Annotated in this window: 86 protein-coding genes, 1 tRNA gene and 1 riboswitch (1 of these 88 only partly in view); of the genes, 57 read left to right on the top strand and 30 right to left on the bottom strand. The window is 60.8% G+C overall.

The window, feature by feature from the left end; all coding sequences use genetic code 11:
- Nucleotides 1-789 precede the first annotated feature (789 nt).
- The 16 genes from glmS to moaC all read left to right on the top strand — a co-directional run bounded on the left by glmS (nt 790) and on the right by moaC (nt 21,258).
- Nucleotides 790-2,622 carry a glutamine--fructose-6-phosphate transaminase (isomerizing) gene (glmS, locus tag QNJ86_RS10610; RefSeq protein ID WP_283832597.1) on the top strand — a complete coding sequence of 611 codons (1,833 nt, stop codon included), beginning with the start codon at nt 790-792 and terminating at the stop codon, nt 2,620-2,622.
- A gap of 211 nt (nt 2,623-2,833) precedes the next feature.
- Nucleotides 2,834-3,562 (top strand): holo-ACP synthase, encoded by a 729-nt coding sequence (gene acpS, locus QNJ86_RS10605; protein WP_283832596.1) that lies wholly within the window; start codon nt 2,834-2,836, stop codon nt 3,560-3,562.
- Between the two features lie 96 nt (nt 3,563-3,658).
- Nucleotides 3,659-4,546 carry an NAD(P)H-hydrate dehydratase gene (locus QNJ86_RS10600; protein ID WP_283832595.1) on the top strand — a complete coding sequence of 296 codons (888 nt, stop codon included), beginning with the start codon at nt 3,659-3,661 and terminating at the stop codon, nt 4,544-4,546.
- A 91-nt stretch (nt 4,547-4,637) separates the two neighbouring features.
- On the top strand, nt 4,638-5,270 hold the full coding sequence (locus QNJ86_RS10595) for an HdeD family acid-resistance protein (RefSeq protein ID WP_283832594.1): 633 nt from the start codon (nt 4,638-4,640) through the stop codon (nt 5,268-5,270).
- Between the two features lie 185 nt (nt 5,271-5,455).
- Entirely contained in the window at nt 5,456-7,594 is a 2,139-nt protein-coding gene (gene ligA / locus QNJ86_RS10590; RefSeq protein WP_283832593.1) for an NAD-dependent DNA ligase LigA, read from the top strand.
- A 425-nt stretch (nt 7,595-8,019) separates the two neighbouring features.
- Nucleotides 8,020-9,375, top strand: coding sequence for an RNA-binding domain-containing protein (locus QNJ86_RS10585; protein WP_283832592.1), 1,356 nt, complete (start codon nt 8,020-8,022; stop codon nt 9,373-9,375).
- A gap of 149 nt (nt 9,376-9,524) precedes the next feature.
- Nucleotides 9,525-11,183, top strand: a complete 1,659-nt coding sequence (locus QNJ86_RS10580) for an ABC transporter substrate-binding protein (RefSeq protein WP_283832591.1) — start codon at nt 9,525-9,527, stop codon at nt 11,181-11,183.
- Nucleotides 11,184-11,353: 170 nt separating this feature from the next.
- Nucleotides 11,354-12,349, top strand: coding sequence for an ABC transporter permease (locus tag QNJ86_RS10575; RefSeq protein ID WP_283832590.1), 996 nt, complete (start codon nt 11,354-11,356; stop codon nt 12,347-12,349).
- Entirely contained in the window at nt 12,342-13,445 is a 1,104-nt protein-coding gene (locus QNJ86_RS10570; protein WP_283832589.1) for an ABC transporter permease, read from the top strand. Before QNJ86_RS10575 ends, QNJ86_RS10570 begins: the two co-directional genes overlap by 8 nt.
- Before the next feature lie 8 nt (nt 13,446-13,453).
- The gene (locus QNJ86_RS10565) at nt 13,454-14,431 is read left to right on the top strand and encodes an ATP-binding cassette domain-containing protein (protein WP_283832588.1); all 978 of its coding nucleotides are present in this window, start codon (nt 13,454-13,456) and stop codon (nt 14,429-14,431) included.
- Nucleotides 14,432-14,705: 274 nt separating this feature from the next.
- Nucleotides 14,706-15,305 carry an ABC transporter ATP-binding protein gene (locus QNJ86_RS10560; protein WP_283832587.1) on the top strand — a complete coding sequence of 200 codons (600 nt, stop codon included), beginning with the start codon at nt 14,706-14,708 and terminating at the stop codon, nt 15,303-15,305.
- A 302-nt stretch (nt 15,306-15,607) separates the two neighbouring features.
- The gene (modA, locus tag QNJ86_RS10555; RefSeq protein WP_283832586.1) at nt 15,608-16,528 is read left to right on the top strand and encodes a molybdate ABC transporter substrate-binding protein; all 921 of its coding nucleotides are present in this window, start codon (nt 15,608-15,610) and stop codon (nt 16,526-16,528) included.
- A gap of 98 nt (nt 16,529-16,626) precedes the next feature.
- Nucleotides 16,627-18,063, top strand: a complete 1,437-nt coding sequence (gene modB, locus QNJ86_RS10550; protein ID WP_283832585.1) for a molybdate ABC transporter permease subunit — start codon at nt 16,627-16,629, stop codon at nt 18,061-18,063.
- A 171-nt stretch (nt 18,064-18,234) separates the two neighbouring features.
- On the top strand, nt 18,235-19,347 hold the full coding sequence (locus QNJ86_RS10545; RefSeq protein WP_283832584.1) for a sulfate/molybdate ABC transporter ATP-binding protein: 1,113 nt from the start codon (nt 18,235-18,237) through the stop codon (nt 19,345-19,347).
- Between the two features lie 200 nt (nt 19,348-19,547).
- Nucleotides 19,548-20,549 (top strand): GTP 3',8-cyclase MoaA, encoded by a 1,002-nt coding sequence (moaA, locus tag QNJ86_RS10540; protein WP_283832583.1) that lies wholly within the window; start codon nt 19,548-19,550, stop codon nt 20,547-20,549.
- A 205-nt stretch (nt 20,550-20,754) separates the two neighbouring features.
- Entirely contained in the window at nt 20,755-21,258 is a 504-nt protein-coding gene (gene moaC / locus QNJ86_RS10535) for a cyclic pyranopterin monophosphate synthase MoaC (RefSeq protein ID WP_283832582.1), read from the top strand.
- A 332-nt stretch (nt 21,259-21,590) separates the two neighbouring features.
- Here the strand turns inward: moaC and bfr are convergent, their stop codons facing one another.
- Nucleotides 21,591-22,055: a bacterioferritin gene (bfr, locus tag QNJ86_RS10530; RefSeq protein ID WP_283832581.1), complete on the bottom strand. Its 465-nt coding sequence runs from the start codon at nt 22,053-22,055 to the stop codon at nt 21,591-21,593.
- A gap of 721 nt (nt 22,056-22,776) precedes the next feature.
- Between bfr and QNJ86_RS10525 the strand changes: the two genes are divergently transcribed.
- Nucleotides 22,777-31,251, top strand: coding sequence for a leucine-rich repeat protein (locus QNJ86_RS10525; protein ID WP_283832580.1), 8,475 nt, complete (start codon nt 22,777-22,779; stop codon nt 31,249-31,251).
- Between the two features lie 531 nt (nt 31,252-31,782).
- Here QNJ86_RS10525 and QNJ86_RS10520 read toward each other — a convergent pair.
- Nucleotides 31,783-33,081, bottom strand: coding sequence for an ATP-binding protein (locus QNJ86_RS10520; protein WP_283832579.1), 1,299 nt, complete (start codon nt 33,079-33,081; stop codon nt 31,783-31,785).
- Nucleotides 33,082-34,892: 1,811 nt separating this feature from the next.
- Between QNJ86_RS10520 and QNJ86_RS10515 the strand changes: the two genes are divergently transcribed.
- From QNJ86_RS10515 to QNJ86_RS10490, 6 genes are all read left to right on the top strand, one after another.
- Nucleotides 34,893-35,546, top strand: a complete 654-nt coding sequence (locus QNJ86_RS10515; RefSeq protein ID WP_283832578.1) for a flagellar protein FliS — start codon at nt 34,893-34,895, stop codon at nt 35,544-35,546.
- A 136-nt stretch (nt 35,547-35,682) separates the two neighbouring features.
- Nucleotides 35,683-36,366 carry a hypothetical protein gene (locus QNJ86_RS10510; RefSeq protein ID WP_283832577.1) on the top strand — a complete coding sequence of 228 codons (684 nt, stop codon included), beginning with the start codon at nt 35,683-35,685 and terminating at the stop codon, nt 36,364-36,366.
- Nucleotides 36,367-36,456: 90 nt separating this feature from the next.
- Nucleotides 36,457-37,353 carry a hypothetical protein gene (locus tag QNJ86_RS10505; RefSeq protein ID WP_283832576.1) on the top strand — a complete coding sequence of 299 codons (897 nt, stop codon included), beginning with the start codon at nt 36,457-36,459 and terminating at the stop codon, nt 37,351-37,353.
- A gap of 25 nt (nt 37,354-37,378) precedes the next feature.
- On the top strand, nt 37,379-51,163 hold the full coding sequence (locus QNJ86_RS10500; protein ID WP_283832575.1) for an InlB B-repeat-containing protein: 13,785 nt from the start codon (nt 37,379-37,381) through the stop codon (nt 51,161-51,163).
- A gap of 104 nt (nt 51,164-51,267) precedes the next feature.
- Nucleotides 51,268-51,699, top strand: coding sequence for a hypothetical protein (locus tag QNJ86_RS10495; RefSeq protein WP_283832574.1), 432 nt, complete (start codon nt 51,268-51,270; stop codon nt 51,697-51,699).
- Nucleotides 51,700-51,727: 28 nt separating this feature from the next.
- Entirely contained in the window at nt 51,728-53,806 is a 2,079-nt protein-coding gene (locus tag QNJ86_RS10490; RefSeq protein WP_283832573.1) for a hypothetical protein, read from the top strand.
- A 78-nt stretch (nt 53,807-53,884) separates the two neighbouring features.
- Here the strand turns inward: QNJ86_RS10490 and QNJ86_RS10485 are convergent, their stop codons facing one another.
- The gene (locus QNJ86_RS10485) at nt 53,885-54,112 is read right to left on the bottom strand and encodes a hypothetical protein (RefSeq protein WP_283832572.1); all 228 of its coding nucleotides are present in this window, start codon (nt 54,110-54,112) and stop codon (nt 53,885-53,887) included.
- Nucleotides 54,113-54,306: 194 nt separating this feature from the next.
- On the opposite strand from QNJ86_RS10485, the gene QNJ86_RS10480 reads away from it, so the two are divergent.
- Entirely contained in the window at nt 54,307-54,618 is a 312-nt protein-coding gene (locus QNJ86_RS10480) for a hypothetical protein (protein WP_283832571.1), read from the top strand.
- Between the two features lie 32 nt (nt 54,619-54,650).
- Here the strand turns inward: QNJ86_RS10480 and QNJ86_RS10475 are convergent, their stop codons facing one another.
- Nucleotides 54,651-55,016, bottom strand: coding sequence for a helix-turn-helix domain-containing protein (locus QNJ86_RS10475; protein WP_283832570.1), 366 nt, complete (start codon nt 55,014-55,016; stop codon nt 54,651-54,653).
- Between the two features lie 172 nt (nt 55,017-55,188).
- Here QNJ86_RS10475 and QNJ86_RS10470 point away from each other — a divergent pair.
- From QNJ86_RS10470 to crcB, 3 genes are all read left to right on the top strand, one after another.
- Nucleotides 55,189-55,263: transfer RNA gene (locus tag QNJ86_RS10470), tRNA-Thr, on the top strand.
- Between the two features lie 247 nt (nt 55,264-55,510).
- Nucleotides 55,511-55,987, top strand: a complete 477-nt coding sequence (locus QNJ86_RS10465) for a hypothetical protein (RefSeq protein ID WP_283832569.1) — start codon at nt 55,511-55,513, stop codon at nt 55,985-55,987.
- 175 nt (nt 55,988-56,162) lie between these two features.
- Nucleotides 56,163-56,244, top strand: a riboswitch (Fluoride riboswitch).
- A 111-nt stretch (nt 56,245-56,355) separates the two neighbouring features.
- A complete protein-coding gene (gene crcB, locus QNJ86_RS10460; protein WP_283832568.1) occupies nt 56,356-56,757 on the top strand; it encodes a fluoride efflux transporter CrcB in 402 nt (133 codons plus the stop codon).
- Nucleotides 56,758-56,894: 137 nt separating this feature from the next.
- Here crcB and pyrE read toward each other — a convergent pair whose 3' ends face one another.
- Nucleotides 56,895-57,572 carry an orotate phosphoribosyltransferase gene (gene pyrE, locus QNJ86_RS10455; protein ID WP_283832567.1) on the bottom strand — a complete coding sequence of 226 codons (678 nt, stop codon included), beginning with the start codon at nt 57,570-57,572 and terminating at the stop codon, nt 56,895-56,897.
- 374 nt (nt 57,573-57,946) lie between these two features.
- Between pyrE and QNJ86_RS10450 the strand changes: the two genes are divergently transcribed.
- Nucleotides 57,947-58,540 carry a VanZ family protein gene (locus tag QNJ86_RS10450; RefSeq protein ID WP_283832566.1) on the top strand — a complete coding sequence of 198 codons (594 nt, stop codon included), beginning with the start codon at nt 57,947-57,949 and terminating at the stop codon, nt 58,538-58,540.
- Nucleotides 58,541-58,638: 98 nt separating this feature from the next.
- Here QNJ86_RS10450 and QNJ86_RS10445 read toward each other — a convergent pair whose 3' ends face one another.
- Complete coding sequence (locus QNJ86_RS10445; RefSeq protein ID WP_283832565.1) at nt 58,639-59,451, bottom strand: hypothetical protein; 813 nt, start codon at nt 59,449-59,451, stop codon at nt 58,639-58,641.
- 113 nt (nt 59,452-59,564) lie between these two features.
- On the opposite strand from QNJ86_RS10445, the gene QNJ86_RS10440 reads away from it, so the two are divergent.
- The 7 genes from QNJ86_RS10440 (at nt 59,565) to QNJ86_RS10410 (ending at nt 66,352) form a co-directional block, all read left to right on the top strand.
- Nucleotides 59,565-60,263 carry a lantibiotic protection ABC transporter ATP-binding protein gene (locus QNJ86_RS10440; RefSeq protein WP_283832564.1) on the top strand — a complete coding sequence of 233 codons (699 nt, stop codon included), beginning with the start codon at nt 59,565-59,567 and terminating at the stop codon, nt 60,261-60,263.
- Entirely contained in the window at nt 60,264-61,052 is a 789-nt protein-coding gene (locus QNJ86_RS10435; protein WP_283832563.1) for a lantibiotic immunity ABC transporter MutE/EpiE family permease subunit, read from the top strand. It begins immediately after the preceding gene.
- On the top strand, nt 61,052-61,936 hold the full coding sequence (locus QNJ86_RS10430; protein WP_283832562.1) for an ABC-2 family transporter permease: 885 nt from the start codon (nt 61,052-61,054) through the stop codon (nt 61,934-61,936). Before QNJ86_RS10435 ends, QNJ86_RS10430 begins: the two co-directional genes overlap by 1 nt.
- A 39-nt stretch (nt 61,937-61,975) precedes the next feature.
- Entirely contained in the window at nt 61,976-62,638 is a 663-nt protein-coding gene (locus QNJ86_RS10425; RefSeq protein ID WP_283832561.1) for a response regulator transcription factor, read from the top strand.
- A complete protein-coding gene (locus QNJ86_RS10420; protein WP_283832599.1) occupies nt 62,638-64,089 on the top strand; it encodes a HAMP domain-containing sensor histidine kinase in 1,452 nt (483 codons plus the stop codon). The genes QNJ86_RS10425 and QNJ86_RS10420 overlap by 1 nt, the downstream gene beginning before the upstream one ends.
- 92 nt (nt 64,090-64,181) lie before the next feature.
- On the top strand, nt 64,182-64,850 hold the full coding sequence (locus tag QNJ86_RS10415) for an ABC transporter ATP-binding protein (RefSeq protein WP_283832560.1): 669 nt from the start codon (nt 64,182-64,184) through the stop codon (nt 64,848-64,850).
- Complete coding sequence (locus QNJ86_RS10410; protein WP_283832559.1) at nt 64,847-66,352, top strand: hypothetical protein; 1,506 nt, start codon at nt 64,847-64,849, stop codon at nt 66,350-66,352. The genes QNJ86_RS10415 and QNJ86_RS10410 overlap by 4 nt, the downstream gene beginning before the upstream one ends.
- Before the next feature lie 307 nt (nt 66,353-66,659).
- On the opposite strand, the gene QNJ86_RS10405 is transcribed toward QNJ86_RS10410, so the two are convergent.
- Nucleotides 66,660-67,013 carry a YxeA family protein gene (locus tag QNJ86_RS10405; RefSeq protein ID WP_283832558.1) on the bottom strand — a complete coding sequence of 118 codons (354 nt, stop codon included), beginning with the start codon at nt 67,011-67,013 and terminating at the stop codon, nt 66,660-66,662.
- 174 nt (nt 67,014-67,187) lie between these two features.
- Complete coding sequence (locus tag QNJ86_RS10400; RefSeq protein WP_283832557.1) at nt 67,188-68,267, bottom strand: AbrB family transcriptional regulator; 1,080 nt, start codon at nt 68,265-68,267, stop codon at nt 67,188-67,190.
- Nucleotides 68,268-68,408: 141 nt separating this feature from the next.
- On the opposite strand from QNJ86_RS10400, the gene QNJ86_RS10395 reads away from it, so the two are divergent.
- The 3 genes from QNJ86_RS10395 (at nt 68,409) to feoB (ending at nt 73,111) form a co-directional block, all read left to right on the top strand.
- Nucleotides 68,409-69,581: an ATP-binding protein gene (locus QNJ86_RS10395; protein WP_283832556.1), complete on the top strand. Its 1,173-nt coding sequence runs from the start codon at nt 68,409-68,411 to the stop codon at nt 69,579-69,581.
- Between the two features lie 80 nt (nt 69,582-69,661).
- Nucleotides 69,662-70,339, top strand: coding sequence for a sugar O-acetyltransferase (locus QNJ86_RS10390; RefSeq protein ID WP_283832555.1), 678 nt, complete (start codon nt 69,662-69,664; stop codon nt 70,337-70,339).
- Nucleotides 70,340-70,528: 189 nt separating this feature from the next.
- Nucleotides 70,529-73,111 (top strand): ferrous iron transport protein B, encoded by a 2,583-nt coding sequence (feoB, locus tag QNJ86_RS10385; protein WP_283832554.1) that lies wholly within the window; start codon nt 70,529-70,531, stop codon nt 73,109-73,111.
- An 850-nt stretch (nt 73,112-73,961) separates the two neighbouring features.
- On the opposite strand, the gene ahpC is transcribed toward feoB, so the two are convergent.
- Nucleotides 73,962-74,525 (bottom strand): alkyl hydroperoxide reductase subunit C, encoded by a 564-nt coding sequence (ahpC, locus tag QNJ86_RS10380; protein ID WP_283832553.1) that lies wholly within the window; start codon nt 74,523-74,525, stop codon nt 73,962-73,964.
- 292 nt (nt 74,526-74,817) lie between these two features.
- Between ahpC and QNJ86_RS10375 the strand changes: the two genes are divergently transcribed.
- From QNJ86_RS10375 to QNJ86_RS10360, 4 genes are all read left to right on the top strand, one after another.
- Entirely contained in the window at nt 74,818-75,522 is a 705-nt protein-coding gene (locus QNJ86_RS10375; RefSeq protein WP_283832552.1) for a response regulator transcription factor, read from the top strand.
- A 187-nt stretch (nt 75,523-75,709) separates the two neighbouring features.
- A complete protein-coding gene (locus QNJ86_RS10370; protein WP_283832551.1) occupies nt 75,710-76,621 on the top strand; it encodes an ATP-binding cassette domain-containing protein in 912 nt (303 codons plus the stop codon).
- Nucleotides 76,614-77,480, top strand: coding sequence for an ABC transporter permease (locus tag QNJ86_RS10365; RefSeq protein WP_283832550.1), 867 nt, complete (start codon nt 76,614-76,616; stop codon nt 77,478-77,480). The genes QNJ86_RS10370 and QNJ86_RS10365 overlap by 8 nt, the downstream gene beginning before the upstream one ends.
- 3 nt (nt 77,481-77,483) lie before the next feature.
- Complete coding sequence (locus QNJ86_RS10360) at nt 77,484-78,380, top strand: sensor histidine kinase (RefSeq protein ID WP_283832549.1); 897 nt, start codon at nt 77,484-77,486, stop codon at nt 78,378-78,380.
- Between the two features lie 77 nt (nt 78,381-78,457).
- Here the strand turns inward: QNJ86_RS10360 and QNJ86_RS10355 are convergent, their stop codons facing one another.
- From QNJ86_RS10355 to QNJ86_RS10335, 5 genes are all read right to left on the bottom strand, one after another.
- The gene (locus QNJ86_RS10355; protein WP_283832548.1) at nt 78,458-79,114 is read right to left on the bottom strand and encodes a DUF6320 domain-containing protein; all 657 of its coding nucleotides are present in this window, start codon (nt 79,112-79,114) and stop codon (nt 78,458-78,460) included.
- Complete coding sequence (locus QNJ86_RS10350; RefSeq protein WP_283832547.1) at nt 79,111-80,604, bottom strand: phthiocerol/phthiodiolone dimycocerosyl transferase family protein; 1,494 nt, start codon at nt 80,602-80,604, stop codon at nt 79,111-79,113. The genes QNJ86_RS10355 and QNJ86_RS10350 overlap by 4 nt, the downstream gene beginning before the upstream one ends.
- On the bottom strand, nt 80,577-81,596 hold the full coding sequence (locus tag QNJ86_RS10345) for an alpha/beta hydrolase (protein ID WP_283832546.1): 1,020 nt from the start codon (nt 81,594-81,596) through the stop codon (nt 80,577-80,579). Before QNJ86_RS10345 ends, QNJ86_RS10350 begins: the two co-directional genes overlap by 28 nt.
- Before the next feature lie 121 nt (nt 81,597-81,717).
- Entirely contained in the window at nt 81,718-82,368 is a 651-nt protein-coding gene (locus QNJ86_RS10340; protein WP_283832545.1) for a nucleotidyl transferase AbiEii/AbiGii toxin family protein, read from the bottom strand.
- A complete protein-coding gene (locus tag QNJ86_RS10335) occupies nt 82,362-82,571 on the bottom strand; it encodes a hypothetical protein (protein WP_283832544.1) in 210 nt (69 codons plus the stop codon). The genes QNJ86_RS10340 and QNJ86_RS10335 overlap by 7 nt, the downstream gene beginning before the upstream one ends.
- A 539-nt stretch (nt 82,572-83,110) precedes the next feature.
- On the opposite strand from QNJ86_RS10335, the gene QNJ86_RS10330 reads away from it, so the two are divergent.
- Nucleotides 83,111-83,677, top strand: coding sequence for a DUF1062 domain-containing protein (locus QNJ86_RS10330; protein WP_283832543.1), 567 nt, complete (start codon nt 83,111-83,113; stop codon nt 83,675-83,677).
- A gap of 56 nt (nt 83,678-83,733) precedes the next feature.
- On the opposite strand, the gene QNJ86_RS10325 is transcribed toward QNJ86_RS10330, so the two are convergent.
- From QNJ86_RS10325 to sufC, 7 genes are all read right to left on the bottom strand, one after another.
- Nucleotides 83,734-85,002: a hypothetical protein gene (locus QNJ86_RS10325; protein ID WP_283832542.1), complete on the bottom strand. Its 1,269-nt coding sequence runs from the start codon at nt 85,000-85,002 to the stop codon at nt 83,734-83,736.
- A 33-nt stretch (nt 85,003-85,035) separates the two neighbouring features.
- Nucleotides 85,036-85,833: a pyrroline-5-carboxylate reductase gene (gene proC, locus QNJ86_RS10320; protein WP_283832541.1), complete on the bottom strand. Its 798-nt coding sequence runs from the start codon at nt 85,831-85,833 to the stop codon at nt 85,036-85,038.
- Nucleotides 85,834-86,010: 177 nt separating this feature from the next.
- On the bottom strand, nt 86,011-86,445 hold the full coding sequence (sufU, locus tag QNJ86_RS10315) for a Fe-S cluster assembly sulfur transfer protein SufU (protein WP_283832540.1): 435 nt from the start codon (nt 86,443-86,445) through the stop codon (nt 86,011-86,013).
- Nucleotides 86,438-87,703, bottom strand: coding sequence for an aminotransferase class V-fold PLP-dependent enzyme (locus QNJ86_RS10310; protein ID WP_283832539.1), 1,266 nt, complete (start codon nt 87,701-87,703; stop codon nt 86,438-86,440). The genes sufU and QNJ86_RS10310 overlap by 8 nt, the downstream gene beginning before the upstream one ends.
- A gap of 47 nt (nt 87,704-87,750) precedes the next feature.
- Nucleotides 87,751-88,749 (bottom strand): SufB/SufD family protein, encoded by a 999-nt coding sequence (locus QNJ86_RS10305; protein ID WP_283832538.1) that lies wholly within the window; start codon nt 88,747-88,749, stop codon nt 87,751-87,753.
- A 398-nt stretch (nt 88,750-89,147) separates the two neighbouring features.
- Nucleotides 89,148-90,563 (bottom strand): Fe-S cluster assembly protein SufB, encoded by a 1,416-nt coding sequence (gene sufB / locus QNJ86_RS10300; protein ID WP_283832537.1) that lies wholly within the window; start codon nt 90,561-90,563, stop codon nt 89,148-89,150.
- Between the two features lie 9 nt (nt 90,564-90,572).
- On the bottom strand, nt 90,573-91,346 hold the full coding sequence (gene sufC, locus QNJ86_RS10295) for a Fe-S cluster assembly ATPase SufC (protein WP_420052734.1): 774 nt from the start codon (nt 91,344-91,346) through the stop codon (nt 90,573-90,575).
- Nucleotides 91,347-91,723: 377 nt separating this feature from the next.
- On the opposite strand from sufC, the gene QNJ86_RS10290 reads away from it, so the two are divergent.
- Together QNJ86_RS10290 and acs are read left to right on the top strand one after the other, a co-directional pair.
- Nucleotides 91,724-92,380: a hypothetical protein gene (locus QNJ86_RS10290; protein ID WP_283832536.1), complete on the top strand. Its 657-nt coding sequence runs from the start codon at nt 91,724-91,726 to the stop codon at nt 92,378-92,380.
- Between the two features lie 96 nt (nt 92,381-92,476).
- The gene (gene acs / locus QNJ86_RS10285; protein ID WP_283832535.1) at nt 92,477-94,468 is read left to right on the top strand and encodes an acetate--CoA ligase; all 1,992 of its coding nucleotides are present in this window, start codon (nt 92,477-92,479) and stop codon (nt 94,466-94,468) included.
- Nucleotides 94,469-94,520: 52 nt separating this feature from the next.
- Here acs and QNJ86_RS10280 read toward each other — a convergent pair whose 3' ends face one another.
- Entirely contained in the window at nt 94,521-95,387 is an 867-nt protein-coding gene (locus QNJ86_RS10280; protein WP_283832534.1) for a MerR family transcriptional regulator, read from the bottom strand.
- 445 nt (nt 95,388-95,832) lie between these two features.
- Between QNJ86_RS10280 and QNJ86_RS10275 the strand changes: the two genes are divergently transcribed.
- Both QNJ86_RS10275 and QNJ86_RS10270 read left to right on the top strand, forming a co-directional pair.
- Complete coding sequence (locus QNJ86_RS10275) at nt 95,833-96,501, top strand: 4Fe-4S binding protein (protein ID WP_283832533.1); 669 nt, start codon at nt 95,833-95,835, stop codon at nt 96,499-96,501.
- Nucleotides 96,502-96,564: 63 nt separating this feature from the next.
- A complete protein-coding gene (locus tag QNJ86_RS10270; protein ID WP_283832532.1) occupies nt 96,565-97,242 on the top strand; it encodes a pentapeptide repeat-containing protein in 678 nt (225 codons plus the stop codon).
- Nucleotides 97,243-97,250: 8 nt separating this feature from the next.
- On the opposite strand, the gene pdxS is transcribed toward QNJ86_RS10270, so the two are convergent.
- Nucleotides 97,251-98,147: a pyridoxal 5'-phosphate synthase lyase subunit PdxS gene (gene pdxS / locus QNJ86_RS10265; RefSeq protein ID WP_283832531.1), complete on the bottom strand. Its 897-nt coding sequence runs from the start codon at nt 98,145-98,147 to the stop codon at nt 97,251-97,253.
- Nucleotides 98,148-98,323: 176 nt separating this feature from the next.
- Between pdxS and pdxR the strand changes: the two genes are divergently transcribed.
- Nucleotides 98,324-99,820, top strand: coding sequence for a MocR-like pyridoxine biosynthesis transcription factor PdxR (pdxR, locus tag QNJ86_RS10260; RefSeq protein WP_283832530.1), 1,497 nt, complete (start codon nt 98,324-98,326; stop codon nt 99,818-99,820).
- Nucleotides 99,821-99,861: 41 nt separating this feature from the next.
- Here the strand turns inward: pdxR and QNJ86_RS10255 are convergent, their stop codons facing one another.
- Together QNJ86_RS10255 and QNJ86_RS10250 are read right to left on the bottom strand one after the other, a co-directional pair.
- On the bottom strand, nt 99,862-101,307 hold the full coding sequence (locus tag QNJ86_RS10255; RefSeq protein ID WP_283832529.1) for a DUF362 domain-containing protein: 1,446 nt from the start codon (nt 101,305-101,307) through the stop codon (nt 99,862-99,864).
- Nucleotides 101,308-101,355: 48 nt separating this feature from the next.
- Nucleotides 101,356-102,621, bottom strand: a complete 1,266-nt coding sequence (locus tag QNJ86_RS10250; RefSeq protein ID WP_283832528.1) for an MFS transporter — start codon at nt 102,619-102,621, stop codon at nt 101,356-101,358.
- Nucleotides 102,622-102,740: 119 nt separating this feature from the next.
- Here QNJ86_RS10250 and QNJ86_RS10245 point away from each other — a divergent pair, with 119 nt between their 5' ends.
- Complete coding sequence (locus QNJ86_RS10245) at nt 102,741-103,640, top strand: LysR family transcriptional regulator (protein WP_283832527.1); 900 nt, start codon at nt 102,741-102,743, stop codon at nt 103,638-103,640.
- Nucleotides 103,641-103,781: 141 nt separating this feature from the next.
- On the opposite strand, the gene QNJ86_RS10240 is transcribed toward QNJ86_RS10245, so the two are convergent.
- A complete protein-coding gene (locus QNJ86_RS10240; RefSeq protein WP_283832526.1) occupies nt 103,782-104,666 on the bottom strand; it encodes a DUF362 domain-containing protein in 885 nt (294 codons plus the stop codon).
- Between the two features lie 197 nt (nt 104,667-104,863).
- Here QNJ86_RS10240 and QNJ86_RS10235 point away from each other — a divergent pair, with 197 nt between their 5' ends.
- From QNJ86_RS10235 to QNJ86_RS10215, 5 genes are all read left to right on the top strand, one after another.
- Nucleotides 104,864-107,800, top strand: a complete 2,937-nt coding sequence (locus QNJ86_RS10235) for a molybdopterin-containing oxidoreductase family protein (protein WP_283832525.1) — start codon at nt 104,864-104,866, stop codon at nt 107,798-107,800.
- A gap of 6 nt (nt 107,801-107,806) precedes the next feature.
- The gene (locus tag QNJ86_RS10230; RefSeq protein ID WP_283832524.1) at nt 107,807-108,382 is read left to right on the top strand and encodes a 4Fe-4S dicluster domain-containing protein; all 576 of its coding nucleotides are present in this window, start codon (nt 107,807-107,809) and stop codon (nt 108,380-108,382) included.
- Nucleotides 108,379-109,254 carry a TorD/DmsD family molecular chaperone gene (locus tag QNJ86_RS10225; RefSeq protein WP_283832523.1) on the top strand — a complete coding sequence of 292 codons (876 nt, stop codon included), beginning with the start codon at nt 108,379-108,381 and terminating at the stop codon, nt 109,252-109,254. The genes QNJ86_RS10230 and QNJ86_RS10225 overlap by 4 nt, the downstream gene beginning before the upstream one ends.
- Nucleotides 109,255-109,269: 15 nt before the next feature.
- Nucleotides 109,270-110,046 carry a DmsC/YnfH family molybdoenzyme membrane anchor subunit gene (locus QNJ86_RS10220; protein WP_283832522.1) on the top strand — a complete coding sequence of 259 codons (777 nt, stop codon included), beginning with the start codon at nt 109,270-109,272 and terminating at the stop codon, nt 110,044-110,046.
- Between the two features lie 123 nt (nt 110,047-110,169).
- Nucleotides 110,170-110,316, top strand: coding sequence for a hypothetical protein (locus QNJ86_RS10215; RefSeq protein WP_283832521.1), 147 nt, complete (start codon nt 110,170-110,172; stop codon nt 110,314-110,316).
- A 166-nt stretch (nt 110,317-110,482) separates the two neighbouring features.
- Here the strand turns inward: QNJ86_RS10215 and QNJ86_RS10210 are convergent, their stop codons facing one another.
- Entirely contained in the window at nt 110,483-111,325 is an 843-nt protein-coding gene (locus tag QNJ86_RS10210) for an aldo/keto reductase (RefSeq protein WP_283832520.1), read from the bottom strand.
- A gap of 123 nt (nt 111,326-111,448) precedes the next feature.
- Here QNJ86_RS10210 and QNJ86_RS10205 point away from each other — a divergent pair, with 123 nt between their 5' ends.
- Nucleotides 111,449-112,306 carry a LysR family transcriptional regulator gene (locus tag QNJ86_RS10205; protein WP_283832519.1) on the top strand — a complete coding sequence of 286 codons (858 nt, stop codon included), beginning with the start codon at nt 111,449-111,451 and terminating at the stop codon, nt 112,304-112,306.
- Between the two features lie 4 nt (nt 112,307-112,310).
- On the opposite strand, the gene QNJ86_RS10200 is transcribed toward QNJ86_RS10205, so the two are convergent.
- Both QNJ86_RS10200 and QNJ86_RS10195 read right to left on the bottom strand, forming a co-directional pair.
- Entirely contained in the window at nt 112,311-112,799 is a 489-nt protein-coding gene (locus QNJ86_RS10200) for a flavodoxin (RefSeq protein ID WP_283832518.1), read from the bottom strand.
- A gap of 175 nt (nt 112,800-112,974) precedes the next feature.
- On the bottom strand, nt 112,975-113,652 hold the full coding sequence (locus tag QNJ86_RS10195; protein WP_283832517.1) for a flavodoxin: 678 nt from the start codon (nt 113,650-113,652) through the stop codon (nt 112,975-112,977).
- A 174-nt stretch (nt 113,653-113,826) separates the two neighbouring features.
- Here QNJ86_RS10195 and QNJ86_RS10190 point away from each other — a divergent pair, with 174 nt between their 5' ends.
- A complete protein-coding gene (locus QNJ86_RS10190; protein ID WP_283832516.1) occupies nt 113,827-114,279 on the top strand; it encodes a MerR family transcriptional regulator in 453 nt (150 codons plus the stop codon).
- Between the two features lie 6 nt (nt 114,280-114,285).
- Here the strand turns inward: QNJ86_RS10190 and QNJ86_RS10185 are convergent, their stop codons facing one another.
- The gene (locus QNJ86_RS10185; protein ID WP_283832515.1) at nt 114,286-114,696 is read right to left on the bottom strand and encodes a YbaN family protein; all 411 of its coding nucleotides are present in this window, start codon (nt 114,694-114,696) and stop codon (nt 114,286-114,288) included.
- A 366-nt stretch (nt 114,697-115,062) separates the two neighbouring features.
- On the opposite strand from QNJ86_RS10185, the gene infC reads away from it, so the two are divergent.
- Nucleotides 115,063-115,343: the beginning of a translation initiation factor IF-3 gene (gene infC, locus QNJ86_RS10180; protein WP_283832514.1), read on the top strand. 304 nt of this gene lie beyond the right edge of the window; the window shows 281 of its 585 coding nt (coding positions 1-281); it begins with the start codon at nt 115,063-115,065; its stop codon lies beyond the right edge, outside the window.

Below are 115,343 nucleotides of genomic sequence, written 5' to 3'. Positions count from 1 at the left end.
GGACCGCCTCAAGGCGGTCCAACTTTCTGCCGCACGCCCTTTATGTATGGATTTTCGCCCGATTTCGCCGCCTCGACGACTTCGCGAAATATTGACCTGGGATTTCTCATACAAGTGCTCATCAAATCCGTACATAAACGGCGATTTGTGCCATTTTTTGCCAGGTTCTATGTCAGGTAGGATCATGGCCATCGATAAACCTCTTGTTCGATTGTGTTCTCAACCTTTGAGGGCCGCCGTCCCGCTCTCATAAAGTGTGACGCGCTTCGCGCTGCTGATTACGCCACAAGATGACTGCCCTCCCTATCACTATGACGCGGGTTTTTTCATGTACGATATCTCTAACTAAAAAGGTAATCCACGTAGGGGCGCTTCACGAAGCGCCCTTTCGCGCGCAGCGCGAAAACGCAGGTCATGGTTGTGTTCTCCGCCTTCGGCGGAGAGGGCGATTCGTGAATCGCCAACCGCCAACCTGTCGGTATCGCCTACAAGCTCAGTCAACCCGCATCATAAGGCAAGGAACGCGGGAAAACTCATGGCGTATTAGCCAGCGCGTAAGCGTGTCACACTTTTTTGTGAAGTGGGGCGCTCGTGAATGTGAGGCTGGTTTACTGCGTGGGCCCTTCGGCAAAGATGCGTTTCTTGAACAGATTTGCGCCAACGCTCGGCGCGCGCAGCCTCAGCCCGGGCTCTTACTTTAGAATAGCGCAGTCATCTATCTTTAGCGCTCGTGTGCGCTTTGTCGCCACGGCGTTTTCCCAAGCAAGCGACGTGCGTAAGGAGCAGGCTATGTGCGGAATCGTGGGCTATACGGGGTCGCGCCCCGTGAAGGATATCCTGATTGAGGGCCTGACACGGCTTGAGTATCGCGGTTACGATTCGGCGGGCATTGCCGTTGAACAGGATGGACGCTTGCAGGTGGTGCACGCCAGGGGCAAGGTGAGCGGCCTTGCGCAGCTGGTGGCGCCGCTTGGGCTCACGGGTACCTGCGGCATTGGGCACACGCGCTGGGCCACGCACGGCCGCCCCTCCGAGGCGAACGCGCATCCCCATGTTTCCTGCGACGGCCACGTGGCGGTGGTGCACAACGGCATCATCGAGAACTTCGCCGAACTGCGCGAGGAACTGGAAGGCCGCGGCCACACCTTCACCAGCGAAACGGACACCGAGGTGATAGCGCACCTGGTGGAAGAGGCGTTCCGCACTAACCGCGACCTGCTGCAAGCCGTGCGCGAGGCTGTTGAGCGCCTGATTGGCGCCTACGCCCTGGCCGTGGTGAGCGACCAGGAGCCCGGCACCATCATTGCCGCGCGCAAGGATTCGCCGCTGGTGGTGGGCATGGCCGAGGACGGTGCGTATGTGGCTTCGGATATTATCGCGCTGATTGACGCCACGCGCGACGTGGTGGTACTCGGCGACGGCGACTTCGCCAAACTCACGCCTGCGGGCATTACTTATTATAAAGTGCGCGGCGAGGAAGTGTACGAGCCGCAGACCACCCACATCGACTGGGACGTGGACGTGGCCGAAAAGGGCGGCTACCCCGACTTCATGCTGAAGGAAATTCACGAGCAGCCGCGCGTCATCCGCGACACGCTGGCCGGACGCCTGGTAGACGGGCACTTGGCCATCGACGAGCTGGATCTTTCGCCCGAGGAATTGAACCTCATCGACCGCGTGTACGTCATCGCGTGCGGCACGTCGTATCACGCGGGACTCATTGCGAAGAACCTCATTGAGGGCTGGGCGCGCATCCCCTGCGAGGTGGAAGTGGCGAGCGAATTCCGCTACCGCAACCCCATCATTACGCCATCGACCCTGGTAGTGGCCGTGTCGCAGTCGGGCGAGACCGCCGACACGCTGGCCGCCGTGCGCGACGCACGCGTGAAGGGTGCGAAGGTGTTTGGTATTACGAATGTGGTGGGCTCGCCGCTGGCGCGCGAATCGGACGGCGTCATTTACACGAAGGCCAACAAAGAGATTGCGGTGGCATCCACGAAGTCGTTCTTGGGACAGGTGGTGTCGCTCACGCTGCTGGCGCTGCTTTTGGCGCAAGCGAAGGGCAAGCTGAAGACGAACCAGGTGCGCCTGCTGTTCCATGAGCTGGCCGACACGGCTGAGCAGGTGGAACACATCCTGGCCGACACAACGGCCATCGACGAGGCGGCGCGCGCGTGCAAGGACGCGAAGAGCGCGCTCTTTGTGGGACGCGGCATGGGTGCGGCCATTTCGTACGAAGGCGCGCTCAAGCTGAAGGAAATCAGCTACCTGCACGCCGAGGCCTATCCGGCTGGCGAGATGAAGCACGGGCCCATCGCGCTCATCGACGAGGGTTTCCCGGTAATTGCGGTGGCCACGAAAAGCCCCGTGTACGATAAGCTGGTGTCGAACATCCAGGAGGCGAAGGCGCGCGGCGCGATGGTGGTGGCGGTGGCAACCGAAGGCGACGAGGACATTCGCGCGCACGCCGACCACGTGATCTACATTCCGAAGGTGCGGGATGCGTTCTCTGCGATTACAGCGAGCGTGCCGTTGCAGTTGTTTGCGCGGGCGATTGCGGTTGAACGCAACTGCGATGTGGACCAGCCTCGCAACCTGGCCAAATCGGTTACGGTGGAGTAGGTGCTGCTTGTCCGTCGTCTCGGGTGGCAACGCCCAGTCGCTCGGACAGTCCTGGGCTCGCACGAACAGCCCACTGGGCTGTTCGGCTCGTGCGGAACTCGCTTGGTGGGCGCTGCCACCCGAGCCGACTGCCGGGTTGCTACTCCGGGCGATGGGGCCAGGTTGCGTGGGGGAGAGAAGAGGGATTCAACCTGTGGGAGAGGGTTTGTTGATGAGTGAAAAGGACATGAATAGTCATCCTGAGCAGAATGATGGGGCATCCTGTCGTCCAGAGCAGAGTGGCGTTGACGCCGCCCCTTGTCGACCCGAGCCAAGCCCCGATGGCGCTACCTCTTGTCATTCTGAGCGGAGCGCTGAAAGCGCGGAGTCGAAGGATCCCGGGCGGCGCGAGAGCGCGCAGGTGCCTGCTGGCTTTGAGGGGCTGGAGGGGCAGGTGGGGCTGGGCGTGGACATCGTGGAGATCGCGCGCATGAAGCGTATCCTAGAGCGAACGCCCAGTTTCGCACGACGCGTGTTCTCGGAGGAAGAGCGTGCCTATTGCGAGGCCACGGCGGCGCCGGAGGTGCACTTTGCCACGCGTTTTGCGGCGAAAGAAGCGGTGGTGAAGGCGCTCGGCACCGGGTTCACGCGCGGGATTGGCGTGCGCGACATTGAGGTGCGCCGCAACACGAAGGGCCGCCCGTATGTGGTGCTGTCGGGGCGTGCGAAGGAAATTGCGGCTGAGCAGGGCGTGCGTGAGTTGCCCATTTCGCTTTCCTTCACGCATACCGAGGCCGTGGCGTGCGCGATGGCTATCACCGAAGATGCCCGCCGCGCGGCCGAGAAGCGCGTCGACCCCATGGAAGAGCTGGCAAAACAGTTCAAAGAAGCCCGCAGCATGCTCGACGAAATGGAACAACCCACCCCCGCACCTGATGCATCGGACTCTTCTGCATCCTAGCGTCGATTGTGCGCCAGATAGCCGCACTGGGTGCTGGCTGTACGAAAACGGGAGTACAATCGGCAAAACTGAGTTGGGTTGCGGAAGGCGGTGGGCATGGACGTGCGGGAATTTTCTTCTGACGAGTTGGTGGCCCTGGTGCCGGTGCCGGCGGATGATGCCAACAAATACACGCGCGGAAAGCTGACGGCGCTGGTGGGTAGCGCGCGCTACCCGGGGGCTGCGTGCCTGGTGGCGCGCGCCTCGCAGCGCATGGGCGCGGGCTACACCGAAGTGGTCACGGCTCCCGAGGCGATGGCGCTCGTGCACGCCGTCAGTCCTTCGCTCGTGGTACGCTCATGGGAGGGGCTACAGCCTCTTGATCTGCCCGTTTCGCGTCCCGGCAAACCCTGCGCACTCGCGGTGGGCAGCGGTTTTGACGCGCAGGATGAAGAAGCCGTCCGGCTCGTGCAGTTCGTGTTGAAGCGGGCGCAGGCTCCTGTGCTGGTAGATGGCGGCGGGTTGGCGGCGCTTTCCACGAAGAAGGGGAGGCGGTTGCTAAAACGGCGCTTTATCTTGGGTTTCCCCACGGTTATCACGCCGCATGGCGGCGAGGCGGCGCGGCTGGCGGAGCCGCTGGGGCTGGCGACGGATGATCTGGCGCGCCTGGCGCTTTCCCTTGCGCGTGCCTATGGCGTGACGGCGGCGGTAAAAGGCCCCGACACGTTCATCTCCGACGGCGACCAGGTGGTACGCATGGCGCTTGGCACGCCTGCGCTCGCGAAGGCGGGTACGGGCGACGTGCTGGCGGGCCTGGTGGCGGCCTTGCTCGCGCAGGGCTTGGCGCCGCTCGATGCCGCGGTGCTGGGCACCTCGCTGCACGCGCTCGCGGGGCGCGCCGCCGAGGCGCGCCTCACGTCGGTATGCGTCACGGCCGAAGATGTGGTCGACTTCCTCCCCGAGGCTTTCAAAACGCTTGTCAGTGAAGGGCTGCCTACAGCGTAAACGACGCCCTCACCTGCGCGTGGCACAAAAGGGCCTTACAGTGCGTAAACGGTTGCGCGAGAGGAGCAGCGCGGGAAAGCGAAGCGCTACAATGGGCGGAAACCATGACGTTGCCGCACGGGCGGTGGTCGGCCTGTCTGCGTTCGGCCTGCTCACACCCCATAGTGCGGCGTCCCGACTCAAGGAGCGTGAAGCGGTGGATACCACCAAAAAGCATGACTGGGGTTTGATTGTTGCGGGAGTTCTGCTGGCGCTGTGCGCGCTGTTCTTCCTGGTGGCGCCAGGGTTGACGCTGGTCACCATCACGGCCATCGCGGGCGCGGGCTTTCTCGTGTCGGGCGTGTTTGACATTATTAACTATGTGCGGTTCCGCAAAGTGATGAACCTGTCTGGCTGGGCGGTGGCATACGCGGTGCTCGACATTGTGATTGGTCTCATGCTACTCATTCACCCGCTGGCGTTCGCGGGGGTTATCCCGTGGGTCATTGGCGCGTTCTTCCTGGTATTCGGCGTGTTTGAGATTGTGGGCGCGTTCCGCATCCGCAAGTCGGTGGGGTCGCTCTGGGGCTGGATGCTGTTCTCGGGCATTGTGAGCGCGCTCTGCGGCGTCACGTTTTTCCTGGTGCCCACGACGTTCGTTCTCTTCCTCGCGCTGTTTGTGGTGATGCGCGCGGCGTCGCTCGTGGTGTACGGATGGAACGCGGGCAAGGCTATGACGTTATAGCTGATCGCCTGCCGGTGTCCGATTGGGCACAGAGTGGTTGCAACCTTTGCTGAAACCATGAGCGCTGCGCCTCGCGTTGCTGGCTCGTGGTAGAATCTCGAAGAAACGAAGAAGGCCCCGAAACGCTCGGGGCCTTTGTTCAGAAGGGCCGCGCAAGCCCTGAGATGACGACGGCGGTGACACTTATGGCAGACGAACAACAATCTCTCCTTGATGAGCGGGCGCTTGCGGAAGCGACAAGCGATCCGGCGGCGCGCGTCGAGGCGCTCAGGCGTGAGATTGAGCACCACAGCTATCTCTATTACGCCTGCGATGCGCCTGAAATATCCGACGGGGCGTTCGACTCGCTCATGCGTGAGTTGCGCGAGTTGGAGGCGGTGCACCCTGAACTGGTGGATCCGGCCAGCCCCACGCAGCGCGTGGGTGGCTATGTGGGCGAACAGTTTGCGCCGGTGCGGCATGCGCGTCGTATGTATTCGCTCGATAACGCCATGGACCTGGGCGAACTTGACGCGTGGCTGGAGCGCGTGGTGGAAGCGTTTGGGCGCATGGTGCCCGTGGTGTGCGAACTGAAGATTGATGGGTCGTCCATTGCGCTGACGTACGAGGGCGGGCGCTTGGTGCGCGCGGCGACGCGCGGCGACGGGACCACGGGCGAGGACGTGACGGCCAACATGCGCACGGTGAAGGACGTGCCGCTGCGCCTGCGGGCCGAGGCGCTGGGCACGCTGGTGGATGCCTCCGCGCCGGTGGAGCTGCGCGGCGAGGTGTATATGCCGAAGTCGAGTTTCGAGGCGCTGAACGCAGCTGCCGAGGCCAACGGCAAGCAGGCGTTCGCGAACCCGCGCAACGCCGCCGCGGGCAGCCTGCGTCAGAAGGACCCGTCCATCACGTCGTCGCGTGACCTGTCGACGTTTTTGTATGCGGTGGCCGACGAGCGTGCGCTGGCGGTTGAGGGCCAGTGGGAACTGCTGCAGTGGCTGCGCAAGGCCGGCTTCCACGTGAATCCCGACGTGGAGTTGTGCGAAACGCGCGAGGCCGTGCACGCGTTCTGTGAGCGCGTGGTACAGCGCCGCGACCACTTGCCGTACGAGATTGACGGCGTGGTGGTGAAAGTGAACTCGTTCGCGCAACAGGCCGCCATGGGCTACACGGCGCGCGCGCCGCGCTGGGCCATTGCGTTCAAGTTTCCGCCGGAGGAAAAAACCACGCTGCTGCGTGACATAACGGTGCAAGTGGGACGCACGGGAAAGCTGACGCCCGTGGCCGAGATGGACCCGGTGGTGGTGGCGGGTTCCACCGTGGCGCGCGCGACGCTGCACAACGAGGACGAGGTGCAGCGCAAGGACGTGCGCGTGGGCGACACGGTCATCGTGCGCAAGGCGGGCGACGTGATTCCCGAGGTGCTGGGCCCCGTACTGGCGCTGCGCCCGGCCGATGCCGCGGTGTGGCACATGCCGAAGAACTGCCCGAGTTGCGGGTCGCCTGTTATTCGCGAGGAAGGCGAGGTGGACTTCCGCTGCATTTCTATCGACTGCCCGGCGCAGGCGTTGGAGCGCCTGCTTCATTGGGCAAGCCGTGGTGCCATGGACATCGACGGTATGGGTGAGGAAATTGTGACGCGCCTGGTAGAGAGCGGCCGTTTGTCTGACGTGGCCGACTACTACACGCTTGACGAGGTGGAGTTGTCATTGCTCGACATGGGGCGCGTGAACAAGGACGGCGAACCCATTCGCCTGGGCGAGACGGTGGCGAAGAAACTAGTGGCCGGCATTGACGCGAGCCGCAGCCGCACCTTCGCTCGCGCGCTGTTTGGCCTGGGTATGCGCCATGTGGGCAAGACCATCGCCGAACTTTTGGCCGCGGCGTACCCGTCGATTGACGCGCTTATGGCTGCGAGCGAGGAAGACCTCGCCGCCATCGACGGCGTGGGCCCCAAGATTGCTCATAGTGTGTATCTGTTCCTGCGCACGCCCGACAACGCGGCCGTTATTGAGCGCTTGCAAAAGCGCGGCGTCACGCTAGCCGACGAGGCGAGCGACCCCGGCGAGCAGCTGCCCCAAACCCTCGCCGGTCTCACGTTTGTGCTGACCGGAAGCCTGGTTGAAAGCGGCATGACTCGCGACGAGGCTGGCGCCGCTCTGAAAGCCCGCGGCGCAAAGGTGAGCGGCAGCGTGTCCAAAAAGACCAGCTACGTCATAGCGGGCGAAGCTGCCGGCAGCAAATACGACAAAGCCGTGAGCCTCGGCGTCCCTGTCCTTGACGAACCTGCCCTCCTGCGCATCCTGGAAACCGGCGAACCCCCAGCGGTTCTGGCGGAATAGCACCCAAGGGGCCACGTCGACCGCTTCGTAAAAGTGTGACGCGCTTCGCGCTACCGATTACGCCAAGAGGTGATTGCCCTCCCCACCATTATGACGAGGGCTTATTCCTGTACAATAAATCTAACTAGAATGGTTATCTTTGTAGGGGCGCTTCACGATGCGCCCTCTCCGCCGAAGGCGGAGAACCCATTTTCCCCATCCTCGAAAACTTAGTCAAAAGTCGCTCGAAAAATTAGTAAAAATGCCTCGAAAAATTAGTTGAACTCGCTCGAAAAATTAGTAACCCCAGGTCGACGTTGTGTCTGTGTAAAGGGCGTCGCTATAATCTTGTACATAGTGAGCGACACATAAATTCGCACGATATTTTGATATTTTAACGTCAAAATGTTAAAATATCAAAATACCGCGGGTGAAGTGAGGCTCCGATGACCTTTGTTAAAACTGCGATTATTGAATTGAAGCGTAAGTTCATGCCCTCGCTGGTGAAGGAGATTGTTGCGTTCGCTAATACCGAGGGTGGCACTATTTATATAGGTGTGGAAGATGACGGTAATGTTATCGGCGTGGATGACCCGCAGGAAACGGCTGACGCCATCAATCACATGATCCATGACGCTATTGTGCCGGACTTGAGTATGTTCGCCGAGGCACACGTTGAAGGGTTCGATGATTTCGACCTGGTGGTGGTTACGGTGCATCGCGGGCCCGATCTTCCATATTGCATCGCTGGCAAGGGGCTGCGGCCGGAAGGGGTCTATATCAGGCAGGGGACCAGCGCTCAGCCGCTTACCTATGATGGAATTCGTCACCTTTTACGTCAGATGAGCGCCGAGTCGTTCGAGGAAGCGCGCTCGCTCGATCAAAACCTCACCTTCGAAGAAGCGGCTGCCGTGCTCAAAAAGCACGACATTCAGTTCGGAGTTGCGCAGAAACGCTCGCTTGGCGTGGAGGGCACCGATGGCTTGTTTACCAACTTGGGTTACCTGCTTTCCGACCAATGCGCGTGCAGCATCAAGGTGGCGCGCTTCACGGGAACCACGAAGGCGGTATTTCAAACGCGCCGGGAGTTCGCCGGCTCGGTGCTTCGCCAAGTGGGTGATGCACTGGAGCTTCTCGATCTGCTGAACAACGTACGGCTGTCTGTCGGTGGCAAGCCTGAGCGCATTGAGTCGCGCGACTACCCGGAGGAAGCGTTGCGCGAAGCGGTGCTCAACGCCGTGGTTCATCGCGATTACGGCATTAGGGCAAGTGTCGGTGTGAATGTGTTCGATGACCGGTGTGAAATAATTTCCCCTGGTGGGTTGCCGCATGGTGCCACCGAGGAAGGCGCGCTTGCGGGCATTTCCGTCGCGCGCAACGTGGGGCTATCGGCGCTGTTCTACCGGCTGCGGTGGATTGAGGCATACGGCACCGGCATCATGAAAATCATGGGCAGCTACGAAGGAACCGGGCTTGAACCCTCCGTGGAATTTCTCGATGGTGCCGTAAAAGTTGTCCTGCCAAATGTGAACGCCGTGACTTCTTCCGAGCCATACCATCAGTTCTCTTTTCGGGAAGAAGAATGCGCAGGCGAACTTTCCGATGATAAGCTCCACGTGCTCAGGGAACTTCCCGATAAGGCGAATCTTTCGAAAAGCGAGGTGGCCAAGCGCACGAAGTTCTCGCCCACAAAAACAGCGCGTCTGTTGAAAGAGCTGGTGAAAGAGGGGTGGGTGGAAGCAAGGGGCTCAACCAGAGACCGCACTTATCGCAGAGTGCGAGCGCCGCATTCCCTCTCGTAAGAAGGAATTCGGAAGACAAAGCCGACCGCTCACCGATGGGGTTACGGAAAATTTATTCGTAACACCACGTCTGGAAGGTGAGTGCTATAGTGTGTTACGCTAATTCAAAACGTAACACGGGCGCCAAGGGCGCGGGAGAGTGAGGGCTCATGGGAACGATGACGCGGCGGCAGTTTGCGAAGATGGCCGGAGCGGGGGCGGCGGCGCTGTCGGTTGGCGGGTTGTTGGCGGGCTGCGCGAGTGGTGGCGAGAGCGCTCCGGCGGCGGACAAGGGTGACGGCGCGCAAACCACGCCAACCACTCCGAACCAGGTAATCGTGTCCATGACGCCGGGTTCCGAGCCGGCGGCGGGGTTCGACCCGTTCGTGTCGTGGGGCTGCGGCGAGCATGTGCACGAGCCGCTCATCCAGTCCACGCTTATCACTACCGACACCGACCTCAACTTTGTAAACGACCTTGCCACGTCCTACGAGGCATCAGACGATGGCATGACCTGGACGTTCACCATCCGCAATGACGTGAAGTTCACCGACGGTCAGCCGCTCACGGCGCGCGACGTTGCCTTTACCTTGAACGGCATTCGCACCGGCGAGGCATCCGAATGCGACCTATCCATGGTGAAGGAAGCTGTCGCCCTTGACGACACCACGGTGGAAATTCACATGGAGAAGCCGTTCAACGCGCTGCTGTACACGCTGGCAGTTATCGGCATCGTGCCCGAGCACGCCTACGACGAGAACTACGGCGACAAACCCATTGGCAGTGGCCGCTACAAGCTGGAGCAATGGGACAAGGGTCAGCAGGCTATTCTCGTGGCGAACCCCGACTACTACGGCGACGCGCCCCAGATGGAGCGCGTGGTAGTGGTGTTCATGGAAGAGGACGCCTCGCTCGCTGCGGCGCAGTCTGGCCAGGTGGACGTGGCCTACACGGCCGCAACCTTCGCCGCCAACCAGCCGGCGGGATACGACCTGCTTAACTGCGCGTCGGTGGACTCGCGCGGTATCTCGCTGCCGTGCGTGCCTGCTGGCGGCACGAAGGTGGAGCAGGGCGACATGGCCTACGAAGTGGGCAACGACGTGACCTGCGACCGCGCGGTGCGTCAGGCCATCAACTACGGTGTAGATCGTCAAAAGATGATCGACAACGTGATGAACGGCTACGGCACCGTGGCCTTCAGCGTGGGCGATGGCATGCCGTGGTCCTCACCCGACATGCAATGCACAACCGACGTTGACAAGGCGAAAAAGCTGCTCGACGACGCGGGTTGGACCCCCGGCGCCGACGGCGTGCGCGAGAAGGATGGCGTACGCGCCTCGCTCAACCTGTACTATTCCGCCGGCGACTCCGTGCGCCAGGCCATCGCGGCCGAGTTCGCCAACCAGATGAAGGACCTCGGCATCGAAGTAAGCATCAAGGGCGCCAGCTGGGATGACCTCTACCCACACCAGTTCACCGACCCCATCGTGTGGGGCTGGGGCACCAACGCCCCCGTGGAAACGTACAACCTGTTCTACTCGAAGGGCACCGGCAACTACGCCAGCTACGAGAACCCAACGGTGGACGCCTACCTGGACGAAGCGCTCGCGCAGCCGCTGGTGGAGGACTCGTTCGACTTCTGGAAGAAGGCCCAGTGGGACGGCCAGGCCGGCATCGCGCCGCAGGGCGATGCGCCGTGGGTGTGGTTTGCGAACGTCGATCACCTGTACTTCGCCAAGGAGAATCTGAAGGTGGCGAAGCAGAAGCCGCATCCACACGGCCACGGATGGTCGCTCGTGAACAACGTCGACCAATGGTCGTGGGCTTAATGTTCCGCTGTTCTGGCGAACAGCGGAACAGCTCGACGCTGCGAGGCGTCGATGCACCCCGCCTTGGCGCTTTTTCGCTTACCCTCACGTGCGAAGCACGCTCGGCCGCGAAACGCGCCAATTCGGGGCACCTCGACGCCTCTCGCTGACTTTTGTGCGAAAGTAAGGTTATGACCCGTTTTATCCTTCGGAACATAGTGAAGTTCGTCCTGCTCATGTTTGCGGTGAGTTTGGTGACGTTTGTTTTGGTGAGCGTTTCGCCTATCGATCCGGTGCAGGCTAATGTGGGGCAGGCAGCGCTGGTCAATATGAGCGAGGCGAAACGGGCGCAGTTGGCTGAGTATTGGGGCGCAAATACGCCCTTGTTTGAGCGTTATGCGAACTGGCTTTATTCGGCGGTGCAGGGGGATTTGGGCACGTCGTTGCGCTATAACGCGCCGGTGGCTGACGTCATTGCGAACCGGGCGCTTAACTCGCTTGCGCTAATGGTGACGGCGTGGGTGGTCAGTGGCGTTTTGGGGTTTGCGCTCGGCATCCTTGCGGGCGCGAATCGCGGGCGGCTTATCGACCGCATCGTGAAGGGCTACTGCTTTCTGCTGGCTTCGGTGCCGACGTTTTGGCTGGGGCTGGTGTTTCTTATTGTGTTCTCGGTGTGGCTTGGATGGTTCCCGTTTGGATTCTCGGTGCCTATCGGCGTGGCGGCGGCCGACGTGACGCTGGCCGATGCGCTGCATCACCTGGCGCTTCCGGCGCTCACGCTGTCCGTGGTGGGGGTGGCGAACATCGCGCTGCACACGCGCGAGAAGACGGTTGACGTGCTGGAAAGCGATTACGTGCGCTTTGCCCGCGCGCGCGGCCTTTCCACCTGGGGGGCGCTGCGGCATCACGGACTGCGGAACCTCATGATGCCGGCGCTCACGCTGCAGTTTGCGTCCATTTCGGAAATCTTCGGCGGATCGGTGCTGGTGGAGCAGGTGTTCTCGTATCCGGGCCTCGGGCAGGCGGCAGTCACCGCCGGCCTTGGCGGCGACGTGGCGCTGCTTGCGGGCATCGCGGTGCTCTCGGCCGCCTTCGTCTTTGGCGGCAACCTCATTGCGAACATGCTCTACGGCGTCGTAGACCCTCGCATTCGTCGCGGCGAACAGGCAGGTGAGCTTCATGCGTAACTGGTTTGCGCTTTCGCGCCGCGCGGGATCCTTCGACTCCGGTGCCTCCGGCACCTCCGCTCAGGATGACAACCTGGGTAGAACGCCCCCCTCTTCCATCCGCAGTGGCGGCGACGCTGCAGCTTCCCCTGTCATCAAGAGCAGTGGCGGCGACGCTGCAATTTCCCCTGTCATCCTGAGCGGAGGCAGCGTAGCTGCCGGAGTCGAAGGATCCCGTGCGGCGACAGCCGGGGCTGCTTCAGCTTCCGTTCCGGCTCTCCATCGACCCCGCAAGAAGCAGGTAGCGAACCGCAAGCTCACGCTGGCAACGTTCATCTTGGCGGTGGTGGCGCTTGCGGCTGTGGTGGTGACGGGGGTCCTTGTGACCGACGCGGCAACTGCCACGGACTTCGCGCAGAAGAGCCTTCCGCCCAGCTTAGCGCACCTCTTCGGCACCGACTGGATGGGGCGCGACATGCTGCTGCGCACGCTCGCAGGGCTTTCAACCAGCGTATTGGTGGGCTTGCTTGCGGCGGGCGTGTCGTCGATCATCGCGCTGGTGCTGGGAGCCGCGGCCGCGCTCGGTGGACGTAAGGTAGACGCGGCGGTGACCTGGCTTATCGACCTCATGATGGGCATTCCGCACATCGTGTTGCTCATCCTTATTTCCTTCGCGCTGGGCAAGGGTTTTTGGGGCGTCACCATCGGTGTGGCGGTGACTCACTGGCCCAGCCTCGCGCGCGTCGTGCGCGCCGAGGTGCTGCAACTCAAAGAGGCAACCTTCATCGCGGCCGCGCGCAAGCTGGGGCAAAGCCCCGTGCGCATCGCGACGCGCCACATGCTGCCGTACGTGTTGCCCCAGTTCCTGGTGGGTCTTATCCTCCTGTTCCCACACGCCATCCTGCACGAGGCGGCCATCACGTTCCTCGGTTTCGGCCTGCCGCCCGAGCAGCCCGCCATCGGCGTCATCCTCAGCGAGGCCATGGGCTACCTCTCGGCTGGCATGTGGTGGCTTGCGGTGTTCCCGGGCCTCGCGCTCATGATCACGGTGCTGCTGTTCGATGCCGCCGGCTCCAGCCTGCGGAAACTCATCGACCCGCACAGCGCGCAGGAGTAGGAGGGGGCATGGAGAAGCTGACGGAACAGGAGGCGCTGGGCTTGCGCGAGGTCATCGAGCACGAGCGCACGCAGCACGAGGATGCGCAGGTGCACCACCATCACAAGCACGCGTCCGTGTCGCGCCATGAGCACGGCCACCATCTGCTGCAAGTGGAAGACCTCAGCGTGGGCTTCCGAATGTATGAGGAAAATGCCCCCTTCTTTCAGGCGAAACAGCGCTTCGTGCCGGTCATTGAGAACCTGAGTATCTCCGTGCACGCGGGTGAAATTGTGGCTGTGGTGGGAGCGTCGGGCTCTGGCAAGACGCTTCTGGCCGACGCCATCCTGGGGCTTTTCGAGCCGAACGCCACCGTGACCGGGCGCATCTGGTTCGACGGCGAGGCCATGGATGCCGCCGCGCTTGAGCGCGTGCGCGGCCGCGGTGTGTCGCTTGTGCCGCAAAGCGTGAACAACCTCGATCCGCTCATGCGCGTGGGCCGCCAGGTGGAGGGCTTCGCGTACCCCGAGGCCGACCGCGCTGCGCGCCGTCGCAAGCGCGAGGAACTGTTCGCCCGCTATGGCCTGGGGGAAGAGGTGGCGAAGCTGTACCCCTTCGAACTCTCCGGCGGCATGGCGCGGCGTGTGCTTCTGTGCTGCGCGCTCATGGACGATCCGCGCGTGGTCATCGCCGACGAGCCCACGCCGGGCCTCGACCTGGACCTGGCTGTACGCGCCCTCGACGACTTCCGCGATTTCGCGAATGCGGGCGGCGGCGTCATGCTTATCACGCACGACATTGAACTCGCGCTGCAGGTGGCGGATCGCGTGGCGGTGTTTCGCGAGGGGACGGTCGTGGAAGAGACAGCGGTCGCGAACTTCGCCTCGCCGGACATGCTAGAGCACCCTTTCTCAAAAGAACTCTGGCACGCGCTACCGGAGCACGACTTTGTACCTGGGGGACCGCGGAGAAGCGCGGGGAATACCCAGTCGCTCGATGATCTTTAGCTGTCCGCCGCAGTACCTTGAGGGGCCTGCTGCTCAGACAGTCCTGGGCTCCGCACGAAGCATCCACTGGATGCTTCGGCTCGTGCGGAACTGCGCTGCAGACCCCTCAAGGTACTGCGGCTACAGTAAAGGGCTCGCTTGGTGGACACCACCGCCACCACCGAGTTTCAAGGGAGTTGTGATTCGAAGGATCATGCCCGTTCTCTGGAATCGGGTGAACCTGTGAGATTGGGTAGCGAAATTCGCGACCGGAGGGAAGAGGTAGAAGATAAGCATGCTTGAGGCGCGCGACATAACCTATGGGTATCCGGGGGCTGTGGAGCCTCTGTATCGGGACTTTAGCTTGGTTGTTGGGCCTGATGAGCGGGTGGCTTTGGTGGCGCCTTCGGGGTTTGGGAAGACGACGCTTTGTCGGTTGCTTGCGGGGTTTGAGCGGCCGCTCAAGGGCGAGATCCTCGTCGACGGCGAGCCGCTGCCTGCGCGCGGGGTGTGTCCGGTGCAACTCATTCTGCAGCATCCGGAGGCGGCGGTTGATCCGCGGATGCGGATGGAGAAGACGCTCGCTGAGGCGGGCGAGGTGCCCGAGCAGCTGCTTGATGACCTGGGGATTCAGCGAAAGTGGTTGCGCCGTTATCCCCATGAGCTTTCCGGCGGCGAGCTGCAGCGCTTCTGCATCGCCCGCGCGCTGGCGGCGAATCCACGCTACCTTGTGGCCGACGAGATATCCACCATGCTTGACGCGGTCACGCAGGCCCAGATCTGGCGTTTCCTCGTTGCCGAGACCGAACGCCGCAACGTCGGCCTCGTATTCGTCTCCCACTCCCCGGCCCTCACCCAGCGCATCGCCACCCGCGTCGTGAACCTTGCGGACTGACACCTTTCCGGTATTCTTCGAAGTATTCCGTAGGGCAAGGGCTCTGCCCTTGCCGCTCAGTAAAACAAACCTGACAGGTCATATATAGTTGTCGGCAAGGGCAGAGCCCTTGCCCTACGTTCCACCTGGCAGGTGGGGGCTTTCGTTGCAGTCCCGTTTTAATTCTTCCCTAAAGTGGATATTTGCGATTGACTATATACTGTGAAAAGAATAATATAGCAGCAGCCCATACGCCGCGCGCAACAGCAGGGGATACGCGGCATCGCGTGGGCCCAGAAGGAGAACCAGGGAAGGAAACTGACATGAAAAAGCATCTCCGCGTTGCGCTCGCATCTGCCTGCGCATTGGCTCTGGTGGGGGCGTTTGCCCTGTTCGGCTGCTCGTCCGGCACCGATCAGAAAACGACCGACGAACCGCAGCCGTCGCAAGAGGCTACCGAGCAGCACGAAGCCGTTGAACTGCAACTGTTCGCCGCGAACTCGCTTTCGAAGGCCATGGACGCCGTGCAGGAACTCTACGCGCAAGATCACAGCTGGGTCACGTTCAAAGACACGCAGTACCTGTCCTCCGGCGAACTCAACGAGCAGCTGGCGGCCGGCGCGTATGCGGATGTGCTGATCAGTGCCTCGAAGGGCAAGATGGACGACGCGGTTGAGAAGGGCTACGTGGATGAGGCCACGCGCTTCGACATGTTCAAGAACGACCTGGTCATCGTGGCGGGCGAGAATTCTGAGCTGGCCACCACCTACGCCGACCAGAACTTCACGCTGGAAGATGTTGCCACCGGCAACTACAGCGTGGCTGTTGGCGATGCTTCCGTGCCCGCCGGCAACTACGCTAATCAGGCGCTTTCTACAGTCGGCTGCTTCACGGACGCTTCCGGCAAAACCGGCAAGGATAGCGCCGGTACCGATGGAACCTACGACGGCACGCCGCTCGCTGGCAAGGTAAATTTGCAGTCCTCGGTGGGCAATGTATGTAAGCAGGCGCAGTCCGGCGCGGTTGACGTGGCGTTTGTGTACAGCTCTGACGTGTACCGCTTCGGCGGCGTGAAGGTGATCGGCGTGGTGCCGGCCGACGCGCACAAAAACATCGTGTACCCGGCGGCCCTCTGCGCCGATTCCGAGCAGGCAGAAGCTGCCCAGGAATTCCTCGATTGGGCCACCACCGATCCTGCGGCGCTGAAGACGTGGCAGGAATGGGGCTTTGAACTGGTCGCCTAACCGGCGCTGACGTGGTACCGTAAGGACGCACGTAAGAATTGCATGCCAAAGGATGGGCGGGAGGGGCCGCCCATCCTTTTCCACGTTGAAGGATGGGTATGGAGAAGAGACGACTTTGGGGAGCAATGCTGGTAGCGTTTGCGCTGATGATGGCGCTGTTTCCCGCTGCTGCGTTTGCGGATGGTGCTGACGAGGGGGACGTTGATGTGCCGAACGCGGCTGCGGGGGCAGGCGCAGGCGCTCCCGACACGCCTGCCGCGGCGCAAAACGCCACGGCTGCCGATGACGCCGTAGAGGTGGCGGCTGACGGCGAGTCCGCGTCTCTTGCGGGCTCGCCCTTCGCGCTTTCGGCCTTTTCGCGCTCGCAAGTGGGCGCAAACAGCGAGGTCGATGGCACCTACGCGGGCTATCGCTACTACGTGTCGAACGAACCGGGCAGCCTGGCGGTCATTGTCACCGACCAGCTGGTGGTGGCGTACGTGCCGCCCCAGGCGGCCGAGGCTGTGGGGTTTGACGCGGGTTCGTCGGAAGACCGCGCCTTCCTCAAGCGCTTGCTGGTGGCCCTGGATGCCGCGAACGCCAAGGGCGGCGCCACACTGTCCCGAGAAGGGGAGTGGCTGTTCACGGGCTCGCCCACGGTGGAGCAGGGCGGCGTCGTGTACAAGTTCGACCAGGAGCTGAAAGACGGCCAGTACTACGCCTGCGTGGTGGGTGCCGATGGCTCGGACGTCACCAACCCCAGCAACCCGGCGTACGTGAAGCTGTCGCACGCCGACGCCGCGCAGCTTTTGCCGGCGGCCGACGTGGAAGTAATCGGCGCTCCCACAGGCTTCGACGCGCTGGTCGCGTTCGTAAGCGGCATCGACATGAGCCCGCTGTGGGTCACGCTCAAAACCACGGGTACGGCCATCATCTTCATCTTCCTGTTAGGCCTTTTGGCTGCGTACTTCAGCCTGCGCATCCCCGCGCGGGCGCAAGACATCGCGGATTCCATTTTCACCATCCCCATGGTGCTTCCGCCGACCGTGTGCGGCTTCCTTTTGCTGCTACTGCTGGGGAAGAATACGGCGTTTGGCCAGTTCTTCAACGATATTGGGCGGCCGCTGGTGTTCAGCTGGGAAGCCACGGTCATTGCGGCTGTGGTGGTGGCGTTTCCGCTCATGTATCGCAGCGCGCGCGGCGCCTTCGAGAATCTCGACCCGAACATGCTGGACGCGGCTCGCACGCTGGGCTGGTCGAACGTGAAGATATTCTTCAAGCTGATGCTGCCGCTGTCGTGGTCGTCCATCGCGGCGGGCACGGTGCTCTCGTTCGCCCGCGCGCTTGGCGAATTTGGCGCGACGCTGTTTCTGGCGGGCAACTATCTAGGTATTACGCGTACCATTCCCATCGCCATTTACTTCGAGTGGATGAGCGGGAATACCGATGTGGCGCTGTTTTGGACGGGCGTCATCATGGTGTTTAGCTTTATTGTTATTCTGTTTATCAACCTCTGGAGTAGGCGCACGACGAAGTACCGCCGCCGCGCTTCATGAGTGTATCGTGAGCGAGGGGGGGAGTGCCCAGTCGCTCAGACAGTCCTCGCTGCGCTGCGGAACTCGCTTGGTGGGCACTCCCACCCTCGCTCCGTGAGGCTAACGTGCTTGAAGGCGGCGGTATTCGGTCGGCTGGGTGGGGGGATTCGACCTGTGAGGTAGGAGTTATTTGTGAGTCTTGAGGTTAGTATAAAGAAGAAGTACCCCGCGTTTACGCTTGATGTGGCGTTTGAGGCGGGGGATGAGACGCTGGGGTTCCTCGGTGCTTCGGGGTGTGGGAAAAGTCTTACTATGCGCTGCATTGCGGGGATTGAGACGCCTGATGAGGGGCGTATTGTGGTGAATGGGCAGGTGTTTTTTGACTCGGAGCGCAAGATTAACCTGAAGCCTCAGCAGCGTAAGACGGCGCTTCTCTTTCAGAATTACATGTTGTTCCCGAACCTGACTGTTGCGGAGAATGTGGGGGCGGGTATTGGGCGTGACGTGGCGAAGGGGGAGCGCGACCTTATTGTGTCGACTGAGCTGAAGCGCTTTGGCTTGGAGGGGTTTGACAAGCGCTATCCGGCGCAGCTTTCGGGCGGGCAGCAGCAGCGGGTGGCGCTTGCGCGTATGTTGGCGGCGCGGCCGGGTATTCTTATGCTGGATGAGCCGTTTAGCGCGCTTGATGCACACTTGAAGGGCGTGCTGGAGCAGAACCTCGTCAGCCTGTTTGACGCCTATGACGGCACTATTCTGTACGTGAGTCATGACATCGACGAGGCGCTGCGCTTTTGCGACCGCATTGCGGTGGTGGAGGCGGGGCACATTATGGAAACTGGGACGGGCGACGATTTAGTGAATAGACCCCAGTCGCTTGCAGGCGTGAAGCTGTCGGGGTGTAAGAACGCCACGCCGGCAACGCGGTTGGACGACCACCATGTGCGGCTGCCGAAGTGGGGCGTTGACCTGGAGACTTCCGCTGTCGTGGACACCGGCGTCACGCACTTGGGCGTGCGCGCGTTCTTCTTGGAGCGCGCTGACGGGCCCGGAACCAACGTTTACCGTGTGCGCGTGGACCGCGTGAGCGACTCGCGGTTCGACCGCACCGTGTTGCTGGGCTTTCTCGATCGCGCGCAAGACGAGGCCCCCACAGTGGGCGCCGACGAGGATGAGATGAAGTACCTCCACCAGCACCTGTTCTGGCGCGTCGACAAGCTGAAAACCTCGCTGGAAGAGCTTCCCTACGAAGGGGAAGAACTTTGGGTTCGCATTCCTCCGGATAAGGTGTATCTGGTGTCGCGCTAGAGGAAAGCGCCTGTTTCGGCATCCTCAGCTACGAACCATATATGTTATAAACCCAGGCAATAGAGCAAAAAGCAAAGTTTTATAACAGACCCCTGTGACATCAGCATAAAACCTGCTTGCGCAGCCACACGCAAATTGTGCGCCGCAACCTGGGGCGTATGCCCTATACTATTCTCAGACGAGAAGGGAGCACGGCCGTTATGAAAGACAGTCATGGTCGTACTATCGACTATTTGAGGATATCGCTCACCGACCGGTGCAATTTCCGCTGCATCTACTGCATGCCGGAAGAGGGAGTTCAGGCGCTCGCGCATGAGGACATTCTGCGCATCGAGGAAATTGAGCGGGCCGTGCGCGTCGCGGCCTCCATGGGCATCCGCAGCATCCGCCTGACCGGCGGCGAGCCGCTGGTGCGCCTGGGTGTGGTGGACCTCGTGCGCGCCATCGCCGACACGCCCGGCATCGAGAACGTGTCTATGACCACCAACGGCGTGCTGCTGCCGAAAATGGCCGACGACCTCAAGCAGGCGGGGCTTTCGCGCGTGAACATTTCGCTGGACACGCTCGACCCTGACCAGTTCAAGTACATCACGCGGCGCGGCGAGCTACAGCAGACGCTCGACGGCATCGACGCGGCGCTTGCGGCCGGCTTCAACCCGGTGAAGATCAACGCGGTGGCCGTGCGCAGCCTGAACCAGGACTACCTCGCATTCGCGCGGCTGTCGGTGGATCGGCCGCTGCATGTGCGGTTTATCGAGTACATGCCCGTGGGCGAAAGTTCCGGCAGCCACGGCTGCGGCTGGGGTAAGGAAGACGTCGTCCCAAGCGAAGAGCTGTTCGAAATCATCAACGAGCGCGCACGTGCGGAAGGCATGCCTGAACTGGTGCCCGCCGGCGAGGGCAAGCCGCTGGGGTGGGGCCCGGCGCGCTACTTCCAGTTCCCGGGCGCGCAGGGAACGGTGGGCTTCATCTCGCCGCTGTCGCGCCACTTCTGCGGCGAGTGCAACCGTCTGCGCCTCACGGCCGACGGCAAGCTGCGTCCGTGCCTGTTCTCGGATGAGGAATTCGACCTGCGCTCGGCCCTGCGCGCAGACGACGAGGACGCCGCACGCACCGTGTTCGCCCGCGCCCTCGGTGCCAAGCCCGACGAACACCACGACAAAGTAGGCACCGAACGCGGCATGTCCCAGATTGGTGGGTAGGTCGAAAGTCTCCTGGTTGTCATCCTGAGCGGAGCGCGTAGCGCGGAGTCGAAGGATCCCGCGCGGCGATAGCAAGAAACGGTACGGCTGGCGCCACACGGGATCCTTCGACTCCGCGCCTTGCGGCGCTCCGCTCAGGATGACATGATTAGTCGGGATATTGCGTACTACCAATGAGTTAGTTTTTTTGAAAGGAAGAAAACCCATGTCTGACGAGCAGAATCTCACCCATATTGACGAGAAGGGTGACGTGCGCATGGTGGATGTGTCACAGAAGGCCGACACTGAGCGCGTGGCAGTAGCCGAAGGCTTCATCTCCATGATGCCGGAGACGCTTGCCCTCATTGTGGACGGCACAGCCGCCAAGGGCGACGTGCTGGCGTGCGCGCGCGTGGCCGGCGTGATGGCCGCGAAGCAGACGAGCACCCTCATTCCCATGTGCCACCCGCTGAACATCACGAAGGCGAAGGTGGAGTGCACGCCCGTCACCGCAGGTGAGCGCGAAGACGGCCGTGTGGGTATTCATGTGACCACCACCTGCGGCGTTACCGGGAAGACGGGCATCGAGATGGAGGCCCTCACGGCCGCAAGCGTGGCCTGCCTCACGGTGTACGACATGTGCAAGGCGGTCGACCGCGGCATGGAAATCACCGACGTGCGCCTGCTGAAGAAGGACGGCGGCAAGACAGGACTCTGGGAACGCCAGTAAGCTGACTGCCACACTCCCGCTTCACAAAAGTGTGACGCGCTTCGCGCAAACGAATACGCCACGAGGGGTTGCCCTCCCTTTCACTATGGCGAGGGCGCTTGCATGTACAATAAACCTAACTAAAAAGATAATCAACGTAGGGGCGCTTCACGAAGCGCCCTCTCCGCCGCAGGCGGAGCACCTTGGTTGACCTGGGTTTTCGCGCTTCGCCTCGACAAGCACGTTTGACGTGCAAGTTTACTAAATCTGAGCCGCAAGGGCAGAGTCCTTGCGGCTCAGCATACCTATAAGGGAACCTTTGATGCAGTATCCCTAAAGGCGGGGGAAGCGCGTTAGTTCTGCGTGGAGAGGAACACCTGGAGCGTCATCTGCTCTATCTGATCTTGCAGTTCTTCCAGCTCATCGACGTGGCGATCCTCGTCCTGCAAGATCTCAGTGAGGATGTCGCGCGTCGCGTAATCTAACACCTCGCCGGCCAGCACGATGGCCTCATTGTAATCTCTCACCGTGTCGAGTTCGTCCGCGTGGTCGTTGTCCACCTGCTGGGGGATGGTGGCGCCAATGTGAATGTCGTTCAGGTGCGACACAATGGGCGTGCCCTCCAGGAACAAAATGCGCTCGATCAGCTTTTCGGCGTGCTTCATCTCGGTGATGGCGCGCTTCTCAACCAGGTTGTGCAACTTGGTGTAGCCCCAGTCTTCGCACATCTCCGCGTGCACCATGTACTGGTTGATGGCGGAAAGTTCGCCGGCAAGCAGGCTGTTCAGCGTGTTAATAAGTTCCGGATTTCCCTTCATGGCAACTCCTTTGTTTGGGGGAGGGCAGGGGAGGCCGCCCATCAAGCGAACCTCCGCAGTCCCCCCATTGTAGGTCGCCCGCGCGCAGCAAGCCTCCCCACACAAAACCGCAACCCACCCGTCGCCATACCGCAATCTTCAGGCGTTTGACCAGTGCGGCAAAAGCTGAAGATAAAGGGTGGCTCTTGTGAAGAAATTGTGAAATTGTATAAGCTTTCAACAATTATCTCGTTTGTGCTTGCGAGGTGTGTTCTACCTGCGATTATCAATTCCTTGTTCTTGGGTTCTCCTTGTGTTGGGCGAGGTCTGCGGCCCTTCACAATCCCTCGTCGCGTGCTACTATGCCGAATATATCCCGCATTTGTGGGGTATGTGCATCGGGAAATGCACTGGCTTTTGGAGTAAAGGGACAAGGGAATGAATTGTAACCGTCGAGCTGTACGGCTCGGCAGGGCTGCGTGCGCAGTGACGCTTGCGTGTGCCCTGACGACCGGTACTCTGCCTGCATTCGCAGACACAACATCCGAAAACCTCCGGGGGGGGGGGGCTTTCTGAGCCTATAGCCCCGGAAACCTCTCGCGCTCCAGGCGCTGAGGGAGTTACTGAATCTTCGAACGCGGGCGGCAATACCGCTCAGTTCTCCCAACAGGTCCCACTCGACCAATCTTCCAACGAAAACGAAAACGAAAGTGCTCCTGCACAGGTTGCGGGTTCTTCTGATGTGTCCGGCCAGGTAGCAGGCACGGTCGTGTTGCCCTCAGACGCGGGCGCTGTCTCCATCGTGGGCGATGGCCTTGTTTTCGAAATTGATGATACTTCCAAGACGGCAACCCTTGTGGGTTCGGCTGCAACACCGCCGAAGGGTGACCTGTCGGTGCCTGCCTCTGTGACCAGTGGTACCACCACCTACGAGGTAACTGCCATCGCGAAGAATGTGTTCGCGAAGTGTTCGGAACTCACTTCCGTGTCGCTTCCTGCAACCCTGCGCGAGGTAGACCCCGATGCCCTCATGGGTTGCACCTCTCTCAAATCAATCACTGTGAGCGCCAAAAACGCGGCTTTCACCTCGCACGATGGCATGCTCTTCACCAAAGACTATACGCGTCTCCTGCTCATTCCCGAGGGCATGGAGGGTGCTGCCAACATCCCCGGTTCTACTACTACTGTTCCCGCCCAGGCATTGTCCCGATGCTATCTTATGGGCTCCTCACTCACTGCCGGGGATGGCAGCGCCGCATTCATTACGCAGGGCGGGATGCTGTTCACTAAAGACTTGAAGGCCCTCGTTTCTTGCCCGCCGGCTATCGGGAATGCCGTCGTGCTACCTGCTGAAACGGAAACCATCGGCGAGTATGCTCTCGCTGGCTGCAAAGACCTGACCGCAATCACCACGCTTGGGAACGTGCGTGAGATCAACCCGACGGCCTTCACCGAAGAAGTCAAAGCCTCCGCTGTAGTGGCACTCCCAGCAGGGGAGAGTAAAGCTATCTGGGAGCAAGCTGGCTTCCAACACTTTGCCGAGCCTGCCGAACCCGGCGCAACAACGCGTCCGGAAGCCGACGCAGAAGCCGCAAGCGGTCTCGTGTTCACGCTTCTCAACGACTACACCCTCACAGTCACCTGGGAAGGTGCAGAAGATCCCGCTGCTGACCTCGAGATCCCCGCATCCGCCGAGATCAACGGCGTGTCGTACCGCGTGAGCACCATCGCCGCGAACGCCTTCGCGAACCGCGGCACGCTCAAAAGTGTGACCCTCCCAGCTACCGTGACCTCCATCAGTGAAGCTGCCTTCGCCGGCTGTGCGAACCTCGCTGACATTCAACTCCTCGCGAATCTGCACGAGGTAGGCGAGCGTGCCTTCGAAGCCACAAGTCTCACAGACATCTGGCTCCCCGCGAGTGTCCAATCAATCGGTTCTCGCGCCTTCGCTTCCTGTGAGTCCCTGACTCGTATCGTTGCTCTCGGCACCCCGCAAGTAGCCGACGACGCCTTGGCAGGCTGCGCCAACTTGTCTGTATATTGCCCCAGTTTGTCATCTCGACCGAGCGAAGCGAGTGGAGAGATCCCGAGCGGCGACAGCCAACTCGCGTTCTACTCTTGGAACCTGGGCCTCCTCGCCAATAATAACCATTTGCTTCCCTATGGTCTGACTCTTCCCGAAGAACCCCTCAGTCTCGAAGTAGGCCAGCAAGCCAACCTCTTCGAAGGTGGCACCTGTGAAGCTCCGAGTCCCGTGGAGCTTTCCTTCTCCTACGCCGCCAAGCCCCTCTCGGTTGACGAGCAAGGCACCACCACCGCCAAAGCCGAAGGCACCTCCGAGGTCACCGCAACCCTCACCCTCGAAGGCCACGAACTCGCGCGCGCTACTCGCACCGTTGAAGTAACAGTCCCCGCCTCCGAGAACCCAGCGGGTGAGCAAGCCTCCACTCCCTCGGAGACCTCCAACATCGTCTCAACTGAACTACTCGAACAGTCCACCAACCAATCCTTAGCTTCCACTACCGAGGTTGCCGTAACTCCCCAAATGCTTACCGGCACCATGAACCTCTCAGCTACCTCATCTAACCCACTGCTCGGTACCACCTTTGAGCAGCAAACACCCGCACCTGCACAAGCAACCAACGACATAACGCCCTTAGCCGCCACCGACTACTTCGAGCAAGGCAAAGACGGCACCTGGCTCAAATATACTGTCACTAAAGCTGACGAGGGTACTGGTTCGTATGAAGTATCCGTTGGTGCATCTACCGTCATTGCTAAAAGGCCTGCTGGGGCTATTGTTGTGCCTCGTCAGGTGATAAATAATGGTATTGATTATACGGTTACAAGCGTTACTGCAAGTGGCTTCAACGCTTGCCGCGATTTGCTGCGAATTGAACTTCCGGAAACTATCAAGATCATTGAAACAAGGGCATTCAATCAAACTGGGTTGTCTGAAACGCCTATCATGCCAGGCGTAACCCAGTTAAAGTCATCGGTTTTTCGCGATTGTGATAACCTGCAAGAGTTGGTAATACCTAATTCAGTTGAATACATCGGCGAGCTCTGTTTTGAGATGTGCGACAACCTTCGTAGAGTGACTTTTCCCAGTTCGCTCAAGGGCGAAGCTGCTGGTAAACCTTATCTGAATGCCCCGTTTGTTGCTTGTCCAAGTCTTGAGACTATAGAGCTAGGTGAAAATCTCCCCTATAAACTTATTGATGGGGCGTTGTATAGCGCAGATGGAAAAAGTCTCGTCGACTTGGGTACTGTGAGAAGCACTATTTTTGAGGTACCCAGTGGCGTTGAAACAATTAAGCGGAGTGCCATTAAAGATAGACCAGGAATTCAGGGATTGGTAATCCCGTCAAGCATAAAACTGCTCGATCGTAATGCATTCAGAGTTTTTCACGGAAGCGAAATTCTCTGTCTGCCCCCTGCAAGCGATATACAGCTTGATAGTAGTGTTTTGACAACACCCGACGGTGATGTCTCGGTTTATTGTAGCGACCCAACTCTTTGGCAGGGTAATGAAGGCACGATTATCAAGCATGATGTAGGCCTTCCTGCCTCGTTTAGCGTGCTCAACGACGGGGGAGCAGCAACGCTGTCCACGAACCTCTCAATTCCCGTGGGTTCCCAGTTCGCGAGTAATATTGAAGTGCGCTGGACGTTCTCGGAGGGCGCTGATGCGCTTGCCACCCGCACGCCTTCAACCAGCGACGCTGGTCGCACGCTCACGATTGCAGGCAAGGCTGGTGCGTCGGGCAGCTTCACCGCTACCGCAAGCATGGTGTATACCGGTCCCAGCAGTGACCCGGCTGGAACGGTTCTTGCTACGTCTGAAACCACGGTAACCGTCGCGCCCTCGCATGGCGCGCTACCCAGCTTCGCCGAAGGTGCTGACCCCAGCACGGCTACGTCGGTTGAATCGCAGGCTTCCTGGAAACTTGAAAACGGCGTCCTCACTATCACCTGCACTCCTGGTCGCGTCATCAAAGACCTGGGCTGGTGCAGCACTGATGGCAACGAAAAATGGAACGGCTACTGGGGAGATGTGCGCCCACTCGTCACCAAAGTTGTTATGTCTGAGGGTCTCAAGGCCGAAAGCATGGCCCAGTGGTTTGGGCGGATGGGCAACCTGGAAGACGTGTCCGGTATGTATATCCCTGAGGGTGTCGCTTCAGCAAATCGCCTGTTCGACACGTGTCCAAAGATTACTTCGCTTCCCGCTGGTCTTACGCTTCCTGCCAGCGTGACGGACGCCGCCAACATGTTCAATGGCTGCACGGAGCTTACATCGCTACCAACAGGCTTTACTATTCCTACGAACTCTCGACTCACTGTTATGCAAGGCATGTTCGCGAACTGTCCAAAGCTTGAGTCGCTGCCTGTGGGGTTGAGCATTCCCAAAACAGTGACGAATGCTTCATCTTTGTGTGCTGGGTGCACCTCTCTTGAAAGTTTGCCAGATGCTTTTGCCATTCCCAAAGAAGCTACCAGCATAAACATTCAGGCTATGTTCTCTGATTGTCCGCGGCTGATGACTCTGCCCAAAAACTTCACCATGCCGGAGACGGCCACGGCAGACAACATGTTCCGCGTGACGAGTACTTCGCCGCTTCCGCTCTATTATGCTGGCGTCGACACTGCGCTCACTGGGAAGGGAACTGCCTGGTGGACTGCCCAAAATCGCAGCTTTGTTACGCCCAGTACGGCGGGCCAGGTGCAGTTCCAAGTGCCCTCAACAACAGCTGCGGATCAATGGGAAACCGTTACCGCCTTTGTGCCGAACGCTAAAACTGGTCTCATGCCCGAACCTGCCGCTCCTGTGCGCGCGGGCCACGTATTCACACTCTGGTACACCGACCAGAACTGCACGCAGCGCTACGACTTCGGCAAGTCGCTGGCTGACAACGGCGTCGAAGCAGCCGCCGACGGCACCTACCAACTCTACGGCCGCTACGCCGCTGCAGCCACAGGCAATACCGCCACCAGCTCAGGCATCCTGCCCACGGTAGACAACCAGGGTACTGCCTGGTGGTCCATCGGAAAAGACGGCGACAAAACCACCCTCTATCTGCGAGGCACCGGCAAGGTAGCCGACTTCGGATGGTACATTACTGATGAAGTGTGGGATCTTGAAAGCAATCCGCGTTGGTATCCTTACCGCACGACGATAACGGCCATTGCTATGCAGCCATCGCTCGATGCCGAGGTGTGTGACTTCTGGTTCCGGAACATGGTAAAACTAACCGATGCTTCGCAAGTGCACATTCCGAAAAGTGCTACTGGCTTATTCGGCATGTTTGAAAATACGCAACTGCTCACCTCTCTTCCGGAAGACTTGACGCTTGCCGAAGGTGCAAAGAATGCCGCCTATCTGTTCTCAGGCAGTGGGCTTACTTCGCTGCCGTCAAGCTTCAAGCTACCCTCCACATTGAAGTCGGCGCGCTGTCTGCTGAAGAATACTCAGATTCAAAACGTTCCCGATGGGTTCTTGCTGCCGCAGGGCATTGAGAATGCGCGCTATCTTTTCCAGGGGTCATCTCTTGTGTCGCTTCCGGCTGGGTTTACTATTCCTTCCGGAGGAGTGGATGCAACGGGTATGTTCTATGGATGTTCGCAGCTCACGGCCTTGCCGGAGGGTTTTTCGGTGCCTGATGATATTGATGCAAGCGATTCTATGCTGGGTATGAATGGTCTGTTCTTTGGTTGCAACAAGCTCACGTACTTCCCGGAAAGCTTCAATTTCCCGGCAAACTTGGCGGCCGATGCGGTACTCGGGGGTCAGTCGGGGGACAAGGGTAAATACCATCCCTTCTACGTTGACCCCGCAACTACCACAACGCCGCTGCCCACGTACTATTCGGGTACCAACGAGGCCGTGCTCGCCTTCGACTGGGCGAGTCAAAACCGCGTGCTCATCACCGACCCCGCTGGCCGCGGCCACAAAGTAACCTACAAGTTGGCGAACGACGACGGCACCTGGAAAACCTACGCCACCGTGCTCACGGATGCCGCTGGCACCGTGCCACGACTGGCCGAACTGCAATCCGAATCCGGCTTCACTGGCTGGTCCTCTGACCCCGACTGCCTTGAGCCCTTCAACTTCGCCATCCCCGCCACCAGTGACGTCACCGTCTACGGCAAGCGCATAACCCATGGTGGCAAGTACAAGTCAGAAGGGGAGGAAGGCTACCTGCCGGTGGAAAACGGGCAGGGCACGGCCTGGTGGTACATTACCAACGATAAAACGCTCTATGTCGGTTGTGAGGGCGGCGCATCCATCGGTGACCTTGGTTGGGATATTTACAACGACAGGGTGGATGTTGACGCTTATTGGTCTGTTGGCTTCTGGGGCCCCTATCGACAAGATATCACCTGCATTGTCATGGAAAGCGATGTGCTGGCAACTGATATGCAGTCGTGGTTTGGCAACATGCGCAACCTCGTCACGGCTGACTTCATTATCCCTGAAAACACGGTCAGTCTTTGTTCCCTGTTTGATTTCTGCGACAATTTGAAGAACCTGCCGAATGACCTGGTCATTCCAACGTCGGGTAAGTTGGATTCCTTTTTCCGAACCTTTAGGTTCTGCTACTCGCTGGAGAAGCAGCCTGACACGTTCTTTATCCCAAGTTCAGCGACAAACCTTGGAGCAATGCTTGAAGGTACTGCTCTCTCGCTACTGCCCGAAGGATTCCGCCTGCTTACTCCTGATACGGTGGTCGATGCGTCGTGGTTATTCAAGGACTGCAAGAATTTGAAGACATTGCCTGATGGATTTGTTCTGCCTGAGGGTACGGAAGCCTGTCGATATATGTTTCACGGGTGTACGTTGCTCACTGCTCTCCCGACTGGATTCTCCATTCCTTCTACGGTCACGGAAGCTACGCGGATGTTTTGCGGGTGTTCAGCGTTGACGACGCTGCCTGAAGGTTTTGGTTTTGACCTTGACGAGACAGGCAAACGTGCAAATATCGTTGTGAGTAGAATGTTCTATGACTGCCCATCGCTCGTTTCGCTGCCTGCTTCGTTGAAGCTTGACCTGTTCAGTGCCACGGCTTCTGGGGAAAGTGTCGTGGCTGAGGGCCTGAGTACCATGTTCGCGTTTACAACTTATACGGCCGAAGCGCCACTTGACACTTACTATTCCGATGATGTGAACGCGCTCATTCCGCAAGGCTATACGAAAGACAATTATTGGAAAACTCTCATGCATCGCAACTTGTTGTCTACGACAAGCTTGCCTGCCGATCGCCCGCAGGTGAAGCTGTTGCTGCCGGATGAGGTCACGGGCACTTACGACATGAATAATCCCTATCTTGTTCCCATAGCGAACGCGGGCGGCATGCTTGCGCCACACGAGGCACCCTATCGCATTGATCGGGTCTTCCTCGGCTGGTACACCGATCCCACCTGCACCAAGCTGTTCGACTTCACGAAGAGCCTCGTCGAGAACGGCGTGACCACAGAGCCGTACGCGCTCTACGGTTCCTACGCGACCGCTTCCGGTCCGCTGCCTACCGAAAGCAACGCCACCAACGCCGACCCCGCAGTTGCCGGCTGGCGCCTCACCACCGACGGCACGCTGTCCATCTGGTGTGCTCCGGGGGAGACTATCGCTTCTTTGTGGACCTCCACTGATAACGATGTGTGGCTTTTTAACTACTGGGGACCCGTGCGCTCTTCGGTTAAAAGGGTTGTAATGGATGAGAATATAAAAACCACCAGCTTGATGGCCTGGTTCTGCGAGATGCCCCAGCTTGTCGATGCGGAGGGAATCTTTATTCCGGAAGGAACTAAGGACCTCTGGAGAATGTTTCACAACTGCTCTGCGCTCGCGACTCTTCCCTCTGATTTCGCTATCCCTGACGGCGCTGAGAACCTTCGAAGCATGTTTCGCCATTGTGCAAGCCTCAAGCAGCTTCCATCTGACTTTACTCTCCCTACTTCTGTGAATAGCGTTTATGCCATGCTAGAGTTTAGCGGAATCGAGTCACTTCCTGCTGGCTTTGCTATTCCAGAAGCAGTAACCGATGTTGGTTGGATGCTGAGCAACTGTCTTAGCCTGAAAAGTTTACCAGAAAGCTTTAAGATTCCGGAAAATGCCACGGAAGCCCCCGGTCTGTTTTATGCGTGCTCGTCTCTTGCCTCCCTTCCATCGTCTTTCAAGATTCCAGGGTCGATGCAAAATGCTGCAAGTATGTTCGAACATTGCAGGTCGCTTTCGTCTTTGCCTGAGGGTTTCAAATTTGAAAATCCTTCTGTGTTGACTAATGTTTCACACCTATTTAAGGACTGTTACAGCCTTACTTCACTGCCATCTTCTTTTGTGCTTACTGGGCTTGAAGATAAAGTTGATCCCGCTAAGCCAATATTTACGACGAATAATTTTACGGCTAGCACTCCACTCACAACTTATTACGCCGGTGATGACTTGACATCCCTCTCGGTTGTTGCCGGAAGCGATGCGGCTGCGACGTCAGAATACTGGCTGCAAAAGCACCACCGCAAGCTTGTGAGCAAAAATGATTCGCTGCCCGAGGGGTTCAAGAAAGTGTCATTCAAGACGCGCGTGGTGTCGGCCGATGAGGTTGCAAGCCCAATTCTGAACTGGGATGACTTTACCACGATAGTCACAGACGCCACCGGCACTTTCCGCGCACCGGCTGCTCCTGTGCCCTACGGCTACGGCTTCGACGGTTGGTACAAGGACCCCGAGTGCACCATACGCTTCATCTTCGATGCCGATGGCTCAGCCTCGGTGTCGGCTGATACGGTACTCTACGGCAAGCTGGTGATGCGTATCAGCTTTGACGCGCCCACCTCTGCGGTCATGGTGCTGGATGCCTCAGGCGCCATCCAGCCCGCGCTTGCGCAGGTGAAGTCATACTCCGCCGTGCCGCTTGCGGTAAGCACAATCTCATGCACCAAAATGGGTGCCGCCGAACAACTGATTGACGCTGTCTCGCTTGACAAAACAAAAATAGTGGTGAGAGACGCCACCGACCCCGACACCTCAACGTCGCTGACTTTCGGAACCGAAAAGCCCACCGGCTTCACGCTTCCCGCATCCACCAGCGCCAGCGCTCCTGGCACGTTGAACCTGTTTATCCAGATGAACGCCCCACCTGAAGCCACCTACACCTACGTAGGCGACGGCCTCATAACCGACCTAGCCCGCCTCACCTTCCAAGTGAGACCTATGTAATAAGTGAGACCCGCCCAACCAAGCGAACCCGCCAAGCAAACCTCCCCTTGCCGTCACCCACCCGGCAAGGGGAGCCACGTCGCACAAAAGCGCGACGCACTCCGCGCTACTAATTAAGCCACAAGATGCCTCTCTCCCTACCATCATGACGAGGGCGCGTACTCGTAGGTCTATCTCACATGTTCGGCAACCTACGTAGGGGCGCTTCACGAAGCGCCCTCTCCGCCGCAGGCGGAGAACACAACCATGACCTGCGCTTTCGCACTCCGCGCGAACGGCGCTTCCGTAAAGGGACTAGGCGATTCGCGCCGTCGCTGCTAACTCCGCTACGAAGGTTGTGTCACTTGCAAGTCAATGCTTTCAAGTCAGTCAGCCCTCGTCATAAAGCAGGGGAGGCGAAATACCTCGTGGCGTAATAGCCAGCGCGTAATGCGTCACACTTTATAAAGTATGCGCTACCTATATATAAGTGGGAAGTCTCCGTAGAAGCCCTCCCAAACACCCGCGCCGCGCTTTCCGCGCTCAATCACCTTACGGTGCCAAAGTTGTAATCGGTACAACCAGCACTCCGTCCTTGCGACGATACGCAAGATCGCCTTTTCCCACGACGATTGCCAAAAACTCTGGAGGGCGATTGCGCGCCGCAGCATTCCCCGAAATCTTCTCTTTCAGTCTCAGCAGCTTCGCTGAAACCTCATCGGAAAGGGCATCCTCGCTCAGCTTAATCTCGATGGCTCCCCAGCGGCCATCGCCCAGCTCAATGACTACATCGGCTTCAAGCCCCTTCTCATCGCGATAGTATCCCATTCGGTTGCCAACACCACCGAGCGATGAAAGATATACGCGCAAATCGCGAACGCAAAGCTGCTCAAACAAACAGCCAAGGGTTTGCGTATCTCTCAACAGGTTGCTCGGTGTTGCCCCGATCAAAGCCGCAGCGAGGGAGGGGTCGACGAAATAGCGTTTTGGCTTCGTGCGAACACGGGTCTTTGCACGAAGCGGCGGTTCCCACCCTTTCAGATCCTCAATAATAAAAAGGCGCTCCAAGGCCTCAAGGTACGACTCCACGGTGACGCGATGGGGTGTCTCTTCTTCTCCATAGCCCATATCTTTTGCTAGGGTCTCGTAGGTAACCGCCTGCGAGACGTTCATAGCGAGGGCCTTCATGAGACGTCGCGCTGTTTCGGGAGTTTTTTCCAGCTTCGGAATACTCACCTCCAGCACGCTGTTGATGTATTCAACAGGTGTTTCTAGTGCGAATTCGTCATCCATGCCCAGGACTGATGGCCATCCTCCTCTACAGCACCATCTCGCTATGTCGGCAACTTCGGTCTTGTTGCGCGTCGGATTGAATACGCCATCAAACAAGCCCTTTAAGCTTACCGTGCCGTTAGAATCTCCAGTTTCGTAAAGAGACATAGGCCGCATGCGCAGCCTCGCAATCCGGCCGGTTCCACTGTGATGGATTCTTTCATCTTTGGGCTGGCATGAGCCGGTGAGGATGATCTGACCTTTCCTGTTCGCGTTGGTGTCAATACGGTTGCGCGCAGCATCCCAGATGGAAGGAACCTCCTGCCACTCATCAACCAAGTGCGGCTCGGCTCCTTCGAGGACAAGCATTGGATCGGTCAGTGCTGCAAGCCGCGTAGGTTCAGACACCAACGTGTCAAAGCTCGCTGCGTGTGCCAAAGCCGTCCATGTTTTGCCACACCACTTCGCACCGGTTATCTCGACGCCTCCGAATGATTTAAGCATCTTTTCTAATCGTCCGTCGATGACGCGAGGCAAATACCCTGCTGGGGTAAGCTTTTCAGTTTCCGCGCTTTCCATAAAGCAACCTTTCAACACCGCCAACTGACATTTTACGCCCATTCCAACTGACATTTTACGCCAATCTCAACTGACATTTTACGCCGCAGCAGTATTGATGAGAAGGGTAGCACCAGAACGGGAAAGATTTCCAAAGCCCAAAACAGTTGATATCGTGCGAGCAATGTAAACGATTTTGGAATTGAAAAATTCATCTAATTATATCGTGCATGCTAAAGTAAACCAAAGATAGTATTTTGTTCAAATGCAAAAAGTGGTATAAGTGAAGACAAATGCTAAGAGACAGCGACATACAGCAGATTAAAGCCATCGCAGATCATGTCGAATCTCTTTTCAAGACGCTCTCAAACGACGAGATAGGCAAAGTCGAATCAACTCTTCGCCAAGAAATTAAGCATCAAGCGGCAATTGCCCGAGCTAAGTGCGCCGAACGAGAAAACGGACAAGATCGCTTCGAACGGTAGCATAGGTGGACTAAGCGCCACCAAGATTAAAATCTGCCCCCTGGGAAGAAAAAGCCCGCGTTGGTAAGCGGGGGAGAAATGATCTCGTGACGTACGAGCCAGTGTCAAGTGCGTCACTTCCAGCCCTCTCAATACCCCTTCAACCTGCGGCAATGCACCCGCATTCTCAGCTCCTGCCACATCCCAGCGCCCCACGCTCAAAATATGGAGAAACTGTGAAGGTGGCTGGTCGTGTGGAATATCTACCGCACAAGTGGTGAATATAATCCACCTGCGATTTTAGTTGAATCTCCCGAACATCACGGCCTCTCAGTGGCCCCGTGCAGCCCTCCACCTGGCCTTCACAAAACTGCTTGACGTGCTAAGATGTCGATTATATGCCGCATTCATGGCACATACCTCGTGGGGTGCAACGCTACCAATAGGGCGTTTCATCTGGAGAAAAGGGACAGGGAATGCGACTTGAAAACCGAACCGGGTTCGGCAGGGTAGCGCGCGTGCGCCATCCCGCCCAGCTCGTGCGCCGGCCCCCACGGACGGCGCGGTTGCCGAGAGTAGCGCCTGAGCGACGGAGCACCCCTGCGACGGGAACGCAGACCTCCGTTCAGCAAAATGGCGGCGCCTCCACGGGTGAGGCGAGGAAAGTGGCAATGGGTCGGATCAGGTCGCATCCGACGACGCAGGCTTGTCGCCCGACGGAATAGCTGTCGGGCGCGGCCTCGGCGTTGGAAACGTTCGCGCCTTCGGGCCTCGGACGGCGGCTCCATGCGAGGTCTCTCGCAAAGGAACAGAGCAGGACATGCGCGCCCGCGCACGGCCTGTTCATGTAACGGTAAGCAGGCGGGAAAAGGAGGGGACTCCTTCCAGCTGAAGAGAGTGCGGTGGCAACAGTAGGCATACCTTATGAGTGAGGGGATGACATATCGGCTCCACCCGGAACGCTCCAACGCGGAGCAACCGGTGGTGGCACGCCGCGGCAGGAAGGTAACGCCGCGGTCTGTTCGCATACCTAAAACGGAGGGGGGCCACAACAAGGGCTCCCTTTGCCAGTATTCCGTAGGGCAAGGGTTCTACCCTTGCCGCTTGGCATTGGTGAACAGGCAGGTCAAACGTAGCTGCCGGCAAGGGCAGAGCCCTTGCCCTACGGACAACCTGGGTAGAGGCCCTACGCCGCAGCCCCGTTGCCGTTCCCGGCGCCGGCCGCGCTCGCAACCAGCGCCCGCGCTCACTCGCGCGCCCGCGCTCCCGCATTACGCGCAGCACCTGCTAAGCCCGCACCACCGCACCACACCACACGGAAAAGCGACCCCCCAAGGTCGAACCCGATAGAGGAGGATGTTCCAACGCATGACTGAAGAGAAACAACAAACTCAGGCAGAACCCGCCGACGAGGCCCAGGCCGCGCAGGCCGCCCAGGCCAGCGACCCCAGCGCCGCCCCCGCCCCCGAGTCCGGCGCCGAAGCCCCCGCGCCCGCAGCCGCCAAAAAGAAGCGCACCACGCGCATCGTCATCGCCGTGGTGGCGGTGTTGGTGGTTGTGGCGGCCGCCTTCGGCATTTGGCAGTTGGCAAGCGGCGGTATGGACAGCTTCTTCGACTCCAACGCCCTGGAGGGCCAGGCGCCCTACAAGACGCCGGAGGAAATGCAGGCCGAGCTCGACCGCATCGTTGAAGAGGGCATGTTCAACATCTCCATCGCCAGTGTCATCCAGTTCGACAACGGCACGGCCCCCGGCAAAGCCTACATCGAAAACGTGCCGGGCAACCGCTACCTCATGCAGGTCACCATCACGCTCGACACCGACGACCCGGCCCAAGCGGGCGACGTGGTGTACGAGACCAAGGCCATCAAGCCGGGCCAGTACATTGAGGACATCACGCTGACGAAGGACCTCGACCAGGGCACGTACCCCGCCACGGCCACGTTCACGGCGCTCGATGCGGAATCTCATGAAGAAGCCGGCAAGGCCGCGGCGAAGGTGACCCTGAACGTGATGGGGTGATGCGCATGCTAGCGCTGGAAGTACGGGATCGAGGTGGTTGATGACGCAATGACCTCGACTCGAACAAGCCCTCGCTCACGGGTGGCGCGAGGGAAGAAATGTAAGGAAATGGCTACAACCAAAAGGAGGAAAAGCCATGAAGAAAAAGACAGTAGCGGCATTGGCTCTGTCGGCTGTGCTGGCCATGGGAACCGTGCCAGCGTTCGCTGCGGATCCGGAGGGCACTGTTACCGCCCCGGAGGATTTTGATTACAACTCGACAACTGGGGTTAACTCGCAAAGCACTACCGTATCTGTGAAGACGATTGTCGGACAGATTAGCGCAGCTATTCCCCTAAATGCGACCATTATTGCAAAGATGGGCGGCGGGTCGATTACAGCACCAAAACCAGCGGACGATGGCTATTGCATCAAGAACAATTCGATATTCCCGATTAAGGTGACGAAGGCGGAAGCTAAGCAGGGGGAGGGATGGGTTTTAAAAACTGATGCTAATGTTTCAGGTACAGCAGACCCCACTGACACTACAACTAAGATTGGTGATATCAGCCTGAAACTTACTCCTGGGGCGTCAAGTACTGCTTGGGATATGGGATCAGCTTTTGCAACTTCTAAAGACTGGGAGATCGGCGCTGCATCATCTGCCTCTGCGCCTGGTGTTTTGACTCTTAAACTCGAAGGTAAAACCTCAAAGTTAAGGCAAGCATACGATAAGAATGCTGTTGAAGCGGTCACTATTACTTACACAATCGACGCTGCTCCCGCTGACACCTCCGCCTCCGGTGGCGATGAAGCTGGTGGTGGCGGAGCCGGCGCCTAGTTTCCCCACCCAGTACAACCCGCAATAACCACCTGGTAGGCGCGCTGGGCGCGTCTACCAGACCTACCTAAAGAAGGAACACGATCAACCATGCAGACACCCGACCGCCACACCGAACGTACCACTCCGCAGCGCGAGCGCGCCGGATCAACGCCGCCGCGCGAGCGGACGGACGCGCCGCGGCAGGCGGGGGCCACTCAGCCCTCCGCGCACGCCCCTCAGGGCCAGCGCACACCTGCCGCCGGTGCGCCCGGTGGTGGCCGGGCGTCTGCGTCGCGTTCCTCCGCGGGCGCCCAGCGCGCCGCGGACACTCCATCCATTGTCACACGTCGCAGAGCATCTTCCGATGGTCTTGTTAATTCCCTCACGGGAGACAAAGCGAGCGGCGTGCGTTCGCACAATACGTCAAGTGCGCAGGTGGCAGAAGGCAACGCGTCCAAGGGCAATGCCGCCACCTCGGGCGCGGGTGGAGTGCCCGCGGCGCTTTCCCGCAAACCAGCCAGCTTCTACATTGCCATTGCGGTGGCCGTGCTGGCGCTTATTGTGGCGGCGGTGCTTGCATTCGCACTGTTCGCCCAAACCGGCGCCGGCCGCGACCCGAACGCCGCAGTAGGCCAGCTGGAAGGTAAAACGCAGGAAGAGATTCAAGCGGAGCTCGACCGCATTGTGGAGGAGGGCATGTTCAACATTTCCATTGCCTCCACCGTGCAGCTGGAGGACGGCACCTCCGAGGCCGAGTTGCGCATAGAAAACGTGCCGAACAACCCCTACCTCATGAAGGTGGAAATCACGCGCGACGACACGGGCGACACCATTTACACGTCGGGGCTTATTGAACCGAACCACCACATCCAAAAGGCGAAACTCGATGTCGATTTGGATGCGGGCGACTATCCGTGCACGGCGGTGTTCTACGCCCACGACAAAGAAGACGAGCAGCTGGTAGGCCAAGCGGCCGCCAAGCTCACCGTCTCGGTACTGAACTAGGAAGAGGGAAGTAGAGATGCAGGCTATGAGAAGGTATGCTCACAAGATTTTGGCGGCACTGCTGTGCATGTGCCTGCTCATATCATACACGCCGCTCCCCGCTTCCGCAGCCGGAGCGCCGGAACCATCGGTATCGGGAAGTGGCGGCTTTGAAGATAACGGTAACGGCTTCCAGGCAACCAGCACGGTTAACGTGCTAACGCTGCAAACCTTGGAGGTGGTTTCCAAGACCGAAGATTTTGCCGCTCCGCTTGGGAAAATAAGTAGCGAAAAGTACAATCTTGAGGTTGTGGCAAAAGGTCAAGGCGCATTGACCTATGACTGGACGCGTACGGTTTACAAAGCCGATGACTTGAATGCTCCTGTGACCGACGATATTTCCTTTACTTACGGGGGTACTGACACCAAAGATAAATCATATGCAACATATGATTTATGGAATCACGTTGATACGCTCAAGGATGGGTACGCTTACGTCTACAAAATAAAAGTGACCGACGAGACGGAGAAATCCGTTGAAACCACTATCACGGTGACAGTGTCGAGCAACTACACGGATGGTGAAAGAACCAAAGACAACGTGTCCGTTAAAGGTTCTTTGCATTATCTTGCTGTGCTGAACGTTGCTACGCTTGCTTCGGAATCCCCGGCATACTCTGCTCTACAACAGGCGGCTGCTGGTCTTATCGTGGGCAACGCTTGGCAAATCGACTTGACGGGTACTTCTGGTCAGGCACCGTTTATGGGTAAGGTGGCTGTCTCAATTCCGGTTCCCGTAGGTATCCCCGAAGGTACTGATCCTGTCATTTTTGGCATGGACAGTGAGGGTAAAATAACTAAGTACACACCTAAGGTAGAAAACGGAAAGGCTGTGTTCGATACGACGAGCCTTGGTATGTTTGCAATTGCATGGCAAGGCACCAGTCAAAATGAACACACCATCACGGTGGAAACGCCTGAACATGGCTCTATTTCTCCCAGTGGTGATGATAATGGTCAGATTAAGGTAGCCGATGGCGGCTCTATTACATTCACGATTAGGGCTGACGAGGGCTACGTCCTCAAGTCGCTCACGGTTGACTCTGATGATGTCACCGGTCAGATTGTAGGCAATACTTACACGTTTACTGAGGTAAAGGCTGACCACACCATTTCCGCAACCTTCGAAGCCGTGCCGGTTGAGCCTGAAACCAAGTTCTCGGTGAGTGCAAGCGTTGATGGTGGTCTTCTTGGCAACGGCAAGGTGGCTATTGATAATGGTACACCTGGCGATACAGTTAGTACTGAGATTGAAAAAGGCAAACCTGCCATTATCTATTTCACACCTAATGATGGTTATGTCATCGATGAGGTGAAGGTTGATCTGGGCGACGGCAAAGGTGCTCAAAAGGTTCAGGTTATTGGCAACTCCTACAAAATTTCTGCGGTAACCGCTGATACCACAGTAATCGTAAAGTACAAGGAAGGCACGCCAGTTCCGGTGCCCACCTATACCGTTAACGCATCAGTAACGGGCGGGGGCGGCACGGTACAACCCGACACTCAGTCAGTAAAGCAAGATGCCACTGCGACTATAACGGTAGCGCCTGATCAGGGCTACGTCGTAGATACCGTTACTGCGAACGGCGCAGATGCCAAGAACAAGCTGGATGACAACACCATCACACTCCAACACGTCGACAAAAACATCAACGTAGTTGTCACGTTCAAGCTTGATAAGCAGACGTTTACCGGTACGGCGACTGCGGGCGAGGGCGGCACTATTTCGCCTGCTGAAACGACAGTAACGCAGGGTTCTTCTGCGACCTATTATATTTACCCCGACAAGGATATGCGTCTTAAGTCGCTAACGCTGACGCCCAAGGATGGCACGGCGTCTGACGTGGCTAGCAAGGTTGTTGGCGGCGTGTACGTTCTTGATAACGTACAAAGCGATTACACCCTGACTGCCGAGTTTGAGGCCAGTGGTGTTGTGGTGCCTGAAGACACTTACTACGCGGTGACCGCTTTTGTGGCGGATCTTCAAGACGGCGGTAAGGGCGGCAGCATTTCGCCGTCTGGCGTGACGCGCGTGAAGGCTGGCAGCTCGCAGACGTTCACGTTCTTGCCCGAAGAGGGCTATGTGGTAAATACGGTAAAGGTGGATGACGGTGCGGCATTTGCGCCGCAGGGTTCCTCCTACACGGTAGGCCCCGTGACGAAAAACACCACCATTGAGGTTACGTATCGTTCGTTGAACTCTGGCGAGACGCAGCCTCCTGTCGACACCTTTGATATTACAGCCACGGCTGGTTCCGGTGGTACTATCTCGCCGTCGGGCACAATAAAGGCAGCCAAGGGCGGCTCCATGCCCTTCACTTTCATCCCCAACTCGGGCTATGAGTTGGATCAGGTGCTGATAGATGACGTGAACAATGCCGATGCTGTGAAAGCAGGATCGTACCGCTTCGACAACGTGCAAGAGCCTCACTCCATCCAGGCCCTGTTCAAAAAGAAGGCCGCTCCTGTTGAGCCCGACTACTACAACCTGACGGTGACCGCTGGCTCTGATGGTTCGGCATCTCCGTTGGGTACTACCCGCGTAGCAGCCGGAGCTACCCAGACGGTATTCTTCTATCCCAATACAGGTTTTGTTGTTGGCGGAGTAACCGTAACTGATGGTGATGGCACGACCACCTACACGGAAAACACGGCTGAAATGACCAAGCTGACGTTGGATGCCATGAAGTCCGACGTGTCGGTGGATGTAACATTCCGCACGGCGAACACGGATGCTGGTGAGCAGACGCCTACAATCACGAAGCACAAGTTGACTTCTGTTGCAGAGACAGGCGGCACTATTTCACCTGCTGGTGATATTGAGGTGATTGACGGCGAGTCCGTCACGTATACGGTGACCCCCGAAGCTGGCTACACGCTTAACACTGTCACGGCAAGCGAGGGTAGCGGCAACGTAAAGATTGAGACCAAAGACAACAAGGTTACGGTGTCTGAGGTAAAGGGCGCTGCCACTATCAAGGCTACCTTTAAGGCTGAGGCCACGACGCCGGTTGAGCCTACCTATCGTACGGTCACTGCTACATCCAATGAGTTCGGCACCATCTCGCCGTCTGGCCAAGTGCGCGTAGCAACCGACCGCTCTGTGACGTTCTACCTTATTCCCGATTCTGGCAAAGTGCTAAAGAGTCTCAAGGTGGGTGGCGAACCTGTTGAGGTGATTGGCAACTCCTACACGCTTCCGGCGGGCAAGGAGAATGTCACTGTTGCCGCTGAGTTTGGCGAGCCTGAGTCTGGTCAGGAGGTACCTCCTGTACCAACCACATACAACGTGACTTCCAGTGCGTCAACGGGTGGTACCATTTCACCCTCCGGCGTGACCCGTGTTGTGTCGGGTGGAGAGATGCTCTTCACGTTCACCCCCGATGCTGGTTGGCATCTGTCCCAAGTAATGGTGGATAAGACTGATGTAACCTCACAAGCTCAAGGTGGCTCCTACCGTGTCCTCGGCATCACCGAAGACACCACCGTCCGCGCAACCTTCGAGCGTGATGCTGCCCCCGACGTTCCCACCCCTGTTACGGTTACGACTTCCGTCAACGATGAAACCATGGGTTCGGTGTCTCCTGCGGGCGAGAGCAAAGTAGCCCCTGGCAGCACCCAGACGTTCTATTTCACTCCTGAGACGGGTTACAAAGTTACACAAGTTATAGTGAATGATACTGTGATTCCGTGGTCCGGTTTGTCTTACACGCTGGCCAACATCACCGCAAATACGACGCTTGAAGTGACATTTGCGGCGGTCGATACCGAGGGCGGCGAAGTACCTCCGGTTGTGCCGGACATGCATACAGTAAGTGCGACAGTTCCGAACGGAAACGGTTCTGTTTCACCTGCTACAGCGCAAGTTGCCGACAAGGGTTCACTCCTGCTTACCTTTACGCCGAGCGAAGGCTATGTGCTTAAGTCGGTTAAGGAAGGCGAGACAGATTATACTTCACAGGTGACAGCCTCTGGCACCCTTCGCCTGACGAATGTAACCACTGGACATGAACTCACGGTGGAATTTGTTCCTGCAAGCGAGCAGCCCACCAACCCTGATGCTCCCGAGTACCGCACCATTAGCGCCTCTTCTGGCGACGGTGGCTCTCTCTCGCCCGAGGGCGACGTCCGCGTGCCTATGGGCGGCGAGCAGTCATTCGTTGTGAGACCTAATGATGGTAAAAAGCTGAAATCGCTCACGCTAACGAACGGCACCAATTCCCAGGTTGTTACTGACGAAGTTACAAATGGTGTTTATACGCTAACCGTTCAGGAAGATTACACGCTTTATGCTGAGTTCACGGCGCTTGAAGAGGGCGACTCGAAGCCCTCAGTTCCCGATACTCACAAAGTAACTGCTACGGCTGGTCCGGGCGGCACGATATCTCCTAGCGGTACGTTCGAAGCCGCTGATAACAGCACGGTAACATTCGTACTTACGCCCGATGCTGGCTACGAACTAAAAGAAGTGAAGGATGGGAGTACCGTACTAGCCGTTACAGATGGCGCATGCACGCTTGATATGGGTACGTCTGATCACACTGTGACGGCGACGTTCGCCCCGAAGTCGATTGTTGACCCGCAGCCCTCCTATCATACGGTGACGGCCAGCGTTGAAGGTGGCAATGGCTCCGTTTCTCCTGCGGGTGCAACTCGCGTGAAAGACGGCGGCACGCAGACCTTCCTGTTCACGCCTGACGATGCAAGTCAGTACACGCTCAATGAGGTCAAGGTTAATAATGTACCAGTTGCTGTTGACGGTTTCACTTACACTTTGACTGACGTACATAAAGACACGACCGTGGTCGCTTCATTCCGCGCACTTGAGGATAACGAGCCCAATCCGACACCTCCTGATACTTTTAAGATTACGGCTGATGCTGGTCAAGGTGGCTCTGTGTCGCCGTCCGGTGATGTGGCGGTGGCGAAGGGCTCAACTCCCTCATTTACCTTCATCCCTGAATCTGGTTGGCAGCTGTCCGAGGTCACGGTAGATAATCAGCCAGTTGCTGTTCAGGACAATATCTATACCTTCGCTCCGGTGACGGGAGATGCCAAGTTGCACGCCGAGTTTGAGCGTGTCAGCGCCCCTGAGCCTCCGGCTGACCCCATTGTTACCGCCACCGTGAAAGACGGCGTTGGTGGCACCATCACGCCCTCCGGTGTTCATACCGTACCGCGCGGCTCGTCGCCCGTTTACTCCATCGTCCCTGACGAGGGCTATAAAGTTACCTCTATTGCTATTGATGGCCGTTCAAGCGCTTTCAGTGGCACTAGCTTCACTCTTTTCAATGTGACAAACGACACCACCATCGAGGTTGCGTTCGGGAAGAAGCAGGAAGGCGACGTTACGCCTGATCCAAAGTTCTACAACATTACCGCCGAAGCAACCGCGGGTGGTACTATCACACCCGAAGGTATCGTGCCGGTAGCTGAGGGCGAAGCCATGAACTTCACCTTTGCCGCCATCGACGGCTACGAACTTTATAAGGTAGTAATTGACGAAGGTACAGCTGATGCGGAAACGCTTGAAAACGAAAAGTTGCCCGTTAATGGCTATCGCCTGACCAATGTCCAGGCCCATCACGCCATCAAAGCTTATTTCGCAAAACAAGGCACCACTCCCGACCCAGAAGACCCCGACAAGCCCACCGGCACGGCGATCATCACGGTGTCGCATGGTGAGAATGGCACTATAACGGCCGTCAATCCTGATAACACTATTACTGACGGCAAAGTTGAAGTGCCCCTGGGCACCAACCAAGGTTTCAAGATTGCAGCAAGCACTGATTACGTCATCGAGAAAGTCACCGTGAACGGCAAGGACATTGAGGTTCCGGATTCTCCCCGCTCGGAGTACGTCTATGACTTCGAAAACGTCACTACAGGTGGCTCCATTTATGCTACGTTTGCGCCGGCTGACCAGCCGATAGTGAAACACTACATTGATGCTTCTGCCGATGAAGGTGGCACCATCACTCCAAGCGGCAAAGTTGAAGTTGTCCACGGCGAGGATGCGGTGTTTACTATCGAGCCTGATAGCACTCACGAGATCGCTGGTGTGTTTATCGGCGGGGATAGCACGAACAAAAAGGGTGAACTAGCAGACGATAAGTACTACACGTTCACTAACGTAGAAGCTGACAGCTCTATTCATGTAACGTTCCAAGAGAAGACCACGCCTGTCGAGCCGCATACCATTATGGTTTCAGCGGGTGAAGGCGGCTCCATCATGCCCAGTGGCACGGATGGTGCGGTTAAAGTTGAAGATGGTGCTGACATCACCTTCAGCATTGAACCCAATGAAGGCTATACCATTGAAAGTGTGACGGTAGATAATAAACCTGCGCTTGATCAGCTTGCGAATGATGAGTACACGTTCAAGAACGTAACCAAAGATCACTCCATCAGTGCAACGTTCAAGGAAATAGATGTCACTCAGCAATATGATGTAACGGCTCATGTCAAAGACGGCAATGGTGCTGTTGCTATCAATGGCGGTACTGCTGCCATTAGTGCTACCACTAAAGTGAATGAAGGTGGGGAAGCTACCATTACCTTTGCTCCGGAAGACGGTTACATCATCAACACCGTGTCGGTTGACCGTGGGCAGGGCGCAGAGCTGGTTGCCGTGACAGACAACTCTTTGAAGGTGTCTAACATCACGTCTAATGTGACGGTTACAGTCACGTACAAAGAAGAGGGCACTACGCCTCCTGATCCGGACACGTTCACGGTGAGCGCTACGGCTGGCGAGGGTGGTTCCATCACGCCCGCTTCGCAGACGGTGAAGCCGGGTGAGTCGGCGACGTTCCATCTGTATCCCGAGACGGGCTATGTGCTTGATACGCTTACGTTGGATGATCAGGATGTCACTTCGGACGTTAACGGTGGCGTGTACGTGCTGAAGAACATCAGCAAAAGCTGCGAACTCGTAGCCACGTTCAAGACGACCGGCATTGAGGTGCCCGACGACGTGTATTACACGGTGAAGGGCTCGGTCAAGGACAACAAGGGCGGCACTGTTTCGCCGTCCGGCACGGTGCGCGTGAAGGCTGGTGCTTCTCAAACATTCACGTTTGTGCCGGAGGAGGACTACACACTGGATACGATTTCCGTTAACGGTGGCGATCCGGTGAAGGCGACCAGCCTGTCCTACACGGTTGATTCCGTGATGGCAAACACCACGGTTGAAGGCACGTTCCGCGCAGTAAGCAGCGGGGGAGAGCCTCTGCCCGTGCCTACGATGTGGGACATTACCGCTACAGCTGGATCTGGTGGCTCTATTTCGCCATCCGGCACGGTGCAGGTAGCCCAGGGTGGCTCCATGCCCTTCACGTTCATCCCGCAAGCTGGCTATGAGATTGACGAAGTAACGATAGACGGTACGGCTAACCCTGATGCTAAAGCTGCCGGTGCGTATCGTTTCGACAACGTGACGAGCACTCACACAATTGCTGTCACTTTCAAGCAGAAGCAGGTCGATCCGACGGAGCCCGACTACTACAACCTCACGGTAAACGCGGGCGAGAACGGCTCAGTTTCGCCTGAGGGCACTACCAAGGTAGCGGCAGGCGCTTCCCAGACGGTGTTCTTCTATCCCAAGGAGGGTTTCGTTGTTGGTGAAGTTACCGTAACCGATGCGGATGGTACGACCACCTACACGGAGAACACGGCTGAAATGACCAAGCTCACGCTGGACGCCATGAAGTCTGACGTGACGGTGGATGTTTCCTTCGTTGAGTCCAAGGGCGAGCCAACACCGCAGCCCAAGACATACGAACTTACCGCATCTGTTCTCACAAAGGGCGGCTCCATTTCGCCCGCCGACGTGACGAAGGCGGTTGAGGGATCGTCTGTTACCTACACGGTAACGCCCGAGGCTGGCTATCATGTGAAGAATGTCCTGGTAAACAACAAGACAGCCACCCTGAAGAACAATAGCTTCACGGTGTCTAACATCCGTATGGATATCACTATTACTGTCTCGTTCGAGCTTGATGCCTCGACGCCGGTTGAGCCTACCTACCGTACGGTGAAGGCTACCTCCGAAGGCCCGGGCACCATTTCACCGGCTGGTCAAATGCGCGTGGCAGCCGATCGCTCGATGACGTTCTACCTCATTCCCGATGAGGGTATGGTGTTGAGCAGTCTCACGGTAAACGATAGCCCCGTTGAAGTGGTTGACAACTCCTACACGCTATCAGCAGGTACGGACGAAGCTTCCGTTCATGCGGTTTTTGATGAACCTGAGGGCGGTGTGACGCCGCCTCCCGCTCCGGTGACCTATGAGGTTACATCCAGCGCCACCACGGGCGGCACCATTTCGCCCTCTGGTGTGACGCGTGTCGTGTCCGGCGGAGACGTGCTGTACACGTTCACGGCCGATGCTGGCTGGCACCTGTCCACGGTGACGGTTGGTGGCACGCCTGTGACCGACGATGTTCAGAACAACTCCTATCGTCTTCTTGGTGTAACCGAGAACACCACGGTGCAGGCAACCTTTGAGCGCGATACCACCACGCCGGATGACCAGAAGCGCTATCAGGTGGAGGCCTCTGTGGCTGGCGCGGGGGGCACGATTTCGCCCGCAGGTACCTTTGAGGTGGCCCCTGGTGCAACCCAGACGTTCTATTTCACGCCGAATGATACGGATGACAACAAGTATCGGGTGAAGTCTATTACGCTGGATGGCGAAACGTTCAATTGGTCTGGCCTGTCCTACACGCTTGCCAATATTTCTCAAAACACGACTCTTGCGGTTGAGTTCGAGCAAGTTCCGGATGACGAAAAGCCGCCAGTTAAGCCGACCATGTACGATGTGACCACGTCATCAACGGGCGACGGTACTGTTTCGCCTTTGGGCACAACCAAGGTTGCCGAGCATGGCTCGCTGCTGCTCACCTTTACGCCCAACACCGGCAGTGAATTGACCTCTGTCAAGGTGGGTAACGACGAGAAGATCTCAGAGGTGTCTGCCTCTGGTACGCTGCGTTTGAATAACATAACAACTGCTCTTACGGTGTCTGCGACGTTTGAAACCAAGAGCACTCAGCCGGATAATCCTGAGGTTCCTGAGTACCGCACCATTCACGTTACTTCAAGTGCTGGTGGCTCCCTGTCTCCAGAGGGTGACGTGCGTGTAGTCAAGGGTGGCTCGCAAACGTTCATCGTCACGCCGAACAAGGACATGAAGCTTGAATCGCTGACGTTGGATGGCAATCCCGTTGTTGGTTTCAACGCGGAAACTGATAGCACGTATACGCTGTCCGATGTTGCAAATGACTGCACCTTGCGTGCTGAGTTCGTGGAGCGAGATGCGAGTGTTGATCCTGAGCCTCCGACTCCTCCGGTAAGCCATGTGATTACCGCTACGGCCAACCAGGGTGGTACCGTGTCTCCGTCCGGCACCTTTGATGCCGCTGATAACTCGAGTGTTACGTTCACATTCGTGCCCGAAGCTGGCTACAAGCTGTCGGCTGTGACGCTGGATGATGCCCCGATCACGGTTACCAATGGCACCTACACTTTGAGCAACATCTCTGGTCCTCACGAGCTGAACGCAACCTTCGTTCTGGAAACGGTTACTCCTCCCGCGCCCACGTACCACACGGTAACGGCCAGTGTTGAGGGCGGCAGCGGTTCCGTTTCTCCTGCGGGTGAGATTCGCGTGAGGGATGGTGGTACCCAGACCTTCCTGTTCACGCCTGCGGAAAATTCCGTTATTGACAAGGTAACAGTGGATGGTCAGCCTGTTGTTGTCGATGGCTTCACCTACACGCTTACCGATGTGCACAACGACGTGCCCGTAAAGGTCACCTTCCGCGCGGCCACGCCTGATGATCCTAAGCCGACGCCTCCTGAGCCTCTTGTCATTTCGGCGAGCGCTGGTCAGGGTGGTTCCGTGTCGCCGTCTGGCGATGTAACGGTGGCTGCGGGTTCCACGCCTACGTTTACCTTCGTGCCGGATGCTGGTTGGGAACTGGCTAAGGTGACGGTTGGGGGCACTGAGGTTGCTGTTCAGAACAACTCCTATACGTTTGCTCCGGTCGTGGCACCCGCAAAGCTGCATGCTGAGTTCCAGCGTGTGAGCAACCCTGAGCCGGTGCTTGACCCGGTCATCACGGCCTCGGTCAACGGTGGGCGCGGCAAGATTTCGCCTGCTGGTGCAGTAACGGTGGCGCGCGGTTCGTCTCAGACGTTCTCGTTCATTCCGGATGCAGGCTACAAGGTGTCTCAGATTACCGTGGGTGGCAAAGCCTTTGACTTCTCGGGCTACAGCTACACCATATTTGATGTGACAGCTGATACGACCATTGGGGTTACGTTCGAAGCTGACTCGTCGGTGGAGCCTCCTGCGGTTCACACGGTGTCGTCCTTCGCTTCGGCTGGTGGCATCATCGAGCCCGAGGGTGACCAGTCCGTTGTCCATGGCGGTGCCCTCTCGTTCCGTTTCGCACCGTACGATGGCTATGAACTGTACCGCGTGGTGGTGGACAAGGATTCCGAGGCTCCCTATGAGCTCTCACAAGACGAAATGGCTGCGGGTACGCATCGCATCTCCAACGTGCAGGGTAACCGTACCATTCACGCCTACTTCGCACAGCAGGGGACGAACCCCGACCCGGATGTCGACCCCGATCAGCCTACCGGCAGCGTAATTATTGCGGCTAGTGCTGGCGAGCACGGCTCCATCAGTCCTGCGGGTGATGTGTCGGTGACGTTGGGTCAGGATGCCACGTTTACCATAGCGCCCGAGAGGGGCTATGAACTTGCTACGTTGACGGTTGATGGTCAGCGAGTATCCAACCCGGGCTTGTCCTACACGTTCCCGAACGTGCAGGCACCGCACACCATTAACGCCACGTTCAAGGCGTCGCAGGTGCTCACCATTACGGCCGAGGCTTCTGCGGGCGGCACCATTGACCCCAGCGGCACGAAGGTTCTGAATCGCGGCGAGTCTCAGACGTTCACCTTCTCGCCCGACGCCGAGTGCGAACTGGTGCGCGTGCTGGTGGACGGTGCCGAAGTGCCTCAGGCGGTTGCTGATGGTTTCTACACGTTTGACAACGTGGTGTACAACCACACCATCCGTGCTGAGTTCCAGAAGAAGACTACCCAGCCGGTTGAACCTGAGTACGTGGTTATCCATGCAAGCGCCGGCCCCAACGGCATTGTTTCGCCATCCGGTGATGTACGCGTGAAAAAGGGCGAAAACGCCACGACGTTTACGTTCATGCCGAACCAAGATTACGTCTTGGACGATGTGACGGTTGATGGCGAATCTGTTCTGTCCAAGTTGAATAAGTCGCAGTTGACGCTCACGAATGTGAAGGCAGAGACTACGATATACGCCACCTTCCATGAGCAAGAGTTGGGCGAGCCCGACCAAGAGCTGCCCACGATGTATGAGGTGTTTGCCTCCGCGACAACCGGTGGCTCCATCTCGCCGCGTGGTGCTGTGCAGGTGGCCGAGAACCAGAGCGTGAGCTTCCTTGTGAAGCCGAACGCGGGCTACCAAGTGAAGCACATGCTGGTGGGCGCGGAAGAGAAAGCATTTACGCCTGAAGGTGGTACGTTTACGCTTGATAACGTGACCGCTGCCCAAACAGTGCGCGCCGTATTCGAGCACATTGATGCTACGGAACCCGAAGATCCCAACTTGAATGTGGATGTTCAGGTGAAGGTGAAGGTGCAGCAGCAAGTTAATACTCATGATGCTGGTGTGGTTACCCCCACGTTCACTACCGTAGAGAAAGGTGGAACAAGCGAGCCGTTCTACGTATACCCGAAACCGGGCTACGGTGTGGAAAGCATTACGGCGAACGGTGATCACATTGAATTCCATGAGATAGGCAAGGCTTCTCCGGAGCCGGCTACGTTCTCGCTGTTCGGTGCACGCGCTTCGTTGTTCGCGGAACATGATGAACCTGGTGCCGCTGGCGGCTATTGGTTCGTGGTTCCGGACGTGACGGAAGACCTCGTGATTGATGTTGCTTTCAAGAAGCTGGCGGAAGGGGAGGCCACTCCTGAGCCGGTGCAGACGCACAAGATTACGGCTCGCGCCGGTGCTGGTGGTTCCATTATGCCCACCGACTTGCAAGTGCCGAACGGGGAGTCCACCACGTTTACCGTGAAGCCTGATAGCGATTACGTTTTGCAGTCGCTGACGGTGCTGCAAAACGGTAAGTCGACTGACGCAACAGGTCGCATTGCGAACAACCAGTTCAAGCTTGATAACACGTTTGACCTGGCTGCCGATACCGTGGTGTCCGCCTCGTTCCAGCATAAGGAAACAGTGGTTGATTACGTGGTGGTTCATGCGTCCGTGAATGGTGCAGGTGGTACCGTGTCGCCTCTGGAGGCACGGGTCGAGCGCGGTGGAAACCAGACGTTTACTTTTAAGCCTGCATCCGATAAGTACGTCCCCGATACCGTAACGGTGAATGGCGTAAAGGACGCTAACTTTGACGGTTCCTATACCTACGAGATAAAGAATGTCCAGGTGGAGAGCAACCTTGTGGTTACCTTCCGCGAGACGCAGGAACCCACTCCTGCGCCGAAGTTCTACGACGTAACGTCTTCTGTTAACGACAAGACGATGGGCTCGGTTTCTCCGAGTGGCACCATGTCCGTTGAGGAAGGTCAGTCCCTTGCGTTTAAGTTCACGCCGAAGGCGGATCACCGCTTGGCAAACGTACTGTTGGATGGGTCGCCGGTGAGTCCTTCGCTGTGGGCTTCTGGTTCGTATACGCTCGGTGACATTCGCGGGCCGCACACAGTACAAGGCGTGTTCGAAAAGGTTGAGACGCCTCAGCCTGATAAGGCCATTGTTACTGGTCAGGCGGGCCCTGGTGGTCGTATTTCCCCTGCAACGCCGCAGACGGTCAACGTGGGCGAAAGTGTCACCTTCACCTTCTATCCGAATTCTGGCTACGAAGTGGAATCGGTGACGGTTGATGGCAAGACTGCTCCTAATCCTGGTACGTCTTATACCGTTCAGACAACAGAGTCGAAGAACTACTACTTGTACGTCACCTTTAAGAGCAAGGGTAATGTGAACCCGCCGACGCCTGGTCCTTCGGTGAATACGCACTACATCACAGCTAAAGCTGGAGAAAACGGTAGTATTTCGCCGTCGGGTACCGTCGAAGTTGTTGATGGTGAAGATGCTGCGTTTGTATTCAAGCCTAAAGACGATGGTTATGTGATTGACTACGTCGAGGTTGATGGCAAGCGCGTGGATAACCCAGGTACCAGCTACACCTTCGAGAATGTGAAGGCTGGTCACAAGATTTACGTGGCGTTCCGCGCTAAGGGTGCTGAGCCTACGCCGCCGCCAGACGTTGATCCGACGTTCCACATTATCAAGGCGGGCGTGACGAATAATTACGGCGGTATTGTTTCTCCGTCGGGCGAGGTGCGCGTGGAGCATGGCAAGGGGCAGACGTTCTCCTTCCTGCCATACCAGGGTTACATGGTGACCGCGCTGTGTATTGATGGCGTGTGGATGCCGTTCAATGGTTCGAGCTACTATCTGGCCGATGTGTCCAATGGACATACCCTTGAAGTGAGGTTCGCACCTATTGCGGCGCCGGCACCTACCGACCCGATTGATGGCATCAACCGTGGACTTGATCAGGGTATGAACCTATTGAAGACGGGCGATGCGAATGGTCCTTTGGCGTGCACGGTTCTGGGCTTGGCGGTTCTGGCTGCTGGCTTGGCGGTGACGGCGCGTCGTCGGAGCACCCGAGGCGATCGCCGGTGAAGCAAGCCACCTCTCCTGTGATGTTCGGCCCCGCGCACCTCGCGGGGCCCCCGCGGCGCTCAAGTGAGTTAAACGCCGCTTTGGCCCGGAAGTGTTCGCCCGCAGTGGGGGAGCGCTTCCGGGCTTCGGCCCAAACGGCGGGGCTGGCACTGCTGCTGGCCGCGGCTGTGATGGCGCCCGGGATGTGCGCCGCACCCGCGTGGGCAAGCACCCCGGTTCCTCCGGATAGTCCGGGGCTTGCCGAAGGGGCGATCCCCGCACAAAGCAATGAGGTTTCAGACGCGACTTTTAACGAGGTCGCGTCTTCTGCGTCCGCGGGCGCGCTGGGAGTGGGACCCTGGTTTGCCCAGTTCCAGCCCGAGGCGGTGGAGGCTGCTCGCACAAGCGTGCCGCCGCGCCCCTCGGCCGCCGACATGGCACACCTGGCAGCAGCCGTGCTGGGAGCGCTGGCCGCTGGCGCTGGCGCGGCGGGCGTTGCGTGCCTCATTGCAGCCCGCTCCCGCGCATCGCGCCCGTCCGGCAATGAAACGAAGTAACCGATGGCGACAAAACGAAGGAAACTCGATGCAGGAACCCGTTAGTACGTCCGACACCCTGTCCCTCGACGCCCTCTTCTCCGTGGCGCATGACGAATCCGAGGCCGCAGCCCCCACTCCGGAGGCCGCGGCCCCCGCCGTTTCGGGGGAAGATGAGCAAACTACTGATATCTGGTCCGCCCTCGCCGCCTGGCACGGCGCCTCCCAGCCTGGGGATGCCCCCAAGCCCGCGGCGCCCGCGTTTGCGTTGAGCTTTGCCGGCTTGGGTGATGAACCTCTGGTGATTGAGGCTGAGCCCCCGGCGCGTGAGGCCGCCTCGGCTGGCTCGGATGACTTCCTGTTGTCCCTGCTTGGCGGGGGTACTGAGGCTGCGGAGGTGTCGCAGCCTGCGGCTGCTGCGGATGAGCCAGTGGATTTGGCGACGCTTTTTGGGGCTCCGCCGGTGGAAGAGGCCTCCCGCCAGCCCGAGCCCGAGCCGGAGCCTGACTTCTCACTGGCATCTCTCTTTGGCGTGCCGGAGGAGGACAGCCAGCCCGCCGCTGCCCAGCCTGTTGAAGAGGCGGAGCCGTTCGATCTGTCGGCTTTGCTTGGCGGTGCAGAGCCGGAGGATGAGCCACAGCCCGAACCCGAGGCGCCCGCTTTTCAGCCGGAAGCGGTGGTGGAGCCTGTAGTGGCGGAGTCCGCTGTAGCGGAGCCGGCCTCGCAGCCCGAGCCTCCCAAGCCCTCCATCCGCAGCCGCTTTGCCGACCTGCCCACACCCGGCGAGCCGCTTCCCCAACGCACTCCCGAGCCGGTGAAAGAGATCGAGCCTGAGCCAGCGCCCGAGCAAGAGCCCGAAGAGGAACAGGCAGTCGAAGAGGACGCTGTATCTGAAGAAGCATCCGAACAAGAGCCTGAACAGGAGATTCATCCTGAACCAAAGGCCGAGAAAGCCGAGCCCACGCCTCCGTCGGAAGCCGCCGAAGCTTCTGAACACACGGCAAAGCCCAACGCCGAACTTGCTCCCGTGACCAATCTCAAGCCGGGGCGCAAGCCCGCCGAGCCCACGCCCGAGCGCGAGGAAGAAGATCAACTCTGGTCCGATTTCGAGTCCGATCTTGAATCCGAACCCGAAGAAAAGCCCGCTGGGGGCACCGTCGATCCGGAGCCCGCTACAAAAGAAGAGCAGCCCGTTGAGGCTACGGCCAAAGCGGAATCTTCAACTGAGGCTGATCAAGACGCTTTGGATGAAGAGGCAACCGCAGAAGCACCCGAAGAGCAGTCGGAGGATGTCCAGCCCGAACTCGTGTCGGAAGCCGCAGCCGATGAGACCACCGCGGATACCAAGCCGGCTTCGAAACCAGACGAAGAAGCCCCTGCTGAAGCAGAACCAACTTCGGAAGCTTCTGACAGCGAAACAAGCACACCCGAACCTGCCCCAAAAGAGCCTGCTGAACAGGCTCCCAACGTCGCGGCCTCTTCCGCATCTGAACCCGCTGCTTCCGCTCCAGCTGACGTTCCGGAACCTCCTGCGGCAGTACCCGCACCTACTCCGGCTCCTGTGCCAGCACCTGCACCTACTCCGGCTCCCGCGGCAGCGCCTGCGCCTGCACCTGCTGTGCCAGCGCCACCCGCACCCGCAGCATCCGCCCAGATCGACACCCCTCGACCGCGTCGCAGCGTCATGATGGCGGGCGTGGCGTTGGTGGCTGTCGCCGCGCTTGCGGCAGCGGGGGCGGCTGCCATGGCCGTGGCAGGGGAGGACATTCCCTTCTTCCGCCAGGCCGCTGAGGCGCAGACGCTCGTCGGCTCCCCACAGGTGGAGTATCGCTACCTCACGAAGGCCCCTGATGGTCAGCTGTGTGAAACCGTCGAAACGGCACGTTTCAACTCCCGTGGTCTTCTGGAGCGCAGCCACATCAGCATTACGTTACCAGACCCCAGCCAGGCAAACCAGATGCTTGCCAACGCGCAGGAAACGTTCGGCTCCTCGTATCTTGAGGGCCAGGTAGAAGGCAATACGGTCACCTTCACCATTTCAACGGCGGGGGAGGGCATCAGCAAAGAAGCCTACACCGAACTTCTGCGCCAGAACACCGAGGGCTTCTCCGAGCCCACCGAAGCATAATGCAAATAGCCCCGGATACGAGTCGCATCCGGGGCTATTTGGTTCGCGGCCCTACGTCCGCGTTGTTCTGTGTACCAGTTACTGGGCGACGCTCGCCTTCACCACGCGCTCGGCGGCTTCGCGCATCGCGTTGTACACCTCAGGCGCCAGCATGACGCAGGAGATCTGGTTGTCGGACACCAGCATCTTCACCTTGTCGCTCTTGATGCTGCGGACGAACTCGGCCTCTTTCGCGCGGCCCAGGTCGTCAGAGGTGATCAGCAAGTTGGACAGACTGTCCAAGCTAGGCAGATTGTCGGTTGCCATGGTGGAAGCTCCTTCTCTCGTTTTTTGCGGGTGGCAATAGCTGGAATTATAGGCCACACGCACGCGGCGCAACCGCAGCTATGAAAAATGATGAAGATATTCCACAAACAGACAAATAACCTGCTAAAATAAAGCAACCGTTGAAGGGCGAAAAGTAAGTACACCCTTGGGTAAACGATGGAAGTGATGGGTTCATGCCGAGAACGAGCAAGGAAGAAACGCGGCGCGTGCAATGTAACGTGCTCAGCTATTTGGCCGACCGGGCCGAGAAAAGCCGCACGGTTCCGAACGTTTCTTACCGAGAGATCAGCGATGCGTTGGGGTACTCGCAAGCGCGGGTGCGGCACGCCTGCAGGCGACTGGTTGCCAGCGAGTGCGTGCGTCGAAATGTGTGTTACGCCGAGGACGGGGGTCAGCGCGCGAATGCGTACGCGGTCACGCCGAAGGGGTGGAGTCTCATCAAAGATGAGCACATGGAGGCACACGTAGCTAAGCGCGGTGCATAACGCGCCATCAGGTTATCAACGCGTGTTAGCCGTTAGTGGCTGTCGTGTGCAGCGTCTTCCGGTTCGCCAACACCTTCAAGCAGTTCTGAGAGCGTGATGCCGAACCCGTCGGCGATGTCGACAAGCTTATCGAAGGTGGCATTGTATTTGCCCGTTTCGATGCCCGCCAGATAACCGCGGTCCATACCTATCATAAGCGCGAACTGCTTGCGGTTTATTTGGTGCTCATTACGGAGCCGCCGCACGTGACTGCCGAGCTGTTTTCTTTTAGCAATAGTATCCATGGCTGCATCATATGGGGTGTCGAAAAAGGTGATGTTGAATATATTCTCCTTTCTAAAAGAATATGACACAGGGGTCGGCAAATGACATTGGTGCGGTATACAAGCGTTATCCATGCGATACCTCTCCTCGTAGGGGACAGAAGGTTGCCTGAGCAACGGGAAGGATATGTTGATTGGCGGACTTTCGCAGCGCGCTGATGTCGTTTGCGTAAGAACCGTAAGCGAGGTGGAAGAGGGCTTTTCTAATCTCGCCGAATGTCGTACAATGCTCGAACGCTCTTTATCTGCCAGCGTGGCGCAACGGTAGCGCAGCAGTTTTGTAAACTGCATGTTGCAGGTTCGAATCCTGTCGCTGGCTCCAGAGAAACACGTGGCCGGAAGAAAACTTCCGGCCTTTCTTTATGCCTCTTTATGCCTGGAAGTGCTGGGAATGCGGCGCTAATGAGTGCACTTACTATAGCGTGACTACTCTTTGTTAAAGCCCAGAAGTCAAGTATGAATTAAATTGCCACAATTTGTGTGGGATATAACTAACGTGGGGGCGTTGGTTTTGCTACGGGTTGGTGCGGCGGATTGCACGCGGAGGTAGGGCGTGGTTGCATGGGCGCATGAAGTATCGCAAGACATATGTGGACGTGGTTGCGCGCATCGACGAGGACGGTAAGGTAACGCCGCTGTCCATTCGCTGGCGCGACGGCCGCGTGTTCGAGATCGACCGGGTGATCGATGTCATCCGGCGTGCATCCACGCGCGTGGGCGGCACGGGCCTGCGCTACACGGTGTCGGTGAACGGGCGCGAAAAGTATCTATTCTTCGAGGACCCCCGGTGGTTTGTTGAGGAAGTAGTGCCGGAGGATTCAGAGGGCGCGGCGGGAGGCGCTGGCGCTGGAGCTGGAGCGACGGGCGCGCAGCCCGGCGCGCGGACCCGCCCGGCGGCAGGTGGCTTATCGGGCCTGACGGCCGGAGGGAGCCCGGGTGCCGGGTTCGCTGAACGCGCTGCCCATCACTTACGAGATGCCCTCGGCTACAACTCCCGCCGCCCCCTCCGCCACCCCACCCGCCGCAAACCGCCCAAAGGTCGCTGATGCGGCGTGCGGCATCGCTCGCGTACTATCTTGTCATCCTTCGACTACGGCGCTTCGCGCCTCCGCTCAGGATGACAAGGACCTCCACTGCTGGTACCTTCTCCAGCACGTTCTCTACCTGTGCCCCTTGTGGAGGCTTCTCTTTCCGTTGCTTGCGCGCGGGGGATTGGGGTAGAATGCGGGCGGGAATGAAGTTCTCCCTAAGCTGGCTTGGGCCAGTTTGAACCGCTGATAAAGCTGATGACTTCTGCATGGGCCGCCTGCGGGCGCGCTGCTGCGGGGTCGTCGGCTTTTTTTCGTTCCGGGGGGCACGCGGCGCGTGGCGCGGGCGAGCGTGCGGGCGTGAACAGGAAGGATGGACGGGCGTTATGTTTGAGGTGCTGTGTGTAGGCGCGGGTGGATTCGTCGGCGCGGTGGCGCGCTATCTGATGGGGCTTGTGCCTTATGAGGGCGATTTTCCGCTCATGACGTTTCTCGTGAACTTCCTGGGTGCTGTGTTTATTGGCGTCATTGTGGAAATCACGTCGCTGACCTCGCTTCTTTCGCCCAACGCCACGCTGTTTCTGAAGACGGGCGTCTGTGGCGGCTTCACGACGTTCTCCACCTTCTCGTTGGAAACCCTGGCCCTCTTCCAAGAAGGCAACTACCTCACCGGCGGCACCTACGCCATGGGAAGTCTCGTAGCTTGTCTCGCCGGCGTAGCCCTCGGCATGGCCGCCGTCCGCGGCGCTGTGTCCCTGGTTCGCCTCCTGAGCGTCCAGGGAGGGTAGCGGAGCGGTTGTTCTGCTCGTAAAAAACTAGAGCGAGACTGCTTGTCGCAACCTCGCTCCGCAAAAACGTCGAACGTTTTTCTATGCAAATAGAGAATACCAGCTTGAAACTATATGTCAAGTAGTTAGTATTCTTCCTACTTCGCGCCATACTGCTCGTAATACGCGTCCAAAGCGGCTTTTACCTGGTTGTTTATCACTACGCGGCCTTGGCATTCGCGGCCGTAGAGGTGTTCGGTTACCTCGGCCATGTCGACGATGGAGGCGGTGGGGAAGCCGTAGCGTTCGCGGACCTCGTCGAGGGCGCACATCTGGCCGCCTTTGCCCACTTCCAGGCGGTTGAGCGACACCATCAGGCCCACCACCTGCACATTCGCCTGCTCCATGAGGATGGGGTGCGTCTCTTCGATGGACTTACCCGACGTGGTGACGTCCTCCACAATGACCACGCGGTCGCCGTCGTGCAGCGCCGAGCCTAGCAGAATGCCCGTGTCGCCGTGGTCTTTGACCTCCTTGCGGTTCGAGCAGTAGCGCGCCTCCTTGCCGTACAGCTCGGACAGCGCCATCGTGGTGATCACCGACAGCGGAATGCCCTTGTAGGCCGGCCCGAACACCACGTCGAAGTCCAGCCCGAAGTTGTCGTGGATGGCGCGCGCGTAGAATTGCCCCAGGCGGTGGAGCTGCGCGCCGGTGACGTAGGCGCCCGCGTTCATGAAGAAGGGGGATTTGCGGCCGCTCTTCAGCGTGAAGTCGCCGAACTTCAGCACGTCGCTTTCCACCATGAACTCGATGAACTCCTGCTTGTAGGCCTCCATGCCGCTCCTTCCGTTTGTGTTCGCGCCTGCCGCGCTGTGGGTTTTCATGATACCTGATTGGCGAGGAAGCCGGAAGCGGGGGTGGGGGTGTGCGGATGGGGGGCGCGCGGGGGTTCGGGAGTGCGGAGTGGCGCTGGCGAAGGGGGCGCAGGGCGTGCGGGCGCGAGGTGCAAGCGCATAGGGTGGTGCTGGCGAAGAGGGCACACGCGACCTGGTACCTTAAGGAATTCTGAAGAATGCTTAACGACCGAAAACGGTTGGCGCGCGTATCGCTTTTCACGCGCGGGCGCGACGTATGCTAAGAGAAAAGGTTGGAGAGCCTGAGAGGGGCTTCGTTACACCCCGCGAGAAGTAGCATCCGAAAGGTGGATACCATGGAGTTCAAAGAAGTTCAGTGGGAAGTTGACGTAAATGGTGGCGCGGGCGCACACGGCGTGGCGCGGCCGGGGACGCTTGCCCGCTTTCTGGGAAGCAGGCATCTCACGACGGCGATATTCGTGTTCTACCTGGTGGTTCTCACGTGGATCATCCTGTTCAAGATGCAACTCTCGCCCGACATCCTGGGAACCGTCCGCAGCATCAATCTGATTCCGCTTGCGGGGGCGACGGTCATCAACGGCGCGGCTGATTACCGCGAAGTGGTGCAAAACGTGCTCGCATTTGTGCCGTTCGGCCTGTTCATGGGCATGCTGACAGCGGGCCGCCCCTGGTGGCGGGTGCTACTGCCGGTCACAGCAACCAGCCTTGCGTTCGAAGTGCTGCAGTATGTGCTGGCTGTAGGCATGAGCGACATCACCGACCTTCTGGCAAACACCCTCGGCGGCGCGATCGGCCTGGGGCTGTATGTGTTCGTCCGCCTCGCCGCGCGCTCAGACACCCGAGCCCTCCGCGCCTGCAACACCATAGCCCTCATCTGCGGCCTTATGCTCGCGTTGCTGGTAGCGCTCCTGGTGATAGGGAACCTGTAGGGTTCTAGTTTATTTATCGCACTTGCAAGAGCCCGCGTCATAAAGCATGGGATATGGGATTCTCCTGGCGTCATCAGTAGCGCGAAGCGCGTCACACTTTAACGGGCATCGGTCGCTGGTTCGAAGGCTACCAGGATGCCGGTGCGGGGGTAGTAGGTGGTGTGGGCTATGCCGCCGGCTTCGGCGAGGGGGCGCAGGGCCTCGCGATCCTGCTCCTTCACGGCGAGGTGGATGGTGTGGCCCTCGCCATCCGTCAGTTCCAGCGCCAGGTCGGTCGTGCTCAGCGCACGGTAGCGGCCGGTGGGGCGCTGTTCCTCGAAACCGGTCATCGCGCACAGGGTTGTGCGGGGTCCTTCCAGCGCATCGGCCACCACCTTCGCGCCCTCAAGCGCACCCGCCACGCACGCGACGCTACCGAACGCCACCATGAACAGGAACAACGCGGCACCCCACGCGCGGGGATAGGCGCGCGGATGACGCCTGCGCCACAGGCGGAGCGCCACAAACCCCGCGACGCACACAAGAATAACCACCACAGAAACCACCGGGACGCTGTCCGCCGCAGATAGCGCGCCCAGCGCGACAATCACAGTGCCGCCGTATCCAACAATGTTGATGAGCGCCGCCCCGAACTCGCGCACCCCTTCGCGCAGCTCCTGTTTCCACGCCTCACGGCCGCGCGGGCGGACGCGCCAGTTGCCCGCAAGAAACACAATCGCATAACCCAGCAGCGCCAGCCCCATCGCCAAAAATCCCGCGTTGGCGGCGGCGCGGTTCGCGAGCCCCGCGTTCCCCACCGAGGTGCCAAACTCGCCCACCATTAGGGCACCGAACCCGCCGAACAGCAGCACAAGCCCCACTATCACAACTACTTTCTGCCAGGTGCTGAGCCCCGCCCGGAATATCGCCACTGCGTTCCCTTCTCTTCGCAAACCTCAATTTCGCCAGTATACCCGGCCTTTAAGGAATCTTTAGAAACCGGGCACACTATGGGGTGCGTCAACGAAAAGCGAAAGGAGTGCGCATGGGTTACGTGCTTGAGACGAGGGGGCTCGTCAAGGAATTTAAGGGGCAGCGCGCGGTGGACGGCGTGTCGCTGCATGTGCCGGAGGGCGCGGTGTATGGCTTGTTGGGGCCGAACGGCGCGGGGAAGTCGACGCTGCTCAAGATGGTGTGCGGGATGCTGCGGCCCTCGGCGGGCGAGATTTTGGTGGCCGGGCGGCCGTGGACGCGGAGCGATTTGGCGGGCATTGGCGCGCTCATTGAGACGCCGCCCCTGTACGAAAACCTCACGGCGCGCGAGAACCTGCTCGTGCGCACGACGCTTCTGGGCGTGGGCGAGGAACGCATCGACGAGGCGCTGGCCACGGTGGAGCTGACGAACACGGGGAAGAAGCGCGCGGGGCAGTTCTCGCTGGGCATGAAGCAGCGACTGGGGATTGCGCTTGCGCTGGTGGGACATCCGCGGCTGTTGGTGCTGGACGAGCCCACCAACGGGCTCGACCCGGTGGGTATTCAGGAATTGCGGGCGCTCATCAGGTCGTTCCCGCAGCGCGGTATCACGGTGGTGCTGTCGAGCCACATCTTGGGTGAGGTGGAACACGTGGCCGACCTCGTGGGTATCATCGTGGGAGGACGGCTGGCCTACGAGGCGCCGCTTGACGGCGGGCAGGACTTGGAGCGGCTGTTCATGGATGTGTGCATGGGGAAGGCGGTGGCGTAAATGGCAACGAATGGGCAGGTGAGAAGCGTAGGCACGTTCCCCGCGACGCTGCGGGCCGAGGTGCGGAAAGGCAAGCGCGGCGCGGCGCGGAAGGTGGCGCTTATCGCGCCGCTGCCGTTTTGCCTGTTGGGTGTGCTGGCCTCGGGCGTGATCCCGGGGATGGGCGCGGTAGGCGGCATCAGCACGGTCATGTGGAACTACTGGTACGCGCTCATGCTGCCCATCGCGACGGCGCTCATGTGTGTGTCGGTGGCGAACCTCGATGCGCGGCAGAAGCTGCGCCCGGTGCTGGGGCTGCCGCTGCCTCCGGTGCGCACGTGGTGGGCGAAGGTGTGCTGCGGCCTTGGGCTGGTGGTGGCGGCGAATGTGGTGGTGCTGGCGGTTTCATGCGTGCTTACGATGCTGGGGGCCAAGGGGCCGAACGTGTTTGAGGGCGTAGCAACCGTGCTGGTGCTGACGATTGGAAGCGCGTGGATGATACCGACAGGGCTTGTGCTTACGATGCGCTTTGGCACGCTGGTGGGCATTGCAATTCCGGCGTTGCTGCAGCTGGGCGTAGGGATTGCGCTGTGGTCGTCGGCGTCGTGGTACCTGTTTCCGTCGGCGACGGCGCTGTGTGCGGCCGCGCCGTTCACGAGGACGGAGCCCTCGGGCGTGCCGCTTGAACCGGGCGCGGCGTTGGGCGTGTTTGGTTGGGAATGCTGGGCGGGACTTGCCATTGCGGCGGCGCTGTTTGCGATGCTGGCTGTGGCAGGCGCGGCCTGGTTTGCGAGACGGGAGGCGAAGTGATGGGTGCGCATGAGATGGCAGCGGGCGCGAGCGCGCGTGCGGGCGTGCACGCAGGCGTGGGTGCGGGTGCGCGGATGACGTTTGCGTCGGCGTTGCGTTCGGAAGCCGTGCGTCTGCGCCGCTCGCCGCTGGTGTGGCTGCATGGGGTGCTGGCGCTTGCGCTCGGTGGGTGTGCAGGCGCGTATTTCGCCTGGACACCGTGGGATTCGCTTTTGGGCACGGACGCATTCTTCCAGCTGCTGGGCGCAGGGGCACCGCTGCTCGCCGGCATTTCCTGCGGACTTGCGGCCGACGCAGAGCAACGCGCGGGCGACGCGACGAACCTGCTGGGCGTGTCTTCCCGCCGTCGCGCGCTGGCGGCGAAGGTGGTGGCGCTCTTGGCGCTGGGGCTTGCGGCCGCGGCGCTGGCGGCGGTGGTGTTCTGCGGGATCCTTGCGGCGGCGGGGCGCGTGCTGCCCGCGGCTGGCGCGGTGGCGCTTGCGGTGGTGGGTATCGCCGTGGGAAGCGCGTGCGTGTACGCACTCTTTTTGTGGGTGGCGCTCAAGTTCGGACGCAACGCGGCCATCGGCGCGGGAGCCTTCGGGTTCGGCACGGCGCTCGCGCTTATGGGCGGCCTGGCGAACGGGCTGGTCACGGGCACGCTTACGGGTGGCTTTGGCGTCGGACTGGCGGCGGTCGTGCCGTTCGCCTGGCCCTCGCGCCTGGCATCGCTTCCGCTGGAGGCGTCCATCGCTCAGGCGACGGGCACGGCCGAACAGGCAGCGGCCCTGTGGGTGTCGTATGTGGTGGTGAGCGCGGCGTGTCTGACCATAACATTGCTGGTTGTTGCGGTGTTGCTGGCTGCCGCGAACCGCTTCGAGGGCCGTCGCGGTAGGGGGGAATAGGCTGTGCTACACTCGCACGACGAGAGAAGGAGGAAGTTCGTGGCGCGCATTCTGGCAGTGGATGATGACCAGGCTATTCTCACGCTGCTTGGCCGCATTCTGGTCAAAGACGGCCATGACCTCACGGCTCTGGACAACCCGGCGCGCGTCGAGTCGCTTGACCTGGGGCGGTTCGACTTGGTGCTGCTTGACGTCATGATGCCCGGGATGGACGGGTTCGAACTCTGCCGCCGCATCCGCGAGCGCGTGGACGCGCCCATCGTGTTCCTCACAGCGAAAAGCGCGGAAGAGGATGCCGTCTATGGCCTCGGTCTGGGTGCGGACGACTACGTGCGCAAGCCGTTCGGCGCGGCCGAGTTGCGCGCGAAAGTAGCGGCTCACCTGCGGCGCGAGCGGCGGGAGCGCAAGTGTGCGCTGTCGTTCGGCGACGTGCGACTGGACGTGGCGGCGCGGCGGGCCTTCGCGGGTGAGCAGGAGGTACTGCTCACGAAAACGGAGTTTGAGGTGTGTGAATTCCTCGCGCGCCACCCCGGGCAGGTGTTCTCGCGCGCGCAGATTCGCGAGGCGGTGCTCGGGTGGGACGCGGAGTGCGACGAGGCCACCATCTCGGTGCATGTAGCGAACGCGCGCGCGAAGTGGCGCGATGTGGGTGCTGAGGTGATCGAGACGGTGTGGGGAGTGGGGTACAAGTGGACGGCGTGATGCGAGAAGATGGTGTCGGCGGTGTCGCTGGTAGCGCTGGCGGTGCGGCGCGACGGCGCGGGCTGCCGTTGTCGCTGGTTATCCTGCGCTACTTCGCCTACGTGTTGGCGGCGACGCTCGCCGTGGCTGTGGCAGCGTTTGTGGCGTTCGCGGTGATATTGAACATGGGCGTGGCTTATCCGGCAAACGAGGGCGACCGTGCACTTGAGGAAACGTCGGCGCGCCTGGCTCAGCTGGCTTCCGATGACCCGGCGGCGCTCGATGCAGCCATTCCGTCCTGTTACTGGTGGACCACGTTTGCGCCCGATGGCACGCGTCTCGGCGGAGACGCACCTGATGGCAAAGCCAGTCTGTCGCGCGAGGCGGCGTTCGGCGGGCTGTCTGTGGAGTACGGCGTGCTAAGCACGGCGCGGTACGAGCCGGTGGAGCTGGCGGACGGTACCACGTGTGTGCTCGCGTACGAGTACCTGCCGCAGTTTGTGTCGAAGGAGTTGCGCGATTCGCTGCCGAATCCGCAAAACGTTGTGGTGGCGGCGGCCGTGGTGCTGTTCGTGGCCGCGCTCGCGGGCATCGTGACGCGTGCGGCGCGGGTTATCGCGCGCAAGATGAACCCGCTCACGGAGGCGGCGCGTCGCATTGAGGGGCACGACCTGGACTTTTCGGTGGAGCGCTCCGGCGTGCGCGAGATCGACGACGTGCTGGGCGCGATGGACGAGATGCGCTCGTCGCTGAAGGAGTCGCTTGAGGATCAGTGGCGCAGCGATCAGGAACGCCGCGAGCAGATGGCCGCGCTCGCGCACGATTTGAAGACCCCGCTCACGGTGGTGCGCGGTAATTTAGACGTGCTGCTGGAGAGCGAACTTCCTGATGAGGAACGCGCCTGCGCCACCGACGCCGCTGCGGGAGCCGCGCGCATGAGCGACTACGTACGGGAATTGATTGACGTGTCGCGCGGCGGAGCGGCGGTGTTTTCGCCAACTGAGGCCGACGTGCGAGCGTTCTTCGCACGCGTACATTCGCAGGCCGAGGCGTTGGCGGCCGCAGAAGACGTGCGGCTGACCTGGGGTGAGGACGCGCAGCTTCCCGAAACGCTGCAGATGGACGAGGCCCTGTTTGAGCGCGCCGTGCTGAACGTGGTGGCGAACGCGGTGGAGCACGCGCCCGCGGGCTCGCTGGTTGAAGTGGCCGTACGCGCTGACGAAAGCGGCAGCGTCGTGGTAGAAGTGAGCGACGAGGGCCCCGGTTTCTCCCCTGAGTCCCTGCGCCGCGCCTGCGAACCCTTCTACCAGGGCGACCCCGCCCGCGCCACGCAAGGCCACAGCGGCCTCGGCCTCCACACCGCCGCCCGCGCCGCCACCCTCCACGGTGGCATCCTCCACCTCACCAACCGCGACCCCGCTGGCGCTCGCGTGACCCTTCAGATTCCGCGCCTTTCACTACCCACCAGTTGACTTTCCCCGCCGCAAGTCAACCACCCCTCGCTTGTGTCAACCACCAGTGGGCCTCATACTGAAAAGAAACCACAGCGAGAGGGGCGTCGGACGTGCATGAACTCAATAGTGAGAAAGCTCCCGTCCTGCGGGCAGAGGGGTTGGCGTGTTCGTATGGGGCGGTGGAGGTGTTTGCGGGGGTTTCCTTTGCGCTGGCGGCGGGAGAGATTGCGTTTCTGACCGGGCCGAATGGGGCGGGGAAGTCGACGCTGTTGCGTTGCTTGGCTGGCTGGGACGTGCCGCGCGAAGGGCAGGTGGAACTGTGCGGGCGACGCTTCAACGGGGCCGACCGTGCGCTGCGTTCGCTTGTGGCGTTCGTTCCCGACGTGCCGGCATTCTACGACGACCTCACGGCGGGCGAACACCTGCGCTTCGTGCAGCGCGCGAACCACTTGGCGCCGGAGGACGATCCGGCCGAAGAGCTGCTTGAGCGCTTTGGGCTGGCGCGGCAGCGCGGGCTGTTGCCTTCGTCGTACTCGCGCGGCATGCGGCAGAAGCTTGCGCTGGTGTTGGCGTTCGCGCGGCAGCCTCGGGTGATGCTGCTGGATGAGCCGTACGGGCCGCTTGATCCTGAGGCATCGCTGGTGCTGAGCGCGCTTCTGGACGAGGCACGCGCCGCGGGAACTGCTGTGCTGATAAGTTGCCACCATGAGGTTCCCGACCTTGCGCCGGATGTGCTTATGCGCTTGGAAGAGGGCCGGCTGGCGGTGGAGCGACCATGATCTCGTTGGCTCTCAGTGCTTCCGACCTGCGGCTTTTGTTGTGGCTGCGCGCACGGCATGCGCGCTCGACCATCAATCGGGCGCTGCATTTGCTCGGCGTCGGCGTGGAGGCGGGTGGGCGCACTGAGCGCCTCTACCAGCTGTATGCGGTGGGACTCATGGCTGTGTGGGCGGTGATCATGTGGTCGTGGTTGCTTGATACGGTGGTGAAAGGGTTCGTGCTTGCCGGTGCCTCGGCCGCTGTGCTTGCGGTGCAGGTGGCGCTGGCCGCGTGCGCGCTGGCGCTGGTGTGGATGGGCGTGAATGGGTTGCGCACGTCGCCGCTTAAGTTGACGCACGCTGACATCGCGCAGGTGGCTGCGAGTTCGGTGAGTGCGCGTGCGATGGTGCTGGTGGCTGTGGGTGCGCAGGTGCTTGGTGGGGCCGTGGTGGGCGCGGCGGTCGGGTTCTTGCTGGGAGCAGGTGCGGAAGCTGCCAGCGCTTTTGGCTCGGGCGCGGCGGTGGGGTTCGCGGCGCTGGGGGCGGTGGCGGTTGCGGCGGCAATCGGATCCGGGTGGCTTGTGGGTGTCGTGCGACTTGCGAGTTCGCAATGGCGGGCGTGGCAAGTTGTTGTAACGGTGGTGGCGTTGGTGGCTGTGGCAGGTGCCGGGGTTGTGCTGGCATTTGTTGCGGGCCCTTCCGCTTTCGCGTTAGCAGCCGCTGCTGTGGTTCTGCCAGCGTTTACCGCACTCTTGCTTGTCGCGCCGCGCATGAACATGACGGCGGTCATTAAAGAGAACGCGCTTTACGCTGACTTACAGCCCTTCGGCGTGTTCTCCCCGCTCAGCGAGCAGGCGAAGGCTGACTACCGCCGCCGTCGCAAGCTGGCCACGCGTCCGCCACGCTTTGCGCTGCTGCCGGGGGAGGGGCGCCGTGCGCTTGCGGCGCGAGCGGTATTGTCGCACGCGCGGCAATACGACGGGCTGTTTGCCCTCGTCGTGCAGGGAGTGTGCGTTGTTCCGCTTGGCGCGACGGCCGTGCTTGGAGTTGGCGGGCCCGTTCTGTTTTTGTTCTGGTTGCAAGTGGTCGCTCTCATGCCGGCGGGCGTGCGCGAACTGTCGCGCGTGTTTCGCGACGACGTGCGCAACCGCCTCATCCGTGAGCGCCTGCCATTCAGCACGCTTGAGCTGCTGGTGTTCGACTCGCTGCCGGCGTTTGTCCTGACGACAGTGCTTGCCTGCGCAGTGTGCGCCCTGGTTGCGCCGCCTGGCGTTCCTGCGGTAGGTGCCGCCGTGCTCGCCGTTGTGATAAACGGCTGCACCCTCTTCACCTGCGGCCTCGACGCCGTGCGCCTCACCCCTCGCGGCCCGCGCCCCTGCTACGAATACGGCGCCATCGCCATGGTTCTCACCGCCTTCCTACTCTCCCTCTTCGCCCCCTGGCCAATCGCCACCGCTGGCATTGCGCTCGTAGCTGTCACAAGCGCTTTTATCATCCACCACGGAGCCGAGTGTCCCCACTAGTGCGAACCCAAGGCAAACACGCCACACGAACAAGGTTCGCACCGATTTTTTCGAGAAAGGAAAGCCCCAAAACCCAATCCCCACCCCATTGACCACCCAATCCCAACAAGATAAGGTAAAAAAGCACCTACCACAACCAAATACTGCGGTCGTTCTCCTCGTGGAGAACGTGGATTGAATAGCAAAACGGGGGTGTGCTTTAGCAAGAAATTTGTTGTCACCTTCCGCACGGAAGGTGGGGATTGAAATACCGCGAACTGATCTGTGAGCGCGGCAACCGTCTGGTCACCTTCCATATGGTTGTAGGTTATGCCCCAAGTGTTGTTTTTGCTGCGCTTGGTAGTTCCTCGGCCGTACGCTCTTCCCAGCCGACGACACCACGAAGAGGTTTCGTTTCCAGTTCCAGGTAGGCGCCATCGCGGAGTTCGCGTTCTGTTTGGAAGGTGATTTCGGACTTTGCACCGCTCGCGTCCACTGCGTCCAGGTGGTACTCGAATTCCATGCCGCCATGTGGTTTGATGGCGCTCACCTGCTCGTTGTCGATGCGCACGTATGCGTGTCCGCTTTCGCCATAAAACGCCCACATGCCCACACCGATAATCGCCGCCACTATAACCGCCGCAATTCCTAAACCTATCAGGGTCTTTGTTCCGCTTCGCACGATGCCTCCCGTCTTTGAACTTCCTTCATTTCGATGGCTCCTAGTTTAGAAGCGCATCCTGACGGGTTGTTTGGCGGGCCCTTGTGATTACCTTACGAGGCAAGAAGGCCCCGGCATCAAGAACGCCAGCGACACTTTACGAAGCGTGGGGAAGCCCCGCAAAGCCCCCGGGCCTCACGCACCAACAAAGTGGCATATCAGGTTCACTATCTGGGGGAAGAAGGCCATGACGAAGGCGGCGCGTACTACTTGCATGATCACGACGTCGGTGTTTTGTACGCCGAGGTCGTCCATGATGAGGGCCATGTCTGACGCGCCGGCGGGCGACGCGATAAGCATGCCCTCTTTGCGACCGTAGCCGAAAAGGCGGCTCTCCAGGCGGCCCGTGGCGAAGCAGTTCAGCGTGTAGCCGGCCACCAAAATGAGCGCCGGCACGGCAAGATCAACCATGCCCGCGAGCCCTTCCGCCGTCAGCAGCGTGCCCAAATAACAGCCCGCGACCAGCTGACACGCCTTTTTCACCTGCTTGGGAATGTAGGCGAAATCGAAGCCCAGCTTCAGCACGAGTACCGCCAAAATGGAAGCGGTGAACGTGAGGCCGGGAACACCGGTCGCCTTGCCCAGCAGGCCGGCGAGCGTGGCCACCACAAGCGCGGCAAAAGTGGAAGCAATCGACTTCTGCTTCGACTTCACGCGCTGTGCGTCGGAAGCGAGCGCGCGGTTGCCCGGGTCGGGGTGCCCGTGTGCTGTGCGCAGGCGGTCGAACGCGGCAATCATCACGGGAAACACGCCAATGCCCAGCACCTGGCGAATCAGCTGCATAACCGTGACCGCGGGCGCGTCGGCGCCCATGTCGGCCGCCACGATGGGCGTGTCGTTGATGCCGCCGGGCACGGCGCACATGAGAGAAGTCACCAGGTCAAGGGGCGAAGTGGCCCACAGAACAAACCCCAGCACGAGGTTTAGAATAAGAAACGACACCAGCATGACCACGATGGGTTTCACGAAGCTTCGCAGCCGCGCCACATCACTGCGTTCAAGCGAGCAGCCGACGAACGCCCCGGCCACAATCTGCACGCCGGTGCGCGTTCCCGATGGCAACCACGCAAACCCCGTGGATACGTTGAGCACCGCCACCGCCACAAAAGCCCCGATCATCAGCCCGGCCGGCACCTTCAGCCTCTTCAGCAGCAACCCGCCCGCCGCGCCCACCACAAGCGTAACCACCAACGCCCCCACAACCGCATCCCCCATGCCGCACGTCGCCCTTCGTTACTATTCTCGCATGAGTATACTCATCGACAGAGACATGAGCAAGCGTTACCCTCTTGCACTTGTACTGAGTAATTTTACTCAGTACAATGAGTAAAATTACTCAGTAGGAAAGGAACACCCATGTATGAGCGAGCCGTTGTTAAGGTGCTACGTGGTCGCATGGAGGAACCGCTTGGGCTGATGCAGGTACTTGTTGGGCCACGTCAAACGGGGAAAAGTACGGCGCTTAAGCAAGCGAGTGCCGACCTTTCCGTGCCGGTTCATTCGGTGAGCGCCGATTTCGCCGACCAGGCGTGGCTCCGCACTGAGTGGCAACAGGCTCGGAACTTAGTTTCCGCACGCGGCGAGGCCCTTCTCATTGTCGACGAAGTGCAAAAGATCGAAGGCTGGTCAGCTGTCGTCAAGGAGCTTTGGGATGAGGATCGCCGCGGCGACGTCAACCTCAAAGTGTTCCTCAGCGGCTCGTCCTCGCTTCTTCTTAGCAAGGGGCTTGATGAGTCGCTCATGGGCCGCTTCGAAATGCTGTATTGCCTACAATGGACGTACGCCGAGTGCCGGGAGGCGTTCGGTTATTCGCTCAACGAGTTTATCTATTTCGGTGGCTACCCGCGCTCAGCTTCCTTCGTTGCGGATGAGGATCGCTGGCGGCGATTTATGCGCGAATCAATCATCGAACCAACTATCTCGCAGGATGTTCTTGCCCTCGCTCCCATCAAGAAGCCTGCGCTCATGCGCGCCCTGTTCACACTGGGTGTTCAGTACTCGGCGCAGGAACTTTCCTACACGAAAATGCTGGGTCAACTGCAGGATGCGGGCAACACCGTCACGCTGGCCGAATACCTCAACCTGCTTTCGTTGGCGGGCATGCTGTCGGGTTTGCAGAAATTCGACATGCGCAAAACGTCAAGCAGGAAAAGTTCGCCGCGCCTCATGGCGCACGACAGTTCGCTGCAAAGCGCCATGCTGGAATTGCCGCGGAAGTTCATAGAGATGGATCGGTCGCGCTGGGGCCATCTGGTGGAAACGGCTGTGGGAGCGTACCTGATCAATCGCGGCCGCGAAGAGGGGTTCGAGGTGTTCTGGTGGCGCGAAGGTGCCGCTGAGGTGGATTTTGTGCTGCGCAAAGGCGAACTGATTACCGCCATCGAGGTGAAGAGCGGTGCCGTGGGGAACCTGGAAGGCATGGAGAAATTCCTGGAGCTGTACCCGAAGGCGTATCGCATTGTCGTTGGTTCTCCCGAGGTTTCGCTCGAAGACTTTTTGCTGGGGAAAGTCGACCTGTTTCTGCTGTGAAGTGCAGAAGTGCAGGAGAAGCTATCGAGAAGAGTGGCGCGCGTGGAATCGCGGCAAAGGGAAGTGGAAGGAAAGTCAAGATGAAGAAAGACCTCGTCAGAGACGAATTGGAGCACGGTGCGAAGGGTGAGCTTTCACCTCGGGAACAGATGGAGTCGGGGGAGTGGTTTGATGCGGCGGATGGGGGGCTTGAGCGGGATCGCATTCATGCGCGCGAGGTGATGCTGCGGTTCAACACCGATCCGGCGCTGTCGTCTGAAGAGCGTACGGAACTTTTGCATGGGTTGTTTGGCGCATTGGGTGAGGGTACGGAGGTGTCTCTTGGCGCACAGGTGGACTATGGCTTCGGCATCTTCGTCGGGCGCAATAGTTTCTTCAACTTCAACTGCACGTTTCTCGACGGCGCGCCCATCGTGTTTGGCGACGACGTGTGGGTGGGGCCGGGCTGCACGTTCGCCACGCCGCTGCATCCGCTGGTGGGCCGCGAGCGCGCGAAGCGCATCGACGCAGATGGCACGCCGCATTTGTGGGAGCGTAACCTGCCTATCACCGTGGGCAACGACGTGTGGATTGGGGCGAACGTCACGGTGAACCCCGGCGTGACCATTGGGGACGGGGCTGTGGTGGGCTCGGGCAGCGTCGTCACGCGCGACGTGCCGCCGCGCACGCTCGCGTTCGGCAACCCCTGTCGGGTCTTCCGCGAAATTACCGACGCCGACAGCATCGCGGACGCACTCGCCGAGGCGGGCCTCGCGTAACGCGGGGCACCCGCGCGCTCGCAAGCCGCCGCTGCGCCCGCACCCGCGCCCCTGCGCTTCACAAATCTTCACCAAGGAAAACTTTTTCGTGCCATGCGGCGCGATAAGCGTTACTATGGTCTCCGAAAAGTAAACGAAGGCTAACGCTCCCGCGCGAACGGGGGCAATGCGCGCGCAAGGAGACGATCAGTGGGCGCTTTGAACAACCTGCCCATCGGCAGCACAGCCACAGTGGTGGCGGTCGGCGGCGAAGGGTCGCTGCGGCAACACTTCCTCGACATGGGCATTATTCCGCAGGTTGACGTGACCATGGTGAAGCACGCGCCCATGGGCGACCCCGTGGAGGTGAGCATCCATGGCTACGAACTCACGCTGCGCGTGGACGACGCCCGCAAGATTGAAGTGGCTGATGAGCGCCCCGCCGACACGTCCCGCACGGGCGCGCCCCGCGAGCGACGCCTCTTCCACGAGCAGAAACCCCTGCCGCACCCCGGCCTTGGCGAGGGCGGCAAGTTCCACGACAAGGACGACGAAAGCCCGCTGCCCGAAGGCGAACTCATCACGCTTGCGCTCGTGGGCAACCAAAACTGCGGCAAAACCACGCTCTTCAACCAGCTGACCGGCGCAAGCCAGCACGTGGGCAACTTCCCCGGCGTCACGGTTGATCGCAAGGATGGCACCATCCGCGGTCACGCGGAAGCGCAGGTCACCGACCTGCCGGGCATCTATTCGCTCTCGCCGTACTCCAACGAGGAAGTGGTCACGCGCCAATTCCTGCTAGACGAGCACCCCCGCGGCATCATCAACATCGTGGACGCCACCAACGTCGAGCGCAACCTGTACCTCACCATGCAGCTGTTGGAACTGGGCGTTCCCATGGTGCTCGCCCTCAACATGATGGACGAGGTGGAGGGCAACGGCGGCACCATCCGCGTGAACGAGATGGAGAAGCTGCTGGGCATCCCCGTGGTGCCCATCACGGCATCGAAGAACGAAGGCACGGCTGAGCTGGTGGATCACGCGCTGCATGTGGCTCGCTTCCAGGAACCGCCCATCCGTCAGGACTTTTGCGCAGCCGACGCACACGGCGGCGCGGTGCACCGCTGCCTGCACGGCATCATGGCGCTAGTGAGCGACCACGCCGAGCGCGCCGGCATCCCCGTGCGTTTCGCGGCCAGCAAGCTGGCCGAAGGCGACCCGCTCGTGCTGGAAAAGCTCCAACTCGACGACAACGAGCGCCACATGCTTGAACACATCGTGCGTCAGATGGAGGTGGAACGCGGCCTCGACCGCGCCGCCGCCATCGCCGACATGCGGTTCGCCTTCATCGAGAACGTGTGCGACGCGTGCGTGGTGAAGCCGCGCGAAAGCCGCGAGCACGCACGCTCCATTCGCGTGGACAAGCTACTGACCGGTACGTTTACGGCCATCCCCGCATTCGTGGCCATCATGGCGCTGGTGTTTTGGCTCACGTTCAACGTGGTGGGCGCGTGGCTATCCGAGTTGCTGGATACCGGCATCGGTGCGCTCACGGATGTGGTGTCGGGCGCGCTGGCCTCGGCCCATGTGAACGAGGTGCTACAATCGCTCATTATCGACGGCATCTTCAATGGCGTTGGCAGCGTTATTGGCTTTCTGCCCACCATCGTCACGCTGTTCTTTTTCCTGTCCCTGTTGGAAGACTCGGGTTACATGGCGCGCGTGGCGTTTGTCATGGACAAACTGCTACGCAAAATAGGCCTGTCGGGCCGCTCCATCGTGCCCATGCTGGTGGGCTTCGGCTGTACGGTGCCGGCCGTCATGGCGTCGCGCACGCTGCCCTCGGAGCGCGACCGCAAAATGACCATCCTGCTCACGCCCTTCATGAGTTGCTCGGCGAAACTGCCCATCTACGCGTTTTTCACGGCGGCGTTCTTCCCCGCGCACGGGGCCGCCGTCATGGTAGGCCTGTATTTCGGTGGCATGCTGGTGGGCGTGTTGGTGGCGCTTCTTATGCGGAAAGGCCTGTTCACGGGCGAGGCAGTGCCGTTTGTAATGGAATTGCCGAACTACCGCATGCCCAGCCCTCGCAACGTCGGCCAGCTTCTGTGGGAGAAGGCGAAGGACTTTCTGGAGCGCGCGTTCACTATCATTTTCCTGGCGACCATTGTCATTTGGTTCTTGCAGACATTCGACTTCGGGCTGAACGTGGTGGCCGATTCGGCCGACAGCATGCTTGCTGTGGTGGCGGGCTGGCTTGCGCCGGTATTCGCACCGCTCGGGTTCGGCGATTGGCGCATCTCCACGGCGCTTGTGACGGGCGTGATGGCGAAGGAAAGTGTCGTGTCCACGCTGTCGGTGCTGTTCGGAAGCACGGAAGCGCTCACGGCCGCGCTCGCTCCGCTGGCGGCGCTGGGGCTTTTGGTATTCTGCCTGCTGTACACGCCCTGCATTGCCGCCATCGCGTCGGTGAAGCGTGAACTGGGTGGACGCTGGGCGCTCGGGATGGCGTTTGGCCAGTTGGCGGTGGCATGGGTGGCCGCTCTTGCCGTGCGCGGCGCGGGCCTGGCTGTGGAAGCCGGCGGCTGGACCATGGCCGTGGCGGTTGTGGTAGTGGTGGCGATAGCGCTGGCCGTCTGGCGCGTACATCGTCGCGGCGGGGCAGTAGCAAGCTGCGGCGGCTCCTGCGCCGGCTGCGCGAGCGCCGGCAGCAGTGCCTGTGCGGCGTGCCCAAGCGCCCCCGCAATGCAGGTAAGCGAATCCCCCGAACCCGAATCATCCCGCCTGTCCTAAAGAAAAAGTGTGACGCGCTTCGCGCTAGCTACTACGCCAGAGAGTATCCAAGTCCCTCACTTTATGACGCGGGCTGACTGACTTGAAAGCAAGGTCTTACAAGAGGCATAACCTCCGTAGTAGGCTGTAACAAAAGCCCCCTACCTGTCAGGTTGGCCGTAGGGCAAGGGCTCTGCCCTTGCCGACAACTACGTTTGACCTGCAGGTTTGCTGATGCTGAGCGGCAAGGGCAGAGCCCTTGCCCTACGGAAAAACCCGCAAAGGGGACTTTTGTTACAGCCCCGTTCGCGCGAAGCGCGAAAACTCAGGTCAAGGTTGAGTTCTCTGCCTTTGGCGGAGAGGGCGCTTCGTGAAACGCCCCTACGGTCAACCAGCTCAATCATTGCAGGCTGAGACATATCTTCCGGCCAGACAGCCCGCGTCATAATGCGAGGGATGGGGGTGCCCTTCTGGCGTAATCAGTAGCGCGTAAGCGCATCACACTTTGGCGCGTCGCGCGTGGGTTAGTGCATCTCCAAGTTCTTTTGCAGCACCGTTTCTGCCAGATTGCTACCGGCTTGTGGCGCTCTTTTCGCTCGCTTCTTACAATGCCCCTGCTCGGCAATATGCCTCTTTCGCAGACCTTTTACAAACGTCGTCAGTTGTTTCCCATGGAACTCAATTTCACCCATTTTCGGTAGCAATCTGCCCCAAACTGCTCCGAGAACGGCGTTTTGTGTTCACAAGAGTGGTTTCATATCAACCTGTCAGTAGACCGTAGGGCAAGGGCTCTGCCCTTGCCGCCGGTAACGTTGACCTGCAGGTTTATTCCCGCCGATCGGCAAGGGTAGAGCACGCTTCCCCTTATTCCCTATAGCTTGCCTACCAAGTCAATGCCGGGGTGCAGAACCTCGGCGCCGGGCATCCAGCCGGCGGGGCACACGGAGTCGCCGTGTTCGGCCACGAACTGGCTCGCCTGCACGCGGCGTAGCAGCTCGGCGGCGTTGCGGCCGATGTTGCCCGCGTTCACCTCGTAGCACACGATGCGGCCCTCGGGGTTCACGATGAAGCTGCCGCGCTCGGCCACGCCGTCTTCCTCGATATACACGTCGAAGATGTCGGCCAGCTTGTGCGTGGGGTCGGCCAGCATCGGGTAGGGCAGGTTCTTGATGTTTTCGGACGCGTCGTGCCACGCCTTGTGCACGAAATGCGTGTCGCATGACACGGAGTAGATTTCGCAATCCGCGGCCTTGAACTGGTCATACAGCGCCGCGAGGTCCTCAAGTTCCGTCGGGCACACAAAGGTGAAGTCAGCCGGGTAGAAGAAGAACACGCTCCAGTGGCCCAGCACGTCGTCCTTCGTGACGGTGATGAAGTCGTCGCCGTGGAACGCCTGAACCGAGAAGTCCTCGATCTCTTTGTTGATCATCGACATGGGTTCGCTCCTGTCTAACGTGGGCAGCCGCGCCGCCCGCTAATGTTTCCCAAAGCGAACTTTCTCATAAATGCTACTGCATGAGTAGCGATTCATACGCTCTGCGGACAATCTCCAAACAAAGGTGCAGAAGGTTAAACGCAGGGGAACGAATCGCCCCTCAAAAAGGTGACGCGCTCCGCGGCCTCGTACGCCACGAGGCAACCACCATCCGTATTCGCCTGCGCGCAGCGCGTCACACTTACACAGAGAGCTTCGCCCTTTATGCATGCCTATCGGGTACAATGGGGGCATGGATACTCCGGCACGCATACTCATCATTGAAGATGACGTTGACATCAACCAGTTGGTGGCCGCCTCGCTTGGCAAAGCGGGGTATGCGTGTGCGCAAGCGTTTTCGGGCAGCGAGGCGCGCCTTCTGCTGAAAGTGGCCGCGGCGGGTGCCGAAGAGCCCTTCGACCTCGTCATCACCGACCTCATGCTGCCGGGCGCGTCCGGCGAAGAACTCGTTGCCGAAATTCGCGCGGCGGGCGACGCGCCCATTATTGTGGTGTCGGCGCGCACGGACGCCGCCGACAAGGTGGCGCTGCTGCAACTGGGTGCCGACGACTACCTCACCAAGCCCTTTGACCTGGACGAACTGCACGCCCGCGTAGCCGTACAGTTGCGCCACGCCTCTCGCGGCGCGCAACGCTCCACCGGCGTGCTACGCTTCAAAGACTGGACGCTCGACGCGGAAGCGCGCACCCTCACGGCCGCCGGCGAGCCCGTACGACTCACGCGCCTGGAGTTTGGCATCATCGAAGCGCTCGTGCGCCGCCCCAAAAAGGTGTTCACGAAGCGCGAACTATTCGAAGCCGCCTGGCACGAGGAATGCTTCGTGGAGGAAAAGGCCGTCACGGTGCACGTGAGCAACATCCGCAGCAAACTAAAACCCTCCGGCACCGACACCTACCTAGAAACCGTATGGGGCATCGGCTTCAAACTGGCGGAATGAACGTGTATTGTCATCCTGAGCGGAGCGAACGCAGTGAGCGCAGTCGAAGGACCCCGTGCGGCGACAGCTATGATGGCCATGCCCTCACTTCTTTACCCTTTCTTAACTATTTCAAGGCGGTTTGCTGAATACCTCTTTCGTATTGTGGTTGGCAGGCAAACAACACGCACTACGAAAGGAGCGCGACGTGAACGTAGTAGAAACCTACGGACTCATGAAGACGTTCGGCGGCAAAACGGCCGTCGATCACTTCGACATGCACGTCAGCCAAGGCGACATCTACGGGTTTGTAGGACGCAACGGCGCAGGTAAAACCACGGTTATGAGGATGCTGTCCGGGCTGGCCGAGCCAACCGGCGGCGAGGTGCGCGTGTTCGGCACCGCGCCGCGCGAAGCGGGAACGGCGCGGCGCATCGGCGTGCTCATCGAGGCGCCGGGGCTCTACGGTTCCATGAGCGCGCAGGACAACCTCATGCTGAAAGCGCTCGCGCTTGGCCTGGTAGATCCCAAGGCGAAGGTGCGCGACCTGCTTGAATTCACCGGCCTCGGCGCGGTGGGGAAGAAGAAAACTAAGCACTTCTCCATGGGTATGAAGCAGCGCCTGGGCCTGGCGCTGGCGCTGCTGGGCGACCCGGATTTGCTGCTGCTGGACGAGCCGCTGAACGGCCTCGACCCGGAGGGCGCGCGTGAGATTCGCCAGCTCATCATGCAGCTGAACGATCAGCGCGGCATCACGGTGGTCATCAGCTCGCACGTGCTGGAACAGCTGGGCAAGATGGCCACGCGCTACGGCGTCATCCGCGAGGGCCGTATGGTGCGCGAGATTACCGCCGCCGAGGTCGACCAGGAATGCAGCGACTTTCTGCAGGTGGAGGCCGCGAACCCCACGCTCGCGTTCGCCGTGCTGCAAGAGCGCTTCCCCGGCCTACGCTTCCAGTCCATGCCAAATGGCGCCATCCGCGCGTTTGGCGATGTGGATGCGGGCACCGTGGGCGCGGCCCTCAACGAGCAGGGCATTGCGGTGAGCGGGCTGTACGCACACAAGCGTGACCTGGAGGAATTCTTCGTGGAAATGATGGGGGCTGAGTATCGTGGTTAATATCTTGAGGATGGATGTGTACCGGCTCGTGCACGGCAAGAGCCTGTGGATCATGCTCGCCATCATTGTGGCCATGGCGGTAGCATCCGCTGGAGCGATGGCCTATATCGCCAGCCCTGAATTCATGCAAACCCTGCAATCGTCCGGCGGCGGCGTCGTGCACATTGGCTTCACCAACGGCTCCGGTCCCGACGCGAGCGACTACGCCGACGCAGCCGAGGTTACGGCAATGATGGAGGGAAGCATGACGCCGCAAGCACTGGTGGGCTCCCTGTTTCTTAACGGCGGCGGACTGAGCTGTCTGTTCGTTATCTTCATCGCCATCTTTCTGGCGGCCGAATTTGAAAGCGGCTTCAGCAAAAACGTGTTCACCGCACAGCCGAATCGCCTGGCGTTTCTGGCGGTGCGTACGGTGGAAATCATCGCGCTGGCTGCGGTGTTTACCCTGGTAACCACTGGTGTGACGGTGGCAACGGCCGCGGCGGCAGGGTTCAATCTTCTGCCGACCACGCTGCCTGACGTGCTGCTGTGGGGCGCGCTGGTGACGCTGGCCATCGCTGGCTTCGGCATGCTGACGGCGCTGGTGGTATGGCTCACGCGCAAAATGTCGGCGAGCCTGGTGGTGGGTATCATTCTGGCCGCTGGCATTGGCACCATGCTTTTGCAAGGGGTGGCGCTGCTGGTGCCAAGCGTGTCGTTCCTCACGGACTTCACGCTGACCACGTGCTTGGCTTCGCTTTCGAAAGGCTTTGATGTGGCGGGCGGCCTCGGCCCGGTGCACATCTTGCTGGTGGCTGCGGCGTTTATCGTGGGCAGCGCCGCACTTGGTGGCCTCGCGCTGCAGAAGAAGGACGTGTAACCCATGAACTTGACGGCCTGCCTTCCCCTCGCTGTATTGGTACTGGCGCTTGCCGTGCTGGTGCTGGCGGTGCAGCTGGTGCGCTCGGAGCGCGAGCTGCGCTCCATCGCGCGGTTCCTCACGGAGCGCGACACGGCCAGCAACACGCGCGTCACCATTGGGGTGCACACGCGCGGGTTCGTGCGGCTGGGGCAGGCCGTCAACCGGATGATCGACCGCCATCAGGGCGAACGGATTGCTGCTGAGGAAGGCAAGCGCGAGGTGCGCCGCGGGCTTACGTACCTCTCGCACGACATCCGTACGCCGCTTGCGGGCGCGCAAGGCTACGCGCAGCTGGCGGCTGAGGAACACGACGAGGCCGTGCGGGCGCGCTATCTGGAAGTGGTGGCCCGTCGCCTCGACGACGTGGAAGGTCTGCTCGACCAGCTGTACGCCTACGCGCAGGTACAGGATCCGGACTACCGTGTGGAACGGGAACCCGTGGAAGTGAACGAAGTGCTGGCCGAGGCGCTGGCATCGCTGTATGCCCAGTTCAAGCAGCGTTCGTGGCAACCGGTTATACAGCTTGAGGACGAGCCGCTGGTGGCTGCGTCGAACGCTGATGCCCTCGGGCGCGTGTTCCGCAACCTGGCCGTGAACGCCCTGCGCTATGGCAGTGAGCCCCCGCGCATCGTGCAGCACGGCCGCGAGGTGTCGTTCGCGAACTGCGTCGCCAACCCTGAGTCCATTGATGCCGACCGCCTGTTCGAACGCTTCTACCAAGGCGACGCCGCCCGTTCAGGCGAAGGCAGCGGCCTGGGGTTGGCCATCGTAGCCGAACTAGCAAAAGCCCTCGACTTGGAATTGACTGCGCGCCTCGAGGCCGACGTCCTCACCATCACCCTCACGTTCCCGAAGTGAACCTCGTGCAGCGCCGTGACCTTCGCGCGTCACATACTTTCGCGTTTGCGTGCGGTGGTGGACAACGGCGGAAGCAGCTAAGCGTTGAACAGTTTACGTACTTCGGCTATTAGTTGTTTGCGGGTGAATACCAGCAGGCCCAAAAGGAAAACGCTGGCGGCTAGGGCGCTCACGAGGGCGGGGACCTCCCACGTCACCAGGCCGAGCGCTACCAGCGCGAGCGGCGCCAGGCCTAGCAGTACGTCGAACAGCAAATACTTCGCGTAGCCGGACACAAACGTGCCGCGAAATACCGCAAGCAACACCGTGTCATACACAAGTGCCACCAGGCAGATACCGGGGATAACGTACGTGGTCACGGCGCTGTTGCGCGTGACGAGATACCACACCGCCGCAATGCCCAGCAGCACCAAAAAGTAGCGCGCCACCACGCGCAAAAAGTCGGGCGAGTGCGTAATGATGTTGCGCACGAACAGGTAGTTCACCACCAGCGCCACGCACACCGACACCACGATATCCCACGGCAGAGGAACCAGATAGCCTATAAACAGCGTGACAAGCAACGCCGCGCCCGTCACAAATCCCAGTACGGCCAGCGCCACCGTGCCTGACTTACGAACCTCGTTCACAGGGAATACCGCGGGCGATGCCTCGCCAGAAAGCTCCGCTTGGCAGAGCGGACAGCGGTCGAGGTCACCGTTCAGGCTAATGCTGCACTTGTCACAGCGCTTCATCGTTGGCCTCCGTCCTGCGACACGGGTGCGGATGCAGAAGGGGAAATGCATGCAACGTCGGCTTCGCCCTTCGGCGCGTCAACATGCGCGAACTCACCTTGGCCGCCCCTCCCTCCCTCAACACCCTGCGCGCCAGCGGCTTCGTCCTCCGTATCCCCAGTTCCAGCTCCCGCTGCCTCCGCTTCCGCGCTCTTCCCGCCCAGTCGCTTCATCGACGCCTCCAACTGGGCCTCGCGCCTGTCCTCGGCCACTTCCTCACTGGTCTTGTTGATGTTGAGGACCCCCTCAATGCCCAGCCCCGAGAAGTAGCGGCAGAAGTTCTTCACGATGTCGCGGTTTGCAAACACCGTAGAAATGCCCACGCTCAAATCGTCGCCGAACGACGACAGCAGAAAGTTTAGGCCGGTGGAGGACGTGAGCACGTTCACGTCGCGCAGGTAGGGCGCCACGCGCTCATCCACCGTGATGCGCCCGAGGTTTGACACCGTCGTCGTGGTCTCGCGCGCGGTCAGGCGGCTTGCGAAATCCAAAATGAGATCCTTCACGAACAGCGGCGCCAGACGCAAAAGCGGGTTCTTCTCCAGCGCAATCATGCGGTTCATGCGCGGCTTCAGGCTTTCCACCAGCGTGGCTTCCTTCAGCTGCGTTTGCACCTGCGCGGCCACGGCTTCCACGGGCTCATCAACCTCCCCCGGCGTGTAGGTGACAAACGCCAGCCCGAAGAAGTTCTTCACCGTGGTGGACTTGAAGAATTGCCGCAGGTCAACCGGCACGTCAATACGAATGGTGCGCCCGCGGTCGCGCCGCGGCATCTCGTCGCGGATGGCGCACATCACGGCCGCAATCATGAGCGCCGTCAAACTCACGCCGTTCCCGCGCGCCACGTCAAGCACCTCACGCGCGCTCAGGTGAAACTCCATGTAGGTGGGGTCGGCCAGATCGCGCCAGCCGCTGATGCGATACACCTTCGGCGTGGGCGTGGCGGCGGCCAGGCCGGGTTCGAAATACTTGTCGAAACTGTTCTCGGACTTCTGCGCATCGGAGCCATCGTATTCATGCGGCACGCCTTCCACACCGTAGCGTTCCTCCACGTACGCGTACAGAAGCGCCTTGAAGAAACTCAGCGTGCCGCGCCCGTCCGACACCATGTGCGACACTTCCAAATTGATGCGCGCGCGGTAGTAACTCACGCGCATGAGCACGCTTTTCGCGTGAACATGCAGGCCAAAGCAGATGGGCAGGTTCTCCTGCTGCACCTGCGGGGTGCTGGCGGCCTGTTCCAGATAGTGCCAGAACATGCCGCTGCGCAAACACACGTTAAAGTTGGGGAATTCGTCCACCGTGCGCTCAAGCGCGCGCTGGAGGGCGGCTTCATCCACCTCGTCGGTGAGCGTTGCCGAATAGCGAAACACCGTCTGAGCAGAGCTTCCTGCCTGCGACGAGTAGAACTTTCCCACATTGTCTAGTCGGTACCAAGTAGCCCGAGCCACGCCGGTTCGCCTTCCTGCTTCAACTCCTCGTCGTCGAGGAAGTGCTTCATTATGCGGTAGGTGTCGCGCACGATGCTGAACACCGGCGGGTACAGCAGGTAGCCGTGCACCGCGTCAAGGATACGATAGCACGCCACGTCGTTGCCGTCATCTGCGAGGCGTTGCGCGAACACTTCGCCCTCGTCGCGCAGGGGGCAGTATTCGGCCGTGAGCATGAGGGTGCGCGGCATGCCCGAGAGGTCGGGCGCCAAAAGCGGCGCAAAGTAGGGGTTCGAGCGGTCGGCGGGGGAGGCCTGGTAGAGGTCCATGTAGCCCTCGATGTCGCGCCAGGACAGCAGGTAGTCCTCGCCGTTGTCGCGCACGGAATCGAACCACGAGGTGGTGAAGGCGTGGTCGTTGTACGTCACGGGGTAGAGCAGCATTTGCGTGCGCGGAGAGAAGGTGCCGCGGTCGCGCGCCATGAGCGACACGACGGTGGCCAAGTTGCCGCCGGCGCTGTCGCCGAAGAGCACGATGTTGTGGGGGTCGACGTCGGGGAGCAGATTGCCCGCGAACAGCTGACGTGCGGTTTCGTAGCAATCTTCCGGCGCCTGCGGGAAACGATGCTCGGGCGCGCGCCGGTAGTCCACCGACACCACGCGCCGCTCCAACTTGATGGCCATAGTGGTGCACGCGTCCAGGTAGAAATCCACGTTGCCGTTCACCCAGCCGCCGCCGTGGAAAAAGAGGACGGTCCCGCGCGAGTCCTCGCACACCTTCAGCCCATTGGCCAGCGAAAAGTCGAAGTCAAGCGGCGTGAACACCCGCAGGGGCACCTCGTAACCATCGGGCATGACCGCATGTGCTTCGTCGATGCGACACCGCGGGTTGGGTATGGCCATGCGCGCCATGATATCTTCCGCGAAGCGCTGAGCCTCGTAAAAGTCTTTGATATCCGGCCGCAACCGCGTAGCCGCCTTAAACGCCGCCAACACCGCCTTATTAAGAGGCATAAAGCCACCCTTCCTAGGTCCAGCTGGCGAGAATCCCCCCAACCGCGCGACGCAAAACGCGCCAACGAAGATTTATCGTAACACAAGCGTATGCGCGCGAAGTGGGGCGTGGGAAAGGCGCTTACCAGCCACTTTGTTCCAAATCGTTAGCCCAATTCATGAGTCTTACTTTGACTTCAGCTAAATCACCAGTACGGTATCCATAACGCTCTACTTCTTCGGGCTCGATGGTTACAACCGCTCTCAAGCATTCGATAAAAAGGCTTTTAGTAAGACCCAAATCATGATCTAACGTGAGGTTTAGTAGTGTCTCGTCACTGAATAAGCCGGAGGTATGAATTTTGTCGGCATCAAGGTAGTCGCGCGGTTCTCCGCGACTGCACATCGCTCCCAGTTTGTTCGCTACGGCATCACGTACGTCAAGAACCGGTCCAACTTCCAAGCGTGCAGGAGGATATTCGCGGTAATCAATTCCCATATCAAACTGGAGCGTTACCCCTTCGCGTTCGACTTCTGCCGAGTAATAATGAGGTGACCTTTGGTGTTCCCGAATGTGATATCCGCACTCTTCCAGGTGTTTTGTGAGAATAGTAACCGCGGTTTCAAACTGATTATCTTCTGCCGTGACGGCGCAGAAAAGGTCGATGTCTTCCGTTGGTCGCTCGATAAGTCCGTGTTCGCGAATGGCTCCCGAGCCAGCGAGTACGAACCCGTAGGGTGAAAGAACGGAAAGTGCTTCGTGCGCGAGGGTGCGTTGCATGTCTTTTAGCATGCGGCGAGCTTTGCTCTGAGGTTTCCGCGCAGTTCGGGGAAGCGTTCTTGCCACTGACGGGCGGCTTGGGCTGGTACGCTCAGGTGTGGCCACACGGAGGTGAGCAGCGCCTTGTTGAGGTAGCGACACTGCTGCTCGACGGTGCCTTCTGAAATGATGGCTTGGTAAGCCAGTTTCACATTCCCGCGCGTGGATAACGGCACGTCCCCACCACCCGGAGCCCAGAGCAAGGATTTTGGAAGCGTGATCGTTCCAGAGGAGGGACCACGAAGGTCATCAAGGCTGCGAGGAATGCTGTAGGGCTTCCCATCACTCAGACGCGTACGAACACCTTTTACTTGCGATATGTTGTGAGCTGCTTGCATGTCTTGCAGTATACCAAGAACTTATGAGCGCAGCGTGAACGAAGGCCGGTCGCTGCCTTGCTTGTTGACTCATGGTGGCAAAAGATGTTACCGGTTGAACGTTTGGTGGGGGTTCGGTATGATGGCGGGCGTGGGTTTTTGAGACCCTTCCGTATTCTGAAAGGCCTCTTGTATGACTGTTCCTCCCAACCGGTAAATCTTCGACAACAGCTCGCCTTCATTGATACCGCGCAGCGCGCGGTGGCGTTAGCATGGCCTTAAACCGATGGAAACAACAGAAGAGGTTCTTATGAAAAAGCTGAACAATGGCGTGGTGCCACCTGTGCGTACCTTCCTTTTCGAACATGACCGAATTGCGAAGGAAGGCACTCTTTACCATGAAAACACTATCGTGGCGCGTGGCTGCGGCTGGCGCGCCTTTCGCCGTGCGGCCTTGTGGGGCCTGCGGTGCTGACGCGAAGTTTGCGTCGACGGGCCTGTTCCGCGTAAACGCGCAGAAGAAACTGGTTGACGTGTGGCTGGTGTATCGCTGCGCCACGTGCGGAAGCGTGTGGAACAGCGCGGTGATCAGCCGCGGAAGCGCGAAAGCCGTAAGCAAGGGGCGGCTCGAGCGGTTTTTGGCGAACGACCCCGATCTGGCGCTTGCGTGTGCGCTCGACGCCTCGCTCTTGCGGCGCAACGGCGCCCGACGCGGCCCGGTGGAATTCGTCGTTGAAGGCGAACGCTATGCTGGGCGGGACGCGTGCCGGGTGGACATCACCTGCGAAGATGCACTCGGCCTGACCGTGGCCCACGTGCTGCGGCGGAAGTTGGAGGTGTCGCGCCGCGAACTTGAGCAGCTGGTGGACGCAGGGCGCGTGAGCCTCGCTGACGGCGGGGACGTGCGTACGGCGAAGCTGGGGTCGCAGTGCACGGTGATTCTGCACGCCGACGACGGCTGCTAGGACAATGAAGTGGGGGCGGGGGAGGTGCTACGGCAGCTTGTCTGCCCCTTCTGGTTTCAGCCGCGCAGGCGGCGGACGCGGTTGACCAGGCATTCTATGTTGCGCACGATGCCGAGGTGCACGAGGGCGTTGCGACCGGGGGGCATGAGGGGGTTGCGGTTGAGGATGGCTTTGGCTTCGTCGGCGAAGCCATCCAGGGCGCTTTCGGCGAACCAATCGTAGTGGTTGAACAGGGCCAACTGGTCGGTCGGTCGCATGCCTTTGGGACGGAAGGGCTTGGTGGCGTAGTGGAAGTCCGAAAACGTTTCCAGCTTCTCGGCGCGGCACCACAGGCACATGCCGGTGTCGTAAATGGGCGCGAGGCGCTTGAAGCGCAGCGTGGCGGCATCGCGGATGGCGCCGAAGTTGCAGAAGTGCCTGTCGTCGTTCGCCAGGATAAAATCGCAGGTGAACATCTTGGAGAGGAATTCTTCGGGCTGGTGGATGCCCCGCTCGCGCAGAAGCGACACCACAAGGTTCAACTCCCGTCGCGGCGTGCTGAGCGTGCCCAAGGCACCCACCGAGCGCAGACGTGCCAGCAGATAGGCAGCTCGCCCCAAGTCATCGGGTCGGCGACGGCAGCGTATGAGGTCGTAGAGTGGGATGAGTTCTTCGCCCTCGCCCAGCATCATGGGTGAAGCGCAGTAGGTGCCCAGGTCATCACGGTACAGGGAATAGGGCACGTAGTCGTCTTCGCGCAGCAGGCGGCGGTAGAGCCGCGTGGCTATGACCTCGTTGTACGCCGCCTGGTTAAACGGCGAGCCGCCCGCCTTGATAAACATGCGCTTCCCGCCGGAGATGACCCACTTCTTGCGCTGTTCGACGCTTGCGGGCTCGTCGTGGGGCATGAGCGTGGTCGTACGCGCCAACAGGGTGGAGCCGCGAGGTGCGGCGTGCAGCACGGGCACGAGGTTTAAGTCGTGCGAGAAGTCATTGTCGAAGAAGTTGATATCATCCCAGTTCAGCGGGCGTTCTTCGTCGTTTACCCAGTAGTGATCCGACAGGCTTAAACACCACGTGCGCTCGGCCAGCGTGAGCGTGCTGCGCGTTTCGGGATGCCCCTCCAGCGCGCGCAGCTGGTGGTGTGACGCCAAAAGCCCCCGCTCGTGCCACCAGCGGTTCAGCGCAAACTCCGACACGCGCCCCCCGCGCGCAAATACGGTGAGGGGCGCGTGCGCGGCGTTCGGCACGGCCAGCACCTTCTCCACGGCGTGGGCCTCAAGGTCGTAGGAAAACCTGACCGTTTCCACGTTGCCATGCATCAAAACGTAGGTTGCGGTGGTCACGTGCGGCCTTTCGTGCCTGGTGTGGGGCGGCTGCTATTCGCCGGCGATGGCATCGATGGCGTCAATGATACAGCCGCGGAAGCCGTCCTTTTCAAGCGCGGCCACACCCTTGATGGTGGTGCCGCCCGGGGAACACACAGCGTCCTTCATGGCGCCGGGGTGCTCGCCGGTTTCCAGGTGAAGCGCAGCCGTGCCCTTCATCATCTGGGCGGCCAGACGATACGCGGTGGCGCGCGGCAGGCCGTGTTTCACGCCCGCATCGCCGAGCGCTTCCAAGAACATGGCGGCGAAAGCGGGACCGCAGCCGGCGAGGGAACTTGCGGTGGAAAGCAGCTTGCCGTCCACCCATTCGATGAGCGCCACCTGGCCAAACAGGTTCTCGAACGCCGCGAGTTCGGCGTCGGAGAGCGAATGGTGCACCTCGCACGCCACCACGCCCGCGCCCACGGCGATAGGCGTGTTGGGGATGGTGCTTACGTGGTGCGTGCCGGGCGCGAGGATGTCTTCATAGAAATCGAACCCGCAGCCGGCGGCCACCGAGATCACGGCTTTAATGGCCAGCGCGTCGCGCACGGGTTCCAGCACCTGAGCCACGAGGTGAGGCTTCACGGCTACTACAACGAAGTCGCTTGCTTCGATAACTTCCGCTGCCGTTTCGCAGGCGTGCGCACCCAGGGCACCAGCGCTTTTCTGCAGCTTGTCGAAGTGAGCGGCCGTGGCCCAGATGCGCTCGCCGGGCAAGGCACCCGCCTCCACGAGCCCGCACGCCATCGCCTGCGCCATGTTACCGAATCCGATGAAGCCCAGCGTGACGTCGCTTGATGCTGTCATGTTGTCCTCTTTCCCTCGCGTGACCGTTTTTCTGTCATTGTACGGCACAGGCGGGCGGTGGCGGGACGTCATGCGGACTTGCGGTGTCACTCGCCAGCAAAACTGCATGCTTGGGGGTGGGTGCGGGCGAAGGTGGGGCGGGTGTCGGGGTGCGGGCGACGCGGATAGCGCGCGACGTTATGCCTGCTTCAACTGCTCATCCAGTAGGCGCTCGAGGGTGCGCCAGGCGAGTTCGGCGCATTTGACGCGGGCGGGCATGCGGGCGATGCTTTCGAGTTCGGCGGCTTCGTCGAGATCAGCGCGTTCCTCGGCGGTGAGGGGACGGCCCTTGATCATGTCCAGGTAGAGCGCGGTGAGGCGACGCGCCTCGGTGACGGTTTCGCCGGTGACGAGGTCGGCCATCATGTCGGCGGTGGCTTGGCTCACGGCACAGCCGTGGCCGGTGAACGCAGCTTCCTCGATGACGTCGCCGGTAAGGCGGAGCGCCAGCGTGAGTTCGTCGCCGCAGCTGGGGTTCACGCCGTCATGCGTGCACGTGGGGTCGTCCATGACGTATTTGTAGTCGGGGTGCGCGTTGTGCTCCATGAGCGCGGCGGTGTAGATGCTAGCCATTAAAGGTCCTCCAGACAGTTTCCAAGCCTTCCACCAGAGCGTTTATGTCGGCTTCGTCGTTGTAGAACGTGAGCGAGGCGCGGCAGCACGACTCAACGTCCAACCACGCCAGCAGGGGCTGGGCGCAGTGATGGCCGGCGCGGATGGCGACGTTCTGTTCGTCAAGAATGCTTGCCACGTCGTGAGGATGGATGCCGTCCACGTTGAAGCTGATGGCGCCGTGGTGTTGTGCGGGGTCAGGGTGGCCAATGAGGTGCACGTACGGGAGCGCGGTGAGGCGCTCCATCGCAGTGTGGACGAGGGCGTGCTCGCGGGATTGCAGAGCCTCCCAGCCAATGTCTTCCAGGTAGTCGAGCGCGGCGGCCGTGGCTACAATGCCAGCGGCATCCTGCGTGCCGGCTTCGAATTTCTCGGGGACGGGCGCCCACACGGCGTCGGTTTCGGTAACCGACGAGATCATCTCGCCGCCCGTGAGGAAGGGTGGCATCGCGTCGAGCAGCTCCGTGCGACCCCAGAGCACGCCAATACCGAAGGGACCGAGCGCCTTATGGGCCGAGAACGTGAAGAAGTCCGCACCGAGTTTTTGCACGTCAACAGGCATATGCGGAACCGACTGTGCGCCGTCCACCACAAGGTAGCCGCCGCGGGTGTGCACGCGGTCGGCCAGCGCACACACGGGGTTTTCGATGCCGAGAACGTTGGACACGTGGGCGACGGCGACAATCTTTGTGCGCGGGCCAATTTTCGCATCCATTTCCTCGGGCGTGATAACGCCGTCTTCGTTCGGATACATATATATAAGGTGTGCGCCGGTGGCGCGGCAGGCCTGCTGCCAGGGGATGAGGTTGCTGTGGTGCTCCATGATGGTGAGGCACACCTCGTCGCCCGGCTCGAGTACCGTGGGCGCGAAGGAGCGCGCTACCAAGTTGAGCGCCTCCGAGGCGTTGCGCGTAAATACGATGTCGCGGCCAGCTGGGGCGCCGATGAAACGGGCGATGCGGGCGCGGGCGGCTTCGATAGCCTCCGTGGCCTCAACCGACAGCCGATAGAGCCCACGCAAGGCATTCGCATTCATGGTTTCGTAGAACGCGCGCTGGGTATCAAGCACCGCATGCGGCCGCTGGGCTGTGGCCGCACTGTCGAGAAAAGCCAGCTCAGGGTTTGCCGCCAACAGGGGAAAGTCTGCCTTATAGGGATTGACGGCGATGTTGGCGGAAGAAGTGTTGCACTCAGTGACGCCCTGAGAAGCCGTTCGCATGCAGCGCTGCTCCCGATGTTTGCCTTCCGGCCCTAGAAGTTGAGAACTCATGCGATCATCTCCTGCTGGCCGAGGTCGAGATCGAGGTTGATGGTGCGGGTGGCAGCCAGGCGGATGACGGCTTCGCGGGTGCGCGGGTCGGGGGCTTCGAAGGCGGCTTGCTCGAAGGCGGCCACCATGAACAGGCGCTCGGCTGCGTCGGGCGCGATGCCACGGCTGGTCAGGTAGAAGAGCTGTTCGGGGCGCACGTGGCCAATGGTGGCGCCGTGGTTGCCAGCGACGTCATCCTCGCTGCACAGGATGACGGGCACGGTGCGGTTCTCCACGCGCTCGTCGGCCAGCAGCACGGTTTCGCGCTCGGAACCTTCCGAACCTTTGCAACCGTGCACGAGGTCGATGGTGCCACGCAGCGTTTTCTGCGACGCGCCCGCCAGCACGCCGTTCGCCTCCAGATTGGCGTGCGTGCGGCGGCCGCGCTGGGTGACGGCGTAGTTGAAGTCGCGCAGCTGGTCGGCCTGCCCGGCGTAGCGAGTGGTTACGTCAAGGCGTGCGTCGTTGCCGCGCAGGTCGGCCGCGAGTCCGGTGTAGGCGCGGCCCGCGCCCAGCACGGTATGGCGAACGTTCAGGCGCGCGTTTTCGGCCAGCAGCGCTCCGGTGTCGTCGAGGGCCACCCAGGTGTCGTCGAGAGTTTGTGTGGTGGTGACGTCTACCTGCGCGTTTGTATTGGCGAACACGCGCAGCCGCGTGCCGACAACGCCCGCCCCAGGCGCAGGAGAGTCAAGCGCAATAGCAAGCGAGAACTGCGAATCCGGCGCCGCAATGACATCAATGGTTGCCGCGTTGACCGCGCCATCCACACCCTCAAGGCGTACCGTTGCACAGGTCTGCTCACCCGGCTGTGTCGCAAACACAAGCGGCTCCCCCGCCACAAATTCCAAATACTCAGAAGCATCAGCCCCCATCCCTGTTGTGAAGGTATCTTCAGCCGAAAGATAGCGAGACTCAAAAGAACCCACCTGATACCCCGAAAGCGCCACCTCATCCATCTCCGCACCCTTCGCTTCCTCCCTTTTTTGGGCTGCAGGGAGAGTCCCTTGTCTAACCGGAGAAATCCCCACGTCAGCCGCGCGCATGGCAGGTTGCTCCCCAAGTTCACCAGCGGCACAAGGAGAGGAAGAACTTGCACGACACAGGGCTTTATCCCAAGCGCTTTCTGTACTTTCTCCTTCAGTTACTTCCCCTTCTAGGGCTGCAGGGGGAGTAGCTTGGTTGTTAACCTGGTGCGCAGCCGTGGGCGAGGCCTTTGTGGGTTCGCTTGCGTTGACCTCTACTTTTTGGATTGCTTGTAGGTTCGCTGGTAGCTCAATATCTACGTCATTTACGCGCAATTTGTGCCAGGTGGGGGCGGGCATCGCATTCGCGTTGGGGATCGTTACCTGTTCCATTAGCCGATGGCCCCTTCCATTTCCAGTTTGATGAGGTTGTTCATTTCCACGGCGTATTCCAGCGGCAGTTCTTTGCTCACGGGGTCGGCGAAGCCGTTCACTATCATGGTGCGGGCCTCTTCCTCCGAGACGCCGCGACTCATCAGGTAAAACACCTTGTCGTCGCCGATGCGGCCGATGGTGGCCTCATGGCCGATGTCCACGTGCTTGCAGCGAATGTCCATGACAGGGATGGTGTCGCTTCGGCTCATGTCGTCCAGCATGAGCGACTGACACGACACGCTGACGGCCGACCCGCGCGCGTTCTCCGTCGCCACCACCGACGAGCGGAAGGTGGACGCGCCGCCTCCCTTCGAGATGGATTTCGTCTCAATAGTGGCCGAGGTGTCGGGCGCGGCCAACACCACCTTGCAGCCGGTGTCGAGGTTCTGCCCCGCGCCGGCAAACGTGATGCCGGTGAAACTGCTGGTAGCCCCACGCCCCGCCAAAATGGACATGGGATACAGGTAGCCCACGTGGCTGCCGAACGATCCGCTGATCCACTCGACGGCCCCGCCTTCCTGCACGACGGCGCGCTTCGTGTTGAGGTTGTACATGTTCTTCGACCAATTCTCGATGGTTGAGTAACGAAGCGACGCGCGCTTGCCCACGAACAGCTCCACGGCGCCGGCGTGCAGGTTCGCCACGTTGTACTTGGGCGCCGAGCACCCCTCAATAAAGTGCAGGCTGGCGTCGTCCTCCACGATGATGAGCGTGTGCTCGAACTGCCCTGCGCCTTTCGCATTCAGGCGGAAGTAGCTTTGCAGGGGGAAGTCCAGCTGCACGCCCGCGGGCACGTACACGAACGAGCCGCCGCTCCACACCGCGCCGTGCAGTGCGGCGAACTTGTGGTCGGTGGGCGGGATGAGCGTCATGAACTTGCTCCGGATGAGGGGCTCCCACTGCGGGTCGTGCAGCGCTTCCTCGATGCCCGAGTACACAATGCCCCTGTCAGAAGCCGTTTTTTGCATGTTGTGGTACACCAGCTCGGAGTCGTACTGGGCGCCGACGCCGGCCAGGTAGGCGCGCTCGGCCTCGGGAATGCCGAGGCGGTCGAACGTGTTCTTCACGTCGTCGGGCAGGCTGTCCCAATCGCTCTGCTGGTCGGTGTTCGGCTTCACGTACGTCACGATGTGGTCCATATCCAGGCCGTCGAGCGCGGGACCCCAGTCGGGCGCGGCGAGGCGCTGGTAGGTTTCGAGCGACTTCAGGCGGAAGTCGAGCATCCAGGCGGGCTCGTCTTTCTTGGCCGAAATTTCGCGCACGATGTCGGGCGTGAGGCCTGCATCGAGGCGTTCGGTGCCTTCCTCGCTGTTGAACAGGTCGTATACGGTGCGGTCGACGTCGTCGACGTAGGTGCGGTTTCCTGATGGCATGGTGGCCTCCTAGCTGGCCAGCGCGAGTTCAGCTTCGCGTTCAAAGCGCTCGAAGCCGTGCTCGTCGATCTCGGCGATGAGCGAGGCGTCGCCCTCGGCCACGAGGCGGCCGCGCACCATCACGTGCACGCGGTCGACGTCGAGCCGCTCAAGGATGCGTGTGTTGTGCGTGATCACCACGAGCGCGCCTTCGGTTGACGTGCGGTACGCCTCGATGCCACGCGACACCACGCCAAGCGCGTCCACATCAAGCCCCGAGTCTGTCTCGTCCAAGATGGCCAGCTTGGGGCGCAGCAGCAACAGTTGCAGCATCTCAAGCTTCTTTTTTTCGCCTCCGGAGAAGCCCACGCCCAGTTCACGGTCGAGGTACGTAGGGTCCATGTCCAGCTGGTCGGCCAGCGCGCGCACGTGCTTGCGGAACTGCTTGCCCTTGAGGTCAAGCCCCTCGCGGCCCGCCGCCGCGGCACGCAGGAAGCTTGATACGGGCACGCCGGGAATTTCCACCGGCGCCTGAAAGCTGAGGAAGATGCCCGCGCGCGAGCGCTTGTCGGGCGAAAGATCGGTGACGTCCTGCCCGTCGAACGTGATGTGGCCAGCGCTGATGTCGTAGGTGCTGTCACCCATAATGAGGTGGCCGAGCGTGGACTTGCCCGCGCCGTTTGGCCCCATGATCACGTGCGTCTCGCGCGCGCCGACGGCGAGGTTGATGTCGTGCAAAAGGGGAGTGCCGTCCACCGAGGCAGACAGGTGGTCAATGTTTAAGAGAGGGCTGTGCGTTGTCATGAGAATGGCCATGCCTTTCGTTAATCCCTATAAAATTTCTAGGGATTAAGATAGAGCCGCACAGCCCGATGTCAAGAATAAATGCTACAGTTCCACTAGAAATAAGGGAATCGCCCGAAAGAAGCGTGACGCGCTTCGCGCTGACGAATACGCCAGAGGTATCCAATTCTCGCAAAATCCGCTCGCGGGTCAAATTGTGCCGACGGTGGGGTGGGTTTTGCTTGCTTTCTTGACCTTGTAATGGTTGCAAACCCCATGATGGCCTCACGGCAGCCGGACTGCCACCCAAGAGGCACCCGGCAACCTGGCAGTTTTCGAAACCTCGACCAACGATCGAAAGGAACCACCAGGAACGAACCGCTGAAGGAGGCGCTCCCATGAACGCAAAACGCAAGGTCATCGAACTGACGAAGAGTCAAATTCCACACCCGGGCTCCATCCACGCCGACCATCCTGCCCTGCATGCGCTGCTTGCGCTCACGTGCTCGGCGCCTGCCATCACGAAGGACGCTCGCAGCTTCGCCCCACTCGCGCCCATCTTTGACGAAGGGGTAAGCTCCGCCGCGAAGATTGCGACTGTGGCGCGGCTCACCGACCCGGAACCGCTGGTGGTGCTCGCTGCAAGCGACGCGCCCACCTACCTCAGGCGCGACGCGCTTCTTCGCCTCGACGAACTGCTTGATGGCACGCCGCTTGACCAGGCGTCGGCCGAGCGGCTGGTTCCCTGCCTGCGCCATCGTGGCCTCATCGCTTACGCCGTGGTGCTCATGGACATTGCTGACTTCGATTGGTGCGCCCGCTGCGACGAGCGCACGGTGGACGCGCTCTGCCTGGCGCTGCATGAATGCCAGGAATTGAGTGAGACCATCCTTCTTGAAGATACCTTCGCTCACCTCATCCATGCGCGGCCGGATTTGGGCCACAACCTGCGCGCCTGCAGCCCCGGCAAGGTACACCTGCAAGCCATGTACAAGCCCCTCGTCGTGCATAACGTCGTGTACGTGAACATGGCAACCGAGGACAACGTAGCCTAACCGCGCCCCCCGGCCCGCATCCGCGCCCTCCTGCGCCTCCCCGGGCCCGCGTCCGCACCCCCGCCGACACCTTCCTCCCCCAGAAAGGACCTCACCATGGAGCACAACACCCGCGCCGCCTTCATCAGGCAGATGCTCAAAGACGAGCGATCGATAGAACCGTCCCCCGAGTTCAGCTACAAGGCCCACCTGAAAAGTCGCCAAGACTACGACGAGCTGTACCGCCGCTCGCTTACCGACCCCGACGCGTTTTGGGGTGACATGGCCGAGCGCCACCTTGACTGGTACCGCTCGTGGGACGCCGTGGAAGAGTACGACTTCGACGCGCCGCGTCCCTTCGTGCGCTACTTCCGCGGCGGCCAGCTGAACGCCTCCTACAACTGCATCGACCGCCACCTGGACGGCCCGCGCCGCAACAAGGCGGCCCTCATCTGGCAAGGCGAGCCCTCCGAAGAGGTGGAAGTGTTCACCTACCAGCGCCTTCACCGCGAGGTGTGCAAGGCAGCGAACGTGCTGAAAAGCCTTGGGGTGCAGAGGGGCGACCGCGTGGTGCTGTATCTACCCATGATTCCGCAGCTGGCCATTGCCATGCTGGCGTGCGCCCGCATTGGCGCTGTGCACTGCGTCGTGTTCAGCGGGTTGTCGGCCGAGGCGCTGAAAGACCGCATCGACGACTCCGGCGCGCGTGTGGTGGTCACCGCGAACTTCGGCTACCGCTCGGGCAAAATCCTGCGCATCAAAGGCGTATGCGACCAGGCGCTCGCGGAGTGTCCCCAGGTCAAAACCTGCCTCGTGGTGCGTCGCATCGAGAAGCGCACCACCATGGAACCTGAGCGCGACGTGTGGTGGGACGACCTTACGGCAACCGCGTCGCCCGCGTGCGAACCGGAGCGCATGGAGGCCAACGAGCCGCTGTTCGTGCTCTACACCAGCGGCAGCACGGCCAAACCCAAGGGTATCGTGCACGGCACGGGCGGCTACCTTCTGTATGCCACGCTCACCATGAAATACGTGTTTGACCTGAAAGAAACCGACATCCACTGGTGCACGGCCGACGCGGGCTGGATCACCGGGCACTCCTATATCGTGTACGGCCCGCTGGCCAGCGGCGCCACATCGCTCATGTTCGAAGGCGTGCCGAACTACCCCAAGCCCGACCGCTTCTGGGAGGTGGTGGAGAAGTTCGGCGTGAACCTGCTCTACACCGCGCCCACGGTGGTGCGCTCCCTCATGCGCGAGGGCGAGCGCTGGACGTGCACGCACGACCTCTCAAGCCTGCGGCTGTTGGGGTCGGTGGGCGAGCCCATCACGGCGAAGGCGTGGCTGTGGTACTACTCCGCCATCGGGCAGGGCCGCTGCCCCGTGGCCGACACCTGGTGGCAGACCGAAACGGGCGGCGTCATGATAACCACGCTGCCGGGCGCGGTGGACATGAAACCCGGCTCGGCCGCGCTGCCGTTCTTCGGCGTGGAGCCGAAGGTGGTGCGCTCAGACGGTACGCCCGCCGCGCTGGGAGAACCCGGTAGCTTGGTGGTGACGCGTCCCTGGCCAGGCATGATGCAGGGCGTGCACGGCAATGAGCAGGCGTTCAAGGACGTGTATTTCCCCACGCCGGGCCGCTACGTCACCGGCGACGGCGCGTACTGCGACGAGGACGGCTACTTCTGGATCACCGGGCGCATCGACGACGTCATCAACGTGTCGGGTCACCGCCTGGGCACGGCCGAGATCGAAAGCGCGCTCGTGTCGTGTGCGGAAGTGGCCGAGGCGGCCGTGGTGGGCTGCCCGCACCCCGTGAAGGGCGAGGGCATCTACGCCTACGTCACGCTGCACGAGGGCGTGGTGGTAAGCGACGAGCTGCGCATACAGCTGGCCAGCCACGTGCGCGAGGTCATTGGCCCCATCGCCCGGCCCGACGTGGTTCACTTCGCGAAAGCCCTGCCGAAAACGCGCAGCGGGAAAATTATGCGGCGCATCTTGCGCAAGATTGCGGCGCATCAAACGGAAGACCTCTGCGACATCTCCACGCTGTCCGAGCCTTCCGTGGTAGCCGATCTCATTCGTGAAAACGAGCGCCTGAGCGCGTAGGCGTGCAGGCACATACACGCCCTGGTGGCACGGTCGCCCGGTTCTCCGACGCTCAGGTGTCGCGCCGGGCGACCTGCTGTACGGCCTCTTCCACATCCACCAGCACGGAGATGTGTAGCAGGTAATCATCCGCCGAATCCGACATCAGATATGAGTTCATGTCCAGCTCATACAGTGGCCCGAGCATGCGGAAACCCTTGCGCCGCACGTAATCGAGCAGTCGCGCGTACGAACGCGCCACCGTGCTGGTGCCGCCCTGATGCAGGATAACGGCGTAGTTGCCCTTCGGCTTGCGCTCGAGCCGTGCCGGCGGCACCGAGCCATCGTGGGGCGGAGACACCCAGGTCACCAGCTTGGTGTAGTAGAAGGTGGCGGGGTCGTTCGCGTTGGGTATTTCAACCACGCGCCCCAACGGAAACGACGCCATGCCCGCCTCGTTGCGGCAGAAATCCGAGTGTTCGCTCATGGCCCGCGCAAAGCTTTGCTGCGTGCGTTCGCGCGGAACGGGCGTGGCCAGAAGCCAAATTTCGTCCCAGTACGCCAGCCGCGGACGCTCTTTGGGGAAGTCCACGGCGCGCTGGGTGAGGTAGCGCATCTTCTCCATCATGCCGATGCGCGCGTCCAGCACGTCGCGCTCGTGGGCCATGCGGTCGATACTTTCCTGAATGTTGTCCAGGAACAGTTCCGTGGAGCGATTGTCCAGGTACTCCTTGATTTCTTTGGCTGCCATGCCCGCGTCGGCGAAAAAGCGGATGACGTCGAAGAGGTAGAGCTGCTTGAGCGAGTAATAGCGATAGCCGTTGCCGCGCACTTCCTTGGGCTTCAGCAGGCCAATCTTGTCGTAGTGCACCAGAAGCTCGCGGCTGACGTTGCACATCTGCGCGAACTCGCCGGTGGAGAGAAGCAGTGACTGGTCCATGGGCAGGCCTCCTTCCGCTGCCACGCGCGGGGTCGTGCGGGCGGCAGGTGCCAAGCGGGATAGGCGCGCTTGTTGGCAGGGGGCGCGCGGTTCCCGATGAGGTGATGGTATCAGGGAAGGTGGATGTTGCGCCTGATGGATAGGGGAGCGTGGCGAATCGGAGTGCGAGCGTGCGCCGCTGGGGCGAGAGGTGGAGGTTTGGTGGCGGAGGTGTGAGGGTGGCGTGGGGAGGGGTGTTGCGGGGCGCGGGGCTCGGGCTGGGGGCTGAGGGCCGCGGCTCGCGGGGTGCGGGCCGCCGTCCGCGTGCGCCGCTTTCCGTCCGGCGGCGGGTTTTGCGCGAAGGGCGCTTGCTGAGCGCGGGGCTCGTGGATACAGTGGGCAGCAACGGTGAGCGGGTGTGCCCCGTTCTGCGCAGGTGGGCGGGGCTGAACGAACGGAGGATGCCATGGATGCCACAACTGAGACGGCTGCGCAGGCGCGCGAGGAACAGGCGGTTGACGCGGCGTTTTGCCTGGACTTTTTACGGTCGGTGCGCGATGTGGCGTTCGCAACGGTGGACGCGCGCGGGCTTCCCGCCGTGCGCATCATCGACGTGATGATGGTGGAGGACGGGCGGCTCTACTTCGTGGCGGCGCGCGGCAAGGCGTTTTACGCCGAGGTCATGCGCGATCGGTATGTGGCCCTCTGCGGCCTCTCGCCTGACTATCGCACGTGCCGTTTGCGCGGGCCGGTGGAGCATCCGGACGACGAGGCCGAGCAGCACCGCCTCATCGACCGCGTGTTTGAGCTGAACCCGTCCATGAACGAGGTCTATCCCGGTGAGGCGCGTTACGTGCTGGAGGCATTCTATTTGGAACACGGCCAGGGCGAGTACTTTGACCTGGGGCAACACCCCATTTTCCGTACGTCGTTCACGCTGGGTGGCGACGAGGAAGAACTCGATGGTTTCACGGTGACCACGCGCTGCATCGGCTGCGGGACGTGCGTGGACAGGTGTCCCCAGTCCTGCATCACGCTGGATGCGGAGGGTCGCGCGCACATCAACCAACATGCCTGCTTGCGCTGCGGCCTCTGCCGCGAAATCTGCCCCGAGGCCGCCATCGAACCACGCTAGAGCGCCCGTCGTGCCCGGGCGCGCATCGGGTAGAATAGGTGCTTCTTGAAAAGGAGGCCCTCCATGTCCGGTTCTGCCCATCGCGCGCCTGCGCCCGCCGCGCCCGCTGTTCCCACCTCGCTCGTGTCGGTTGCCTCGCTTGTTACGTGGATTCGGGACGAAGGCGAGGGCGACCCCTTTGCGGCCCATATCTTCGTTGCGGGCGACGACGTGGACGGGGCCGACTTCGCGCTGCTTGAGTTGTCGGAATCGCGCGTTGAAAACTGCCGCTTTGCGGCCTGTGATTGTACGCGGGCCGCGTTCACCGATGTGGTGTTTTCCGGCTGCGACTTCTCGAACAGCGACTTTTCGGAGGCGAACTTCACACGCTGCACATTCGCCTCGTGCAAGTTTACGGGTGCTAACTTCACCGAGGCGGTGCTAAGGCGCGTGGAAGTGCGCGATTCCACATTAGCCTACGCGTCGCTTGCGAAAGCGAAGCTGGAGGACGTCGGCGTGCGCACGACCGACCTTTCGCACGCCGATGTATCGGAGATGCGCCTGAAGCGCGCCGCGTTCGATGACGTGCGGTTTGTGGGCACGAGTTTCTTCCGCACCAGCTTGGACGGCGTGGATCTGACCACCTGCCAGTTGGCCGACATTGTCCTGTCCGACACGATGGGCGAGTTGCGCGGCTGCACGATGGACCTCTACCAGGCCGCCGGCATCGCCCAACGCCTCGGGGTGCGTATTGCCGATTGAGCGTGCGCTTACTTTCCGCGTTCGGCCATGAGTATGTCCACCTCTTGTTCGTTGAGGCCTACCATGGCTTCGCCGAGGTTTTCGGACAGGGCGGCGATGAGTTCCGCGTCTTCGTAGTTGGCCACGGCTTGCACGATGGCCCGCGCGCGCTTGGCCGGGTCGCCCGACTTGAAGATGCCTGAGCCCACGAACACGCCCTCGGCGCCCAGTTGCATCATGAGCGCGGCATCGGCCGGAGTGGCCACGCCGCCAGCCGCGAAGTTGACGACGGGCAGCGCGCCCGTGTCGTGCACCTGTTGCAGCAGGTCAAGCGGCACCTGGAGACGCTTTGCTTCTTCGTAGAGTTCGTCGTTGCCCAGGGCGGCCACGGCGCGCACCTGGCTCATGATCAGGCGCATATGGCGAACGGCCTGCACAACGTCGCCCGTACCGGCCTCACCCTTGGTGCGCAGCATCGCGGCGCCCTCCGCGACGCGCCGCAGCGCCTCGCCCAAATCGCGCGCGCCGCACACAAACGGCGCGGTGAACGCGTTCTTATCAATGTGGTAGACATCGTCGGCGGGGGAGAGCACTTCACTTTCGTCGATGCAGTCGATGCCCACCGCCTGGAGGATCTGCGCCTCCACGAAGTGCCCGATGCGGCACTTCGCCATGACGGGTACGCTGACGGCGCTTTTGATGTCCTTGATGAGGGCCGGGTCGCTCATGCGCGACACGCCGCCGGCGGCGCGGATGTCGGCGGGGATGCGTTCAAGCGCCATGACGGCGCACGCGCCGGCGTCCTCGGCGATGCGGGCCTGCTCAGGCGTGGTGACGTCCATGATGACGCCGCCCTTGAGCGCACGGGCGAACGCGCGGTTTGCCTCGCGGCGGTCGTGCGCGGTTGTGGTGCTGGGTTCTGCCATGGGGAGCCTCCTTCATTGCGGTTGTGTGTCGTCTGAGAATAGGGCGAAGGTGGCTATGGTAGTATGTCCAAAGTCGGACTAATCAATAGGGTCAGATGTAAGGCCACGGGTAAGGCCAGTTGCGGGGTTGGACGCGGGATCAGCCGCGCCGCCGCAGCTTCGAAAGGGAAGGTGTCATGCTTACGTACACGTTTGACGAGCGGGAAGGCGAGAGCCTCTACGGGCACCTCTATCGCTGTATCAGGCGCGATATTGAAGCGGGCACCCTTCCGGCCGACATGAAACTGCCCTCGAAGCGCGCCTTCGCGAAGCACCTCGGCGTGAGTCTGATCACCGTGGAAGGAGCCTACCAGCAGCTGGTGGCCGAGGGGTATGTGCGCGCGGAGCCACGCCGAGGGTTCTTCGTGAACGACCTTCCGCTCGCGTGCGCCCAGATGAACGGGGGGAAGCGGCCGCGTGGGGAAACGGAAGCCGCCGTGGCGCGCTTCGGTGCGCATGAGGTGTCGGTACCCGCCGCCGCTTCCGCGCCCAGTTCGCTCGTGGCCGATCTTGCCACCGGGTCGGTGGCCACCGAGCTGTTCCCCTACGCCCTGTGGGCGAAGACGCTGCGCGACGTGTTGGCGCACGAGCCCGAGCGCACGCTGCTGGGCGAAACCTCGGCGTTCGGATCGCTGTGTCTGCGCGAGGCGCTTGCAACGCACTTGCGCACGTTCCGTGGGCTTGAGGCCGATCCGGCACAGATCATTGTGGGTTCAGGAGCGCAAACGCTTTACAACTTCATTGTGCAGCTGGTGGGAAGGCGCAGCCACTTCGCCGTTGAAGACCCCGGTTACCCGCGCCTGACCAGCATCTATCGGGCGAATGATGTGCTGCTTTCCCACGTGCCGCTCGATGCGGCGGGCATCGACGTAGCAGCCCTGCGCGCCTCGGGTGCGAACGTCGCCCACCTCATGCCCTCGCACCAGTACCCCACGGGGTTGGTGACGCCGGTCAGTCGGCGCTACGAGCTGTTAGGCTGGGCGGCTGAAGAAGAGGGGCGCTACCTGATAGAGGACGACTACGACTGTGAGTTTCGCCTGGCGGGCCGGCCGATTCCTGCCATGAAAAGCATCGACGCTACCGACCGCGTCATCTACGTCAACACGTTCGCACGCAGTCTGGGGCCGTCGTTTCGCATCGGCTATGCCGTGTTGCCCGCGCATCTGGCCGAGCGGTTCCAGCGCGACCTGGGCTTTTATTCGTGCACGGTGTCCACCATCGAGCAGTTGGCGGTGGCGCGCTTCATCGAAAACGGCGATTTCGAACGTCACATAAACCGTATGCGCGTTCACTACCGCACGGTCAAAAACGCCCTCATCGAGGCCCTGACCGCTTCACCGGCAGGCCAACACTTCGCCATTGAAGGCGCCGATGCCGGCCTCCACTTCCTCCTGCGCATCACCACCTCCGCCACCGAGTCCTACCTTACCACCGCCGCCCGCGAAGAAGGCGTAGTCCTCGCGCCCCTTTCCGCGTTCTGCCAGCAACCCGCCGCTGTGGGCACCCTAGAAGAACGCTCGCACCAAAACGCCTTCGTCATAAACTACGCCGCCCTGAACCTAGAATCCATCCCTCAGGTCACCCAATCCCTCACCCGCGCCATCGAGAAAACGACCACCGCCGCATCATCTTAAACCCAGCAAGCGAGCGTTTTCTCTTCGCATGACCCCTGCCCCTAGCCGCGCAGAATGCGGGACAGCTCAATCCCTTCGGCTTCGCCCCGGTCGCGGCTGTAAAGGCGCTCAACTGTATTGTTCCAATGCTCGTGCACACCGAGGTTTTCAACCGCGCCACCTGCACCGTCGCGGTACGTTGTACCTGATGGAGGGGCAGATATCAGGCCTGCTTCATGCAGGTAGTTCTCCACGCCCAGGTTGCCGTCAAGCGCTCTGTTGCGGCTGGTAACCGCCGGCTCGTTAATGAGGAAGTCGGCACCCACCGAATCGATGGCCACCGGATCCTGCGACAAAAACACGCTCGCCGTGAAGCCGCCGTTGAAGGGCGCGCTTTCCCAGAGCGCCGCCTCGCGTGTAACCGACGCGCCTTCGGAGGTAGCCACCACCAGCGCGTCGAGCATCCAGAGCATCGTTTTGCCGCCCAGCAGGTGGTTGGCGAACAAATCGGTGAGCACCGTGTAGGAGCCCATGGTCTGGCCGGATACGTAGCGATGGATGCCTGCGGCCTCGGGCGGACGCAGGCGACTTGAGTTCATGAGGGAGCCGAAGTGGTTTTTGCTACAAAGCGTGAGCCCGTAGCTGTGGCCTTTAAGACTGGCCAGGTTGATGAGGTAGGTTGCCTCTGACACGCAGGTGGGAACCGTGTTGGTGTCGCCAGCGACATCGGCCGACCATACGAGCGGCGCGTTCGGGTCGGCCACGGCATCATTCGGGCTGCCCTCGTCGAAGTAGCGGAACTGCACGCCGGCGAGCGCGCCTTCCGAGCAAAGGTCCCTCACGTGTTGGGGAAAGATGCGACATACGTCATACACGGCGATAGCGGCGGGGGCCACACCCGCGTCCTCCACAAGCGAGAGCAAAAGCGCCCGCAGAAGTGTGGGCGTGGTGTAGCTCATGGCGCTGTTTTCGTCGCGACCGAACGTGCCGGCACCATTCATGTTGGCCTTTATGGCGATGCTTTGCCCGGCACGATAGCCACCCGCCGTGCCCGTGCGCGCGTTGTGCGCTTCGAAAAGCGCGTTCCAGCCGGTGGCTGCGGAATCGGCACCCGCGAGGTTGGCGATGCCATCGGCCACCATGGCGCGCAGGGTGTCGGCGTTGAAGTGTTCAGTCTGCCACCAGAAGCCGGAGCCGTCCCAGTTCACGGCCGCGGCGTCGCGCACCCAGGTAACGCGACCGGGCATAACGCCCACGCCGCGCCCCAAAGGTTCATGTGGGGGAAAGACCGAGTCGTAGGGAAGCGAGCCTGCGGACGGGGCTGCCGTCTCCGGGGTGGGGGCGGGAGGTGGTGAGGCCTCAGGTGCTGAAGGCTCCACGGAATCAGGCGCGGGTGTGGTTGAGGTTGCACAGCCGCCCAAAAGCCCCGTTGCTCCCAAGGCCCCCACTGCGGCTGCGGCCAGGAGAAACTCCCGTCGATTGAGGTCGTTCGTTTGAGGGTTCTTCATCAAAAGCGTCCTTTCTCGTTGGAAGCTGCTCTAGTGTCGGAAGCTGCTCTAAGCTGCATCTTGCTTGACCGCACGTTCGCCGCTTCGCTCTTCGGCATGTCGCGTCGCCACCAGGCGAACCAGCACGAGGGCAAGGCCGCCTGCGGCCAGGGCGAAGAGGGCGCCCACGGGGCCGGTGGCTAGCAGGCCTTCCGTGTTCACCACGATACCGCCCGCGAATGACCCTAGCGCGATACCCGCGTTGAACGACATGGGATGCAGTGACGCGGAGAAGGTTACGGCGGCGGGGTAGTCTGTGCGCGCCACTGTCTGGTAGAGCATTTGCACGGTGGAGTTCATTGCGTACATGAGCACTGCCACCACAAGAATGTTCGCAAGGGCGGGCAGGCCGGTGGGAATGGTCACGGCCAAGAGTGCGAGGGCAATGGCGTGCAGGCCGAACGTGAGGGGCAGGGCGTGCAGGCCGAAGCGTTCGGCGATCCACCCCGAGAGCAGGTTGGAACCCACGCATGCCGCTCCCACCAGCAAGAGCATGGCGCTTGCAGCTGCGCCATCGAGGCCCAGCGGCCCTTCGAGCACCGGCGTGAGGTAGGTGTGGAATACGTAGGTAGCTGCCGCGCCAAGGAGGATCATAGCCGTGTTCACGAGTACGCGGCTATCGGTGAGTATGCGCAGCTGAGAGCGCACGGTGGGCGTGCTTGTGGTGGGGTTCACGCTGGGCGATGTGGGCGCATCCGTGCGTCGAGGAAGGGCTGGCAGCAGAGCTATGCTTACTACCAGGCCAAGTGCGAACACGCATCCGTACGCGGCTTTCCAGCCAAACGCGTCGGCGAGCAGGGTTCCGATGGGTACACCCACCACGCTTGACACCGAAAATCCGGCGAGCAAAAGCCCAAGCACGCGCGGAGCCTTCTCCTTCCCTACAATGTCGGGCACGTAGGTGAGAGCTACGGCCAGCAGCGTACCGGAGGTGATGGCCGGCATGAGGCGCGATACGACGAGCAGCGCGTAGTCGTTTGCGAAGAGGGTAAGCAGGTTTCCGGCGTTGAACACCACCAAGAGCGCGGCCGTGAGTTTCAGGCGGTCGATGCGTGCGGTGGCAAGTGACACGAGCGGCGTGGCCACGGCGCAGGCGAGTGCGTAGTAGCCCACGAGGTCACCGATGCGCGTGAAAGGTTCGCCGAGCGCGCCCGCTACATCGGGCGTGATGCCAATGAGCACGAACTCGGCGAATCCGAGGGCGAAGGCGTGCGCCACCAATAGTGAAACGACAAGGCCGGAGCGTGGAGTGCGTGCGGGTGAGGTAAGTGACATGGGGGACGTCCTTTCGACAAAGTGGTTCCTGTACACCGTACTGCCCGTGCAGTAAAATAGCTAATGCTTATACTTGATAGTTTTGTATGCCTCATAAGCATGAGAGGGAAGGAGGCGCTATGGAGCTGCGGACCCTGCGCTACTTTCTTGCGCTGGCACAGGAGGGCACCGTTTCAAACGCGGCGAAGGCGTTGCATGTGACGCAGCCTACGCTCTCGCGGCAGCTGGCCGACCTTGAGCGGAGCTTCGGCAAGCAGCTGTTCGAGCGCGGCAGCAAGCGCATTGCGCTCACCGACGAGGGCGTGCGCTTGCGCGAGTACGCCAAGGCTATCGTGGAATTGGCCGACAAGGCCGAGGCCGAACTCTCGCAACCCGAGCGCGCCGTAAGCGGGGACGTGCACATTGGTTGCGGCGAGACCGACGCGCTGCGCATTGTGCTGCGCGCAGCCAAGCGCCTGCGTGCCACGTACCCCGATGTGCGGTTTCACCTGGCCAGCGGCACGACGGTCGATCTTGTGGATCGCTTCCACGACGGTCGCTTCGACTTTCTGTTGGAATGCGAATTCGTGCAGCGCCCCGACTGCGAATCGCTGCGACTTCCGGCGCTCGATCGGTGGGGCGTGCTCATGCGCAAGGACGACCCGCTTGCCGCCAACGACGTTGTGCGCGTGGATGACCTCGCCGATCGTGCGCTCATCACGTCGCGCCAGGCCACCAAGACCGGCAAGCTGCGCGAGTGGGCCGGCGACGTAGCGGACGCGTGGAACGTGGTGGCCACTTACAACCTGCCGTTTTCCGGCGCGCTCATGGTGGAGGAAGGCGTGGGCGTGGCCGTGTGCTACGACCGCCTCGTTCGTCTGTCGGATGAGGGCACCATGTGTTTTCGCCCCCTCGACCCACCGCTCGTAAGCGAAATGGGCCTCATCTGGAAAAAACACCGCCGCCTTTCCCGACCTGCTACCGCTTTTCTGGAAGCCCTACAAGAAGAATGCAACGAATGCGAAGAAGATACGCAGTAATTCCGTAGGGCAAGGGTTCTACCCTTGCCGCTCAGCATTGGTAAACTTGCAGGTCAAACGTGGTTGACGGCAAGGGCAGAGCCCTTGCCCTACGGTCAACCTACCAGGTAAAACCCGTGTGCTACAGCTAAAGCAACGTGCTTACGCGTCCAAGTCCACTAGGTTGTATTCGCGGCTTCCGAGGCCGAGGGCGGCTGCGGCTTCTATGGTGTGGATGCCGTTGCGGCTTTCCATGCGTTCGATGAGGGCGGCTTTGCCGGGGTCATCCGAGGCGTACACGGCGTCGACGCAGGCCTGGTCGAGTGCTACCGGGTCGAGCGAGGCGAAAATGCCGAGGTCGCCCATCTCGGGCTCGGCGGGGTTCGCGTCGCAGTCGCAGTCCACCGACAGGCGGTTCGCCACGTTCACGTACACGATGTTCTCGCGGCCCATATAGTCCATGACGGCCTTGTCGGCATCGGCCATCGACTCCAAAAACGCGTCGTGGTCGGCCGAGAACATGTCCTCAAACTTCTCCATGACGGCACCCGAGCAGTGAATGTGCCCCTTGCCGTGTGACGACGCTACGCCGATAGACATATTCTTAAGCGCTCCGCCGAACCCGCCCATGGCGTGGCCCTTGAAGTGGGACAACACGAGCATGGACTGGTAATTCGCAAAGTGTGCGCCTACGAAGTTCTCGGTGAGGTGCACGCCGCCTACTACGGGCAGCGCGATTTCGTCCTCTTCGTCCATGAGATCACACGGCGCGATGGCGGTGAACCCGTGCTCTTCGAACGTCTTCAGGTGCTCTTCGGTGGTGTCGCGGCGGCCCGGGTAAGCGGTATTGCACTCAACGATGGTGCCGTCGAGTGACTTCACCAAGTCGGCGATCAGCGCGGGCTGCAAGAAGTTGTGCCCGCCCGGCTCGCCGGTTGAAATCTTCACTGCCACCTTACCCGGCAGCGTCACCCCCAGCGCCTCGTAGGCTTTCGCCAGGCCAGCCGGGCTGATGTCCTTTGTGAAATACACGGTTGCCGTATCCATGGGCAGACCCCTTTCAGTTTCGGTTGCCCCTATTGAACACCTTAGAGTGCGCTCAAAGTCAAGGGATAAATGTATGCCTTTAAGGCATACAGAAGTTTTCACTATAGGCAATAGCTTTCCCGCAGGCGCGCTCGCACAATGAGGCCATCCGAAGGGATCCGGCTTTCACGGCCGAACCGAACAGGGAAGGAGAGGGCATGAGTCTTTCGAATCACGCTTTGAGTCGCCGCAGTTTCTTGCGGGCAAGCGCGGGGGCCACGGCGGCCGCAGCGGCGTTTGGCCTGGCAGGCTGCGCAAGTGACGCCGCTGCAGAAGGCGCAGGTGCGCCCGCGGCGAACGCCGACGGATCGCACGTTGTCGCGTCCGACGTTAGCGTTGTGGGAGGGGAGGGCGAGTGGATGCCCATCCACTGCCACCAGAACTGCAACCAGATGTGCCTCAACATGGGGTATGTGGTGGATGGTGTGGTCATTCGCCAAAAGACCGACGACGCGCGCGAGGACAGCTTCGACTGTCCGCAACAGCGTGGCTGCTTGCGCGGACGTTCCCTGCGCCAGCAGGTGTACAACGCCGACCGCATCAAGTACCCCATGAAACGCAAGAACTGGCAGCCCGGCGGCGGCGAAGCGGCGCACGGCGAACTGCGCGGCAAGGACGAGTGGGAGCGCATCAGCTGGGATGAGGCGCTCACCTACGTCACCGACGAACTCAAGCGCGTCTACGCCGAATACGGCCAAGATGCCGTCGTATGCAACGCGTGGCGCTGGGCACCCGGCTCGGCCATGTTCCCCGTCATCGGCGGCGCGGTGTATGACACGGAAACCGAGTCGTTTGGCTGCTGGGCTTTCCAAACCGAGGCGCTGGGCCTGTACTCCTGGGGCGACCATCCCGACCTCATGATGGGCCCGGACAAGTACGACCTGCCCAACGCCGACACCATCGTGCTCTACGGCTGCAACCCTGCGTGGGCACAGCACTCCAGCATGTACTGGCTTTCCCATGCGAAGGATGCCGGAGTCGATTTCGTGTACGTGGGCCCCAGCTACAACGTGACCGCCTCCACGCTGGGCGCGCGCTGGATTCGCGTGCGCCCCGGTACCGACACGGCGTTCCTGCTGGCCGTGATCTACGAGATGATTCGCCTGGATGAAGAGCGCGGGAATATCATCGACTGGGATTTCGTGAACGAGCGCACGGTGGGCTTCACGCCCGAAACGATGCCCGCCGATGCCACCACAAGCGAGAACTATCGCGACTATATCCTGGGCGAATACGACGGCATTCCGAAAACCCCTGAGTGGGCGAGCGAAATCTGCGGCACACCGGTGGAGGATATCACGTGGTATGCCGAACTTGCTGGTAAAAACAACAAGGTGGTGTTCTTCCATAGCTACGCCGCCTCGCGCTATCTGGGCGCAGAGAACCTGCCGCAGGCGTTCATGACGGTGTCGGCGCTCGGTGGCCATTACGGCAAATCGGGCCACGGCTCGGCCGCCATCTACACGTGGGACGCGGGTGACTCGGGCTACCGCCTCATTCAGCACGCGGGTGGCGACTATGCTTACATCGACAACCTGGTGGCTTCGCCGGCCGTCACGGGCCCCAACCGCTGCATTGAGGGCAACTCATACTGGAGCTCGCTTGCGGCGGGGACGTATATCTCCACGTCGGAAGGCCCCTATGACCTGGGCAGTGAGGTTCCGAATGCGGCCGGTGGTGCCGACACGCTCACCGCGAATGGTCTTGTGGTGAAGGCTTCCACCAAGCTGCGCGCCAACACGCCCACCTACCACGAGGCGCGCGAGATGCCGGTGAACCCGCGCATCCTGTTCGCCACGAACTCGAACTTCATGCAGACGCGCGGCAACCTGCCCACCGCCATTGAGGTCATGCGCGCGGCCGATATGTGTGTGTCGGTGGAGATCAAGTATTCGCTCACGGCCCAGTTCGCCGACATCATTTTGCCGGTGGCCACCCACTGGGAAGGCAATGACGACGAGGCGTGGGGTGAACTCTGCTGGCCAAGCCCCTTCGGCGACGGCAACGGCCAAAAGCAGCGCAAAGACGCGCTGCTGGCGTGGCGTCCGCTCGTAAAGCCGCTGTACGAGGCGCGCGAGGAAAAGGCCGTGTTCCGCGAGATCATCGAGCGCATGGGCTACGACCCGGACGACGCCTACCCCAAGAGCAACTACGACCAGTGGCTCGGGTATTTCTTAGGGATGCGCGAGCTGTCGGAGGACCTCACGCGCTGGGAGCCGGTGCTCACGTGGACGGCCGCCGACAACGAGAAGTACCACGCGAACTACCCGGAGCAGCAGGGGAAGGTGTCGTTCGACCAGTTCATGGCCGATGGCGCATACGTGGTGCAGCGCTCCGCCACCGACCGGCGCAACTACGTGGGCTACCGCGACGACAAGTTGGGCATGGGCCCCGATGGCGAAGTGGTGGTGGCCGACACCGCGTGGCCGCGTCCGTCCATCTCCGGCAAGCTGGAAATCTACTGCCAGTTCAAGGCCGACAACGCGAACCGCACGGGCCTCAACCCCGAACCGATCAAGCCCTACGCGAACTACTTCGTGCCAAACCGCGGCTACCAGGAAACGTTCGCCGACTGGGACAACAAGGTGAAGGGGGCCTATCCGCTGCAAGCCTACACGCCGCACTACCTGCGCCGCGCCCACACCTGCTACGACAACATGACCTGGACGCAAGAGGCGTTCGTAAACCCCGTGTTCATGAACGCGCAGGACGCCGCCGACCGCGGCATCAAAGCGGGCGACACGGTTATGTGCTTCAACGACTTCGGCCGCATGCTGCGCCGTGCTCAGCCGCTTGAGGGCATGATGCCGGGTACGGTGGCCATCCCACACGGCGTGCGCTCGGTGCTTGATGAAAGCGATCCCGCGGGCATTATCGATTGCGGTGGCAGCGAGCAGATGCTCTCCGACGGGCAGCAGTCGAACTACTTCCCCCAGGTAGATGGCTACAATTCGCTGCTTATTGAAATTGAGAAGTACAACGGCGAACCCATCCCCGAAGACTACGACCGCGGGCCGTTTTTGGCCGCAGGCATCGACGCGCCCGATACCCCCGCCTATGTGACCGACGGCATCTATGAGACAAAGGAGGCGTAACGCGCCATGAGCTTGGGATTCTACGTAAACCTGCAGCGCTGCATCGGCTGCAAAACCTGCCAGGTGGCCTGCAAAGATCGCCACAACCTGCAACAGGCCGGGCCACGCCCGCGCCGCGTGGGCACCTTCGAGTGCGGAACGTATCCGAACGTGGACATGTTCCAGCTGTCGGTGTCGTGCAACCACTGCGAAAAACCTGCGTGTGTGGCGGGCTGCCCGACCGGCGCGATGTTTGTGTCCGACGACGGCACTGTACAGCACATCGACGAGCGCTGTGTGGTGTGCCGCAACTGCATGACCGTGTGCCCGTACGGCGCGCCGCAGCTTGACGAGGTGGAGAACATGATTGTGAAGTGCGACAGCTGCAAAGCGCTGCGCGCGGACGGCCGCAACCCGGTGTGCGTGGATGCCTGCCCGATGCGCGCCATCGAATTCGGCGACGTGGACGAGTTGCGCGCCTTGCACGGCGAAGCGGCGCGTGAGCTGCCAGTGTTGCCTTCGGCGAGTTTCACGAATCCGAACCTGCTGGTGGATGCGTCGCCGGCGGCCCTGCGCGAAGACTTCCGCGAGGTGGCACTGTGAGCGCGCAGACGCAGCTTGCCTCACCTGCCGCAGATGAGGCGCGGGAGCGGGCGGCTGCGCTTGAAGAGTTGCTGCTGGCGCGGGTGTATCTGTACGAGTTGTTTCACAAGCTGATGGGCGCTGCGCCGGATGCGGACGTGCTCGAGGCGCTTCTTGGGCAGGCACCTGCGGAAGGAGCGGGCCTATACGCCGAGGATGACGCGACGATGCGTGGGTTCGCCGCTTTCTTGGAGGCGCTAGCGGCGCGCGAGGACCGTGCGGCACTGCTCGATGCGGCGCGCGACGAGTACACGCGCTTGTTCGTGGGCCCGGGCGCGCTCCCTGCACCCACCTGGGAGTCGCCGTACCTCACGAAGGAGCCAACGCTTTTCCAGGAGAACACGCTTGCCGTGCGCGCCGCCTACCGCGCGCACGGTGTGGAGCCGAAGCGGCTGCAGCGTGTGCCCGACGACCATGTGGCGCTGCTGTGTGCGTTCATGGCGGAGCGGGCGCGGGCGGCGCTTACCGCGCTACGTGCGGGGGATGTGGCGGCGCTTGCCGCCGAGCTGCGTGATGAACTGGCGTTCGTGCGCGCACATCTGACAAGCTGGCTGGAGGCGTTTGCCCAGTCGGAGCGCCGTTCGCAGACGGCGGTGCTCTATCCGCAGCTCATCGAGGCCCTTGCGGCATTCGCGGCCGTGGATGCAACGTTTCTCACCGAGGCGGCGTTTTGGGTCGAGTCGTTGGACGGGCTTGCTCTCGAAGCGTCAGAGGGCGCTTCCCTCGCGGACTTCGAACACGCGCTCGCTGGCCTCGCCTCTGTGCGGCCGTTCGGCAGTGAAGACTACGAGTTGGTTCCCTGCGGGCGCGATGCCTCGCTGGGCGCAGCATAAGAAGAGGTGGCTGACATGATTTCTGAATTCCCCTTGTTCCTGTTCACAACGCTTGGCGGCCTGGCTGCCGGTGCGTATGTGGTGTATGCATTTCTCCCCAGTGACCTCAGCGGCGAAGGCGAGGCGAACGCGAAACGCCCGTGGCTTTTCCCGCTGGCGTGTCTGGTGCTTCTGGGCGTGGGCCTGTTGGGCGTGCTCGGGCACCTCGGTCGCCCCGAGCGCTTCCTGCTGGCGCTGGCGAACCCCACGTCCATGATTGCTGAAGAGGCGTACTGGTCGATTGCGTTCGGGCTGCTGGTGCTAGTTGATCTGGTGTTTCTAGCGCGCAAAGGCACAAGCCCGCGCGTGGTGCGCATCCTGGCGGCACTCTGCGGGTTCGTGCTGATGTGCATCATGGGTTGGGCGTACTTCACGGCCTACGGCAATCCTGCCTGGGCCGCGTGGCCAACCCTGCCCCTGTTTGTCATTGGTGACCTGGCCATGGGTGCCGCGCTCGCGGGGCTCTTCAAAGGTGAACGCTACCGCAAGGCCGTGTTTGCCGTAGCTGCCGCGGTGTTGGCCTTGCTTGCCGCAGCGTCGATGGTTGCCGTGAGCATGCAGTTCGCGGCCACGGGCCACGACATCACTCCCTTCACGGTGGCTGTCGTACTCGCCGTGGCATCGGCAGCCGTCACACTCCTCGCACGAGCGAACAAACTATCCGTACCCGCTGCCTCTGGACTCACCTTCATCTGCATCTTCGCCGGCGTAGTTGTCGCCCGCTACACCTTCTACGCCGCAAGTGTTTTGTAAGTTTTGAAGCTTTACACAGGTGCGGGAAGGAGTAGAGGCGTGTCTGTGCAGTGGAATTGACCGAAAGTAGGTGGGGTAGAATGAGGAAGATAGTGGGACTGATCTGCGCGGCGACCTTGATGTGTGGACTGGTTGCAATGGGGCGACGTGGTCATGTTCTTCGGTAGCTGTTCGCCGAGTGGCAGCCTCTATGAACTGGGGCACGCGGTGTCCGGCGCGGACGCCATCGCCACCCTCTCAGGCACCCTTGGAATCACGGCGACGGAATAGTTATCTACCACGGCTTCATCCAAGGCTACTTTGGCGTCGAGGATATCGAGGTGCTCACGGGCGTCGGTGAGGAAAACAAATCGCCTGCCAAGCTTGAAGAGCTGCGCGCCTTCGGCCGCTCGCTGTAGCGACGGCCGAAGGTGTTGTGGCTGACTTCTCCCTCTTTTTACTTCCCGAAGTTTGCCAGAAACTCGATGGTTTCGGGGTCGTAGTGGCTGAAGAAGGCGCTTTCCTCCTGGTCGAGGGCGCGGATGGCGTCCATGTCGGAGGCGTCCAGCGTGAAGTCGAACACGTCGAAGTTCTCGGCCATGTGCTCCGGCCGCACCGACTTCGGGATGACCACCACGTTGCTTTGGATGAGGAACCGCAGCGCCACTTGTGCCACCGTTTTGCCGTGTTTCGCGCCGATGGCCGCGAGTACCGGGTTATTAAAGAAGTCTTTGCGGCCCTCGGCGAAGGGACCCCACGACTCGTGCACCACGCCGTACTTGGCCATGACCTCGTGCGCTTTCTGCTGTTGCATGAACGCGTGCGTCTCCACCTGGTTCACGGCGGGCTGCACGTCCACGAAGTTGCACAGGTCCACCAGACGATCGGGGTAGAAGTTCGACACGCCAATGGCGCGCACCTTGCCGGCGGCGTACGCGGCCTCCATAACGCGCCAGGTGCCGTAGTAGTCGCTCACCGGCTGGTGGATGAGCAATAGATCGAGGTAGTCGGTGCCCAGTTTGCGCAGCGACTCGTCGATGGAAGCGGCTGCTTTCGCCTCGCCGGCGTTTGAGATCCACACCTTCGTGGTGATGAACAGCTCCTCGCGCGGCACATCGCTCTTGGCCATGGCGGCACCCACGCCCTCCTCGTTGTAGTAGGCCTGCGCGGTGTCGATGAGGCGATACCCTGCGGCGATGGCGTCGCTTACGCAGCGCTCGCACTCCGCGGGGTCCACCTGGTACACGCCGTATCCCAGCTTGGGCATCTGCACACCGTTGTTTAGAGTGACGAATTCCATGTTGCGTCCTTTCGGTTGTGGTGGAAGGTTTTTGCTGATTCCAGTGTGCGCCTCGGCTGCGCGGAAGTACAATGCCGAAAGGGAAAGTTACTATGTGTTAGACGCAAGATGAAATGAATGGCTATGGAACTGGAACAGCTGAAACAACTGGATGCCATTGCGCGTAACGGGACGCTCTCTAAGGCGGCCGACCAGCTGCACCTGTCGCAGTCGGCGCTCAGTCGCTCCATCCAGCGGCTTGAGGCGGAGCTGGGACTGGCGCTCTTCGACCGCACGAAGAACCGCATGGAGCTCAACGACGCGGGCGAGCTTGCCGTGGAGCGCGCCCGCGCGGTGCTCGCCGAGGCTGACCGCATGCAGGAGGCGCTGCGTGCCCGGCGCGACGCATCGCGCGTGCTGCGCGTGGGAACGTGCGCCCCGGCACCGCTCTGGCGGCTCGTGCCCGCCATCGCCGAGCGCGAGCCCAACCTGGTGGTCATGCCGGAAATGCTTCCGCTGAAGGAGCTGGAACAGAGGCTCATGTCCGGCAGTCTCGACTTTGCCATCCTGCCGTACGTGCCGGATCTTTCCACCATGCTCTCGGTTCCGCTCATGCGCGAGGACTTGTTCGCCGCTCTGCCAGAAGGTCACCCGCTTGCGGGACGCGACGAGTTGGCGCTAGTCGACCTCGACGGCGAGACCTTCCTCATCTTCGCAGGCATCGGCTTTTGGCGCGAGATATGCGAGCGGCACATGCCCCGCGCGCACTACGTCGTGCAGCACGACTACGTGGTGTTCGGCCAGCTCGCGCAAACCTCGCCGCTTCCGGGCTTCGTCACGAACACGCCCGAAAGCGGGCGCATGATAGGCGGCCGCCACATCATCCCCCTCACAGACGACGACGTGCACGTGCAATTCTCCCTCGTCGCCGTCAACCGCCCCAACTTCCGCTTTCGCGAGTTTATGGTCTGGCTGGAAAAGCGGTTGGCCCTCGAAAACTGAGCGTTTACAGTCCCAAGCTTTCCACCCAGCGGCGTACTTCGGCTTCGCGGGCGCGGCTGGCGAGGCGTTTACCGGGGAGCCAGCGGGTGTCGGGGGAGCAGCAGGTTTTCAGGATGTCCTCGGTGCGGCCCATGCCGCTGCCGCCGGAGGTGGCGAAGGGGATGACGGTTTTGCCCGCGAAGTCGTACGCCTCAAGGAATGTGTTTACGATGGTGGGTGCAACGTACCACCAGATAGGGAAGCCGACGAACACGGTGTCGTAGGCATCCATGGCGGTCACGCGGTTGGCAATGGCGGGTCGTGAGGTGGGGTCGTTCATCTCCACGCTACTGCGGCTGGTCTGGTCGTGCCAGTCGAGGTCGGCGGCCGTATAGGGCTGTGCGGGCTGAATTTCGTGCAGGTCGGCGCCACACACGCTGGCGATGGTGCGTGCAAGGCGTGCCGTCTCGCCCGAGGCGGAGAAGTAGGCAACGAGGGTTTTTGTGCTGCTCATAAGTGAGTTCCTTTCTTTTGTTTTCTCTTTTCCGTACTGCCGCTCGGCAGATTTTTCGGTTGCGGGGTGCAGGCTGTCATCGCACTACCGGCGAGTACGGCCATGCCGAAGCCGATCGAACCCATCACAAGCGCGTGTTGATTGGAGTTGGTATTTATAGTTTAGATACCTTTTTCTACAGGCCAAGCGACGCGAGCCATTCCTCGGCGCGCGTGTCCCTGGTAGACAGACCGGACTCGGTGACAGTGAGGCCTTCGAGGACGGTGGCATCGGGGCAAAGCTCGCGCAGGTCGGCCACTGAAGTAGAGATGGAACTGGAGCCTGACGTACAGAATGGCGCGATGGTTTTGCCGGCCAAGTCGCCGCGATCGGCGAGCGTGCGTATGATCTGCGGGATGTGCCCCCACCAGACGGGGAAGCCCAGGTAGACGGTGTCGTAGTCGGCCAGGCTCGACACGCTATCGGCGAGTGCCGGGCGCGCGTCTTCGTCCCGTTCGCGCTGGCCTACGGTGAGCATCTCGTCGTAGTCATCGGGGAAGGGTGCGGCGGGTTCGATGCGCACGAGGTCGAAGTTCGTGCGCGTTTGGATTGCCTCGGCCAGCGCGAGCGTGTTGCCGGTGCGCGAGAACACGGCGATTACGGCAGCGCCCTGTGCAGGGGCCAGTGTGGGTTCTGTAGTTGTTTCGGGTGCAACGTCGTTCGCCGGCGTCTGCGGCTCGGGCTCAGGTTCCGGTGCGGGCGTTGGCTCTTCAACGGGCGTTTGCGCGCATCCGCCCAGCGCCAAGCTCGCAAGCGCTGCGGCAGACACTCCCACAAAGGCGCGGCGGCTCATCGTTTTGGTCGTCGGTTTCATGGTGCTTCCTTTCTTCTGGTTGCTTCTCCTTGGTGATCTTCGCCATGGACAAGCGATTCCATTGCTGCTACCCTGTGTTCGTTCTTACTTCCGTAACTTCGATAGATATCCTAGAACTTAAAGTTAACTTCAAGTCAAGAGGTAAATATAAATTTCCGCACAAAGGAGGAAACCGTGCTCTACACCATCGGCGACGCGGCCAAGGAACTGGGCATTCCCGCCTCGGCGCTGCGCTACTACGATAAAGAGGGCTTGTTGCCGCACATGAACCGCAGCGGCAGCGGCATCCGTATGTTCACGGAGGACGACTTTGAGTGGGTGCGCTTCATCGAGCGGCTGAAGTGCGCCGGCATGCCCATCAAAGAGATTAAGCGTTACATCGACCTGTACGAGCAGGGCGACGCCACGCTTGGCGACCGCCGCGCGCTCATCTACGACCGGCGCGACGCCGTGAAGCAGGAACTGGAGCGCCTGCAGGAGACGCTCGACTTCATCACCTACAAGTGTTGGTACTACGACAAGGCGCTTGAACTGGGCTCCGAGGATGCCGTGAAAGCCATCCCGCTTGAGGAATTACCCCCCGACATCCGCGCCATCAAAGAACTCTGCGGCATCGTACGATACTAAGCCGTGTCATTCCGCTTCTTTGGCGCGGATTAGTTGGACGCGTTCGGGGGTGATGGTGGGGATGCGGATTAGCATGAGCCACAGCAGGAACACCGCTACGCAGCCAAGGATGGCCCACACCACAGGCTTTTGCACAAACCAGGCGCTCAGTCCCATCACGGTGAACGACACTGCCAGAATGCGCACCTTCGTGCCCAGCGGAATGCCGCCGGCTTCCTTGAACGCAGCCACGTAGGTGCGGTACACCTTCGTGCTCACGATCCACGCATGGCAGCGCGGCGATGATTTCGCGAACAGAAACGTCGCCAGCAACAGCAGGGGAGTGGTGGGCAGTACTGGCACGAATACCCCAATGCAGCCAAGGATGCAGGCAATCCAAGCGACGGCAAGCATGAGCAGGCGGGAAACGCGGTTCATGAGGTGTCCTTTCCGTCGTACAAGGCGGCCCTGTTCGCAGGCGCACACGCGGCGCGCGCAGCGCAGGGACTCGGGCATCTGGTAGTCGCAGTATAACAAAAGCCCGCGCGCCCTCTGTTATGTGTCGCCGAACTGACGGGTTTTCCCGAGGGATGGCAAAATACCCTCTTGCGCGAAAGTTTCCACGTGCTACAATAGGCAGGCTGTTTATTCAAGCGAGGGGAAACCCTCCACCTGATTCGGCGCTTCGGCTGCTGATGGGTCGCTCGCATACCGAGGTTCACGCCTCGCCACACGATTGCGAACCCGTCGCCTCCCGAGGCGGCGGGTTTTTTAGTGAAGCGCGCAAGCGCGAAAGATTAGGAGGTGAGCGCGATAGCTGCTCAGGAGCCCCGGCTCAACGAAGAAATTACCGTCCGCGAATGCCGTCTCATCGGATTCGATGGCGAGCAACTGGGCATTTACGCCACGGCGGAAGCCCAGCGGATCGCCGACAACCAGGGACTTGACCTGGTGGAGATCGCGCCGATGGCCGAACCGCCCGTCTGCCGCATTATGGACTACGGCAAATTCAAGTACGATCAGGCCATCAAAGCCAAGCAGGCGCGCAAGAACCAAAGCAAGATCGAAACCAAAGAAATGAAGTT

The organism is Gordonibacter faecis, assembly GCF_030077735.1.
Classification (GTDB): domain Bacteria; phylum Actinomycetota; class Coriobacteriia; order Coriobacteriales; family Eggerthellaceae; genus Gordonibacter; species Gordonibacter faecis.
The sequence above is the reverse complement of the archived record's forward strand: the minus strand, read 5'-3'. Positions and strand labels throughout refer to the sequence as shown.

What these genes read in the sequence shown, in the direction of transcription:
- QNJ86_RS10330 (WP_283832543.1), top strand. Translation starts at nt 83,111, where the DNA reads ATGAAAACACTATCGTGGCGCGTGGCTGCGGCTGGCGCGCCTTTCGCC.
- QNJ86_RS10195 (WP_283832517.1), bottom strand. Translation starts at nt 113,652, where the DNA reads ATGAAACCGACGACCAAAACGATGAGCCGCCGCGCCTTTGTGGGAGTG.
- QNJ86_RS10435 (WP_283832563.1), top strand. Translation starts at nt 60,264, where the DNA reads ATGGCAACGAATGGGCAGGTGAGAAGCGTAGGCACGTTCCCCGCGACG.
- QNJ86_RS10220 (WP_283832522.1), top strand. Translation starts at nt 109,270, where the DNA reads ATGATTTCTGAATTCCCCTTGTTCCTGTTCACAACGCTTGGCGGCCTG.
- QNJ86_RS10565 (WP_283832588.1), top strand. Translation starts at nt 13,454, where the DNA reads ATGGAGAAGCTGACGGAACAGGAGGCGCTGGGCTTGCGCGAGGTCATC.
- QNJ86_RS10345 (WP_283832546.1), bottom strand. Translation starts at nt 81,596, where the DNA reads ATGCCTCTTAATAAGGCGGTGTTGGCGGCGTTTAAGGCGGCTACGCGG.
- QNJ86_RS10475 (WP_283832570.1), bottom strand. Translation starts at nt 55,016, where the DNA reads ATGGATAACGCTTGTATACCGCACCAATGTCATTTGCCGACCCCTGTG.
- QNJ86_RS10250 (WP_283832528.1), bottom strand. Translation starts at nt 102,621, where the DNA reads ATGTCACTTACCTCACCCGCACGCACTCCACGCTCCGGCCTTGTCGTT.
- QNJ86_RS10210 (WP_283832520.1), bottom strand. Translation starts at nt 111,325, where the DNA reads ATGGAATTCGTCACTCTAAACAACGGTGTGCAGATGCCCAAGCTGGGA.
- ligA (WP_283832593.1), top strand. Translation starts at nt 5,456, where the DNA reads ATGGCAGACGAACAACAATCTCTCCTTGATGAGCGGGCGCTTGCGGAA.
- QNJ86_RS10430 (WP_283832562.1), top strand. Translation starts at nt 61,052, where the DNA reads ATGGGTGCGCATGAGATGGCAGCGGGCGCGAGCGCGCGTGCGGGCGTG.
- glmS (WP_283832597.1), top strand. Translation starts at nt 790, where the DNA reads ATGTGCGGAATCGTGGGCTATACGGGGTCGCGCCCCGTGAAGGATATC.
- QNJ86_RS10520 (WP_283832579.1), bottom strand. Translation starts at nt 33,081, where the DNA reads ATGGAAAGCGCGGAAACTGAAAAGCTTACCCCAGCAGGGTATTTGCCT.
- QNJ86_RS10390 (WP_283832555.1), top strand. Translation starts at nt 69,662, where the DNA reads ATGAAGAAAGACCTCGTCAGAGACGAATTGGAGCACGGTGCGAAGGGT.
- pdxS (WP_283832531.1), bottom strand. Translation starts at nt 98,147, where the DNA reads ATGGCAGAACCCAGCACCACAACCGCGCACGACCGCCGCGAGGCAAAC.
- QNJ86_RS10600 (WP_283832595.1), top strand. Translation starts at nt 3,659, where the DNA reads ATGGACGTGCGGGAATTTTCTTCTGACGAGTTGGTGGCCCTGGTGCCG.
- proC (WP_283832541.1), bottom strand. Translation starts at nt 85,833, where the DNA reads ATGACAGCATCAAGCGACGTCACGCTGGGCTTCATCGGATTCGGTAAC.
- QNJ86_RS10245 (WP_283832527.1), top strand. Translation starts at nt 102,741, where the DNA reads ATGGAGCTGCGGACCCTGCGCTACTTTCTTGCGCTGGCACAGGAGGGC.
- QNJ86_RS10485 (WP_283832572.1), bottom strand. Translation starts at nt 54,112, where the DNA reads ATGGCAACCGACAATCTGCCTAGCTTGGACAGTCTGTCCAACTTGCTG.
- QNJ86_RS10410 (WP_283832559.1), top strand. Translation starts at nt 64,847, where the DNA reads ATGATCTCGTTGGCTCTCAGTGCTTCCGACCTGCGGCTTTTGTTGTGG.
- pdxR (WP_283832530.1), top strand. Translation starts at nt 98,324, where the DNA reads ATGCTTACGTACACGTTTGACGAGCGGGAAGGCGAGAGCCTCTACGGG.
- QNJ86_RS10480 (WP_283832571.1), top strand. Translation starts at nt 54,307, where the DNA reads ATGCCGAGAACGAGCAAGGAAGAAACGCGGCGCGTGCAATGTAACGTG.
- acpS (WP_283832596.1), top strand. Translation starts at nt 2,834, where the DNA reads ATGAGTGAAAAGGACATGAATAGTCATCCTGAGCAGAATGATGGGGCA.
- QNJ86_RS10360 (WP_283832549.1), top strand. Translation starts at nt 77,484, where the DNA reads ATGAACTTGACGGCCTGCCTTCCCCTCGCTGTATTGGTACTGGCGCTT.
- QNJ86_RS10420 (WP_283832599.1), top strand. Translation starts at nt 62,638, where the DNA reads ATGCGAGAAGATGGTGTCGGCGGTGTCGCTGGTAGCGCTGGCGGTGCG.
- QNJ86_RS10290 (WP_283832536.1), top strand. Translation starts at nt 91,724, where the DNA reads ATGAACGCAAAACGCAAGGTCATCGAACTGACGAAGAGTCAAATTCCA.
- pyrE (WP_283832567.1), bottom strand. Translation starts at nt 57,572, where the DNA reads ATGGAGGCCTACAAGCAGGAGTTCATCGAGTTCATGGTGGAAAGCGAC.
- sufB (WP_283832537.1), bottom strand. Translation starts at nt 90,563, where the DNA reads ATGCCATCAGGAAACCGCACCTACGTCGACGACGTCGACCGCACCGTA.
- sufC (WP_420052734.1), bottom strand. Translation starts at nt 91,346, where the DNA reads ATGACAACGCACAGCCCTCTCTTAAACATTGACCACCTGTCTGCCTCG.
- QNJ86_RS10375 (WP_283832552.1), top strand. Translation starts at nt 74,818, where the DNA reads ATGGATACTCCGGCACGCATACTCATCATTGAAGATGACGTTGACATC.
- QNJ86_RS10490 (WP_283832573.1), top strand. Translation starts at nt 51,728, where the DNA reads ATGCAGGAACCCGTTAGTACGTCCGACACCCTGTCCCTCGACGCCCTC.
- QNJ86_RS10270 (WP_283832532.1), top strand. Translation starts at nt 96,565, where the DNA reads ATGTCCGGTTCTGCCCATCGCGCGCCTGCGCCCGCCGCGCCCGCTGTT.
- QNJ86_RS10450 (WP_283832566.1), top strand. Translation starts at nt 57,947, where the DNA reads ATGGAGTTCAAAGAAGTTCAGTGGGAAGTTGACGTAAATGGTGGCGCG.
- QNJ86_RS10515 (WP_283832578.1), top strand. Translation starts at nt 34,893, where the DNA reads ATGACTGAAGAGAAACAACAAACTCAGGCAGAACCCGCCGACGAGGCC.
- QNJ86_RS10340 (WP_283832545.1), bottom strand. Translation starts at nt 82,368, where the DNA reads ATGCTAAAAGACATGCAACGCACCCTCGCGCACGAAGCACTTTCCGTT.
- sufU (WP_283832540.1), bottom strand. Translation starts at nt 86,445, where the DNA reads ATGGCTAGCATCTACACCGCCGCGCTCATGGAGCACAACGCGCACCCC.
- bfr (WP_283832581.1), bottom strand. Translation starts at nt 22,055, where the DNA reads ATGAAGGGAAATCCGGAACTTATTAACACGCTGAACAGCCTGCTTGCC.
- QNJ86_RS10240 (WP_283832526.1), bottom strand. Translation starts at nt 104,666, where the DNA reads ATGGATACGGCAACCGTGTATTTCACAAAGGACATCAGCCCGGCTGGC.
- QNJ86_RS10205 (WP_283832519.1), top strand. Translation starts at nt 111,449, where the DNA reads ATGGAACTGGAACAGCTGAAACAACTGGATGCCATTGCGCGTAACGGG.
- moaC (WP_283832582.1), top strand. Translation starts at nt 20,755, where the DNA reads ATGTCTGACGAGCAGAATCTCACCCATATTGACGAGAAGGGTGACGTG.
- QNJ86_RS10255 (WP_283832529.1), bottom strand. Translation starts at nt 101,307, where the DNA reads ATGAAGAACCCTCAAACGAACGACCTCAATCGACGGGAGTTTCTCCTG.
- QNJ86_RS10310 (WP_283832539.1), bottom strand. Translation starts at nt 87,703, where the DNA reads ATGCGAACGGCTTCTCAGGGCGTCACTGAGTGCAACACTTCTTCCGCC.
- crcB (WP_283832568.1), top strand. Translation starts at nt 56,356, where the DNA reads ATGTTTGAGGTGCTGTGTGTAGGCGCGGGTGGATTCGTCGGCGCGGTG.
- QNJ86_RS10575 (WP_283832590.1), top strand. Translation starts at nt 11,354, where the DNA reads ATGACCCGTTTTATCCTTCGGAACATAGTGAAGTTCGTCCTGCTCATG.
- QNJ86_RS10400 (WP_283832557.1), bottom strand. Translation starts at nt 68,267, where the DNA reads ATGGGGGATGCGGTTGTGGGGGCGTTGGTGGTTACGCTTGTGGTGGGC.
- QNJ86_RS10280 (WP_283832534.1), bottom strand. Translation starts at nt 95,387, where the DNA reads ATGGACCAGTCACTGCTTCTCTCCACCGGCGAGTTCGCGCAGATGTGC.
- QNJ86_RS10185 (WP_283832515.1), bottom strand. Translation starts at nt 114,696, where the DNA reads ATGAACCGCGTTTCCCGCCTGCTCATGCTTGCCGTCGCTTGGATTGCC.
- QNJ86_RS10595 (WP_283832594.1), top strand. Translation starts at nt 4,638, where the DNA reads ATGGGCGGAAACCATGACGTTGCCGCACGGGCGGTGGTCGGCCTGTCT.
- QNJ86_RS10500 (WP_283832575.1), top strand. Translation starts at nt 37,379, where the DNA reads ATGAGAAGGTATGCTCACAAGATTTTGGCGGCACTGCTGTGCATGTGC.
- QNJ86_RS10510 (WP_283832577.1), top strand. Translation starts at nt 35,683, where the DNA reads ATGAAGAAAAAGACAGTAGCGGCATTGGCTCTGTCGGCTGTGCTGGCC.
- QNJ86_RS10505 (WP_283832576.1), top strand. Translation starts at nt 36,457, where the DNA reads ATGCAGACACCCGACCGCCACACCGAACGTACCACTCCGCAGCGCGAG.
- QNJ86_RS10230 (WP_283832524.1), top strand. Translation starts at nt 107,807, where the DNA reads ATGAGCTTGGGATTCTACGTAAACCTGCAGCGCTGCATCGGCTGCAAA.
- QNJ86_RS10585 (WP_283832592.1), top strand. Translation starts at nt 8,020, where the DNA reads ATGACCTTTGTTAAAACTGCGATTATTGAATTGAAGCGTAAGTTCATG.
- QNJ86_RS10235 (WP_283832525.1), top strand. Translation starts at nt 104,864, where the DNA reads ATGAGTCTTTCGAATCACGCTTTGAGTCGCCGCAGTTTCTTGCGGGCA.
- modB (WP_283832585.1), top strand. Translation starts at nt 16,627, where the DNA reads ATGGAGAAGAGACGACTTTGGGGAGCAATGCTGGTAGCGTTTGCGCTG.
- QNJ86_RS10440 (WP_283832564.1), top strand. Translation starts at nt 59,565, where the DNA reads ATGGGTTACGTGCTTGAGACGAGGGGGCTCGTCAAGGAATTTAAGGGG.
- QNJ86_RS10560 (WP_283832587.1), top strand. Translation starts at nt 14,706, where the DNA reads ATGCTTGAGGCGCGCGACATAACCTATGGGTATCCGGGGGCTGTGGAG.
- QNJ86_RS10570 (WP_283832589.1), top strand. Translation starts at nt 12,342, where the DNA reads ATGCGTAACTGGTTTGCGCTTTCGCGCCGCGCGGGATCCTTCGACTCC.
- QNJ86_RS10395 (WP_283832556.1), top strand. Translation starts at nt 68,409, where the DNA reads ATGTATGAGCGAGCCGTTGTTAAGGTGCTACGTGGTCGCATGGAGGAA.
- modA (WP_283832586.1), top strand. Translation starts at nt 15,608, where the DNA reads ATGAAAAAGCATCTCCGCGTTGCGCTCGCATCTGCCTGCGCATTGGCT.
- QNJ86_RS10200 (WP_283832518.1), bottom strand. Translation starts at nt 112,799, where the DNA reads ATGAGCAGCACAAAAACCCTCGTTGCCTACTTCTCCGCCTCGGGCGAG.
- QNJ86_RS10355 (WP_283832548.1), bottom strand. Translation starts at nt 79,114, where the DNA reads ATGAAGCGCTGTGACAAGTGCAGCATTAGCCTGAACGGTGACCTCGAC.
- QNJ86_RS10465 (WP_283832569.1), top strand. Translation starts at nt 55,511, where the DNA reads ATGAAGTATCGCAAGACATATGTGGACGTGGTTGCGCGCATCGACGAG.
- QNJ86_RS10580 (WP_283832591.1), top strand. Translation starts at nt 9,525, where the DNA reads ATGGGAACGATGACGCGGCGGCAGTTTGCGAAGATGGCCGGAGCGGGG.
- moaA (WP_283832583.1), top strand. Translation starts at nt 19,548, where the DNA reads ATGAAAGACAGTCATGGTCGTACTATCGACTATTTGAGGATATCGCTC.
- acs (WP_283832535.1), top strand. Translation starts at nt 92,477, where the DNA reads ATGGAGCACAACACCCGCGCCGCCTTCATCAGGCAGATGCTCAAAGAC.
- QNJ86_RS10305 (WP_283832538.1), bottom strand. Translation starts at nt 88,749, where the DNA reads ATGGATGAGGTGGCGCTTTCGGGGTATCAGGTGGGTTCTTTTGAGTCT.
- ahpC (WP_283832553.1), bottom strand. Translation starts at nt 74,525, where the DNA reads ATGTCGATGATCAACAAAGAGATCGAGGACTTCTCGGTTCAGGCGTTC.
- QNJ86_RS10275 (WP_283832533.1), top strand. Translation starts at nt 95,833, where the DNA reads ATGGATGCCACAACTGAGACGGCTGCGCAGGCGCGCGAGGAACAGGCG.